This is a genomic window from Deltaproteobacteria bacterium, from assembly GCA_020845895.1.
In the GTDB taxonomy this organism is placed as follows: Bacteria; Lernaellota; Lernaellaia; order JACKCT01; family JACKCT01; genus JADLEX01.
Map to the genome: position 1 here is coordinate 1 of JADLEX010000125.1, position 113,728 is coordinate 113,728.

The 113,728-nt window shown below is 65.0% G+C and carries 85 protein-coding genes and 1 pseudogene; 40 read left to right on the forward strand and 46 right to left on the reverse strand.

Annotated elements, in window-relative coordinates:
- The first annotated feature begins 170 nt into the window (after nt 1–170).
- The 3 genes from rfbD to IT350_17020 all read left to right on the forward strand — a co-directional run bounded on the left by rfbD (nt 171) and on the right by IT350_17020 (nt 4,855).
- The gene (rfbD, locus tag IT350_17010) at nt 171–1,031 is read left to right on the forward strand and encodes a dTDP-4-dehydrorhamnose reductase (protein MCC6159755.1); all 861 of its coding nucleotides are present in this window, start codon (nt 171–173) and stop codon (nt 1,029–1,031) included.
- A gap of 19 nt (nt 1,032–1,050) precedes the next feature.
- Complete coding sequence (locus IT350_17015) at nt 1,051–2,526, forward strand: glycosyltransferase family 39 protein (GenBank protein ID MCC6159756.1); 1,476 nt, start codon at nt 1,051–1,053, stop codon at nt 2,524–2,526.
- Between the two features lie 106 nt (nt 2,527–2,632).
- Entirely contained in the window at nt 2,633–4,855 is a 2,223-nt protein-coding gene (locus tag IT350_17020) for a hypothetical protein (protein ID MCC6159757.1), read from the forward strand.
- Here the strand turns inward: IT350_17020 and IT350_17025 are convergent.
- The 4 genes from IT350_17025 to IT350_17040 form a co-directional block, all read right to left on the reverse strand.
- Nucleotides 4,824–6,278 (reverse strand): hypothetical protein, encoded by a 1,455-nt coding sequence (locus tag IT350_17025; GenBank protein ID MCC6159758.1) that lies wholly within the window; start codon nt 6,276–6,278, stop codon nt 4,824–4,826. The two genes, IT350_17020 and IT350_17025, sit on opposite strands and share 32 nt — an antisense overlap.
- Nucleotides 6,279–6,325: 47 nt before the next feature.
- Entirely contained in the window at nt 6,326–6,802 is a 477-nt protein-coding gene (gene greA, locus IT350_17030; protein ID MCC6159759.1) for a transcription elongation factor GreA, read from the reverse strand.
- 141 nt (nt 6,803–6,943) lie between these two features.
- Nucleotides 6,944–9,262, reverse strand: coding sequence for an IPT/TIG domain-containing protein (locus tag IT350_17035; protein MCC6159760.1), 2,319 nt, complete (start codon nt 9,260–9,262; stop codon nt 6,944–6,946).
- Between the two features lie 185 nt (nt 9,263–9,447).
- The gene (locus IT350_17040; protein MCC6159761.1) at nt 9,448–11,790 is read right to left on the reverse strand and encodes an IPT/TIG domain-containing protein; all 2,343 of its coding nucleotides are present in this window, start codon (nt 11,788–11,790) and stop codon (nt 9,448–9,450) included.
- 163 nt (nt 11,791–11,953) lie between these two features.
- Between IT350_17040 and IT350_17045 the strand changes: the two genes are divergently transcribed.
- Entirely contained in the window at nt 11,954–13,066 is a 1,113-nt protein-coding gene (locus IT350_17045) for an MltA domain-containing protein (protein MCC6159762.1), read from the forward strand.
- 87 nt (nt 13,067–13,153) lie between these two features.
- On the opposite strand, the gene IT350_17050 is transcribed toward IT350_17045, so the two are convergent.
- On the reverse strand, nt 13,154–14,533 hold the full coding sequence (locus IT350_17050; GenBank protein ID MCC6159763.1) for a DUF4147 domain-containing protein: 1,380 nt from the start codon (nt 14,531–14,533) through the stop codon (nt 13,154–13,156).
- A 79-nt stretch (nt 14,534–14,612) separates the two neighbouring features.
- On the opposite strand from IT350_17050, the gene IT350_17055 reads away from it, so the two are divergent.
- Nucleotides 14,613–16,949 (forward strand): ATP-binding domain-containing protein, encoded by a 2,337-nt coding sequence (locus IT350_17055; GenBank protein ID MCC6159764.1) that lies wholly within the window; start codon nt 14,613–14,615, stop codon nt 16,947–16,949.
- A gap of 17 nt (nt 16,950–16,966) precedes the next feature.
- Here the strand turns inward: IT350_17055 and IT350_17060 are convergent, their stop codons facing one another.
- From IT350_17060 to IT350_17075, 4 genes are all read right to left on the reverse strand, one after another.
- Nucleotides 16,967–17,689, reverse strand: a complete 723-nt coding sequence (locus IT350_17060) for a hypothetical protein (protein MCC6159765.1) — start codon at nt 17,687–17,689, stop codon at nt 16,967–16,969.
- A 50-nt stretch (nt 17,690–17,739) separates the two neighbouring features.
- A complete protein-coding gene (locus tag IT350_17065) occupies nt 17,740–19,095 on the reverse strand; it encodes a patatin-like phospholipase family protein (protein ID MCC6159766.1) in 1,356 nt (451 codons plus the stop codon).
- A 233-nt stretch (nt 19,096–19,328) separates the two neighbouring features.
- A complete protein-coding gene (locus IT350_17070) occupies nt 19,329–20,690 on the reverse strand; it encodes a hypothetical protein (protein ID MCC6159767.1) in 1,362 nt (453 codons plus the stop codon).
- Nucleotides 20,691–20,808: 118 nt separating this feature from the next.
- Complete coding sequence (locus tag IT350_17075) at nt 20,809–22,536, reverse strand: hypothetical protein (GenBank protein MCC6159768.1); 1,728 nt, start codon at nt 22,534–22,536, stop codon at nt 20,809–20,811.
- A gap of 422 nt (nt 22,537–22,958) precedes the next feature.
- Between IT350_17075 and IT350_17080 the strand changes: the two genes are divergently transcribed.
- Entirely contained in the window at nt 22,959–24,905 is a 1,947-nt protein-coding gene (locus tag IT350_17080) for a hypothetical protein (GenBank protein ID MCC6159769.1), read from the forward strand.
- A 9-nt stretch (nt 24,906–24,914) separates the two neighbouring features.
- On the opposite strand, the gene IT350_17085 is transcribed toward IT350_17080, so the two are convergent.
- From IT350_17085 to IT350_17105, 5 genes are all read right to left on the reverse strand, one after another.
- Nucleotides 24,915–26,624 carry a hypothetical protein gene (locus tag IT350_17085; GenBank protein ID MCC6159770.1) on the reverse strand — a complete coding sequence of 570 codons (1,710 nt, stop codon included), beginning with the start codon at nt 26,622–26,624 and terminating at the stop codon, nt 24,915–24,917.
- Nucleotides 26,621–27,391, reverse strand: coding sequence for an MBL fold metallo-hydrolase (locus tag IT350_17090; GenBank protein MCC6159771.1), 771 nt, complete (start codon nt 27,389–27,391; stop codon nt 26,621–26,623). The genes IT350_17085 and IT350_17090 overlap by 4 nt, the downstream gene beginning before the upstream one ends.
- Before the next feature lie 9 nt (nt 27,392–27,400).
- Nucleotides 27,401–29,404: a transketolase gene (gene tkt, locus IT350_17095; GenBank protein MCC6159772.1), complete on the reverse strand. Its 2,004-nt coding sequence runs from the start codon at nt 29,402–29,404 to the stop codon at nt 27,401–27,403.
- Between the two features lie 79 nt (nt 29,405–29,483).
- Nucleotides 29,484–30,530 carry an endonuclease/exonuclease/phosphatase family protein gene (locus IT350_17100; GenBank protein ID MCC6159773.1) on the reverse strand — a complete coding sequence of 349 codons (1,047 nt, stop codon included), beginning with the start codon at nt 30,528–30,530 and terminating at the stop codon, nt 29,484–29,486.
- Between the two features lie 83 nt (nt 30,531–30,613).
- Nucleotides 30,614–31,306 carry an SUMF1/EgtB/PvdO family nonheme iron enzyme gene (locus IT350_17105; GenBank protein ID MCC6159774.1) on the reverse strand — a complete coding sequence of 231 codons (693 nt, stop codon included), beginning with the start codon at nt 31,304–31,306 and terminating at the stop codon, nt 30,614–30,616.
- A gap of 352 nt (nt 31,307–31,658) precedes the next feature.
- Between IT350_17105 and IT350_17110 the strand changes: the two genes are divergently transcribed.
- The 3 genes from IT350_17110 (at nt 31,659) to IT350_17120 (ending at nt 35,790) form a co-directional block, all read left to right on the forward strand.
- On the forward strand, nt 31,659–32,789 hold the full coding sequence (locus tag IT350_17110; GenBank protein ID MCC6159775.1) for a glycosyltransferase: 1,131 nt from the start codon (nt 31,659–31,661) through the stop codon (nt 32,787–32,789).
- A 177-nt stretch (nt 32,790–32,966) separates the two neighbouring features.
- Nucleotides 32,967–33,674 (forward strand): hypothetical protein, encoded by a 708-nt coding sequence (locus tag IT350_17115; GenBank protein MCC6159776.1) that lies wholly within the window; start codon nt 32,967–32,969, stop codon nt 33,672–33,674.
- 85 nt (nt 33,675–33,759) lie between these two features.
- A complete protein-coding gene (locus tag IT350_17120; protein ID MCC6159777.1) occupies nt 33,760–35,790 on the forward strand; it encodes an NADPH-dependent 2,4-dienoyl-CoA reductase in 2,031 nt (676 codons plus the stop codon).
- A gap of 12 nt (nt 35,791–35,802) precedes the next feature.
- On the opposite strand, the gene IT350_17125 is transcribed toward IT350_17120, so the two are convergent.
- The 13 genes from IT350_17125 to IT350_17185 form a co-directional block, all read right to left on the reverse strand.
- Entirely contained in the window at nt 35,803–36,330 is a 528-nt protein-coding gene (locus IT350_17125; protein ID MCC6159778.1) for a hypothetical protein, read from the reverse strand.
- 92 nt (nt 36,331–36,422) lie between these two features.
- Entirely contained in the window at nt 36,423–37,406 is a 984-nt protein-coding gene (locus IT350_17130; GenBank protein ID MCC6159779.1) for a hypothetical protein, read from the reverse strand.
- Nucleotides 37,406–38,491, reverse strand: a complete 1,086-nt coding sequence (locus IT350_17135) for a hypothetical protein (protein ID MCC6159780.1) — start codon at nt 38,489–38,491, stop codon at nt 37,406–37,408. Before IT350_17135 ends, IT350_17130 begins: the two co-directional genes overlap by 1 nt.
- Nucleotides 38,478–40,100, reverse strand: a complete 1,623-nt coding sequence (locus IT350_17140; protein ID MCC6159781.1) for a 1-acyl-sn-glycerol-3-phosphate acyltransferase — start codon at nt 40,098–40,100, stop codon at nt 38,478–38,480. The genes IT350_17135 and IT350_17140 overlap by 14 nt, the downstream gene beginning before the upstream one ends.
- Nucleotides 40,101–40,152: 52 nt before the next feature.
- Nucleotides 40,153–41,199 (reverse strand): SGNH/GDSL hydrolase family protein, encoded by a 1,047-nt coding sequence (locus IT350_17145; protein ID MCC6159782.1) that lies wholly within the window; start codon nt 41,197–41,199, stop codon nt 40,153–40,155.
- A gap of 139 nt (nt 41,200–41,338) precedes the next feature.
- Nucleotides 41,339–42,514: an iron-containing alcohol dehydrogenase gene (locus IT350_17150; protein MCC6159783.1), complete on the reverse strand. Its 1,176-nt coding sequence runs from the start codon at nt 42,512–42,514 to the stop codon at nt 41,339–41,341.
- A 46-nt stretch (nt 42,515–42,560) separates the two neighbouring features.
- Nucleotides 42,561–43,145, reverse strand: a complete 585-nt coding sequence (locus IT350_17155) for a hypothetical protein (GenBank protein MCC6159784.1) — start codon at nt 43,143–43,145, stop codon at nt 42,561–42,563.
- 236 nt (nt 43,146–43,381) lie between these two features.
- On the reverse strand, nt 43,382–45,973 hold the full coding sequence (locus IT350_17160) for a DEAD/DEAH box helicase family protein (protein ID MCC6159785.1): 2,592 nt from the start codon (nt 45,971–45,973) through the stop codon (nt 43,382–43,384).
- A gap of 4 nt (nt 45,974–45,977) precedes the next feature.
- A complete protein-coding gene (locus IT350_17165; GenBank protein MCC6159786.1) occupies nt 45,978–47,831 on the reverse strand; it encodes a site-specific DNA-methyltransferase in 1,854 nt (617 codons plus the stop codon).
- Between the two features lie 234 nt (nt 47,832–48,065).
- On the reverse strand, nt 48,066–48,452 hold the full coding sequence (locus IT350_17170) for a hypothetical protein (protein ID MCC6159787.1): 387 nt from the start codon (nt 48,450–48,452) through the stop codon (nt 48,066–48,068).
- A 151-nt stretch (nt 48,453–48,603) separates the two neighbouring features.
- On the reverse strand, nt 48,604–51,039 hold the full coding sequence (locus tag IT350_17175) for a penicillin acylase family protein (GenBank protein MCC6159788.1): 2,436 nt from the start codon (nt 51,037–51,039) through the stop codon (nt 48,604–48,606).
- Nucleotides 51,040–51,109: 70 nt separating this feature from the next.
- A complete protein-coding gene (locus tag IT350_17180) occupies nt 51,110–51,376 on the reverse strand; it encodes a hypothetical protein (protein ID MCC6159789.1) in 267 nt (88 codons plus the stop codon).
- 63 nt (nt 51,377–51,439) lie between these two features.
- Nucleotides 51,440–51,976 carry a hypothetical protein gene (locus IT350_17185; GenBank protein MCC6159790.1) on the reverse strand — a complete coding sequence of 179 codons (537 nt, stop codon included), beginning with the start codon at nt 51,974–51,976 and terminating at the stop codon, nt 51,440–51,442.
- Nucleotides 51,977–52,113: 137 nt separating this feature from the next.
- Between IT350_17185 and IT350_17190 the strand changes: the two genes are divergently transcribed.
- Entirely contained in the window at nt 52,114–53,328 is a 1,215-nt protein-coding gene (locus IT350_17190; protein MCC6159791.1) for a DegT/DnrJ/EryC1/StrS family aminotransferase, read from the forward strand.
- Nucleotides 53,329–53,344: 16 nt separating this feature from the next.
- On the opposite strand, the gene IT350_17195 is transcribed toward IT350_17190, so the two are convergent.
- From IT350_17195 to IT350_17225, 7 genes are all read right to left on the reverse strand, one after another.
- On the reverse strand, nt 53,345–55,495 hold the full coding sequence (locus tag IT350_17195) for a hypothetical protein (GenBank protein ID MCC6159792.1): 2,151 nt from the start codon (nt 55,493–55,495) through the stop codon (nt 53,345–53,347).
- A gap of 92 nt (nt 55,496–55,587) precedes the next feature.
- Nucleotides 55,588–56,913 carry a methylenetetrahydrofolate--tRNA-(uracil(54)-C(5))-methyltransferase (FADH(2)-oxidizing) TrmFO gene (trmFO, locus tag IT350_17200; protein ID MCC6159793.1) on the reverse strand — a complete coding sequence of 442 codons (1,326 nt, stop codon included), beginning with the start codon at nt 56,911–56,913 and terminating at the stop codon, nt 55,588–55,590.
- The gene (gene topA, locus IT350_17205) at nt 56,910–59,396 is read right to left on the reverse strand and encodes a type I DNA topoisomerase (protein MCC6159794.1); all 2,487 of its coding nucleotides are present in this window, start codon (nt 59,394–59,396) and stop codon (nt 56,910–56,912) included. Before topA ends, trmFO begins: the two co-directional genes overlap by 4 nt.
- Before the next feature lie 55 nt (nt 59,397–59,451).
- A complete protein-coding gene (dprA, locus tag IT350_17210) occupies nt 59,452–60,588 on the reverse strand; it encodes a DNA-protecting protein DprA (protein ID MCC6159795.1) in 1,137 nt (378 codons plus the stop codon).
- Nucleotides 60,589–60,610: 22 nt separating this feature from the next.
- Complete coding sequence (locus IT350_17215) at nt 60,611–60,862, reverse strand: type II toxin-antitoxin system Phd/YefM family antitoxin (protein ID MCC6159796.1); 252 nt, start codon at nt 60,860–60,862, stop codon at nt 60,611–60,613.
- Between the two features lie 23 nt (nt 60,863–60,885).
- A complete protein-coding gene (locus IT350_17220) occupies nt 60,886–62,598 on the reverse strand; it encodes a TldD/PmbA family protein (protein ID MCC6159797.1) in 1,713 nt (570 codons plus the stop codon).
- 98 nt (nt 62,599–62,696) lie between these two features.
- The gene (locus IT350_17225; GenBank protein MCC6159798.1) at nt 62,697–63,473 is read right to left on the reverse strand and encodes a hypothetical protein; all 777 of its coding nucleotides are present in this window, start codon (nt 63,471–63,473) and stop codon (nt 62,697–62,699) included.
- Nucleotides 63,474–63,716: 243 nt separating this feature from the next.
- On the opposite strand from IT350_17225, the gene IT350_17230 reads away from it, so the two are divergent.
- Together IT350_17230 and IT350_17235 are read left to right on the forward strand one after the other, a co-directional pair.
- The gene (locus tag IT350_17230) at nt 63,717–65,561 is read left to right on the forward strand and encodes a KamA family radical SAM protein (GenBank protein ID MCC6159799.1); all 1,845 of its coding nucleotides are present in this window, start codon (nt 63,717–63,719) and stop codon (nt 65,559–65,561) included.
- 22 nt (nt 65,562–65,583) lie between these two features.
- On the forward strand, nt 65,584–66,876 hold the full coding sequence (locus tag IT350_17235) for an aminotransferase class I/II-fold pyridoxal phosphate-dependent enzyme (protein MCC6159800.1): 1,293 nt from the start codon (nt 65,584–65,586) through the stop codon (nt 66,874–66,876).
- 112 nt (nt 66,877–66,988) lie between these two features.
- Here the strand turns inward: IT350_17235 and IT350_17240 are convergent, their stop codons facing one another.
- A complete protein-coding gene (locus tag IT350_17240) occupies nt 66,989–67,381 on the reverse strand; it encodes a hypothetical protein (protein MCC6159801.1) in 393 nt (130 codons plus the stop codon).
- A gap of 277 nt (nt 67,382–67,658) precedes the next feature.
- Here IT350_17240 and IT350_17245 point away from each other — a divergent pair, with 277 nt between their 5' ends.
- The 6 genes from IT350_17245 (at nt 67,659) to IT350_17270 (ending at nt 74,422) form a co-directional block, all read left to right on the forward strand.
- On the forward strand, nt 67,659–68,183 hold the full coding sequence (locus tag IT350_17245) for an outer membrane beta-barrel protein (protein ID MCC6159802.1): 525 nt from the start codon (nt 67,659–67,661) through the stop codon (nt 68,181–68,183).
- A gap of 51 nt (nt 68,184–68,234) precedes the next feature.
- A complete protein-coding gene (locus tag IT350_17250) occupies nt 68,235–68,849 on the forward strand; it encodes an outer membrane beta-barrel protein (GenBank protein ID MCC6159803.1) in 615 nt (204 codons plus the stop codon).
- 5 nt (nt 68,850–68,854) lie between these two features.
- Nucleotides 68,855–69,466, forward strand: coding sequence for a hypothetical protein (locus IT350_17255; protein ID MCC6159804.1), 612 nt, complete (start codon nt 68,855–68,857; stop codon nt 69,464–69,466).
- 2 nt (nt 69,467–69,468) lie between these two features.
- The gene (locus tag IT350_17260; GenBank protein MCC6159805.1) at nt 69,469–71,124 is read left to right on the forward strand and encodes a tetratricopeptide repeat protein; all 1,656 of its coding nucleotides are present in this window, start codon (nt 69,469–69,471) and stop codon (nt 71,122–71,124) included.
- Nucleotides 71,105–71,809 (forward strand): hypothetical protein, encoded by a 705-nt coding sequence (locus IT350_17265; protein ID MCC6159806.1) that lies wholly within the window; start codon nt 71,105–71,107, stop codon nt 71,807–71,809. The genes IT350_17260 and IT350_17265 overlap by 20 nt, the downstream gene beginning before the upstream one ends.
- A 180-nt stretch (nt 71,810–71,989) precedes the next feature.
- Nucleotides 71,990–74,422 carry a Smr/MutS family protein gene (locus tag IT350_17270; GenBank protein MCC6159807.1) on the forward strand — a complete coding sequence of 811 codons (2,433 nt, stop codon included), beginning with the start codon at nt 71,990–71,992 and terminating at the stop codon, nt 74,420–74,422.
- Here IT350_17270 and IT350_17275 read toward each other — a convergent pair.
- The 4 genes and pseudogenes from IT350_17275 to IT350_17290 all read right to left on the reverse strand — a co-directional run bounded on the left by IT350_17275 (nt 74,404) and on the right by IT350_17290 (nt 77,890).
- Nucleotides 74,404–75,561: a cysteine desulfurase gene (locus IT350_17275; GenBank protein ID MCC6159808.1), complete on the reverse strand. Its 1,158-nt coding sequence runs from the start codon at nt 75,559–75,561 to the stop codon at nt 74,404–74,406. The genes IT350_17270 and IT350_17275 overlap by 19 nt on opposite strands.
- 11 nt (nt 75,562–75,572) lie before the next feature.
- Nucleotides 75,573–75,926, reverse strand: a pseudogene (locus IT350_17280) (DsrE family protein).
- A gap of 111 nt (nt 75,927–76,037) precedes the next feature.
- Entirely contained in the window at nt 76,038–77,195 is a 1,158-nt protein-coding gene (locus tag IT350_17285; GenBank protein ID MCC6159809.1) for an NAD(P)/FAD-dependent oxidoreductase, read from the reverse strand.
- Nucleotides 77,192–77,890 (reverse strand): metalloregulator ArsR/SmtB family transcription factor, encoded by a 699-nt coding sequence (locus IT350_17290; GenBank protein MCC6159810.1) that lies wholly within the window; start codon nt 77,888–77,890, stop codon nt 77,192–77,194. The genes IT350_17285 and IT350_17290 overlap by 4 nt, the downstream gene beginning before the upstream one ends.
- A 197-nt stretch (nt 77,891–78,087) precedes the next feature.
- On the opposite strand from IT350_17290, the gene IT350_17295 reads away from it, so the two are divergent.
- The 7 genes from IT350_17295 (at nt 78,088) to IT350_17325 (ending at nt 85,338) form a co-directional block, all read left to right on the forward strand.
- Nucleotides 78,088–78,582 (forward strand): hypothetical protein, encoded by a 495-nt coding sequence (locus tag IT350_17295; protein MCC6159811.1) that lies wholly within the window; start codon nt 78,088–78,090, stop codon nt 78,580–78,582.
- A gap of 190 nt (nt 78,583–78,772) precedes the next feature.
- Nucleotides 78,773–80,155 (forward strand): tyrosine phenol-lyase, encoded by a 1,383-nt coding sequence (locus tag IT350_17300; GenBank protein ID MCC6159812.1) that lies wholly within the window; start codon nt 78,773–78,775, stop codon nt 80,153–80,155.
- 125 nt (nt 80,156–80,280) lie between these two features.
- On the forward strand, nt 80,281–81,099 hold the full coding sequence (locus IT350_17305; protein MCC6159813.1) for a hypothetical protein: 819 nt from the start codon (nt 80,281–80,283) through the stop codon (nt 81,097–81,099).
- Nucleotides 81,096–81,497 carry a hypothetical protein gene (locus tag IT350_17310; protein ID MCC6159814.1) on the forward strand — a complete coding sequence of 134 codons (402 nt, stop codon included), beginning with the start codon at nt 81,096–81,098 and terminating at the stop codon, nt 81,495–81,497. The genes IT350_17305 and IT350_17310 overlap by 4 nt, the downstream gene beginning before the upstream one ends.
- An 811-nt stretch (nt 81,498–82,308) precedes the next feature.
- Nucleotides 82,309–83,484 (forward strand): hypothetical protein, encoded by a 1,176-nt coding sequence (locus IT350_17315; GenBank protein ID MCC6159815.1) that lies wholly within the window; start codon nt 82,309–82,311, stop codon nt 83,482–83,484.
- 19 nt (nt 83,485–83,503) lie between these two features.
- A complete protein-coding gene (locus IT350_17320) occupies nt 83,504–84,574 on the forward strand; it encodes a saccharopine dehydrogenase NADP-binding domain-containing protein (GenBank protein ID MCC6159816.1) in 1,071 nt (356 codons plus the stop codon).
- A 77-nt stretch (nt 84,575–84,651) separates the two neighbouring features.
- Nucleotides 84,652–85,338: a DUF502 domain-containing protein gene (locus IT350_17325; protein ID MCC6159817.1), complete on the forward strand. Its 687-nt coding sequence runs from the start codon at nt 84,652–84,654 to the stop codon at nt 85,336–85,338.
- A 12-nt stretch (nt 85,339–85,350) separates the two neighbouring features.
- On the opposite strand, the gene IT350_17330 is transcribed toward IT350_17325, so the two are convergent.
- Nucleotides 85,351–87,219: a hypothetical protein gene (locus IT350_17330; GenBank protein MCC6159818.1), complete on the reverse strand. Its 1,869-nt coding sequence runs from the start codon at nt 87,217–87,219 to the stop codon at nt 85,351–85,353.
- 239 nt (nt 87,220–87,458) lie between these two features.
- Between IT350_17330 and IT350_17335 the strand changes: the two genes are divergently transcribed.
- From IT350_17335 to IT350_17395, 13 genes are all read left to right on the forward strand, one after another.
- Nucleotides 87,459–88,055: an NfeD family protein gene (locus IT350_17335; protein ID MCC6159819.1), complete on the forward strand. Its 597-nt coding sequence runs from the start codon at nt 87,459–87,461 to the stop codon at nt 88,053–88,055.
- A 125-nt stretch (nt 88,056–88,180) separates the two neighbouring features.
- Nucleotides 88,181–89,554: a flotillin family protein gene (locus IT350_17340; protein ID MCC6159820.1), complete on the forward strand. Its 1,374-nt coding sequence runs from the start codon at nt 88,181–88,183 to the stop codon at nt 89,552–89,554.
- A 282-nt stretch (nt 89,555–89,836) separates the two neighbouring features.
- Nucleotides 89,837–90,946: a three-Cys-motif partner protein TcmP gene (gene tcmP, locus IT350_17345; protein MCC6159821.1), complete on the forward strand. Its 1,110-nt coding sequence runs from the start codon at nt 89,837–89,839 to the stop codon at nt 90,944–90,946.
- Nucleotides 90,946–91,665, forward strand: coding sequence for a phage Gp37/Gp68 family protein (locus IT350_17350; GenBank protein ID MCC6159822.1), 720 nt, complete (start codon nt 90,946–90,948; stop codon nt 91,663–91,665). Before tcmP ends, IT350_17350 begins: the two co-directional genes overlap by 1 nt.
- A 51-nt stretch (nt 91,666–91,716) precedes the next feature.
- A complete protein-coding gene (locus tag IT350_17355) occupies nt 91,717–92,307 on the forward strand; it encodes a hypothetical protein (protein MCC6159823.1) in 591 nt (196 codons plus the stop codon).
- Nucleotides 92,308–92,651: 344 nt separating this feature from the next.
- Nucleotides 92,652–92,960 carry an RNA-binding protein gene (locus IT350_17360; protein ID MCC6159824.1) on the forward strand — a complete coding sequence of 103 codons (309 nt, stop codon included), beginning with the start codon at nt 92,652–92,654 and terminating at the stop codon, nt 92,958–92,960.
- Nucleotides 92,961–93,442: 482 nt separating this feature from the next.
- Nucleotides 93,443–94,720, forward strand: coding sequence for a serine--tRNA ligase (gene serS / locus IT350_17365; protein ID MCC6159825.1), 1,278 nt, complete (start codon nt 93,443–93,445; stop codon nt 94,718–94,720).
- An 11-nt stretch (nt 94,721–94,731) separates the two neighbouring features.
- Entirely contained in the window at nt 94,732–95,406 is a 675-nt protein-coding gene (locus tag IT350_17370; GenBank protein ID MCC6159826.1) for a hypothetical protein, read from the forward strand.
- A 2-nt stretch (nt 95,407–95,408) separates the two neighbouring features.
- On the forward strand, nt 95,409–96,548 hold the full coding sequence (locus IT350_17375; GenBank protein MCC6159827.1) for a hypothetical protein: 1,140 nt from the start codon (nt 95,409–95,411) through the stop codon (nt 96,546–96,548).
- Between the two features lie 73 nt (nt 96,549–96,621).
- Nucleotides 96,622–98,301, forward strand: coding sequence for a carbon starvation protein A (locus tag IT350_17380; GenBank protein MCC6159828.1), 1,680 nt, complete (start codon nt 96,622–96,624; stop codon nt 98,299–98,301).
- Nucleotides 98,302–98,387: 86 nt separating this feature from the next.
- Nucleotides 98,388–100,676 carry a hypothetical protein gene (locus IT350_17385; protein MCC6159829.1) on the forward strand — a complete coding sequence of 763 codons (2,289 nt, stop codon included), beginning with the start codon at nt 98,388–98,390 and terminating at the stop codon, nt 100,674–100,676.
- Nucleotides 100,677–100,794: 118 nt separating this feature from the next.
- A complete protein-coding gene (locus tag IT350_17390) occupies nt 100,795–101,475 on the forward strand; it encodes a type IV toxin-antitoxin system AbiEi family antitoxin domain-containing protein (protein ID MCC6159830.1) in 681 nt (226 codons plus the stop codon).
- On the forward strand, nt 101,472–102,374 hold the full coding sequence (locus IT350_17395; protein ID MCC6159831.1) for a nucleotidyl transferase AbiEii/AbiGii toxin family protein: 903 nt from the start codon (nt 101,472–101,474) through the stop codon (nt 102,372–102,374). Before IT350_17390 ends, IT350_17395 begins: the two co-directional genes overlap by 4 nt.
- A 13-nt stretch (nt 102,375–102,387) precedes the next feature.
- Here the strand turns inward: IT350_17395 and lon are convergent, their stop codons facing one another.
- From lon to IT350_17425, 6 genes are all read right to left on the reverse strand, one after another.
- A complete protein-coding gene (gene lon, locus IT350_17400) occupies nt 102,388–104,847 on the reverse strand; it encodes an endopeptidase La (protein MCC6159832.1) in 2,460 nt (819 codons plus the stop codon).
- A gap of 47 nt (nt 104,848–104,894) precedes the next feature.
- Nucleotides 104,895–105,317 (reverse strand): Hsp20/alpha crystallin family protein, encoded by a 423-nt coding sequence (locus IT350_17405; GenBank protein MCC6159833.1) that lies wholly within the window; start codon nt 105,315–105,317, stop codon nt 104,895–104,897.
- A 145-nt stretch (nt 105,318–105,462) separates the two neighbouring features.
- On the reverse strand, nt 105,463–107,433 hold the full coding sequence (locus tag IT350_17410; protein ID MCC6159834.1) for a transporter substrate-binding domain-containing protein: 1,971 nt from the start codon (nt 107,431–107,433) through the stop codon (nt 105,463–105,465).
- A 127-nt stretch (nt 107,434–107,560) separates the two neighbouring features.
- On the reverse strand, nt 107,561–107,797 hold the full coding sequence (locus tag IT350_17415; protein MCC6159835.1) for a hypothetical protein: 237 nt from the start codon (nt 107,795–107,797) through the stop codon (nt 107,561–107,563).
- Nucleotides 107,797–108,120, reverse strand: coding sequence for a hypothetical protein (locus tag IT350_17420; protein ID MCC6159836.1), 324 nt, complete (start codon nt 108,118–108,120; stop codon nt 107,797–107,799). The genes IT350_17415 and IT350_17420 overlap by 1 nt, the downstream gene beginning before the upstream one ends.
- A 70-nt stretch (nt 108,121–108,190) precedes the next feature.
- Entirely contained in the window at nt 108,191–110,359 is a 2,169-nt protein-coding gene (locus tag IT350_17425) for a zinc-ribbon domain-containing protein (protein MCC6159837.1), read from the reverse strand.
- 128 nt (nt 110,360–110,487) lie between these two features.
- Here IT350_17425 and IT350_17430 point away from each other — a divergent pair, with 128 nt between their 5' ends.
- Both IT350_17430 and IT350_17435 read left to right on the forward strand, forming a co-directional pair.
- Nucleotides 110,488–112,128 carry a PD40 domain-containing protein gene (locus IT350_17430; protein MCC6159838.1) on the forward strand — a complete coding sequence of 547 codons (1,641 nt, stop codon included), beginning with the start codon at nt 110,488–110,490 and terminating at the stop codon, nt 112,126–112,128.
- 25 nt (nt 112,129–112,153) lie between these two features.
- Nucleotides 112,154–113,662, forward strand: coding sequence for a rhomboid family intramembrane serine protease (locus IT350_17435; protein MCC6159839.1), 1,509 nt, complete (start codon nt 112,154–112,156; stop codon nt 113,660–113,662).
- The last annotated feature ends 66 nt before the right edge of the window (nt 113,663–113,728 follow it).

The following is a 113,728-nucleotide window of genomic DNA, read 5'->3' on the forward strand; positions in this document are numbered from 1 at the left end:
CCCCCGCCCTTCCGGGCCGCCGGTCGAGGTCAACGGAGGGTGAAGACGCCGTTCCCGGCCTGTCGACCCACCGTGCAAAATCCTCACGATGAACTATAATCGCGGCGATCTTCGAACATCGAGAGCGCGAAAGGGAGCGGGGACGCCGTGAAAAGGGACCTGGGAACGCGATGAGTCGAATTGTGGTGGCGGGCGCGAGGGGGATGCTCGGACGCGCGGTAGCGGGCGCGTTGCGCGCTTATCGTCACAATGTCGTCGAATGGGACGTCGCCGAAGGCGATCTTTCCGACGAAAAGACGGTCGCGTGGATGATGGACGACATGCGTCCCGGCGTGGTCATCAACTGCGCGGGGTACACCGACGTCGAGGGCGCGGAAGATCCGGCGAATCTGGACGCGGCGCGGCGGGCCAATGTCGACATCCCGGCACATCTCGCCCGCGCGTGCGCAAAAAAGAACCGCCGCTTCGTGCACATCTCCACCGACTATGTATTCGATGGAACGGCGCGCGCGCCGATCACGGAAGACGCCGAGCCGAATCCCATTTCGGTTTACGCGCGGACGAAACTCGACGGCGAGCGCGCGGTGCTGGAATCCGGCGCGCAAAACGCGGTCATCATCCGGACCGCATGGCTCTATGGTCGGCTCGGACGCAACTTCGTGGACACCATTCGCCGAAAGGCGCGCGAACATCATCGTCTCGAAGTGGTGAACGACCAGACCGGCTGTCCGACATATGCGACCGATCTCGCCGAGACCATCGTGCGCGTCACGCATGGCGTCGAGACGGGGATCTTCAACGCAGTCAACGCGGGGCAGGCGACGTGGTACGACCTCGCGTGCGCGGTGGTGGAGCTGGCCGGAATCGAGGGTGTCGAGGTCGTTCCCTGCACGAGCGACCGCTACCCCACCAAAGCCAAACGCCCTGCTTATTCGGTGCTCGACTGTTCCCGGCTCACGCGCGCGATCGGCTTTACGATGCGCCCGTGGCGTGAAGCCCTGCGCGACTATCTGACCGGATCTCCCGCATGAACCGGCCCGGGGTCGCGTGATGCTCCCCGACGAAAACTGGCGGGGCTGGCGCGTCGCGCCGGTGGTCGTATTCGCCGCGTACGTCGCCGTGCGTCTCGCGGTCTTCGCGGCGTCCGACAACGGCATCGACTTCCACCACAACGCGTACGACCGCGGCTTGTTCGTCGAGCGCTGGCTCGCGAACTTCGAGGTCGTGCCCGACGCCGCGTACGGCCCCGTCGGTTATTACCTCACCGCCGCGACGATGGCCCTTGTGCCCGACCCGATTCTCGCGCCGCGCCTGCTGTCACTCATTTCCTCTCTCGCACTGTTCTGGATCGTCGCGGTTCTCGCGCGGCGAATCTTCGGCGTGCGCGAGGCCGTGCTCGCCCTCGTGCTGCTCTCGGTGCACCCGCACGGCATTCGACTTTCGGTCGTGGGCCTCGACATGATGCCCTACGCGGCGCTCGTCATGGCGGCGTTTCTCGCATGGGACCGGTGGTGGACGAACCCCGAGCGCGTCGGACTCGCCGCTCTCGCGGGTTTCGCGTTCACGATCGCGGCGGCCACGCGGTTCGAGATCTGGGCCGTGCTGCCGATGGTCGCGGGGCTCGCGCTCTTGCGCGCGCGGCGCGCGGGGCTCGCGTTTGTCGCCGCGAGCGCGGTGTTTCCGGTGGCGTGGTGCGTGTGGCAGTGGCGGCAAACGGGCGATCCGCTGAATTTCCTCGGCATCTCGCAGGGTGTGTCGGCGATCCACATGGCGGGGCTCTCACTCTTCGAGCGCGCGATCGCCTGGCCGGCGGTGCTCGCCCACGACGCACCGCTTCCCACCGCGTTGCTCGCTCTCGCCGCGTTCATCACGCTGCGTCGCACGCGCCGGGCGTGGGCGCTGATGGCGAGCGCCGCGTGGACCTTCGCGGTCTTCGAGACGCAGACCCTGCGTGGCGCGATGGGCACGAACGAAACCAAATACGTCATGCCGCTCGTGGTGATGCTGATCCCGCAGGCCGCGGCGGAACTCGTTCGCCGGCTGAACGGACGTCGGTTCGAGAAGTTCATCGCGTCGGGGATGTCGGTGATCCTCATCGGTCTCTCGACGATCGTCACGCTCGCCGACAACACGCGCTTCGCCGTCCCCGGCGGGGCGGTGGAACAGGCTGCGTTTCTGCGCGAGACCCCCCGCCGGCCCGAGCGCGTGGTGATCGGAACGAGCCTGCAGGGCTGGCTGCTTGTGCACGCCGATCTGGCGGACGGCCGGGCGGTGCTGGCCGCGCCGGGGCCTGGCGGGGCGTTCGACGAGGATGACTTGCGGAAGTTGCTCGACGAACCGTGCGTCCGGTATCTCGCATACGAGCCGGACAACCCGGTCGATTTCGCGCCGGTGCTCGAGCTCCCCGACGAGACGAAGGCCGAGCGCCTCGGTTTCACGTTCACGCGGGTCTTCCGCTCGGGCGACGGGCGATTCGCGGTCTATCGGGTGGAGAGACCCGACTCCGCGGATTGCCTTGGTCCATAAAGCGAGCCCAAGCGACCACTTCGCGTGAAGTGGGCGACTCCGGTGACGGAAGCTGCGATCACGTTTTTCGCGTACAATATGTCGATATTCGACGTTAGAGGTTGCCGTGCAGCGCGAATCCGAACGGTTGTGGCAGACACTCGTCGCATTCTCGATGCTCGTCGCGTTTGCCGGTTGCGACTGCGGTGACAATGACGGCGATTCGCTTTCGTCGGATTCCGGCGCTACAGGCGACGACGACGCGACGGATGACGACACAGGCAACGACGATGCCGACGACGATACGTGGCCGCCGCTTCCGGACGACGACTCGGAAGATGACGACGCGGACGACGATGGGTTCGATCTCGAAGTCCACGATGCGCTGACCGCGGGGCCATCGGTCCTGCCGGGGGAGGTCGAGTCCTGCGCGATCATCGACCAGACCGAATGCCGCGGCGGCACCGAGCATGTCTGCGCGATCTACGACGCGGGCGCGGGCGATTTCACCGACGATCCGCCCGAATTCATCAAACGCATCTATCACCACGAGCGATACCACGATCTCCAGCACAAATCCGACAGCACGATGCTGACGGTTCACACAACCGCCGGCATGCCGCCGGGCACCGACCGCGACGTGTGGAGCAATCCCGCCGCGTTCGAAGAATACGCCGACTGGGGCGACGGAGCGTATTACGCGAGCATGGCGCTGTCCGCCGCGTCGCTGCGTTTCGCGGCCACCGGGACCGACGCCGATTACGCACGCATGGTCGATTACGCGAACACGCTTTTGCTCAACTGGCGCGTGACCGACGTGGCCGGCTACATGATCCGCTCGGTCGCGGCCATGCTCGACGACGGCGTGCCGATCCCGCCCGGCCACCCGGAATACAATCTGCGCGAATACAAGGAACGCACGAACCACGTGCTCTACACCCTCGCGCCCGAACTGCACGACCTCGTGCCCGCGTATTATTACGAGGGCGCGGACCTCGACCACGACACCACGCCCGATCTCGCCACGACGCCGTTGCTCGAAGGCAGCCCGAGCCAGGACGCCTATTCCGCAGCGCTGGTCGGCATGCAGCTCGCGTACGATCTGCTGCGCGGCGAGCACCAGGCCCTGAAAGACGAGATCGCCGACAACGCGGTGTGCAACGTGACGCGCCTTCGCAAAATGCGCATCACGCACCTGTCCGACAGCGCGCTGGGCCGCCTCGCCGTGCAGTACCTCACGTCGTCGGGCGGATTCCATCCGGATCCCGACGATATCGACCTGGACGGGATCGACACGATGATCGGCTACGTGCAGGAGGCGCTGCCGCCGGGCGATCCCGGCGATTTCGAATACGGCTGCCCCGCGGACCCGCCGACCGAGGTCGATCCGAAATACGATTGGGACGCGACCGATCCGCTGTTTCTGATTCGCATCGCGGACTTCGCGGCGAAGATGGCGGGCGAGGGCGATCACCCGATCGACTTCGTCTATTTCGTCTCGCACCGGGGCGGCGATGTGATCTACATGATCAACTACGCACTCTTCGCGTATCACGTCTCGGGCAACCCGAAATTTCTCGACTTCATCAAGAACCAGCTCATCGACGAGATCGACGGCCTCGCCGTACTCAACACCGCGGGGTCTTTTTTCTTAAATCCCTATTGCGGTTCGTGGATCGGCGGTGATCTTTCTCACCCGGTCATGTACGCGACGCTGCTGCACATCGACGACGATCTGGTGGCCGCCGAGCACCAGCGGGCGATGCTCGAAGAGTTCAAAGACAAGATGTTCGAAAACGACAACAACGCGTATTTCGGCATGACCTACGCCGCCACGGTCGGCGACGATGTCGATCCGCTGGTGGACGACTACGGCGAATGGGCGGCCGGGGAGCTCGACGCTTACATGCTGAATGCGGATCACCCGCTCGATCCGAAACGCAACTACAGCACCGACTACGTGGCCAATCCGCTGGCGCCGCCCTACGATCCCTCGCCGCCCACCGACGACGAAATCGCCGAGTGCGAAGCGGGACTCGAACTCTTCGGCATCCCCATTGTGCCGGGACCCGGCGTCGATCCCGACTTCACGGTGCTCTCCCGCGAGCCGCTGCCGGTGGGGCTGCGCGTGCCGCACGATCTCATCTGGCACTTCTCGCCGTTCAACCTGAAACGCAATTGGGGCGCCAACGACGGGCGCTACCAGATGACCTTCCTCGATCTCACGCTGCCGTTCTGGATCGGCCGGTACCACGAACGCATCGATTCGGGCGAAGGCATGGCACTCGCGTGGAAGGATACCGGCGGGCCGTGCGACGTCAGGGACACGCCGGCAGCGCGTCGTCCGTAGGGCATTCGCCGCCGCCCATCGTCGCCCAGTCGATCGCGAAGCCGACCGCCGCCGCCGGCAAGCCCATGTGATCGATGCCCGCCCACGCGCAGCTCTGCACGTCGATGCCCGCGGCGACCATGTCGTCATACAGGCACGCCTGCTCGACGGGCGTGCGCTGTACATCGTCGAGCCCTGAGATCATCAGCACCGGTGCGCCGTCCGAATCCATGGGCACGTCGTTTTCGGCGGTCCACTGCGTGTACGCCGCCGCCCGCGCGGTGCAGTCGGCCGTGTCGTTCAGGCAGTCCACGACCTCTTCGCGAAACGCGGGCTCGACCATCTCGCCCACCGTATCCGGCGGCGTGTAATCCGCCGTCGGCGTCGCGAGCGTCGCCGTGATGCCGAACACGCACTGCGTTTCGATCGATTCGATCAACGCGTCGGCGATGTCCGGCTGATAAGCCTCGGCGACGTGATCCAGACCGAACAGATTGGCGAAGGCCGCATACAGCGCGAGGGCGACGACCACGCGGGTGACGCCCGCGCCGGTGTCGATGGGCCAGTTCGGCAGGCGGTACGCATTGGCGGAATTGCCGTCGGGATAGTCGCCCGCGAAAGCGATCGCGGCGACGAGTTCGAGGTCGGGCTCGCCGTCGATGGCCATGCGCGCCTGCGTGCCGAGGGCCGCTCCGCCGCCCTGGCTGTGGCCCGTCACGATCACGCGGCCGTCGAGCGCGCCCGGCGTCGTCGCGCGAATCGCGGCGCGGGCCGCGTCGATCACGGAACGCACCGTGTCGGGCATGGAGCCGTAGCCCTGCGTGCCCTCGTTGCCCATGCCCGCGTAATCGGGCGCGATGACCGGCAGACCCGCCGCGACCCATGGAACGATCAGGTCATCGCTCGGGCGGAGCGTGGTGGACGGCGCGCAAAAGTCGGCGAGTCCCACGGTGCCGTGCGCGACGGCGACGATCGGGAGCGGTCCCGGCGCTGGCGAATCGGGCAGCAACAGGCGCGCGGTGCCGACGCCCGCGATGCCGTCGCGCCGCTCGGTGCGATATGCGATGCGATACGAACGATAGCCGCTCGTCACCGTGATCCCGTCGATGTCGGCGAGTCGCTCGGCCACTGTTGCGGCGTCCACCGTTTCGTCGGGCGCGCAACGCACGATCGCCCCGCGCTCGCCATCGTCAAAGGGCGGGAGGCTGCCGGGCGTGACATACACGTCGTCTTCAGAATCCACGCACGCGATGGCGAGATCCGGCGGCGGCGCATCGTCGTCCACGTCATCATCCGTCAAGTCGTCGTCGGAATCGTCGTCCGTGTCGTCGTCCGCGTCGTCGTCCACCGCCGCGCCGCGATCGTCCGATCCGCCATCCGACGCACAACCCATGACGGCGAGGTACGCAAACAGCAGGAGCAGGTGGGCGGTCTTCGTATTCATCGGAAACAGCAGGATAGCATGACCGCACGGAATTCGGTTGCGGCGTCCTAACGGTAAACGACGTCGAGAATTTCCAGGCTGCGCACGCCGCCCGGGACCTCGATGTCGACGAAGTCGTGCTTCGACTTGCCGATCAGGTGGCGGGCGATCGGCGATTTGATCGAGAGGCGGCCGTTTTCGGTGTCGGCTTCGAACTCGCCGACGATCTGGTACTCGAACTCCTCGTCCGTATTCAGATCCAGCAGACGTACGATCGCTCCGAAGACGATTCGGTCGCCGCGGATCGTGGACGTGTCGATCACCTGCGCGGTGGTGAGCAGGGCTTGAAGCTGTCCGATGCGCGCCTCGAGCATGCCCTGCGCGTCCTTGGCCGCGTGATACTCGGCGTTTTCGGACAGGTCGCCGTGCTCGCGCGCCACGCCGATAGCCTTCGACGCCTTGGGCCGCTCGAATTTGGTGAGCTGCTCGAGCGTCTGTTTGAGGCGTTCAAACCCGTGTTTGGTGATCGGAGACCGATCGGACATCCCCACTCCCTCTTTTCTGTCCGGGCCGGTGCGAACGCGTTTTATGGGTGATTTCACTCCGGATTGTCAAGAATCCGGCGAATGGAAAAGAGAACGCGGGCCGCAAGACCCGCGTTCGTTGTGTTTCCGGAAGGGGAGACGTCAGCAGCCGCAGCAGCCGCCGTCGTCATCGTCGTCGTCACCACCGCCATCGGCCGCGTCATCGTCGCCCGACGCGTCGTCGTCGCCCGCCGCGTCGTCGTCACCCGAATCATCGTCGGTGTCGTCGTCGCCCGCGTCGCCGATCAGATCGAGGGCGTCGGCCATCGAATCGAAGAGCGTGTCGGGGTTCACGACGCGCACGGCGTAGAGCCCTTCTCCCAAACCGCCGGGGACATTGGCGACCAGCGTTTCCGAGTCCGTGAACGTCACTTCTGAAATCTCGGTGTCGCCCACGAAGACCTTTGCGCCGACCGCGAAATTCTCGCCGGTGATTGTCACCGATCCGCCGGCAGGTTCCACCAATTCGCCCGGCTCGACCGCGACGATCTCGGGCTTCGCCGCGGGATTCTCGTCCATGAACAGCTGGAAGCGGTATCCCATTTCGATGTTGTCATACTCGTTCCAGGCGATCGACACGCGGTCGTGACGCATCGAGCCGCGAATGTCGAACGGCCATTGCACGTAATCGCCGTTGTCGACGTCCACATCCCGCGCCAGCGTGGGACCTTCGATGATGTCGCCATCGTAACCCAGAATCGCGTACCAGATGTCCTGATCGTAGGACGTTCCGTTCTTGTCGTTGAACACCATCAGCACGCCGCCGCCGTCGGGATTCGCGAACAGGTGCGGGTGCTGATAGTTCGTGCCGGGATCGACATTGGTCGCCGCCATCGCGACGCCGCTCGGGGCAACGGTGCTGAAGGTGAACACGTCGCCCACCGCGAAGTCCGTCCCGCCCGCCTCGATCTTGAACGCGACGGCTCCGGAATCGGAGCTGTACGCCGTTCCCGTTGTGGCGTCTTCATAGGTATCGTCCTCGGTTTCCACCGACCAGATCTCCGCACCGGGGGTCGAATCGTCCGTGCAGGTGAGCGTCCAGTTCCCCGCGGGGGCCGACAGCGAAACGCGCACATCGGTCATCGTGCCATCGCCGGTATTGCCGCCGTCCGCGTCGGGCTCGACCGGCTCGGTGAGCGCCGATCCGTCGAACCCGTTCACCGCCGGATCGAGGAGCATGACGAACAACTCCGTCTGCGATCCATCGGCCAGATAGGTCTGGAACGCGATCAGCACCCGTCCATCCGGCATCGTTTCAATGGTCTGTCGTTTGACTTCCCCGTTGATGAACACGTCCGTCGGGGCGACCGTGTAGGAGCCGTCGGACGGATCGAACGCGAAATACGTGAGGACGTTGGCGTATTCGCCGATCCAGGGTTCGGAAACGACAAGCGTGTTCACGCCGTACGACGCGGCGGACACCTCGATATCGCCGCCGCCGTAGTTGGCCATGGTGCCGCTGTCCGAATCCCACACTTCTTCGATATCGGACCACGCCTTGGACACGGGCGACCCCGTGCGGTAACCGATCGTCATGTCCGTTTCGTCCTGATAGGCTTGCCCGTTTCGCCAGACGAGCAAGAGATCGTTGTTCGGCAGGACGGTGAACTTCGGATGGACCGAGATGACCGCGTCATCTTCGGAAACCGCTTCGTCGGCCGCCTCGGAGAGGATCGGACTCGCCGTCGTCGAGAACGTGAACTCGTCGCCGTCCGCGAACGGATCGCCACTCGTATCGATTCGGAACGACACTCGGTCGACACGCGGATTATCCACATTGTAACTATAGCTGTCGGCGGGATACAGCACATCGTCCGTCGCGACGAGTTGGGTCCCGCTCACCGAGCCTTCCACGTCCCAATCCGTCGCGCCGCGGCTCACGGTCCAGTCTTCCGTACGCGTGACCATCGCGCCGCCCCAGACCTGGTCGATCGTGCCGTCGCCGGCGTTTCCGCCATCGGCGACGGGCGTCGTGGCGGTGGCGTTGGCGTCGCTGCCGTCCTGCGGATGCTGCGACGGATCGATGACGCCGATCAGCACCTCGCCCTCGCCCTGGTGCCAGACCACCGCGATGCGAGGATCGTCGCCGACGCCGTCCACGAATGCGACTTCCATGCGGGCGACCCACTGCCCGACCGTCAGGACCGTCTGATCGATCAGGATATTTCCTTCGGAATCCACCATGAAATACACCATCTGATCCCAGCCGGACCAACCCAGCTCAGCGGTGTCGTCCGCTTCCATCTTGTAAAACGCGTGGATGTTGCCGGACGGATCTTCCAGCAACGCGGGATGCGTATCCCCATCGGAGACCATGGAAGGGTCGGAATTCAGGGTCAGGACGTCCGCGCCGGCCGAAAGCGGCCCGCCGAACGCGAGCAAGGCCAACGTCACACACACAGCGATTCGCCACGCGGCCATGAAAACTCCCAAGGGTGAAGGTTTTTCGGTCTCAAGAACGATATTCTAGATTGGCGGATGAAAAACATGATCCGCGCCATATTCTCCCCTTCGCACCGTCGAAATTGGTCAAGGCGAACGAAGGGCTCAAACGCCGAACGCGGGCCGCAAAGCCCGCGTTCGAAGTATTTCGGAATTGTGGGACGTCAGCAGCCGCAGCAGCCGCCGTCGTCATCGTCGTCGTCATCACCGCCATCGGACGCGTCGTCGTCGCCGGACGCGTCGTCGTCGCCGCCCGCGTCGTCGTCCGAATCGTCGTCCGAATCGTCGTCCGAATCGTCGTCGCCTGACGTCACGATCGTGAGCGCGTCGTCGAGCGTGCCGAAGAGCGTGTCGGGGTTCACCACACGCACCGCGTAGGTGCCCTCGCCGATCCCGGCGGGGACGGTGGCCGTGAGATTCTCGGCGTCGGTGAACGTGACGGCCGTGGCTTCGTTGTCTCCGACGAACACCGCCGCTCCATCGACGAAGTTTTCGCCGACGACGGCGATGTCGCCGCCGGTCGCGTCGTCGAGTTCGGCCGGCGTCACCGAGGTGACGATCGGCGCATCGGCAGGGATGTCGCTGAGGAATAGTTGGTGCTTCAGGCCGCTCGTGACGCCGTCGTTCTCGTTCCACATCAGGATGACCTGATCGTGGGCCATCGAACCACCCATGTCGTACGGCCATTCCATGACATCGAGGTCGCCGTCGTTGTCGATATTGGCGGCCTGCGTCGGCTCTTCGATCTGCGCGCCGTCGTAGCCGTAGATCGCGTAATACGGCTGGTTTTTGCCGGCGTTGTCGTCATCCTTGTGCAGAACGGCGAGCAGGATGCCGCGCCCGCCGGGGTTCATGTAGAGGCGCGGGTGGTGCATGACTTGACCGTCGTCCACGGCCGTCGGGCCCGACACCACGGCGGTCGAGGCGGTCGTCGAGAAGGTGAACGTGTCACCCACGGCGAAGTCCGTGCCGCCCGCCTCGATCACGAAACTGATCGCGCCCGAATCGGTGAAGTAGTAAATGCCGGTCTCCGCGTCCTCATACGTATCGTCCTCGGTCTCGACGGACCAAATTTCCGAGCCGGCTGTCGTGTCGTCGGTGCAGGTCACGGTCCAATTCGCCGTGGGCGCGATGAGCGAGGTTAACACGTCGGACATCGTGCCGTCGCCGGTGTTGCCGCCGTCCGCGTCGGGCACGACATCGGGCGTCAGCGTGTCGCCGTTCAGGCCACCCGCCGCCGGATCGAACACCATTGTGTAGGTGTCGGTCAGGCTGTCGCCGATCATGTAAGATTGAAACGCCACGAGCACATTGCCGTTCGGCAGATTCACGAATGATCGACGTTTCGCCTTGTCGTTCATGAACACATACGTGCGGGCGACGACTGGGTCGAAGGTTCCGGATTCCACTCGTTCGTAGGAATGGAGTTCGATCGCATTGCCGTCGTTATCTCCCAGATAATCGGGGACGACAGTGTACATGAAATCCAGGTAATCCCCCGTGACCGAAACCTGGAAATCACCGCCGCCGTAATCGGCGTAACCGCCCGCCGACGGCGTTTCACTGATGGTCTGGGTTGCGCCGAACGACTTGGAGAAGTCGCCGAAGCGACCGACGATCGCCTGATCGGCGCCTTCGTCATACGTGTCGCCGTAACGCCACAACACGCCCAGTTCGCCCGACGGCATGTGGACGAACTGGCCGTGAACGTCGCGGAATGCGTCGCCGTCATCCGAGAACGGATCCTTCGTCGCCTGCACGAGAATGGGGCTGGCCGTGACGGAGAACGTGAACTTGTCGCCGTTCACGAACGCATCACCCGAAGGCGTGATATAAAAGGCCACCGGATCGGCATCGAGAAACGAGCCGGAGGTGCTTTCCGCGTCGTAGGGGTACCAGTAGTCGGTGTCCGCACGGCTGTCGAGCTCTCCGGAGACGGAACCCGTGACGCCCCAATCCGTCCCGTCGAATTCCACGTCCCAGTCCTCGGTCGGCGCGGCGAGCATGCCCGGCCAAACCTCGTCGATCGATCCGTCGCCGGTGTTGCCGCCGTCCGCCGCGGGCGTCGTCGCCGTCGCGTTTGCGTCGCTGCCGTCCATGGGATGCAGATAAGGATCGATGATCGCAAGCTGAATCTCGCCGACGCGCTGGTGGTACAGGATGGCGATTTCGGTGCTCGCCCATGTCGGATCGATCGGCGCCATTTCCGCACGACCGGCGCGACGGCCGACCGTCAAGAACGTCTTGTCGATGAGGATGTTTCCTTCCGAATCGGTCATATAGTAGACGAGCATGTCGTCCGTGCCCCATCCATCTTCCACGCTGCTGTCGAGCTTCGTCAGGATGTGGATGTTGCCGTTGGCATCTTCCAACACGCGCGTGTGCATGTAGCCGTAGCTGTTGCTCTCGTCATCGGGGTTGAGCGTGATGACCGCCGCCATCGAGCTGCTGGCCAGCAGGGCCACCAGGACGCACACAAATCCCAGCGCAAAACTCCTCATCCGCATCGCGTGATGCCTCCTCAAAGCAGGTTTTCGAGACCCTCCCAAAATAGCGGGTCTGCTCACTTTTGTTTCATGATTCGCGTCATATTACGTCGTTTGTGGCGGAAAATCGGCCGATCCAACGCCCCGTTGTCAATCGCCAAGCCGCCTAATAGCATTGCACGGCATGCGTTTTCGGTCGGTTGTAATTGCGCTCACGTTGCTGGCCGCCACGGCGTTCGCCGCTCCCGCGCCCGCGTGGGAAGAGGTCGTGGGACTGCGTTTCGAGGAACGTGGCGACACGCGCGGGCTGCTGCTGGCCCTGGACCGTCAAGCCGCCCACCTCGCCAAGTCGCCGGGCACGGCGGTGCGGATCGGCAACAGCCGCGTCACGCACCGCCAGCTCCTCCACGGCGTGCGCACGCTCCAGCGGCTCGTGATGGAATACCCGGACCCGACCGCGCTCTCCGATCAGGTGAACGCGCACTTTAGGGTATATCGCACCAGCCACCCGGAGCGCGCGGGCAAGGCGCACTTCACTGCCTATTACGACTCGGTGCTCGAGGCGTCGCCCGTTCGCACCGGGGCGTTCCAGTATCCGCTCTACGCGCGGCCCGGCGATCTGGCCGAAAAAAACGGGCGGTCGTGGCGCAAGGTCGGCGAGGCGCTGGTGCCGTATCACACGCGCCGCGAGATCGAGGAGGGCGGCGCGCTCGCAGGACGCGGGCTCGAGATTGCGTGGGTCGCCGACTACGTCGAACTGCACTATCTGCACATCCAGGGTTCGGGCCGGCTGCATTTCCCGGACGGCTCGGTGAAAACGGCGCATTTTTCCGGCACGAACGGCTATCCGTTCCAGAGCGCGGCGAAACTGATGATCGACGCGGGGCTGACTTCGGGCGGCTATCTCGCGGTCAAGCAGTGGATGCGCGAACACCTCGACGTGGCCACACCGTATTTTTGGCGCAATTCGCGCTTCATCTTTTTCCGCCTGTCCGACGAAGAGCCCTCCGGGGCCGCGGGCATCCCCCTCACGCCGGGGCGCACCATCGCCACGGACAAATCGATATATCCCTCGGGCGCCATCGCCTTCGTGCGTTACAGCGCTCCGGTCATCGACGACGCGGGCAAGGTGACCTCGACGGTCATGACCTCGCGGTTCGTCACCGACAACGACACCGGCGTGGCGATCGTCGGCCCGGGCCGCGCCGACCTGTACGTCGGCACCGGGGCCAAGGCCGAGATGCTCGCCGGCGCGACCAACACCTTCGGCGAGATGTATTATCTGATTCCGAGGTGAGCGGCGTTCGGGGACACGCCCGCCCGCGAACGGTCGCGGCTCTGTCGCGGCAATGCGGCAACGTCGCAAACGCACGTTTCGATCCGACTACGGCGTCAGATGCTCCGAACGCGTGGCGAAGATCATCAGGTCCATCACGTTGGTGTTGGTGGCCGTGGCGGTGGTGAGCTGATCGCCGAGCGCGGCGAAAAACGTCCCGGTGTCGTGCGCGTCCATCGCGGCATCGGCATCGAGCCCGGCCTCGGTTGCACGCGCGAGCGTCGTCGGCGTGACGATCGCCCCGGCCGCGCCGGTGTTGCCGTCCGCGCCGTCGGTGGCGAGCGAATAAAACACCTGATGCCCGCCGTCGGGCGCGATGCGCTTCGCGACGAGCAACGCGAGTTCGTGGTTGCGTCCGCCCTTGCCCGCGTCCTCCCCCACGCGGACCTGCGTCTCGCCGCCGGCGACCAGCGCGGCATAGGGCCCGGCGTCGCGCCGATGCGCGCGCCACAGCGCCACCAGACGATTCGCGGCGGATTCCACGTCGCCCGCGAGGTCCTCGGGCGCGACGAAGACCGCGTAGCCGCGTTCTCTGAGGCTGTGCGCCGCCGCTGTTCGGGCGAGGGCGTTGTCGGCGATGAGGTGGAAGCGATCGCGCCAGTCGGCGTCTTCACTCGGCTTGAGCGTCTCGCCGCCGGTCTCGCGCAGCGCCGCGATGGCCGGCTCGGCGAGGTCGGCGTCCACGTGGCGGCGCAGCGCCACCTCGGCCTCCGCCGTCGACGTGGGGTCGGGCACGGTGGGCCCCGAGCCGATGTCCCATGGGTACGAACGCGGCACGTCGCTGATTGCGAAGGTCACGACGCGCGCCGGACCGAGCCGTCGGCGCAGCCCACCGCCCTTCACCCGTGACAGATGGCGGCGCACCGTGTTGATCTCGCCGATCGGCGCGCCGCTACGCACGAGCGCATCCACGATGCGGGCTTTTTCGCGGGGCGGCAGGCCGGCGATGGAATGCGTGAGCAGGGCCGAAGCGCCGCCGGAGATCAGGACGATTGCCAGCGTCTTCGGTTTCGCCGCGCCCGCCGCCGCCATGACCAGATGCAGCGACGATCCGCCGCTGTGCTGGCCTGGCACCGGATGCTCGCCGGGCAGGACGGTGATGTGCGGGATGTTCACCTTGGCCGCCTCTTCGGGCGAGAGCGGCGCGATCACGCACCCCTCGGCGACGCGATCGCCGAACAGATCCGACGCTTGCCGCGCCATGGCGACGGCGGCTTTGCCCGCGCCGAGCACGACGAGGCGGTCCCAGGTCGCGGGTTGGATATCGAGCGTCGCCGTGGTGATGCGCCGGCCCTCGACGCCGATCGCCGCGCGCAGCGCCGTGCCCCCGTGCGCCGCCGCGAGCGCGAGATCGCCCGCCTTGAGCACGTGCGCGTAGAGCGCCGCGTCGGTCGGATCGAGCGGCTTGTGCCGGGGGGCGAGTGCCATGCCCACAACTTTGCGCCGGGCGGCCTTCGGAGTAAACTGGCTCCTTTTCTTGGGCGCGAATTGGGGGATTTTGCGCGAGATGGGCGAGACGGACGCCATCAGGCTGACCGAGGACGATCGGGCGATCGTGCGCGAGGAGGAAGACCTGCTCGCGTCGGTGCACGCGGCGCTGCGCCGCGCACGGATGTCCGGGGCGGTCGACACCGCACCGATCCACGGGCGGCTGCGTCATCTTCGCGACGAGGCCGCGCTCGCCTCGGTGAGCGACCTTCCCGCGATCTTCGACCAGCTCCATTCGCATCAGGCGCTCGCGTCGCATCGGTTCGGCCAGACGCTGCCCGACGAACGCTCGCCCTACTTCGCCCGCATGCGCCTGCGCGAGGGAAACACCGCGCGCGACGTTCTGCTGGGACACGCGTCATTCATCGACCCGCGCGGCGGCGTGACGGTCATCGATTGGCGGCATGCGCCCGTGTCGCGCATCTTCTACAACTACCGCGAGGGCGACGAATACGAGGAAAAGCTCCCGGGACGCACCGCGTCGGGCGTGGTCGAGGTGCGCCGCGTGATCACCGTCGAGGACGGCCGGCTCATGCGCATCACCATGCCGGGCGGCTCGCTCGTGCGCGAGGGCGTCCATGCGTGGCGGCGCGAGGGCCCGCGCGAGCTGCCGCGTCTCGCGGGAGGCCAAGGCAGCGCCGAGCGCGGCCGCACGGTCGGCGGATTCGGCGCGGGGCGACTCGGCACGGGGCAGTCGGGGCGTGCGCTCGCGCAGGTCGCGGCGCTGCTCGACCGCGAACAGTTCGCGCTGCTCGAGGCCGAGGCCGACGCGTCGCTGCTGGTGCTGGGCGGTGCGGGATGCGGCAAAACCACCGTCGCGCTGCACCGGCTCGCGGCGCTCGCCTACCGCGACCGCAAGCGATTCGCCGCAAAAAAGATGCTTGTCATTGTGCCCGAGCGCGGACTCGTGCGTCTGTCGCAAAAGCTCCTCGCGGGCCTCGGCATGTCCGAGGTGCGCGTCACGACCTTCGACGACTGGATTCGCGGGCAGGCCCGGATGCTGTGCCGCGACCTTCCCCGGCGCATCTGCGAATCGACTCCCGCGCGCGTGATGCGCTTCAAACGCCACGGCGCGGTGCTGTCGGTTCTGGGCGACTTCGTGCTCCGGCGCGAGACCGAGATCGCCGAGCGCCTGCGCCGCAAGCTGATCGACACGCCGCAGGTGGCGGACGAATTTTCCCGCGCGCGCGGCCCGAACCCGGCCGCGAAACTGATTCATGTCGAACGGCGATATCGCGAGTCGGGCGAAAACGAGCCCTACGACCCGAAGCGCGAGATCCTCGCCGCCGAGGTCCGCCGCGTGCTCGCCGCCGAACGCGACCGGCTCGAGGCGCTCGACGCGGACCGCATCGACCTGTTCTCCGACCGCGCGATACTGGAACGCATCGTCGCCGCGTCGAACGGCGATCTAACGCCCGGGATGATCGACGAGGTGCTCGCGCACACGCGGTTGCAGGCGATGGATACCGAAAACGTGCGCTACGCGGATATCGACGGCGAGCGCCTGAAGACGGTGGACGGGCGCTCGCTCGACGACGGCACGCCCGAGGCCAAGGCGGGCACGATCGACGTGGAGGACTACGCGATCCTGCTCGAACTCCTGCGACGCAAGACGGGGCGCGTGCAGACCTCGGCGGGGCGGCTGCATAGTTACGCGCACATGGTGGTGGACGAGGCGCAGGATCTCGCGCCCGTGGAGCTGCGCGCGCTGGGCGAGGCGTTGCGCGAAGGGGCGTCGGTGACCATTGCGGGCGACGCGGCGCAGCAGATCGACGTGTCGTCGTGCTTCGAGTCGTGGGAGCGCGTGCTGCGGCTGCTCGGCGTCGAGTCCGACGCGACCGCGCATCACTTGACCACGTCCTACCGCTCGGCGCGACCGATCGCGCTTTACGCGCACGGCATCCTCGGTCGCCTCGCGCCGCCCGAGCCGCCGCGGACCGTGCGCGACGGCGCGCCGGTGCAGCGCAGCGATTTCCCCAACGAGGGGCACACGACGGTGTTTCTGGCCGAGGCGCTGGCCGACCTGATGGACCGGGAGGGCTCGGCGAGCGTGGCGGTGATCGCGCGGCGGCCGTCCACCGCGGCGCGCATCGCCGACGCGCTGCGTTCCGTGCCGAAACTGCGGCACGTTGTCGCGGGCGAATTCCCCTTCACGCCCGGCATCGACGTGACCGACGTGCATCAGGTGAAGGGGCTGGAGTGGGATTACGTCGTCATCCCCGATGCGAACGCCAACGACTACCCCGACACGCCCGAGGCGCGCCGCCTGTTGCACGTCGCGACCACCCGCGCCATTCACCAGCTCTGGCTGATCTCGGTCGGCAAGCCGTCGCCGGTGCTGCCGTCGGAAGTGTAGATCGCGCCCGCAGCGACCTACCACGTCCCCGCGATCGCGACGCCGTTCGGCGTGACCAGCACGTTCCACGTCGGTGTGGGCGATACCGACGTGGCATTTGTCCCGCGCGAATATGCGTCCCAGGCGCGGATGGCGGCCCGGGGCTGCGTGAAGATCATGATCTCCGAGATCGTGAACGATCCGACGCCCTGAGCGATGGCATCGGTCGTTTGCCCGCGCGCGAGCAGGATTCCGCCCGACGCGACCGACAGCAGCGCGCACCCCACGTGATTCTTCCAGTCGATGCCCTTGCGTTCGCCGACGGCGGCGCGGCGCAGAAGGTCCTCGGCGCGCGCGAGTTTTTGCCGCCGCTCGTCGGGAGTCGATTCGGGCCAGGCGCGCATGCGATCGGCGGCGACGTGGCTGACGAACGGCCCCGTGATGCCCAGATGCACCACGCCGATCCCCGCCATGGCTCCGCTCACGCCGCGGGCCCAGCGCTCGTCCTCGATGGGCGCGCCGATCGCCGCGACGCCGTTGCCGACGAGCATGAGCGAGTTGAAGAGCAGCCAGCTCCGCCACCAGAGCTGGGCGCGGGGCTCGGCGTTGTCGAACCGCGACTGGATCCATTCGAGGTTTTGGGTGACGTCAGCATCGGTGGGTGATTCGGTAGCGGTCGCGCTACGAGCGAATAGCGGCGCGATCGCAAGCACGATCAGCAGCGTGCAGAGGATTCGGGAACATCGCACGGGTCGCGGCACGGCGCCGGGTGTGCCACGAACAGGCCGCGAACGCAAACCGGGCGGCCCGCCTACATCGCCAGGCGGATATCGCGCTTCGCGCGCTCCTTGCCGAGGACGCTGATGACGGTTTCGTCGTAGGGCGTCGCCTGGATCTTCTTCGCGTCCTCGTCGATGAACGCCATTGTGGTCTCGATGCCGTACGCGCCGAGAATCTGCTTGACGCGGCCGAAGTGCTCTTCGATCGATTCCTTGACCGAGATAAAGCCGTGCTCGGCCGCCTTGCCGCGCTCCCAGAACGCGACCGGATTGATGTCGAAGAACGTGATGTCGTGGATGTCGGGCTCGATGAGGATGATGTCGCCGCGAAACGCCGGGTTTTGCGCGTAACGCAGTAGCGCGTGTTCGAGCCGGTAGTGCAGCAGCGCGCGGAACGCCTGATTGAGCACCGCGAAAAACCCGCCGTCGGACAGGTATTTCTTGTCGGCGAGGTAAGTGCCCATCTCCTTGTAGTAGCGGATGAGCAGGCGGTTGTGCAGCGGGCGGAACGGATTGTAGACGATGACGAGTTCCGCGCCGTGGTCGATCGCCACGTCGATGTTCGCCGTGGTCGTGACGCCGCCGTCGAGGTACTCGTGGCCCTTGATGCGCGCGGGTTTGAAGAAGCCGGGCAGCGCCGTGCTCGCCTGCACCGCCTCGCTGATCGTCAGGCTGTTGTCCTCGTCGTGCCCGAAGACCACGCGGTCCGCGGAGTCGAGGTTCATCGCCGTGATGTAGAGCGCCTTGCGCCGGCGGTAGTACAGCTCGGCGAAGTCGTTCTTGCGGTTGTTGCGTTCGAAATTCTTGCGGATGTATCGCTCGAGGGAGCGGTTGTCGAAGACGCCCGACGGCAGGTACTTGAGCGGGCTCGACACGTGCGAGCTGGCCATGGTCACGCGCGTGAGCACCTTCATCAGGTCGTCGGTGCGGCGCCAGTTGGGCTTGCGAAGGAAGCGCGCGAGGGTCGACCAGTAGCGGTGCTCCGGATTGAACAGCCCCGTGACGAGGTTGATGGCGAAGCGCGGCGCGGCGGTTGTGCCGTCGTAGACGAGTTCGAGCGGCTTGCTGATGTATTCCGAGATGTTCGGGTTGTAGAAGTCGAGGGGCTTGAGCTGGCTGATGATGTTGCTGCGTCCGTCGAGGCTCTTGAGCAGCTCCTCGACCGAGATGCCGTGGGCCACCGGCGCGGCGATGAACGCCCCCGCGGACAGACCGACGAAGATGTCGAAGTCGGTCACGTCTTTGTTGATCATCAGGTTGTTGAGGGCCTTGAGCCCGGCCAGCGTATAGGATCCGCCCGAGATGGCGCCGCCGGCGAGGACGAGGGCGACCTTGGCGTGGGGACGCTTGATGGCCAAGTCGCTCTTCTGGACGAAGGTGATTCCCATGAACCTTCACTCCGTGTTTCGCCCGCGACGATTCGCCGCAGGGGCGAGTTCGCGACGGATCTTACGGGCCGCGTCGCCGTCCGTCAATCGAAAATCGTCGGCACAGCAGTTCGGTAACCACTGGATTTTTCAAAGAAATTTTGATTTCGCGAGAATATCTTGACGCACCGCGTTTCCACATCCTCTCTTATCGACAGATCGGCGCATCAGCTTGATTCGAGGTGAATGAATCGTTACGGCGAGACGGATCTGGTCAGCCAGTCATCCCAGATGGCTGCGGAGACTTTCGGATTATGTTCGTAATCCAGTATCCCCATGGACCCCCACGCCAACCAAGCGGAAAGCCAGCCCGGCCCCATCGCGTCCATGACGTCGTAGATCGCGCACCACTCCAAACCGTAGTCGCACGGGCATTCGGCCAGAACCCCGTCCGGCAGGAAATCGACGAGCGACCACCACACGACGAGATCGGCGTGGGCGGTTTCGGCCTCCGCGAGCAGGAAGTCGAGGAAGCCCGACTCGTCGGCATCGTCAAAAACGAAGAGCGGCGTGCACACGTCGTCGATCGGCTGCGTGATCGCACGATTCGACTGCCCGGTTTCGGCGATCATGATCCGCTCTCCGGTCGCCATCGCGACATCGGCGAAAAGTCCCTCGGGCGGATGCTCCGGGTCGTCGACGAAAAACATGGGATAAGCGCTCAGGGCCATCCGGTCGCGCTTCACGTCCCCGATCGTCGCGAGCTGCGCGTCGAGGCAACTGTGGTCCAGCAACTCGCAGGGACCGAAAGCACCCGTGTCCCAGAGCTGCTCGAGCACGAAGGTGGGGAAGATCGGGATTTCCGGGGCGAGTTCGCGCGCTTCGTCGTACAAGTCGTTGGCGAAGTCGATCAGCGCGCCGTATCCCTCTTCGCAAAAGTGATCGAACAGGTTCAATTCGATGACGTGCGTGAAAAAATCGGGCTCAAACAGGTCGATCATGTACGCCATGTAGTTGGCGTACGCGGTGCGGTAGCGCGCGGCGTCGGGCGCGGCGGCGAAATCGTAACACGGGTCGTTCCAGTCCGCGACCGTAATGAGACGGCCCTCACCGTCCACGTCGGGGTACGGCGCGAGCCCCGTGCGGTTGCCGTCGAGCGGCGTCAAGGACAGGTAGATCGGCACGCCGAGCGCCTCCACGACGCTCTTCGCCGCGTTCATGGTGTCGATCCACACCTGCGGTGGGTCCTCGCCGTCGGCAAACTCTTCCCACGGCACACCGAAGAACGAATCCATGTGCAGCGAGACCGCATCCACGCGTCCGTCGAATCCCGCGAAGTCGAATACGGTTTCCACGTGGTACGGTTCGATTTGGTACTGCATCGGCGCGGCGGCCATGCGGAAGGGCCGCGTGGGCCCGGCGTCGTCACCCGAGTCGTCATCCGAATCGTCATCCGCAACATCGTCGTCGATGAGGTCGTCGTCCGCGTCATCGTCTTCGGAATCGTCGGTCGGCGAGGTGTCGTCGTCTCCCGAATCTCCGCCCGAACACGCGACGCACGCCGACAGCAGAAAGATGACGGCGAGACTCAAAGCACGAAGGACGAGGCGATTCATGAGGCCATCTTACCGCTCGACTCGTTCGAACTCCACCGCGCACGCAGGTCGAGTCGTTACAAAAAGAGAACCCCCGCCCGGTGAGGGGCGGGGGTTCGTGGATTCGCGGAGGGGCGGACTAGAACAGACCGGTGAGGTCGAGGTTCGTCCACAGGTTCACGGCCGAGATGTCAAAGGACATGACGTCGAGCGGGTTGTAGTCGTCACCGTCGAAGCCGTCGGGCATGGACGCGCCGACCACGACCACGATGTCCGCGGCGGACGGAGCGGCGCACGCGCCCTCGGGCACCACGAACGAGGTGTCGGTGCCGGGCACCTGGGCCAGGAGCTGCTCGCACGAGGTGTCATCCGGCACGTAGATGATCTGATACACGTCGGGCGTGTCGCCGGACTCGAGCGCCCACTCGATGGTCGAGGTCGCCTCGTCCCACGAGCAGTTGCCGCTGTCGAACGCGGGCAGGAAGTCGGCGCCGCCGTCGAACGAAACGCCGCCGGTGAACTCGTCGATGCTCTCGGCGTACTTGATCGCGAACGAGAAGTTCGCGCTTGTGAAGCCGGACTGGAGCAGGTCGGTGGCGCCCAGGACCGCCATGTAGTCGGCGTTCGGCACGTCGGCGTAATCGACCGCCGTGGAGCCGCTGTCGACGATGCCGATGCCCAGGGGCAGCAGCGCGCGGTTCGGGATTTCCGCCGCGAGGATGGCGAGGTAATCGTAGTCGCCATCGGCGTTGGCGAGGTTGACGTCGAGCTCGGCCTTGGCCTGCGTGTCCTGCACTTCGATGTCGGGAGCACCCGTGCCGTCCCAATCGGGAACCGCGCCCGCATAGGAGAACGACATGCCGTCGTTGATCAACGGCGTCACGAGCGGCGCGATGCAGGTGAGGATGTCGGGCTCGGTCCCGATGCAGGCGATCAGGTCGGTGATTGCGCCAAGGTCGCTGAGGATCGAGCTGATGAGCACCTGGATCACGAAGCCTTCGATCGGACTCGTGGTGGCGTCGCCGTTGACCGGCACGACGTACTGCTCGTTCTCGCCGCTGGCTTCGAAAACGCCGGGAATGGCGAGGTTGAGGTTCGGCAGATACACGTTGGCCGGAATCTCGGTGACCTCGGGGCCGTCGCCGGTGTCGAGGGTCAGGTCGAAGTTCGAGCCCGCGAGCAGGCCGTAGAAGTCCGTGTAAAGGATCGACTCGCGGGAGACGCCCGGGAGCGCGACGCCCAGCGTGACCGGGGTCGAGAAGAGCTGGAGCAGGTTCGGGTTCGTCAGACCGAGCGGCGTGCCGCCTTCGGTGAAGTCGCCGGGGTCGGAGTCGGTGTAGCTGGCCGTCGAGTTGCACTTCAGGCGGAACACCATGGTGGCGGCGTCGGCCTTGTACGACCAGGACCAGCAGTCGGTCGCGGTCGCCGTCACAGTCTGGGCCGCGTCGACGATCGCCAGTTCGGCCATGCCGTCGGAATCGGTGGTGTCGGTCGCGTCGCCGTCATTGAGAATCACGGTCGCGTTCTCGATTGGGTCGCACGACAGGTCGTCGTACACGTACACGGTGATCGTCGAGCCGATCGCGCCGCCGCTCACGCCCGCGGGCTGCGTGGTGTCGCACACGAGCGAGTCGTACTCGACATCGGCGTCGTCGTCGGTCGTGTCGTCGTCGGTGGTATCGTCGTCGGTGGTGTCGTCATCGGTGGTGTCGTCGTCGGTCGAATCATCGTCGGTCGAATCGTCGTCGGTGGCGTCGTCGTCCGCCGGCGCGCTGTCGTCGTCGTCATCGTCGTCACCGCAACCGCAACCGGTCGCGAAGGCGAACATGGCGATCGCCAGCATCAGGATGAACCATTTTTCCTTCATCTCGTACTCCCTTCCGTAAAACGGTGTTCGGGGTTTCGTGCGGCGCATCGCGCCGCGAACCGGGAAAGTGGGTTTGGAATTACATGGGAACTCTGGAGCCGATTCCGGGACATCGGGCACACGTGGCCGCACCTCCTTGGCGTACGGTTCAACGGGTTGTCGTTAGCCCCAGGAAAATGGCGGATGGCGCATCATTCAAGTGACTCGACTATCCGCCCCCCATGGAGAAAAGTCAAGAAAGATCTGAAGGTGAGGACCGGCGGAAATCTCGAATTCCCGGCCCGCGCTGCGGATTTCGTCCGGGGCTTTCGGGATCTCACGCGAACGACGACGAAACTTCACGCGTCCGACGCCGGGGCCGATATCGACGCGGTGCGATGCGCCGCATGTTCTCGCGCCTCCCGCGCGGTATAATGCCACCCATGAAAGTGCGTCTGGTCATCGCGATGTGCCTGGTCTTCTGGACGCTCCCGGCTCGTGCGCAGGACGGTTTCGCTCTCGACGCGACGCGCATCGACGCGTCGGGATTCGACCTCGACCTGCGCGTGACGGACTGGTCGATCGAGCGCGACGGCGCGTTCACGCGCGTCGTCATCCCGGGCGCGGGATCGACGGGCACGATCGGCGGCCCCGAGCTGCCCGCGATTCGCCGCTGGATGCAGGTGCCCGACGGGGCGACGATCCGCGTCCGCGTCATCGCGGTCGAAACCATCTGGGTCCCCGTCGGCCTGATCGCGCCGCGCCGCGATTTCACGACGGACCTCGAATCCCCTGCGACTCTTGCGTTCGATCCGCACGCATACTTCGCGCCGGACCGCTCCGAGCCGATCGTCCGCGCGGGACGGGGTGCGGTGATGGGCGGCGTGCGCGCCCGGACCCTCGCGATCGATCCGGTGATCTACGACGCCGCGCGTGGGGAGGCCGAGATCGTCACACGGCTGCGCGCCGAGATCCGGTTCTCGAAACCGCTGACGATCATTCGCGGCAGGTCGAAAGCGCAACGCCTCGCGGCGACCCTCCTGAACTTCGACCCCCTTCGCTTCGCGTCCGCTCCGGCGCGCGATGACGCGCCCGTCACACTGGTGCTCCACGACGACGCCTTCGAGGGCGATGCGTCGCTCGATGACCTTGTCGCGGCGCACGAAACCGAGGGACCGGTCGAAGCCGTCGCGGTTGCCGACGGCGCGGACCCCGAGGCGATTTACGCGACCATCGCGTCCGCCTACGCGGCGAGCGATCCCCCGGTGCTCACGACCGTTCTGCTGGTGGGCGACGCGAGCGCGACGGGGATTCCGTTTCGCATGGGCACGACGGGCCGCATCGCCGACGCGCCGTATTCCTTTCTCGACGGCGACGATTTGCTCGCCGATGTCGATCTCGGCCGCCTGCCCGCAAAGGACTCCGACGAGCTCGCGAATATGACGTCGAAGACGCTCGCGTGGCTGGACGGCGATCTGCTGGATGGCGACTGGCTGTCGCGCGCTTTGCTCGTCGCGCACGCGCAGGGCTATCCGTTCAAGTACACCGCCGCGTGCGAAGAGATTCGCACGGCCGCGTACGCGCTGCCGCCGCCCGATTTCGTCCCGGTGTATGGCGGCGAGGGCGCGACGAACGCCACGCTGCTCGCGGCGATCGACGACGGGGCGTTCCTCATCACCTATCGCGGCCATGGCCTGGTCGAGGAATGGGCCGAGTGGTCGTCGGAGGAAGAGGATTTCGATGTGGACGACGTGGCGCTGATCGACACGGGCGGTCGGCCCGGCGTGGTGCTCGACGTCGCCTGCGACAACGCGGACTTGAATCAGGAAGACCCGAGTTTCGCCGAGGCGTGGATCGCGCACCCCGACGCGGCGGTCGCGTTTCTCGGATCGGTCTACGCCAGCTACACGGTGCCCAACGACCAGTTCTCGCGGTTCCTGTTTACGGCCATGTACGACGACGGCCTTGCGCGCCTCGGCGACATCCTCGCCGTCGCCAACGCGAATCTGGCCGCATATTACGCCGACGACGACATGTACCGGCCCTACGCGAACAAGAACATCGAGATGTATCTGTGGCTCGGCGATCCCGCCATCGAGTTGCCCATCGACCGGCTCGTCGCGCCCGACGACCTCGCCGCGCGCGCGACCACGTCGCGCTCCGTATTGGTGACGTGGCGCGATCGCGCCTTGAACGAAGTCGGCTACCGCGTATGGCGGCAGGCCGCGCACGAAAAAACGCCGCGTCTCGTGGGCGAGGTCGGCGCGGACCGCGTGCGGTTCGAGGACCGGCTCGTCCGGCGCGGCGTACGCTATTCGTATTCGGTCGAGGCGTGGCGCGACGCCGAGTCGAAGATGTCGCGGCGTGCCGCCGTGGTGCGCGTGCCCTAGCCCCGGCTTTCACCGCACCGCGAGGAAGGGCCCCAGAATCATCGCGTCGATGCCCGAGGCGACGAAGGCGCGGACCGCGTCGCCCGCGCCGCAGACGATGGGCTCCTCGTGCATGTTGAAGCTGGTATTGATGAGGCTGGGGATGCCGGTGCGCCGGTGGTAGGCGGCGAGAATGGCGTACGCGCCGGGGTTGTCGCGCCCGCGCAGGAGCTGCGGCCTGGCGGTGCCGTCCACGTGCGCGCCGCCGGGCGAAACGACACGGAATTCATCGCGGGCGTCGTAGGCGATCGTCATGAAGCGCCCCGCGCGAACGCCCTTGGCAAAATCGCGAAAACACGCGGGCGCGTGCTCTTCCAACGTGATCGGCGCGAAGGGCATGTAGTGCGCGCGGCGCAGTTTTTTATTGAGCCAGTCGCCGATCGTCGGGTCGGTCGTCCGGGTGAAGATGCTGCGGTTGCCCAGCGCGCGCGGGCCGTATTCCATCGCGCCGTCCACGCGCGCCACGACCTGCCCGGCGGCGAGCCGGTCGGCGGCGGCGGCGGCGATGTCGCCGGGGCGCGTGAAGGGGATGCCCGTCTCACGCAGCGCGGCCTCGCACTCGGCCTCGGTCGGCGCGGGGCCGAGGAAGACGCTTTCGAGTTCGAAAGGCCGGACGTGTCGTCGCGCCGCGATCGCGTGCAGCGCCGCGCCCAGCGCGATCCCCTGGTCGCTCATGGCGGGGTGAATCCACACTGCATCGACGCCCTCCATGCGCATGATCTCCTGATTCACGCGCACGTTGGCGAAACAGCCGCCGGCGAGGGCGACGTTGCGCCGGCCCGTCGCCGCGATCGCCGCGCGCACATATTCGATCAGCGCGTCCTCCAGCCGCCGCTGCGTCGCGGCGGCGATGTCGTAACGCGCGTGCGCGCCGAGCTCCGGGAAGGGTGGCGTCCCGCGCGAGCGCCACACGCCGAAGGTGCGCGTAAAATCGCGCCCGCCGCGCTCGACATCGAAAAATGGTCGTATCGTCGCGGTCGCGCGGCGCGGGTCTCCGTGCGCGGCCATGCCGGTGAGCTTGCCCGCGAGCAGGGGATGTATGCCGCAAAGCTGCGCGACCTCTCCGTAAAACTGCCCCGGCGAGTTGAGCGCCGACGAACCGTGGACGAAGCGCATCGCGCCGCCCTCGCCGTCGAACACCTTGGCCGAGTAGCCGTCGCCGAAATTGTCCGCCGTGATCGCCACCGCGTCGGAAAAGCCCGACGTGTAGTAGGCCGACGCGGCGTGCGCGAGGTGGTGATCGACGAGCGTCACGCGCCGCCGCCCTCGCGCGGCCAGCAACAGGCGGCTCACGCCTTCCATCATCGACGTGAACGCGGGCGAAACGAAGCACGCGTGGTGGTAGAGCAACATCAGCTTGTGCGCCGCGCCGAATAGGTCGTGCTCGGACGACGGAAAGCGCGCGCCGAGCAGGCGCGGCAGGAAGTGCGTCCGGTTCCCGAACACCCACGTCGATGCATCCGCGGCACGCACGCCCGATTCGTGCTCGATCCACTCCAGCGCGCGCTTCGGGAATCCGCCCTGGAATCGCCGCCGCGTGAGCCGCTCCTCGGCGACGGCGTAGATCGTGCCGTCGGGGTGGATCATCGCGGCATTCGCGTTCGAATCCTCATGGAACGCGAAGACAGGTTCGTCCGGTCGCCATTCGGGCGGCACGCGAAGGCGCGCGATGCCGTTCATGCGAGTTCCACGGGCAGGCCGCCGGTGCCGAAGGCGCGCACCTCGCCGGGGCGGATCACCACCGTGCGAAACGGCGCGCCGGAGCGCGTTGCGAAGTCGGCGACCTGCGCGGCGCGGCCGGGGTGGTGGGAGAGTGGCGGCACGCTCATCCACTCGCCGCCCTCGTGGATCGGCACCAGCGAGCGGCAGCGCAGGTCGATCGCCGCCTGCACGCAGTCGAGCGGGTTCATCACGATACGCCGTCCCACGATCTCGGTTCCTCCACAGGGCAACAGGGCGATGTCGACGCGATGCGCCGCGCCGATGCGCGCGAAGACATCCGTGTAGCGCGCATCGCCGCCGAAGAAAACCGACTGGCCGCGACGCGCGATCAGATAGCCGAGTTCGAAGCCCGAATGAAAGACGCGAAACGCGCGGATCGTGAATTCACCGTCCTCGAAGACGTTCCCGTCGCCCAGTACGGCGATGCGGTTTGCACGCACGCCGTCGAGCACGCCCGGCGGTGGTGGAGGAACGACGAGTCGAGCGACCTCGTGGCGCAATTCGCGCATCGCGCGGCGGTCGAAATGGTCGGGGTGGTAGTGGCTCGCGAGCACGAGATCGAGCGGCGGCAATTCGCCCGGCCGCACGCACGGGCGCACGAAGACGGGCAGCCCCCTCATGCGCGGCGCGAACCACGGATCGGTGAGGATGTGCGCGCCGTCCCACTCGATCCACACGCACGATGCGCGGACGTAGCGGATGCGGATCGGCGCGCTCGTGTCCATGCGAAGCGGCTAGACCCGCGCGAGCCACTCGCGCAGACGCGCCGCGACGGACTCGGCGACGAACCCGAACTGACGCGCGAGCTCCTCGGCGGGGGCCGAGGCGCCGAAGCGGTCGAGCCCGATGCGCAGGCCGTCGCGCCCGGTGATCGCGACCCATCCGTTCGTCACGCCCGCCTCGATCGAGCACACCGGCTGGCCCGGCGGGACGACGCGGTCGCGCTCGATCTCGGGACGTTCCAGAAACCGCTCGCGGCACATCATCGACACGACGCGCAGCTTCGTGCCCTCGGCCGCGAGGATCTTCGCCGCCTCGATCGCGAGCCCCACCTCGGAGCCCGTGGCGACCATCGTCGCCGCTTCGTCGAGACCCGAGCCGAGCGCCTGCGCGCCCATTACGAGATCGGGAGGTCCGAACGCGGTTTCGCGGTAGATCGTCGGCACCTTTTGGCGGGTGAGGATGATGGCCGTCGGACCTGTGTGGTGCAGCGCCGCGAACCACGCCGCCGCCGTTTCGACGGCGTCCGCGGGACGCAGCACGCGAAGCCCCGGGATCATGCGCAACGCTTCGACGTGCTCGATCGGCTGGTGCGTCGGACCGTCTTCGCCGACCTGGAACGAGTCGTGTGTGAAGACGTAGACGACCGGCAGGTGCATGAGCGCCGCGAGGCGGATCGCCGGGCGCATGTAGTCGGCGAAGACGAGGAAGGTCGCCGCGTAGGGACGCCATCCGCCGAACGCGGCGAGGCCGTTGCACACCGCACCCATCGCGTGCTCGCGCACGCCGAAGTGCAGGTTGCGCCCGCCGAATTTGCCGGCCGCGATCGACTCGGACCCCTTGACGAACGACTTGTTCGAGGGCTCGAGATCCGCCGATCCGCCCACCAGGAACGGCACGCGCTCCGCGGCGGCCTGCAACACCGCACAGCCGTGACTGCGCGTCGCGTCGGCCTTTTGCGGCGCCGCGGCGAACAGGTCGGACAGCAGATTCGCGGGCAGACGGCGCTTCTCGAAATCGGTGTAGAGCGCCGCGCGTTTCTCGTCGCTGTCGAACCACGCCGTGAACTGCGCGCGCCACGTCCCCGCCACCGCCCGCTTGAGATCGGCGATGCGGCGGCAATCGGCGGCCACGTCGTCCGCGATGAAGAAGTTCTTCGCGGGATCGAATCCCAGCGCGGTCTTCGCCGCCGCGATCTCTTCCGCACCCAGCGGCGCGCCGTGGGCGTCGGCGGTGTCCTGCTTCTTCGGTGCGCCGAAGGCGATGTGCGTCTTGCAGATGACGAGCGCGGGTTTGCCCGCAAGCTTGGCGGCGGCGATCGCCGCATCGACGGCGGCCAGGTCGTGGCCGTCGCACGAGCGCACGTCCCAGCCGAATGCGCGATAGCGCTCGGCGACGTCCTCGGTGAAGGCGAGGTCGGTCGATCCCTCGATGGTGATGCGGTTGCTGTCATAAAGCACGACGAGATTGTCGAGACGCAGATGCCCCGCGAGGCTCGCCGCTTCGTACGCGACACCTTCCATCATGCAGCCGTCGCCGGAGAGCGCGTAAACCTTGAGATCGAAGGGGTCGAACCCGGGATCCGCGAAACGCGCGGAAGCCATCTTCGCGCCGAGCGCCATGCCCACGGCGTTGGCAATGCCTTGGCCGAGCGGGCCGGTCGTCACCTCGACGCCGGGGGCCTCGCCGCGCTCCGGATGGCCGGGGGTCTTCGATCCCCACTGGCGGAAGCGCACGAGCTCGTCCATCGACAGGTCGAAGCCGAACAGGTGCAGCAGCGCATACTGAAGCATCGAGCCATGGCCCGCGGAGAGCACGAAGCGGTCGCGGCCCATCCACGCGGGGTGGTCGGGGTCGAAGCGCAGGTGCCGCGCCCAGAGCACGGTGGCGAGGTCGGCGCAGCCCATCGGCATTCCGGGGTGGCCGGAGTTCGCCTTTTGCACCGCGTCGGCGGCGAGGAAACGGATCGTGTCGGCGACGCGTTTCAACGCGCCCAAATCGCCCAGACCATCGGCCATCGCAATCACTCCCATGCGGATATGATGAAGTCACGACGAGACGTCGCGCGAACAAATTAGCACGACTGACGGCGCGGGTCTAAGGGTTTGTCCCGAGTCCGATGTCCGCGACGACGCCGAAGTGGTCGGACGCCGGGCGGTCGTTTTCGAGTCGCGTGCCGAAGAGCCCCGCATTGCGGACCTCGGCCCAGTCGGGCGCGTCGCGCAAAAAGATGTAGTCGAGCCGCCGGATCTCCTGCTCCAGAATCGGCTGAAGCACGTCGTTCACCGCCGCCTCGAACTCGTAGACCGGCTTGAAGGTCTTGAGGGTGTGCGTGTTGGGGTTGTTGGCGTAATCCCACGTCATCAGCAGCGTTTGCGGATCGTCGTCCTTCGTGACCGACGTGAAGCGGTGTTCGCGCCGCAGCCACGCGAGCTCCTCCGACTCCGGCGAGGCGTTGAAGTCTCCCGCGAAAATCACCGGCTCGCGCGCGAAGCCCAGCTCGCGCATCCACGTCGTCGCGGCGGCCAGCTCGTCGCGTCGTCGTTCGTCCGATTCCGCCATGGTCGCGAAGATCTCGGCCGGGCGCGTCGCCGGGATCTTTCCCTTTCGGGGGAGTCCTTCGATCGCGTCGCGGATCTCGCTCGTGATTTCCGGCCCGTGGTGCAGGTGCGTGACGACCAGCAGGATCTCGCGACCGTTCACGCGAATCGTGGCCGCCCCCGCGGTGCGCACCTCGGACGTCTGAAAGCAGACGGCGCGCGACGCATACCACAGCGATCCGGAGAGCTGGCGCACGCCCAGATCCGCAAGACCCAGATCGCGCTTCGCCAGAATCGCGAGCCCCGAGAACAGATTCGTCGGCACGCCGAACCCCGCGATCTTGATGCCCGTGTTGTCGAAGACCCACGCGGCGTCCATGTCCAGTTCGCGCGCGATGCGCTCCGTGAGCGCCGGGGCGGGGTTCACCTCCTGCAGGAAAAGGATGTCGGCGTCCGCCTCGCGGGCCTGCGTGAGAAAGAGTTGCAGGCGTCGTTCGCGCTCGGCCGGCGTTTCGAACTCGCCGAACTTCAGCATGCTGGTGGGGTTCAGGCCGTGCCAGACGTTGTAGGTGATCACGCGCAGGGATTCGCGTTTCGCGGACATGTCGTTTCCTCGCCGGGGGGATGAGCAGGAGATCGTGAGCAGCGCGAGCGCGGCGCAGGCGACTCGCGCGAAACGGCGATGCGTCATTCGTACACCGGGTCCGCGGCGCAGCGGAATCCGAACATGGGTCCGCCGACGGTTTCGTCGGGCACGGCGATGCGGCGCGTCGCGCGGTATTGAATAGCGGGGTTCGATTCGTCGCCCACGCCGTCCATCAATTGGAAGCCGCCGCCGCGCAGCCACGCGCGCGTGGCGCCCTCGGCGTCAGGCCCGACCGTCCACTCCCACACGTTGCCCGAAAGCTGAAAGACGCCGTAGGGGCTTGCGCCGGTCGTGAATTCCGTAACGGGGGCCGCTGCGGCGAATCCGTCCACGCTGCCGTCGCAGGCGGCGTTGTCGCACCAGTTGCAGCAGGTGTCGCACCACGCGTCGCCCCACGGGTAACGCAGCCCCTCCACCCCGCGCGCGGCGCGTTCCCACTCGGCGTCGGCGGGGAGTCGTCCGCCGGCGAACGCGCAGTAATCCTCGGCGTCCTCGACCGAGACGAAGGTGATGGGATCCTTCGCGCTCGCCGACACGGGGCCGGGCAATTCGGACATCGCGCGGCACGCGCCGGCCTGCGCGCACGCGTCGTACTTCTCCACGCTCGTTTCGCGCTCGTCGATCCAGAACATGTCGAGGCTGACCACGCCGATCGGCGCATCGGACCCCTTGCAGCCCTCGTCGTATTCCGGATCGCAGCCGTAGCCGCCCAGTCCTTCGGGAATCAGCTTCATGCCGTCCGGGTGCACCAGGAAACGCACCCCGGCGATGTCGAGGTCTCCGCTCGGGCTCGGGGCGAAGTCATCGTCGCCCGCCGCGTCGTCGTCCGCCGCGCCGAAGCGCGTCTCGTCGCCGCCGTCGTCGTCACCGCAGCCTCCGTGCCCAACGAGCCCGACCGCCGCACACAGCAGCGCGACGAGGTACGAATAGCGGGCGAAACGGGCGGCGTGCACGATTGCTTTCCCCCGGCACGGGCGGTAGAAATTGCGCCCGACGGTGTGCGGGGCGGATGATAACATCCGCGGCGCATTCGCGAAATCGCTCGCCCGTCGGGGTCCCATCTGGGTCGTCGTGTCGAGGCCGCCCTTGTCCATCGCCGAAAAACGCATCCTGCTCACGACCAGCCACGGTCGCATCGGCTCCGGCGGCTCGATGCAGCTCTACCTGCTCGCGCGGGCCGCACGTCAAGCCGGGGCGCACGTAGAATGCGTGTTCGCGCACTCGCCGGGGTCGTTCGCCGACCGCCACCTCGACCGACTCGCCGATCTCGGCGTTCCCGTCCACCAAATGCGTCCTTCGCGTTGGTACAACCCCGCCGAAATCGCGCGGATGCGTCGTCTGTTGCGCGACGGCCGCTTCGATCTCGTTCACACGCACAAGGGCGGCGACCTGTCGCTGGTGCTGCTCGCGTCGGCGGGATTGCCGCGTTTCGCCCTCGTCAACACACGGGGCGTGAACTTTCCGCTGGGCGCGAACCGATTCAAGTACAATCTGAACCGACTCGACCGGGCGATCGTCGTGAGCGAGGACTCGAAGCGCGTCATGGCGCGAAGCGGGGTGCGCCCGGACAAGATCGAGGTCATCTACGGCGGCGTCGATATCGCGCGGTTCGTTCCACGACCGGAGCTGCGCGCGCCCGTCCGCGCCGAATTGGGGATCGCGCCGGACGCGTTCGTGTTCCTGATGGTCGCCAACCTCGTGCGTCAAAAGGGTCACGGCGACTACCTCGAAGCGGCGGCCCGGCTCGCCCGGTCGCACCCTGGAGCGTTTCACCTGTTCGCGGGCAAGGGAGATTCCTCGGCGTGGCAGGCGAGAGCCGCGGAACTCGGGCTTGCCGACGTGGTGCGGTTTTTGGGATTCCGGTCGGACGTCGAGCGGCTATTCGCGGCGGCGGACGCCTCGGTGGTGTCGTCATTCGCGGGCGAGGGTGTCTCGGGTGTCCTGCGCGAGTCGATGGCCTGCGCCGTGCCGGTCATCACCACAAACGTGGGCGGAAACGCGGAGCTGGTCGCGGACGGAGAAACCGGGCTGGTCGTCCCGATGCGCGATCCGCCGGCGCTGGCCGCCGCGATGGCTCGAATGATCGATGGCGACGCATTGCGGACCACCTTGTCTCAAAAGGGGCTTGTCCTCGTGCGGGAACGCTTTTCCGACGACGCTCGGGCGGCGCGGATCTTCGCGCTGTACGTTGAGCTTCTCAGTGGTACGGGCTCGTGAACCGGACGGTTACGTCGCACGCCCGAGGCGTAAAGGGTGGTCGACCACACCGCGCAACCGGGTCGTCCGGAACGCCGTCGTTTGTCGGCCATTTCCTTGACAATCACGGGGCGCGCGGATACAAGTTGACAACTTGCGCTCCCCGGGGTCCGTCCCAAAACCATTGAGGGTATCGGTATGAAGGTCCTGATTCGTGTGTGGGTCATCGCACTGGCCGTGCTGCTCGTCACGGGGAGCGCGTTCGCCGACGGCGATCCGAAGAATTCGGGGATGGTGCTGTGGCTCGTGCCGGAGATCCACGTCTTCGACATCCAGTCGGATTTCGAGTGGGAAGACGACCGCGGCAACGCCACCGATACGATCGACGACACGTTCCGCATCAACCAGACCGCCGGTCTCGGCCTCGCGCTCACCTACATCACGTCGAGCCCCTTCACCGTGACGCTCGAAGGCGCTCACCACGTCTATCTGTACAAGTCCGACCGTGACCTGTTCGACGGCACGGGCCTGGACGGCGACGTCCCGCGCGACGAGACCGAGCTCGACTTCCGCCTGATCGATTCGCGCGTGGGCGGCCTTCTCGGCGTGTACCTGCTCGACGCCCCGGCCCGCGTGTACATCCAGGCCGGCGGCGCGGCCCACTTCGAGAAATTCACCGGCTTTGGCCGCGATCTCGACGCCATGGCGTTCTCCGCGGCGGGCGCGCTGGGCGTGGACTACTTCGTCTCCTCGCATTTCGTGGTCGGCACCGGCCTGCGCGTCGACTACATGCTCGCCGAGGAATTCTCGGGCGAGTTCACGAAGTTCAGCCAGGATCACGACACGACCGTCACGCTGACGCGCATGCCGATGAACTGGCAGATGAAGTTCGGCTACATGTTCTAGACCTCGACGTTTCAAAGTCCCACGGGGCGCGGGAAACCGCGCCCTTTTTCGTGACCGCGCCGCGCCCCGTTTGACGAGGGATCCCATGACCAAAGTCCGCCACCCGCTCTATCCGCACCTGCTCGAACCCCTCGACCTGGGATTCACGAAGCTGCCGAGCCGTGTGCTGATGGGCTCGATGCACACCGGCCTCGAGGAAGCGCCGAACGGGTTCGATCGCATGGCGGCATACTTCGCCGAGCGCGCGGCGGGTGGGGTCGGCCTCATCGTCACGGGCGGATTCGCACCCAATGACGAAGGCTGCGGTTACCCCGGTGCGGCGAAACTGACGACCGGCGAAGAGGCCGACCGCCATCTCGCGATCACCCGCGCGGTGCACGAGGCCGGCGGCAAGATCGCCCTGCAGATCCTGCACACCGGACGCTATGCGTTTCATCCGGGCAGCGTCGCGCCCTCGCCCGTCAAGGCGCCCATCAATTTCTTCACGCCGCACGAGCTGACCCACGAGCAGATCCTGAAGACGATCGACGACTATGCGGCCTGCGCGGCGCTTGCGCGACGCGCGGGTTACGACGGCGTCGAGATCATGGCGTCGGAAGGGTATCTGCTCAACGAGTTCATCGCGTCTCGCACCAACCGACGCAACGACGAATGGGGCGGCGATTTCGCCGGGCGCATCCGCATGCCGGTCGAAGTCGTGCGCCGCTGCCGCGAGCGCGTGGGCGACGACTTCATCATCGTGTTCCGTCTTTCGATGCTCGACCTCGTCGAGGGCGGCAGCGAGTGGGGCGAGGTCGTGCGTCTCGCGAAGGAGGTCGAAGCCGCCGGGGCGACGATCATCAACACCGGCATCGGGTGGCACGAGGCCCGCGTGCCGACCATTGCGATGAAGGTGCCGCGCCTCGCCTACACCTGGGTGACGAAGAAGATGCGCGGCGAGGTGAAAATTCCGCTCGTCGCCACCAATCGCATCAACAACCCCGCCGACGCCGAGCGCGTGATCGCCGAGGGCCACGCCGATATGGTGTCGATGGCGCGCCCCCTGCTCGCCGACGCGCACTTCGTCGCCAAGGCCGCCGCCGGCCGCGCCGACGAGATCAACACGTGCATCGCGTGCAATCAGGCGTGCCTGGACCACATCTTCGAACTCAAGATCGCGAGTTGCCTGGTGAACCCCCGCGCTTGCCATGAGACCGAACTCGTGATCGCGCCCGCCGCGTCGCGCAAAAAGATCGCCGTCGTGGGCGCGGGCCCCGCGGGGCTCGCGTTCGCGGTGACCGCCGCCGAACGCGGTCACGCGGTCACGCTCTACGAGGCCGACGATCGCATCGGCGGTCAGCTCCACCTCGCCGTGCGCGTTCCCGGCAAGGACGAATTCCACGAGACGATGCGCTACTTCGAACGCATGCTGGCAAAGCACGAGGTCGCGGTGCGCCTGGGTCATCGGGCGCGGCCCAACGAACTCGAGAAGGGCGGTTACGACGAGATCGTGCTCGCGACCGGCGTGACGCCGCGCAACGTGGAACTGCCCGGCCTCGATCACCGCATGGTGCTGGGCTATCTCGACGTACTGGGCGAACGCAAGCCCGTGGGCCGTCGCGTGGCGATCATGGGCGCGGGCGGCATCGGCCACGACGTGGCGGAGTTTCTGGCGCACTCCGGCGACGAAGGCGAATTTCTCGCGCGATGGGGCGTCGATCGCGACATCGCATCGCCCGGCGGCCTCTTGCCTGACGAGGCGACCGCGCCGCTGCCGAGCGCCCGCGAGATCTGGCTGTGTCAGCGCAAGACGACGAAAGTGGGCGAGGGCCTCGGCAAGACGACGGGATGGATTCACCGCACGGAACTCAAGCGCCGGGGCGTTCACATGCTGGCGGGCGTGACCTACGTGCGCGTGGATGACGACGGCCTGCACATCGAGGTGGACGGCAAGCCGCGCCTGCTGGCCGTGGACAACGTCATCGTCTGCGCGGGGCAGGAGCCGCGCCGCGAATTGCTCGACGCGCTCAACCCGACCGGCGCGCGCGTGCACCTGATCGGCGGCGCGGACGTGGCGGCCGAACTCGACGCCAAGCGCGCGATTCGCCAGGGCGTGGAACTCGCGGCGGCGATGTGACCGCGGGCGCGATCAGCAGCCCAGCGATTCCATCGCGAGGACAACGGGGTCGTCGCCGGTGAGGTCGACGGTCTGCTCCATCTCGCAGCGCAGATCGGCCTCCGTTTCTCCCTGTTCGAGCTCGCGATAGACGAGCGAGTAAACGCCAGCCTGCGCGCCGGGAATCCGGTAGACGTAGTCGTAATAGCACATGCAGCCGGCCTGTGCGCCCTGCCAGACGAATCCCTCAACGATGCGAATCGAGCCGCCGACGATCTCGCCGGTGATGATCGGATCCCACGCACAGCCCCGGTACTCCGCCGTGTGCGCGACAACGAGCTCGCCGCCGAGGATCTCGAGCGACAACGTTTCGACCGGGCCGAATTTCCCCGAGCCGCAGCCGTACATCTCGACGCCCAATGCGCCATCCTCGCTTTGCTCATACGTGGCGCTCGCGGTCGCGCCCTTCTCCGAAGAGTCGGCGCACCCAAAAACGCCCGGAATCGCCAGCACCGAAACCAAGAGAAGAACGCCCGCCGACCTTTTCGAAAAGACGAACATCACGGTCCTCCAAGGGAACTTTCGCAAGGATCTTAACACATCGACTCGGCAGCAGCGCGGAAATTTCGATGAATGGGGGTGCGGACGGCGCGTCACATCGGCGGATGAACGCGCCGCGATTTCGCGCGGCGGCGTGGGCGGCCATAGCTCGCGGGGGGAGGATCGGCGAGGCTCGCGGCGGCGAGGGCGGCGTGCAAGGCTCGCGCGGCCGTTGCGCCGACATCCCCGCGCGCGACGAGGTCCGCGATGTGCGCCGCCGCCGCCTGAGGATCGAGCCCGGCGCGCAACGAGAGATCCCGCGCCGTTTCGACGACGGCCTTCGCGCGCACGCGGCCCGTCGCGGCAAGGTGCAGCGCGAGTTGGAGCGCGTCGCAGCACGGCACGAGCGTTGGACCAAAGCTATCGAACGACGCGGGTTCGCCCCCGGCGGCCAGCAGGATATAAATCGTTTCGACGCGCCCGGCATGCGCGGGCACGGCCGTCAGCGCCTCGCGCACGAAGTTCCGCTCGTCGCGATCGCACCCATGGCGCGAGAGGATGCGCGTGAGTTCGTCCGGCGCGACGCGCCCGGCGATCAGGTCCGCGTAGAGCGCATACGCGTCGGCATCGCTTTCGACGTCATCACCGATCAGGATCTCCCGCGCGGCGGCGGGCAGCAGTTTTCTCCGGTTCAGCAGTCCGCACAATTTGTATGCGATCTGGCGGCGCAACCACGCCGGGCGGCGGTGCGTCGCGAGGATGCGACCCCAGTCCTTGCACGTCATGCCGTCGGCTTCGACGCCGTCGATCAGCATTTTTCGAAACAGCACGCGCGACAGTTGCGGCGGGCTCGCGGTCAGAAAATAGAGGGGCGTTTGCGCGCTGCGCGGCCCGGCGCCGAAACGCAGTTCGCGCAGAACCGTCGCCATGCCCGCGACCGTGCGCTTGTCGGTCGCCCATTCGAGGGGGATGCGCAGAAGGCCGCCGACACCGTGAAAATCGGTGTCGAGCCAGGTCTTGTCGACGTCGCAGGTGACGACCAGCCCTGAAAAGTCGGGCGGCAACTCACGTTCGTCGATGCGAACGAGAGGGAACATCAGGTTTTTCCGCGACCGCCCTGCGGCGTGCGGGCGCGGGTGCGGATTTCGACACGGCCGGGATCGACCGCGTCCGCGCCCTTCGCGTCGCGCGCGCCGACGAGTGCCGCCGCGTCGCCGGGTTTCGCGCGGCCCTCGGCGGCAGCGCGGGCAACGATGGCGAGCACCGGCATGTCGATCGCTTCGATGCGCGCCGCGGACGCGACGAGGGCGGCGGTGCACACGGCCTCGCGCACACGCACGTCGTTCCCAACCGTTTCGGATTTTTCGCGAGCGGCCTTTCGCGCGGTCGAGCGCGGCGCGGCAGCGAGCGCCTTGCCGAACTCGAACGGCGCGGAGTCTTCGCCCGCAACGAGCGTGAACAGGTCTCCGAGACCCGAAAGCCCCGAGAACGTCTGCGCGCGGGCGTCGCGCGCCTGGCCGAACGCGGCCATCTCGGCCAGCGAACGCGCGAGCAACGCCGCCCGGGCCGCCACGCCGAAGCCGCCGCCGGCCGCGATGCCGGCAGCGATCGCGTACACGGGCGCGAGGGCCGAGGCGATCTCGACGCCCGCGAGGTCGTCTGAGCGGAACACTGAGGCCGACGTGCCGTCGAAGACGTCGCGAACCGCGGCGAGCACCTCGGCGAAACCCGAAGCGGCCACCAGCGCCGCCGGCTCGCCCGCCATCGCCTCCTCGGCGAGAAACGGCCCCGCGATCGCGCCGATCTTGCGCACCGCGCTTTCGCGCGCGATCACCTGGGACACGCGCATCGGCTCGCCGTCCGCATCGAGCAGCCCCCGCGCTGCGTGGATCACATACTGCTCGGGACGCAACCGTTCGCCGATCGCCGCGAAGAGTTCGGCGACGCGGGCGCTTCCGGTCGCCACGATCACGAGCGGAGCGGCGAGCGCGTCGCGGTCGACGGATTCGTGGACGCGTACATCTCGCGGCACGCGCAGGCCGCGAAACGCGTTCTCGCCGCCGCCTTCGGTCGTTCCCGGGCACAGGCACGTGTCGGCGCCGCCGCGCGCGGCGAGGGCGGCCAGCGTCGCCGCCATGCGGCCGCGGCCGATCACGCACACCCGTTCTTTACGCGGTGCCATCGCTCGCTCCGAAACGCACCTCGCGTTCGAGTCCGTACCCGAACAGGCGATTGCGGTAGTAGTAGAGCAGGTTCATGTCGGTCGGAAACAGCCGGTCGCCGTGGCGCGTGAGCACGGGCTTGGTGTGGTAGCACGCGAACAGGCCCAGTGCGCGCTGCGCGACACGCTCCGGCTCGGAATTGGCGATCGTGTCGGAGATGCGCACCGCACCGCGCGCGGCCATGCGACGCAGTCCGGCCAGCGTTTTTGCGAGATCGTCGAGCATGTCGCCCATGGGCAACGTGATGTCGTAGGCCGCCGCGCGCAGGAATCGGTAGAAGTCGGGATCGGGGCACAGGGCGCGCAGCCGCTCGAAGACGGTCCACGCCAGCGCGTGCGTGGAAAAGATCATCGAGTCGGCCATGAACGATTCGACGACGCGCTCGCCGACGAGGCGCGTGAACTGGGCGTTGCGGTCGGGATCGTCGACCAGTTCGCCCCGGCGCTTCAGATAGCCTTCGATGTCGATCTCGCGGCCGTGGGCGTCGCGCGAGACGCCCTCGTCGTCCACGACATTGCCGAAGGGGTCGATCGCCCGGCCGATCGTGATGTAGATCCGCTCGTCGAGCGTGACGAGATTGCGCAGGAAGCTGTAGATGCGCGTGGGCATCGAGAACTCGTCGTCCATGATGATGTACCGCGACTTGCCCGCTTCCTTCAGGTAGTCCTCGACGAGGGATGCGGCCTCGAGCACGAGCTGGTAGTTGATCGTGCAGGGGATGATGAAGACGCGCGGCTTCGCGCTCTTGCGCTTGAGGTTGTTGTAGTAGGCCTGGATGCCCGATCCCATCAAGCCGAGCTTGAGCTTCTGCTCCACCGCGCCAGACCGGCTGCGCGTGCCGCCGGGAAAAAACAGGTTGTGGTAGCCCAGCTCGATCGTGACCGTCGCATATTCCTTGAGCACGTCCTTGTAGAGCGAATGGCGCTTGAGTCGATCGACTTTGTAACAGCCGAGCCGCTGCATGAAAAAGCCAAGGAACCGGTGCTCGAACAGGTTCAGCCCCGCGCCGTAGGTGAAAGGCGGCAGCCCGAGCCGGTAGATCGCGTAACCGATCAGAGGCGAGTCCATGTTGGATTGGTGCGTGGGCGCGAGAATCAACGTGCCGAGCTTTTCGAGCTTGCGCATGCGGTCGATCTCGCCCCGAAGCACCACGCGGTCGGCGACGTCGGGAAGGTTCGGGAAATCTCGGATGAGCTTGAGCGGCGACCACGGTTGCAGGATCATTCCCAGCCCGCGCGGCAGCACGCTGGTGGACAGCTCGTAAACCGGTTCGCTGAAATGGCCCATGATCTCGTGGGCGTGGCGCTCGACGATGTCCACGAGCAGGCGCTTCTTTTCGAACTCACTCGCATGCGAGAAGCGGCGGCGGATCGCGCCGAGCCACGCGCGGTCCTCGTCGCGCTTCACCGTGTGACGATCGGTGCGGACGCGCTCGTCCTCGAAATAGATCGTCTCGTGGATGAGATGGTCGAGGTACGCCTCATCGCTTGCGGCGGCGCGCGCAAGATGACGTTCCTTCACCCGGCTGATCACTTCGATCAGCACCTTCGACTTGTCGGCGGAGCGCATGATCCGATGATAAACGCGCCCGCGCCCGGCGCAAGGCGTGTGCGGTGTGCGCCTATTTGCTCGCCTGGCACTTCTCCGACTTCGTCTTCCAGCGCTCCCAGAACGCATCGCGCCACTCGTCGGTTCCCAGACCGTCGGCGACGCGGGCGGCGAGTTCGTCGTATCCGTCCTGGTTGAGGTGGAAGAAGTCCTTGTCGAAAAATCGGCGCTCCGCGTAGTACGTCATCGGCTGTTCGACATCGACGATCGGCACGGAGGCCGCGTCGGCGGCTCGGCGGATGATGTCGTTGAGGTGCCCGAATCGGTCGAAGTGATAGGTGAGCAGGATCGGCTGCGCGCCGATGCCCTTCAGGATCTCGATGAGCGTCCCGAGGTCGCGCTCGATCCATCGCGAGAGCAGTTCGTCCTCGAACGAGTTGAAGAACATATCCCAACCGTGCTCGTCGAGCGCGCGCCGGAATGCGCCGCCCTGCGTCCGCGTCACCTCGCGAACGGCCTCGGAACGATTTTGCGCGGCGATCTTGAAGACCTTGTCGAGCTGCAATTTGCTGTTGAGGTACTCGCCGTAATTCGCGTCGCGCGCCCGTTCGTCCCACTCCCAGAACGTCGCTTCGTGCAGGTTCCAGCGGTTGTTCACGCCGTACATGATGAGTGCGTAGTCGATGCCGGGATCGGGATGCACGTCGAGAAATGCCCGGAGCATGTTGATGCCCTCGGAGGTGTTCGTGCCCGGCACGCCGAGGTTCACGGTCTTCGCGTCGAGCAGACGGTAGTGCTCCTCGAAGTGTTCGGGAAAGCGCGCGGGGTAGGACTGCGTGGCGTGATCCGCGCCGAGTCCCCACGTCATCGAATCGCCCATCGTGAGAAAGATGAGCGACTTGCACGGATCGGGAATCGTGAGCTGCGCGGTCTGCTGTCGCGCGCGCATCCGATTGAAACGCAGTCCCGCCTCGGCGAACAGCGAGAGCGCGAGCAGCGCCACTGCGATGGCAACGATCGCATGGATCGCGCGACGGCGACCGGATGCGAACGCTGAGGCCGACGAAACGGCGGGAACGGGCGCGGCAGAAGATTCGTGATTTACGTGATCCGCGGACATCGCCTGCCCCTCGGCCCCGATTCATCAATCATGCAAATTCAATCAAGCGCACGCAGACCCGAGTACAATGTACGAAAATTCACACCCGCGGCGCAAGACGCATGTGATCTCGCGACCGACGGACTCGGCGGGCGTCGCTTCAGTACGCCCGCTTCAGAATCGCGAGCGCCTCGTCCACCGTCAGGTCCTCGGGGTTATACGTCACCGAGCCGTCGTTGATCGCGGCGCGGGCGATCTCGGGCAGCTTCGATTCGGCCACGTTCGCGTCGCGCAGGCGGTAGGGCAGGCCGCACACGCCGTGCAGCCGCCGCGAGAGCCGCCGAATCGCCTCGATCGACGCGTACGCGCGGTCGATGTCGCGCGCGGGGATCGGCGTCACGCCCAGCGGTCCGGCGATCTCGCCGATCAGCGGCGCGACGCGTTCGAGATTCTGCTCCAGCCCGAAGGGCAGAAAGATGTTGTTCGCCACGCCGTGCGGCACGTGACACACGGCCCCCGTGGCGTGCGCGAGCGCGTGCACCACGCCGACCATCGCGTTCGAAAACGCGATACCCGCGAGCATCGCCGCGTTGGCCACCGCGAGCCGCGCGTTTTCGTCGTCGCCGTGCTCCACCGCTTTCGGCAGATGTTCGACGATCAGGCGGATCGCCGACACCGCGAATGCGTCGGAAACCGGGTTCTTTTGCAGGCAGTAGAATGCCTCGACCGCGTGCGTGAGCGCGTCCATGCCCGTCGCGGCGGTGATCTTCGGCGGCATCGTCAGCGTCATGCGCGGATCGAGGATCGCGACGTTCGGATAGAGCCGGTCGGAGGTGAACGGCATCTTCACGCCGAGCTTCGAATTCTTCACCACCGACACGAGCGTGACCTCGGAACCCGTGCCCGACGTGGTGGGGATCGCGACGAGCGGCTTGAACGCCTTCGTGAACCGGTCCGCGCCCTGATACGCCATCAGGTCGTCGGCGTTTTCGCTCACGACGATGTTGATCGCCTTCGCCGTGTCCATGGCGCTTCCGCCGCCCAGCGCCACAATGCCTTCGCACCGCTCTGCGCGAAACAGCCGCGCCCCCGCGTTCACCGCGTCGCTCGACGAATCGGGCGGCGTTTCGTCGTACACCGCGGCGATCACCGGCTTTGCGCCGCGCATCGCCGCCTGCACCACCTTGAGCAGCCCCGCGCCCACCACGCCCGCGTCGGTGACGACGAGCGCGCGCGTGACGCCGAGCAATTCCAACTCGTGCGGCAGATGGGCCAGCGCCTTGTGGCCCGACAGAATCTTCACCGGACAGAAAAACTCGTAATACGACGGAAACATGACCGCTCCCCCGATAGCGCCTGCAAAGCGCGAACGATTTCCCCAACTATTCCGAACGCACCGCGTGCGTCACCAGCAGCGGACCGAGCCCGGCCATGACGCGCGCCTTGATCCACATCTTCGCCGGCGTCATCACCGGCGGGCGTTTGTAGACTTTACGCAGCAGTGCGATCGGCAGCACGTAGGTCTGCACGATGTTGAGTGCGCGAGAGATGCGCATGCCGTCGGCGACGTTGCCGTGGACGACGAAGCGCCGCTGGATGACGGCGGTGTGCGTGCCGAGCTGCGCCGTGAACGAAAGCACGGCGTCGTCGAGGCTCTTGAACAAAATCTTGATACCCGCGTCGGGCACGTCGCGCAGGCCGAGGTAACGCACCCGCCCGCCCTCGTTCTTCACGGCCATGTACGGGCCCGCGGGCAGCACGCCCATGACGAAGATGAGGCCGTCGTCCCAGTCGGCCAGCTCGGCCTGCAACTCGGGACACCAGCGCGAGACGAGCTCGAACGCCGCGCCCACGGCGGCCAGCGAACTGGTGACGACGACGGACTTGAGCGCGTGGCCGTCGGCGACCGACGACATGGTTTGCGCAAGACGCGCCCCGGGCGCTCCCACCACGGATTCGACAGACATGAAAAGACTCCAACCCCGCACGTGCAGGCAATCATGTTACACGCCCGGCGGGCGGAGTCCAGAGAAAAACGAAGCGCGATCTGCCGTGCGCCCCGTCGGTGGTCCCGTCGAGCAGAATCGGTTTGCCGTCGAGAGGTCTGCGGCGAAGCCGGGACGGCTCGTGATCTCGAGGCACCAAAGTTTTGGCGAAGGTGGCTCATCGATCTTCGCGGCGCAAATTCGCCGACTCCGGGCGCTCATAGATGGTCGGGCAGGTCCATTTTCCAATCGCTCATGAGGATCAAAATGCCTTCAACGATCTCGCCGTTGTTGACCAGCTCCAATTCGCCGACCGGCGTAACGTCGTCCCACTGAAAATGGTTCGAAAGGAACGACAACGTCTCGCGTTTGTAGGCCGTGTCAAGATTGTCGAGCTGATCACCTTTGGTCTCCAGCACCGTGATCCGCCTGGTCCCGCCTTCCCGCTGCACCGCAAAGATAAAGTCCGGATAGATTTTGGCTTTTTTCCACCCCTGAATGCCGTACTGGGTCCGTGCGACATTGCGGTGCCACCAAGCCAGCGTTTGTTCGCCATCGAGGTACACGGCCACATCCCGCTCGTCGGGATTCATCTCGTTTTCGTAGATCGGTGAGAAGAGGCTCTTTTCGAGTGGACCGCCCGCCCGGTTCAAGAGTTGGCGTGCGTTCTCCGGTTCTGTTGTCTCGATGCTGAAAGGCATCCTCCAGTTGCGACCGTCGAGCCGGAGGCGGAACTGAATCCGCCCGGCGGCGACTTCGGCCTTGAACAGCTCTTCGGCGCGCGCGTTGCGCGCGGCATCGAGCCCTTTGCGCAACTCTTCGACAATCAGGCTGGCGAGCCGGCCGATCTTGACATCATCGAAACCTCGCGCCCCGAGTGTCGCGACCATCGCCCCGACAATCTCGCGCCCGACGAAAGGATTCAGAACAATGTCGGATATCATCCGGACAGCATGGGACGGATCGAAGGCGAGGGTCTCCGCGTTCGCTGCCACCGTTTCGCCGATGAACAGCTCGTCGCCGTCATCCGCGAGCCTGATCCTCTGTAGCTGACTCTCCGCCGCCTGTGCGTTCTCCGGAACACGCTCCGCGATTTCCCGGGGATCAAAACCCCGCCAATCGACAGCACTGAGCACATCCGTCTCGTAGTCCAACTCGCGCGCCTCGCCGTTCTCCACCACCATGACCTTGGGCAGGTAGATTTTAGTGGCGGCAAGAGCGGGGCGTCGCTTGATCGAACGGGCCGTCTTGCCTATCCCGCTCATATCGCCCTGCGTCACGCGTAGAACCAGATCGCCGAGACCGTCCTGTTCAAGACCTTCTTTGACCGCACCGACAACAGACGCAGTATCGGCATGGTGCGTGATGACGTGGCATTCATCAAGCGTGTCCACGCCCGTCTTGAGCGCGCCGGGTTGCCGAAGAATGCGGCCGACGAGTTGCGTCATGGCTTTCAGGTTGGCGCTGGCCGCAAGGCTGCACAGCACATAGGCGAAAGGACAGTCCCAACCTTCCTGAAGAGCCTGCTTCGTGATGATCGCACGGACGCGATTCGTCGACGACAAAAGGTCTTGGTTCTCGGGATCGTTCAGGTCGTTTTGCTCTGCGGTTTTAATCGCGATTTCCGCCTGATCGAAACCGGCCGTCAGGAGCCAGTCCTTGACGTGTTCGGCATGGATGTGGTCGCTCCCGCGTTGACTCTCGCCCGTTCGCTCGACTTGGATCAACATGATTGGCCGGATGTAGCGGTTCGTGTCGGCGCGCAATTTCCGGGCATCGGCATCGAGAGCGTTAAGCTTGCTCAGCGCCTCATTCAGCGTTGCCTTCCAGTCAGTGCCCTGCCGGGGATTGAGGTTGAGCGGCATTTTGATCATGCCTTCCCGGTCCAGTTCGCGCCCCGTCACCTCAACGAGCACGTTGGCGTAGCGGCCTTCACGCGGACTGCGTCCACCGCGCGGCTGCACGTCTTGCGGCGTGGCCGTTAGTTCCAGCACAAAGCAGGGATTGAAGCCGTAAAGCGTACCGAATGCGAGATCGGAAATTGCCCGGTGCCCTTCATCCAGAACCACAACGGGTCGGATGCTCCGCAGGGCATTCCCAAGCGAATCCTTCACCATCGGAAATATGTCTCTGTAGGCGTCGAGATTCGGTGTGCGTTCTATCGCGGCCCTGTGCGCTTGTTGCTCGCCTTCAGGCGGAAAGAAGCCGTGAACGTCGCCGCGGTCCTGAAACATCTTGAGGGTTTCCTGCGTCACGCGATTCGCGGATTGCAGCATCAGCAGCATGATGCAGAGGTGTGTCTCCACGTCCCGCGCATCGAGCCGGTCCGCCTTTTCCATGATCTTCACGCGACCCGCCGCTGCACGGTCGAGCGCCTGTCGGTAGGGGTGCTGGCGATCCTTCAGGTGCTTGAGCGTCTGCGTATAGATGGCCTCGTTCGGCACGATCCACAGGACGAAGCCGGTGTTCCGGTTGAGATAGCGGCCCAACATCCGAGAGACGGCCGAAACGGCAAGCCATGTCTTGCCGCCGCCGGTCGGCACCTTGAGCAACGCATTGGGCACGGGCCTGTTGCATCCGTCCATGCGCGGCGAAAAAGGAATTTCCGCACGAGAGTTGGGGAGTCGCCCCGCCGCCTTCAGCCCGTCCCAAGCTTCCTTGGCGAAATCCGGGATGGCAAGGCCGAGGTCCGGGTCTTCCGCCGCAAGCGCGGCAACCTTGTCCGCGCGTGCCTTTTTTTCTTTCAGAAGATCAAGGTAGGCTTCGAGCGTCGAGATCACGCGGTCTTGATAGTCGAGCCGGCGAAACACCGCGTCAGCTCCGTTCAATCCGGTAGAGCGCGAAGGGCAGCGGGACGAATTCAACAGGGATATTCTGTTCCGCCAGCATCTTCTGGCTCACGAACCGCGCCGGGGCGAAAACCAAGTGGCGTTTCTCACCGTCGAACGCGGCGAAAGCTTTGGCGCGCGTAAGCGTCAGCGCCGCCTCCGGCGATTTCAGCCATTCGAGATCGGGCTTGTAGATCAGCCAGACATGCTGGCCTTCTGTCGAGCCGAGGTAGAAGTCGTCTTCCCGAATCGCAGCGGGATCGAGCGCATGGTTGGTGGCCATGTGGAATAATGCCGCGCCGAGACCGGCATAGGGCGGCAGGGCTTCCCCGCTCAACACCTTGTCCAGTTCGACGGGATCGCCGAGCGTGCAGTAGGTGAAGGAGCCGCCTAGTCCTTCCGCGTGTTCCGCAACTGTCTTTTCGCCAGTGACAATCAGCTCGCCGTCTTTCACCTCTTTCTTGATATGGTCGTATTCGTGGCTGTGGAGGTTCTCGATGCCTTCGACCGTGTGGACCAGCGTACCGGCGTTGCGAAGCGTGCTCCAATTCAGGCGCTTTCGCAGCAGCTCTGTCCGCTGTATGCCATTGAACTCGTAGCCATCGATGACGCGGCGAACACGTTCTGCCGTTAAGTTGTCGGCGTAATCTTCCATCTCGACTAAGATAAAACGGCGGTTACCGCCGTCATGTTTATTGGCTTCGAGGACGGCGTGGGCGGTTGTTCCAGAACCGGCGAATGAATCCAATATCAGTGCGTCATCCGAGGTTGCGATGCTCAAAACATCCTCAAGAAGACCCAAAGGTTTGGGAAAAGGAAACAAACCAGCCAGCCCCAGCCTTCCAAGCTCAACAGTCCCTTGTTCTGTTATATGTTTGTTTTCGGCCCAAATGGTTTTGGCTTTAATCGACTCTTTTCTGTATTTTTCAAAAATTCTCCATTCTCCGGATCGTGTTTTAGATGCAAATAGGAATTCAGTTGAATTACTTTGTGTTTTATTTCTGCTCCTTTCTTTTCCCCACCGCCAGCAACTTTCACCGCCTGAGCTGTTCATAGGCAGAACCTCTTCCGCCCCATCTAGGCGATCGATGGAGACTATATGGTGTCCATTGTCGTCGGAAAAGCCATCCTTCACGTAGAATGGATAAAAAAGATTTGACCTGTTGTGACGACCATACTTAGGATTTCGATTTCTCAATTCGCGAGCAGAGAAGATCCCAAAACTGTCTTTCATAGGAAGGTTATTGCCATCGGTGTCAATCTCATGTAGTGCCGAAAATTGCGTCTTTCCATAAACAATTATGTACTCATGTGTTTTTGCAATTTCTTTGTAGGTCTGTCCGCGCTTGTTTGATTGGGTGACAATTTTGCAAATAAAAAGATTCTCTCCAAATACCTCGTCAAGTATTTCGCGAGCGCGATGTATCTCGTTGTCATCCAATGTGATCCAAATAGTACCTTCGTCGCTCAGCAGTTCATGAAGAAGTCGCAGCCTAGGCCACATCATCGTACACCACTTATCATGGCGAAGGCCATCTTCGATGCCGACGGGGTTGGCTGCCAACCATTCGCGGATCATCGGGGCATTGACGTTGTCGTTATAGCACCAGCCCTCATTGCCGGTGTTGTAGGGAGGGTCGATAAAGATGCAGTCCACTTTTCCCGCATAGAGCGGCAAGAGCGCCTTCAGGGCGTGGAGATTGTCGCCGTGAATGACCAAGTTGCCGTCGAGGGCGACGGGGCCGATGCCTTTGTCTTCTTGGGGAACGAGCGGACGGAAAGGAACCGCCAGATGGTGATTATAGACAAACTCCTTGCCCTTGAAATTCAGCTCCGTCATGCCGGACCCTTCCTCAAGCCGTCTCACGCAACGGGCGGTCTTTTCGCGTTTGCCGTTTATAGAACGAGATCAACCGAAATTCAAACCGACCGGGAGTGCTGCGAGATGCTAGAAGGGGCAAGTCCCGAATTTGCCGGGGACACGATGCCGAGCAGGCCGATCGACCGCGATCGGGAAGCAAAGCGGCCGGCTCAAACCGACCGCTTCGTATCGTTCCGAAAAAGGATGTGTGCGTTAGACGCAGAAGTTCGTGAAGCACTCGGTGCCGCAGGGGCTGAACTCTTCGCACGAGCCGCCCGCGTTGTAGGCGTCGCCGCACGCACACAGGCAGTCGGTGTAGCCTTCGGCGCACGACTCCCAGTAGCTTTCCGAGAAGCCCATGCACTCGTCCACGCTCGCGAACCCGTCGCACTCGACGGTGATTTCGCACATCGATTCGGGCGTGCACGCGGCATCGTCGTCATCGGCCGCGTCGTCATCCGCGTCGTCATCCGTGTCGTCGTCGGCGTCGTCATCGGCCGCATCGTCATCATCGTCGTCATCGTCGTCGCCGCAGGCGACCACGCTACCCGCCGCCAACATCAGCGACGCGGTGAGCAGGAGCATCCAGAACGCTTTCATGTCGCACCTCCAAATTTGGCTCGCGCCATCGTGAAAGGGCGCGTTTACCCGAACGCGGCGCGTTTGAAAAGGGCGAGACCCTCACCCCGGCTCCCTTCGCTCACCACCCCTCTCCCGCCCGGCGGGAGAGGGGCCGGGGGTGAGGGCCGACTTATTTCGCCGGGCGCTTCAAAATCACCGTCGCCGCTTTGGCCGCGCGGGACAGATCTTCGTCGCGATGGAGCAGCGGGTAGTCGCCGCCTTCGTACCAGCCGAGCAGCAGGTTCGCGTAGGACGGATGCCGGCCGATCTCGGACTGCCCGCCGGGGATCGCGAAGCGCGCCTCGCCGGGAGCGGCCATGTCGATCGCGAAACGCAGCGACGAGTAGTTCGTCGCGTCGAACGAATGCCCGAGCCGGTAGGTGCCGCTCGACACCGTCGCCGCGTCGCCGCCGAAGGGCAGCGGCGGCAGCCGATAGAACTTGCCGATCGCCTTCGCCTCGGCGAGCGGATGCTCGAAATACAGCTTGTGCAGGTCGCCCCACGTCGCCGTGTCGAGCCGCGCGCCGAACATCTTGCGCAGGCGCGCCGCCGCGTCGGCGAGGGCGTCCTCGACCAATACGTCGCGTTCGAGCGCGCTGCCCCACCACACGGTTTTTTCGCGCGGGAGCGCGTCGGCCAGAATCGGGCCGAAGGGATCGCGCCAAAGGTACGCCCCGCGCGCGCCCGCGGGGATCTGCGCGGCGAGCCGCCGCTGGAAGCTGTCGAGAAAGACCTCCCAGTAGAGCGCCCCCGGCGAATCGGCACGCACGGCCTTTTTCCACGAGCGCAACGTGGCCAGGGCATCCTGCGCGTCGGGCGAACGCGGCGCGACGCCCAGCACGATCGGCAGCAGCTTGTCGGCCTGATTGCTGTGCAGATCGGACTGCGTCTCGCGCATGTCGGCGAGGGTGAGTTTGTCCTTGGCTTTGAGCTTTTCGACGATGCGGTCGTGGCGGTACGGCGCGGGATACGACGATGTGATCTTGTCCGCCGCCGCGTGGTCGGGCCGGTTGTTCGCCGTGACGATGATCCCCGATTTGGGATCGTACGCGCCGGGGCGCGCGTCGTGCGCCATCAGGCCCGTCCACTCCTGCGCCGAGGTGCGTCCGTCCTTGGGCAGCACGCCGGTGTAACCGGTGCGCTCGGGGATATCGCCCGTGACCGACCAGCCGATGTGCCCATCGACATCCGCGTACACAAGGTTGAGGGCAAGCGAGCCGAAGTCGCCCGCGAGCGCGGAAACGTCCTTTGCCGATTTCGCGTCGAAGAGGCCGAATCCCGCGTCGAGCACGCGCGTGCCTTCCCATCCGACCCAACGCATCGACACCGCCCATGTCGAGTCGGGCGCGAGCTCGCTGATGACCGGGCCGAACGCGGTCGCCCACGCGTCGCGCGTCACGATCTCGTCCTTCACCCGCGCGCGCAGCGCCCGCCGCGTCATGCCGTACGTCTTGCCGTCCTGCACGAAGGTCTTGCGCGCGCCGTCCACCTGCTCGAGGGCGAGGTCGATCGTGTCGGCGTGCACGGCGGTGACGCCCCACGCCACGCGACCGTTGTGGCCGGCGAGCGCTACCGGCACGCCCGGCGCGAACGCCCCCGCCACGGACCACTCCGGCGACTGCACGTGCGCGGCGAACCAGAAGGGCGGCATCGAGGTCGAGACGTGCGGATCATTCGCGAGCATCGGCTTGCCGCTCGCGGATTTCGACGGGCCGACGACCCAGTTGTTGCTCGCCGACAGCTCCGCGGTCAGGTGCCGCGAGCCCGCGATGAAACGCTGAAAGTGCTCCAGCCCTTTCAGGAAACGCACGCCGCCGAGCCGCCCGCGAAACGCGCGAACGTATTCGTACGCGTCCGGCGCGATCGCGACGTCGGGCGAAATGTAGTCGAGGATCTGCTCGATCGACATGCCGTCACGCAGTGCCGCCACCGCAAACGCCTCTTCCTGCAGATTCTGCGAAAGGCCGAACGAGAGCATCGCCGCGATCGCCGCGCTGTCCTCGGCGTTCCACATCCGGAAATGTTTGCCGCCGAGAAACGCGGGCACGGAGTACGGCGCGGACAACTCGCCCTCGCGTTCGCGGGCGAAGGCATTGATGCCGTCGGCGAAGGCGGAGAGCCGCGCCTTCGTTTCGGGGCTCGACGCCTCCAGGTGTCGGCGGCCCGTGTCGGCGAAGTCGAGCAGGCGCAGCCACAGATCGATCTCCACCGCGTCGAGCGTCGTTTCGCCCGACTCGTCACGCAGCGTGATCTCGGGACCGGTCAGCCCCGCGAGATCGCCGCGCGCGATACGCCGGTAAAGATCGAGCTGAAACAGCCGCGCCGAGGCCATCGCATAGCCGAGGCCGATCATCGCGTCGCGTTCGGACAGCGCGCGCACGTGCGGCACGTACCACTCGTCGTAGTCGATACGCACCTCGCCCGAGACGCCGGCGACCTCGACGATCTCCTCGCCCTCGCGCGGGAACCCGGCGCCGACCCACATGCGCGCGCAACCGCACGCCAGCGCGGCGACGAGAGCGACGAGGCATGCCGTCCGCGCCCGACTCCGCCAGAACATCTTCATGATTCGCCCCGATCGCAAAACGACATCCCGAAAAAACACAATCCGAATCGCCCGCGCGGACGGCGCACCGCTACGGCTTCGGCTTCGTCTTTGACGCCGGCGCGCGCATCGGCAGCGCGCGTCGAGTTGGCGGCGCGGCGGCCGGCTGCGGACGCATCGCGAACGCGTTGGCGTCGGCCTCTTCGCGCGAACCGATGGGCCTGCCGCACTTCCGGCAACGATAGTCGTAGAGATTCTTGCCCGGCAGCACGAGGAGCAACACCTCGCGCACCTCGGTCGCCGTCCGGCAGTGCGGACAGAAAAGCTGCGAAGCCTGAAAGTCGCGATACTGCGCCATGCGCCTATTGTAGGAAGTGACCGCGTTCTGTCGAGGCGGCTCGGGTCCGCGTCCGCGCGTTCGTCAGTCGCCGACGCTGCCGGGCTCGATGGTGCGTTCGAAGGTGCAGTCGCGCGACGACGAGTCGCAGCCCGCGCCCTGATAGAAGATGTCGTCCGAAAGCGCGCCCGAGATGGTGAGCGTTTCGGAATCGATCTTCACGCGGTAGTTCTGCACGTTGAACTTGGTGCAGTTGGTTCCCGCCGCGAAACTCTCGATCGCGGCCTTCACGACCACCGTGCCGTACACGTCCGCCTTGAACAGCTCCACCGCCTCGAGACCGCTGCCGGGGGTCGTGTAACGCACCCACGCGGTGCCCAGGTCATCGCTCTGCTCGATCTCGACGATCCAGTCCTCGCTCTCGCCCTCGTTCTCGGGCGTGCAGTCGTCCTTCACGATGGACATCACGGCGGGATAGACGCCCTCGATCTCCTCGCCGTAGGTCGGCTCCTTCTCATCGTCATCGTCGCCGCCGCTGCCGCCGGCGCATGCGGACACGACGAGGGAGGTCAGAATGAGCCCCAAGATTGCCCAAAAACCGAACGGGATCCCCCTTCGCATCGCATTCCTCCACGACCGGAGCGCACACCACATCTGGACGATCCCGCGATGCACGCACCTAGATATGGTGACGAATATGACGCGACCGGGAGAGCGTGTCAACGCGTGTATCAGCGCGCAATTCGGCTTGGTTGTTCATGAACGCGCCCGCGCGCGGCGCATTGCCGCGCCGTCGCGGTTTTGGTAGCGTCCGCGCCGTCCGCCTGGGAGGAATCGCCGTGGCCGAACCCGTGACCGCCGTCAAGTTTCTCGATCTCGCCGCGCAGTTCGCGCAGGTCGAAGCGCCGATCCGCGCGGCGATCGACGACATCCTCTCCACGCAGGGCTTTATCGGCGGACCGTACGTCGAGCACGCCGAGGCCGACGTGCTCGGCTATTGCGGCATGCCGGAGGGCGCGGCAATCGCGGTGTCGTCGGGCACCGACGCGCTGCTGGCCGTTCTGATGGCGATGGGCGTAGGCGCGGGCGACGAGGTCGTCACGACGCCGTACACGTTTTTCGCCACGGCGGGGGTTATCCACCGCGTCGGCGCGCGGCCCGTCTTCGTGGACATCGACCCCGTCACGTATAACATCGACGTTTCGCGCGTCGCCGCGGCGATCACCGAGCGCACCCGCGCCGTGATGCCCGTGCACCTGTTCGGGATGTGCGTGGACATGGACGCGCTCGAAGCCGCGTGCCGGAGCGTGCCGATCGTCGAGGACGCGGCGCAGTCGCTGGGCGCGCGCGACCGGGGCCGGCGCGCGGGTTCGATGGGGGTTGCGGGATGCTTCAGCTTCTACCCGGGTAAAAATCTCGGCGTGCTCGGCGACGGCGGCATGGTGGTGACGCGCGACCGCGAACTCGGCGAGGCGATCCGCCGCCTGCGCAACCACGGTCAGGCCGAGCTCTATCGCCACACGGCGGTGGGCGGCAATTTCCGGCTCGACGCCATCCATTGTGCGACGGTGAGCGCGAAGTTGCCGCATCTCGACCGCTGGAGCGCCGAGCGCGCGGCCAACGCGGCGCGCTACGACGCGCTTTTCCACGAGGCCGGGCTCGTCGGGCGCGGCGTGACGGCGCTGCCCGACGCCGCCGCGCCGGGCCACGTGTTCAATCAATATGTCATCCGCGCCGAGCGCCGCGACGAGCTGATGGCGCACCTGCGTGCGTCGGGCATCGGGGGCATGGTGTACTACCCGATTCCGCTGCACCGGCAGCCGTGTTTCGAGTATCTCGGTTATCGCGAGGGGGATTTTCCCGAGAGCGAACGCGCCGCGCGCGAGACGCTGGCCCTGCCGGTCTATCCGGAGATCCCGGCGACGCACCAGCAGCACGTCGTGGAGACGATCCAGTCGTTTTACGGGGCGTGACCCGGCGGTTCGCGCGTCAGGGTTCGTATTCGTCCGCACCGATGTCCATGGCCGCACCCTTGGGCCGCCGCGTGCCGTCGAAGTCGACCGGGAACCGATTCCACTCCTCGTTCCAGATCGGCGCGACCAGCGGGAAAAACGACATCGGGATGGGGGTGTAGACCCCCTCGTCGATCAGCGGACTGTCCGGACGCAGGCGCAAGTCGCCGTTTTCGGCATCGACGAAGAGGGGGTCGACTGAAATATCGGTTCCCGATCGGAAGTTTTGACTCGGTTGACCTTCCGGGATCTCGCGCTCTTCATCCATCCAATTCTTTAACTCGCCAGAATACATATTGTTATTTTCCTGTACAATGTTTTCGTAGTCAGAAAATGTCCACAAGGCGCTGCCCAACGAAGAAACAACGATGTTGTTGTTTATGATTTCGGCGTTGAGGTGACCATCGTATTTCGGCTGAAAAATCGAATCCGAAAATAGTTCAATCCCCGTAGCAGAGGTGCTTGCGCCTCTTACATAAATTGTGTTATCAATAATCGAGGCGTAGACGATGCCAATTGCATAATCAGAAACCTCAATTCCAGAAACAAGAGATAACATGGTGGAGTCTGATTCGACCGATATGGTGTTTTGTCGATGGAGTCCAAGCTCAAACGAATATATCCCACCACATTGTCCAAGTGCGAATCCCGATGCCAATTCCATGCAGCGAACACGGATCTCATTCCCAAAAGTTGCGCCAGCCTGGATGCCGATTCCTCCAGAGTTGCCTGTGTCGATATATATTTTGTTGTGAATGACTAACGGCCCAATATCATAAATAAAAAAATTTGGCGATCTTATGCCGCCAAAGCTATATGTTGCGTCTCCCGTCATGGAGATGTTGTTGTTTGCCACGATAGAGCGGCCTACGGGTGTCAGATATGAGTAAAAATAGGAATCAACAGCATGGGCGCTTGAAGAGTAAACATTCATATATATATCATTATCGACGATCATCGAGAGGGCCGACACTCGTATTCCGCGCGAAGAGGATGTTGTGTTCAGTGTGCCCGACACGGAATTTTGCGCAATCATCAAGCCGGGATTTGGAGCATCGAAACTTCCGACATCAATCCCAATGAAGTTTTCCGTTCCGCCCATTGTAATATGATTCCCCGTGACATGGACGAGTGAATTCGATGATGAAAGTCCTAAAAATCGCTCGACAATCGCTGGTTCGATGATGTTAGCGGCCACCCACACCACTTCGGATGCATTCACACTGATTCCATTGACCTCGTTGAAAGTCGCAGGTGCTTCTATCGTAAACCCATTCACCGCCATCGGACCGACCGCGCCATCCACGAGGATCGTCGTATCCGCCGCGACGGGCTCCACGCGCGTGGCGGGTGCGGTGTCGGACAGGTCGCGCGTCCATGTTCCGGCCTCGTATCCGCCGAAAATCGACACGGTCGTCACCACGTCTTCGTGATAGGTCCCCGTCGCCACGACCACACCGTCCGCGCTGCCGAGCGTCGCCGCCGCGATGCCCGCGTTGATCGTCTTCATCGGCAGAAGCGCCGTGCCGGGGTTCGCGTCGTCGCCGCCCGCGCCGTCCACATAAATCACGTTCAGCGAATTCGTCGCCACGTCGCCGTTCGCGCAGTCGTTGTCGATGCCGTCGTCGGGAAAATCGAACATGCCGGGATTCACCGCCGGGTCCGCGTCGTCGCAGTCGGTCGGCGTCATCGACCAGCCGTTCGGCAGCGGCATGCCCGCGCACATGAAGGTCTGCGTGCCGGGATACGTATCGTAGTCCGCGTCGCGGTAAACCGTGACGATCTCCCACTTATCGGGATCGTAGTCCCAACAGTCGTCGCCCGCCGGGCAGTTCTCGCCGTATCCGTCGCCGTCATAATCGACGCACCCGCCCGTGTCGTCATCCGCCGAATCGTCGTCGCCCGTATCGTCATCGGCGTCGTCATCGGTCGCGTCATCGTCGGATGCGTCGTCGTCCGCGAGATCGTCGTCGGAGGTATCGTCATCCGCCGTGGCCGCGTCATCATCGGCCGTCGCGCTCGACGACGAGTCGTCGTCATCGCCGCACCCCACGGGATTCATGCCCGCGAGCGCGCACAGCAGCAACAGCACGATCTCAACACGATGAACCAAGTCGCGATGCGTCATGACATACCCCGATCCGCGTTGGGGGAAAGTCAAATATGGATGATGTTAACACAGGTCGAACGCGGAATGAAAGAAATATTTCTACGGCGTCGTCAGCGCAGTACCGACAGACCCTTCGCCCACTCCTCGAAGTCCCGCGCGGCGCGTTCGACCTTCGCCGCGCGGCGCTCGGCCTTGCCCATCTTTCGCAACGTCTCTTCGATGCCGGGCAATATGCCGAGGTTTGCGTTCATCGGTAGATAGGGACGCGCGGGGGACGCAGTGACGTGGCCGTGCAGAGCGCCCATCAGCGTGGTGGGCGGCGGCGGCGGGATCTCGATCCCCCGCGCCTCGGCCACCGCGAACAGCGCCGCGAGCATGCCGCACGCCGCGCTCTCGGTATAACCCTCGACACCGGTGATCTGACCCGCGAGCCGTACATTCGGCCGCGCTTCGAGAGCGAGCGTCGGCGTCAGTACGCGCGGGCCGTCCACATATGTATTGCGATGCATGACCCCGAGGCGCAGGAACTCGGCGTTCGCGAGGCCGGGGATCATACGCAGCACGCGCTGCTGATCGCCCCACTTCATGCGCGTCTGAAATCCGACGAGGTTGTACGCCTCGCCATGCGCATCCTCGCGACGCAGTTGCACCACGGCGAAGGGCCGCCGCCCGGTGCGCGGATCGACGAGGCCGACGGGGCGCATGGGGCCGAAGGCGAGCGTCATCGGCCCGCGCGACGCGATCGACTCGATCGGCATGCACGCCTCGAAGACGCGGTCATCCTCGAAGTCGTGCGGCGCCACCTTTTCGGCGGCGACGAGGGCGGCGAAAAACGCTTCGTACTCCTCGCGCGTCATCGGGCAATTGAGATAGTCGGGATCGCCCTTGTCCCAGCGCCCCGCGGCGAAAACGACCTCGCGGTCGATGGTGTCCGCGGCGACGATGGGCGAGGTGGCGTCGAAGAAAAAGAGCCCGTCGCTCCCCGTCGCCTCGCGGATCGCGGCGGCGAGGCCGTCCGTCGTAAGCGGACCCGTCGCGACGATCGCGGGTTCGTCCGGCAACTCGCGGATCTCGGCGCACTCGACGCGCACGCCCTCATCGGCGAGAAGGCGCTCGGTCTCGCGGCTCATCGTCTCACGGTGAACGGCGAGGCTGCCGCCGGCGGGCACACGCGCGGCGTCGGCCGCGGGCAGGATCACCGAGCCCAAGCGGCGCATCTCGGCTTTGAGCTGGCCCGGCGCGGTCTCGGGGCGATTGGAGCCGAGCGAATTGGAGCAGACGAGTTCGGCGGGGCCATGGAGCTTGTGCGCGGGGGTCTTCGCCTCGGGTTTGATATCCACGAGACGCACCCGCAACCCGGTGCGCGCCGCGAGATGCGCGGCCTCGCAGCCCGCTAGACCCGCGCCGACCACGAGCAGGTCGTGGCCGGGCGTCATGAGGCGATCTGCGCGGCCCCGGGATCGGCGGAAACGAGCACGTGCCCGCACTTCGGGCAGCGCGTCTCGTGCGGCGAGCCCTCGGGCGCGCCCGTGGGGATGCGCTCGGCCACCCAGGCGTGCGCGCATTTCGGACACGGCGTGGGCACCGGGCGGTCGCCGGTCAGGAAGTCGCACGTGTTGCACGCCCAGAACGGCGTCTTTTTCGCGCCGCGCTTGCGGGGCAGGCGTTCGACGAGCGTGCCCTTGCAGTCCGGCGTCATGCACGAGAACCCGGTGTCGTAGGGCGCGGTGCCCTTGCACTTGGGGTATTTCGAGCACGACCAGAAATGCGAACCGTATCGCGAGACGCGCAGCACCATCTTCGACTGGCACTCACCGCACGCGGGGGCGTGCGCGTCGTGGACCTCGTAGCGCGGCTTGGCCTTGGGCGCCTTGAGGCTGACGATGTTCTTGCAGTCGGGGTAGCCCGAGCACGCGAGATACGGGCCCCAGCGCCCTTCGCGCTTGATCATCGGGCTGCCGCATTTTTCGCAGGCGACCTCGGTGGTCTCGTCTTCCACAACGACGATCTTGCCGTTTTCGTCTTTCTTGAAGTTCTTGGAGCTCTTGCAAGTCGGATAGTTGGAGCACGCGAGATACGCGCCGCCGCGCCCGAACTTGATGCCCATCGGGTGGCCGCACTTCTCGCACGCGATGTCCGTCGCCTGGCCCTTGAGCTTGAAGTCCTTGAGGTGCTCCTGCGCGTTGTGCAGGGTCTTTTCGAAGGGATTGTAGAACTCGTGGAGCAGGGCGGTGTACGCCATGCGCCCTTCCTCGACCTCGTCAAGGTGCTCTTCCATCGACGCGGTGAAGCCCACGTCGAGCACGACGGGGAACGCGTCGATGAGCAGCCGCGTCACCACCTCGCCGAGCGGCGTCGGGTGCAGCGCGCCGCTGATTTTTTCGACGTACCCCTTGTCCTGGATCGTCGTCATGATCGACGCGTAGGTGGACGGGCGACCGATGCCCAGCTCCTCGAGCTCGCGGATCAGCGCGGCCTCGGAGAAACGCGGCGGGGGCTGCGTGAAGCGCTGCTCGGTGCGCACTTCGCGGCCGGCGAGTTCGTCACCAATCGCGAGCGTCGGCAGCACGACGCGGGGGGCCGCTCCGTCGGTCGCGCGGCGGTGGAACTGGTCGTCTTCCTCTTCAGTGCGCCGGTCGGCTTCGATGTCGCCGCCGTCACGCCAGGCGCGCATGTAACCCGCGAAGGTCTCCTCGGTCGTGGTGACGGCCAGGACGTAGGTTCCGTTTTCGACCTCGACGGTCTTTTGCGACAGTTCCGCGGGCACCATCTGGCTCGCGATGAACCGCCGCCAGATCAGGCGGTAGAGCCGGAACTGCTCAGGCTTGAGATGCCCTTCGAGCTTCTCGGGCGGCAGGTCGATGCGCGTGGGGCGAATCGCCTCGTGCGCTTCCTGCGCACCTTTTCCACTTTTATAGAAGTTGGGTTTTTCCGGCAGATACCGCTCGCCCCACGTCTCGCGGATGTACTCCGCGGCGGCGGCCTGCGCCTCGGGGGCGATGCGCACGGCGTCGGTACGCATGTAGGTGATGAGTCCCTCGGGCCCTTCGCCGGTGACGTCCACGCCCTCGTAGAGCTGCTGCGCCACGGCCATCGTCTGCTTGGGCGACATGCGAAGCTGCCCGCTCGCCGCCTGCTGCAATGTGCTCGTGATGAAGGGCGGGCTGGGCTTGCGCTGCGTGGTCTTGGTCTGGATGTCCAGAACGCGGAATTTGCCCGCCACGAGCGCGGCGCGCACGGCCTCGGCGTCCTTCGCGTTGTCGATCTCGGCCTTCTTGTCGCCGATACGCACCAGCTTGACCGCGAACGGCGCGGTTTCGCCTTTTTGCACGTCGGCGTCGATGACCCAGTATTCGCGGGGCGTGAAGGCTCGGATCTTCTCTTCGCGTTCGAGCACCACGCGCACGGCGACGCTCTGCACGCGCCCGGCCGACAGGCCGTATTTCACCTTTTTCCAGAGGAAGGGCGACAGGTTGTATCCGACGAGGCGGTCGAGAATGCGCCGGGCCTGCTGGCTGTTGAACCTGTTTTCGTCGAGCTTCATCGGGTGCTTGAGGGCTTCCAGTACCGCGCGCTTGGTAATCTCGTTGAACATGACGCGCTGGACCGTCTTGCCCTTCGCTCCGATGGCCTGCGCGACGTGCCAGGCGATGGCCTCTCCCTCGCGGTCGGGGTCGGGGGCGAGCAGGATGACGTCCGCCTTTTTCGCGGCGTCCTTGAGTTCTTTGAGCACCTTTTCCTTGCCGGGGATGGTGACGTACTTGACCGCGAAGTCTTTCGCGACGTCGACGCCGAGGTCCGACGTGGGCAGGTCGCGGACGTGGCCCACGCTCGCCTTCACGTCGTAACCCGTGCCCAGATACTTCTTCAGCGTCTTCGCCTTGGCCGGCGACTCGACGATGAGCAGGGTCTGGCTCATGCGCTCTCCGTTTTTGCGGAACCCTCGGGCTCCCGACGATGGGTCGTCCACGAACCTAGAGGTTCAGGACGTAATGGCCTCCGGGCCGCGCCCGGATCGCACCGCGCAGTTCCAATTCCAGCAGGATGGTCAGCAGACGCTGCGCGGGAAGGCCCGTCGCTCCGGCGAGATCGTCGATGTGCCGGGGCTCCAAAGAGAGGGCTTCTAACACACAAGCGGGTTCCCCTGTCAAGCCGAATGAGCGCTTATGATGTTCCGCATCGATCCGGGGAGGGGTCGGAACGCGCTCGCGGCGCGCGAATTCGGGCAGGATCTGCGCGATCACGTCCATCGCTTCGGTGACGGGCGGCGCACCGTCGCGGATGAGCGCGTTGGTGCCCCGCGACGCGGGCGAGTCGATGGGGCCGGGCAGGGCGAAAACGGGTTTTCCCTGTCGGTTCGCGTAATCGACCGTGTGTAAGGTGCCCGATTTCTCACCGGCTTCGATCACCACCACGCCCATGGAGAGGCCCGAGATCAACCGGTTGCGTCGGGGAAAGTTCTGCGGAAAGGACTGCATGCCCGGAAAAAACTCCGTCATCACCGCGCCGCGCCCGTCGGCGATCATCCGCGCGAGCCCGGCGTTGGAGCGCGGCGTGATGTTGTCGATGCCCGATCCCAGCACGGCCAGCGTGCGTCCATCCGGCGCGGCGAGCGCGCCTTCGTGGCAGGCGGTGTCGATGCCGAGCGCGAGACCCGACACCACGGCGAGCGACGCCCCCGCGAACTCGCGGGCGAGGGATCGGGCCGTGCGCAAGCCGTAGTCCGTGGGGTTTCGCGTGCCGACCATGGCGACGGCCAGATGATCCTCGCCCTGCCATTCGCCGAGCACATAAAGCAGGAGCGGGGCGTCATCGAGCGCGCGCAGGGGAGTGGGGTAGTCGTCGTCGTCGATCGAAATCACCCGCGCGCCGATGGCCGCGAGCGTGGACTTCGCCGCCGCGACGCGGTCCCACTCGTCGAAACCCACGATCGCCCGGGCCGCGCCGGCGGGTGCACCCGCCTCGACGAGCAGATCGACGGGCTGGCCAAAGACGTGCTCGGCGGAACCGAACGCCGCGATCAGCCGCCGCGCCGTGACCGGCCCCACGCCCTTTGCGTCGAGCGCCGAGAGCGCGAGTCGGTGGTCATTGGCGGCGTTCGGTGCGGGCATGGCTGGATTCTACTTCATTCGATCAAACGTCCGGTTTCCAGCTTTGGGACCAGTCGATATGCGCCAATTCCTCTGGGTCCCCCTTGACTACGCCGTCGCGGCGCGTCCATTCGATCACCTTTTTTGATGGGCTTTCGGGACCGCCTGACTGATCCGCGACCATGATCTTCAGTCGCCTGCCTTTACGACGAATTTCGATCGGCTCGCCGGTCGCAGCGACTTGGTCGAGGAGTTCATCGAGATGGCTGAGCAAGAACTTCACGCTGCATTTCATCGAAAACACCCCGTTTCATGTCATCACTTCCCGTACGGCGCGGGGAGGATCGGGGGGCGCTTCGGCGGCGACGACGTGCGCTGGAGTTCGATCTCGCCGACGAGCGCCGCGGGCGCGGCCGCCGCAACGGGAATGAAGCCCGACTCCGCGCCGCAGAATCCGTTAAAGACGCCGGGTTGGTCGTCGGTCATCAGGATCTTCGAGATTGACACCAGCGGCGTTCCCACCAGCGACGCCCCGCGCACCAGCGTCTCGGCGCCCGTGTCGGGGTCGACCTTGTAGATCAGCGTCGGCACGTTCATGAACGCCTGGAAGTTCACGCGGCCCGTCATCGTCTCGCCGCCGCGCGAATTCTTGAGGATCAGGCCGTAGGGTTTGCCTTGGCGTTTCGTCTCTCGCATCAGAGCCTTCTTGAGCGCCTCGGGCGAAACCGTTTTGCGCGACGTGACGATCAGGTTCGCCATGCGCCCCATCGGGTCGAGCTTGCCGTCTCCGCGTCCGTGGCCGTTGCTGGTCCCGAAACCCGGAATCGGCGCGCGGGAGAGCAGAAAGTTTCGCAGCACGCCGCTTTCGATCAGCGTCACGCGCCGCGCGGGTACGCCCTCGGTGTCGAAGCGGTAGAATCCATTCAGGTCATCGCCCGCGAATCGGTCCATCGTCGGATCGTCGTGCACGTCGATGAATGACGGAAGGATCGCCGCGCCGACCTTGCCCTTAAAGGTCTGGCCCTCCTGCGTGTCGCGCATGCGCTCGCCTTCGAGGCGGTGGCCGACGGCCTCGTGAAAAAACACGCCGGTCGTCTGCGCGTCGAGGATCGCCGGCGCGGAAATCGGATCGATGACCTCGGCTTTACACAGCGCGACGAGGTCCTCGACCATCCGGTCCGCGGCCTTGCGCAGCTCGTCCTTCGCGGGAAGGCCCGCCTTCGACGAGGCATAACGCTGGAAGTGATTCTGCAATTGCATGCCATCATCGGCGTAACCGGTCGCGCGGGCGTAAAAAGAAAGCAGCCCGTCGGTTTCGACGATCCGCGCGCCCTCGGTGTTGACGTAATATCGGGTCTCCACCTCGAGCGCGACGCGCACCTGCCCCTCGACGACCTCGGGCACCGCGTTCATGCGCTTCGTGAGTTCACGGGCAAAATCGGCCCACTCGGCGCGGTCGAAGGGGATCTCGAGGCTTTCGCTTTCGAAGACCTGCGGCTCCTCGCGAGAAAAATCGTCGAAGCCTTCCTTCTCTTTTTCGGTTTTCGAATAGACCGTCTTGCCCTTCTTGCCGAGGTACTGCGTGAGCGCGTTCTTGTAGGCCTGATCCGCCGCGAGCCAGAGCTGCGAACGCAGCGCGTCGGCGTCGGGCTCGATCGGCCCTCCGAAGGTTCGGTTTTCGGTATTCGCGGCGACGTCCATCTGGAACCCGCCGTTGCCCGACGAATCGAAGTGATAGTCGCCCACGCGCGACTCGACATAGATCGACCGATTGCGCAGCTCGTAATCGTCAAAGAGCGCGCCGGAACGCGCGTTGAGCACCCATCCCGTCGAGGTGGTGTAGAGGAACGAGGTGAAGTACGCCGGATCGAACCCTTCCATCTTCAGCGTGCGCGTGCGTTCGAGTTCGGCGACGAGCGCGTCCATGACGGGTTTGCGCAGCGAAGGATCGTCACCAATCGCCCACGCGCCGGTGACGCGGATGAGCAGCAATGCGGCGAACAAAAACGCGACCAGACGCACTCGAATCATGAAACACTCCCGGCGCAAGCGCGCCGCATAGATGGCGGAAGGGTGAACCTTATCCGATTTCCCGATACGTCGAAAGATCCGCGAGGCGGGCGCGGCCCTCAGTTCTTCGGCGCTTTCGCCGCATCGACGCGCGCGATGGCCTGCTTCGCAATCTCGACCTCGCGCACACGCTGGGGCATTTCCTCGACGAGGCGTTGATAGATCTCCTTCGCCTCGGGGTAGCGGGCGAGCTCCTCGAGATACGCGCCGTAACGCAAAAACGTCTGGGCGCTCTCGGCGTTGTAGGGCTTGGCGTCAACTGCCGCGCGATACCACGTCATGGCCTTTTGCGCGTCGTTTTTTTGGAAGCGATAGGTCGCCGCGAGCGTGAGCATGGCTTTGCGCCCAGCGGACGTTTCGGGTTCGTCGGTCGCGAGTTTTTCGAGCGTTTCGATTCCCGCATCCAGATCGCCTGACGCGAGCGACTTGCGACCATCCTCGAGCGCGCGACGCATGTCGCGCTCGACGTCCTGCGTCTCGGGGTCACTGCTCGGCAGCGCGACCGAGGTGTTCGAGTCCGCCGGCAGCTCGCCGGGATCGAACGGAGGAAACAGCCGCGTCCAGATCGCGTGTACGAGCCACACGGCGAGGAGGATCACAACGAGACGCTTGATCTGACGCAGCAGCCACAGCGTGGGATTGTGCTGCGGGGGTGCGGGAAGCTCCGGGATGGGAATCGCGCCACCGGGGTTCGGCTCGCCGGACTCCTCGGCGCGAAGCTCGGCCTCCACCTGACGCAGCACCGTGGGGTCGTAGATGTCGGTTCGCGGACGTGGCGGCAGCGCACCGCCCGCCTGTCCGTTTGATCCGCCTTTTGTCTTCGCGTCGTCCGCCATGGGAAACAGTTTCCGTAACCCGGGTGCGGGGTGTCAAGGAGCGCCGTTTCATGCGGGAGGAGCCGATCATGACGGAATCCGCGAAGCGGATGCCGATGACGAAAGGGTGTCCTGCTCCGCACGGCCTGTTATAGTGAACTCCACGACTATCCTGGGGGGATGGACAAACCGGCGTCGAACGGTTGAAGCGAAGCGCGCTCATGGGAGCTTTCGACCAAACCGCGACGCGGAAGGGAGGACGCCATGGCTGTCAACGGCGAGGTCCAATTTCGCGGCGGCCCGCGCGCGCACGCGTCCATCAACGATGATGTGTGGGCGTCGCGTTACAACGAAGCGGTCTTTCGACGCGAAGTCGACCGGATGCTGTCGCGCATCCACCGCTGCCCGACGCTGGAACTGGCACGGGAGCAGTTGCTTCGGTACGTGACGATCGCCGAACTCTACGCGTCCCACGACCCCCGGTTGATTCAATCCGATCAGGGCGTCCGCATTCGCGACTGCGCGCGGTGTTGGCGCGGTATTTTGAGTTACCGCTCGGATCAGAAGACGGGCTTCAGCGTGACGCAGGCCCTGCTCGACCTCGCCAATGGTGTGGACCGGCCCGACCTCACGACAGGGTTCTACGCCGAGATGATTCACCTGGTGCAGGGCCTCGAAGGCCGCGCGCCGGTGGGGGAAGCGGACGAGTTCGATCTTGACGAAACGCTGCAGGGACGCGAGGCGGCGACGGTCCGGTCCCATCAGCTCGACGTCATCTGGACCCGGACCCAGGAGTGCATGGATCGCTATCCGCACGGGCTGGACGACGAAGTCCGACAGCGACGCCGAAGGCGGCGGAAAGAGATTCTGAATGCACTGGGCGGAACGGCGAAGGACTGGCGGGACTGGCGCTGGCACGCGCGAAACATCGTTCGCGACGCGCCCCGGCTGAAGTCGCTGATCGATGTGCCCGAAGCGGCCCTTCGAGACATCGACTCCGCGCGACGCGGTCGACTGCCCTTCGGCGTCACGCCCTTCTATCTCTCGCTCATGGACGATGCGGGGTACGACGCGGCGCTGCGGGCGCAGGTGTTTCCCTCGCGCCGGTACGTGGACGAGATGCTGGCGCATCGGGGCGAGCGGTCGCGGGCGATGGATTTCATGATGGAACATGAAACATCCCCCGTCGATTTCGTCACGCGGCGATACCCCTCGGTGGCCATCCTCAAACCCGTGAACACGTGCCCGCAGATCTGCGTGTATTGCCAACGAAACTGGGAGATCGAGGACGCCATGGCGCCCGGCGCGACGGCTCCCGCCGCGAAAATGGAAGCGGCGATTCGCTGGATCGGCAAGCACCCGGCGATTCGCGAGGTGCTGGTCACGGGCGGCGATCCGCTGGCGCTCGGAGATGAGCGGCTCTTCGGGTTGCTGGAGCGTCTCGCGGCCATACCGTCGATCGAACGCATTCGCATCGGAACGCGGATGATCGTGACCGTGCCGATGCGCGTCACCGAGGCATTCGCGCGGCGGATCGGCGCGCTGCGCAAGCCGGGCGTTCGCGAGATCGCCCTCGTCACGCACGTCGAACACCCCTACGAGGTGAACGACGACATGGTCGCCGCCGTCGATCGCCTGCGCCGGCGGGGCATCGCGGTGTACAACCAATTGGTGTTCACGTTCTTCAACTCGAGGCGGTTCGAATCGGCAGCCCTTCGGCGTGTGCTGCGCAGGATCGGCATCGACCCGTATTACGTCTTCAACATGAAGGGCAAGGAGGAGACCGACGACTTTCGGGTCCCCATCGCGCGCCTCATGCAGGAACTCAAGGAAGAAGCGAGGCTGCTGCCAGGCCTCGAACGCACGGACGAAGCGGTCTACAACCTGCCGAGGCTGGGAAAGAACTATCTCCGGGCCGTCCAGCACCGCGATGTGCTGACGATCCGGCCCGACGGATCGCGGGTGTACGAATTCCACCCGTGGGAGAAAAACATTGTGCGTCGCGAAGCGTGGGTTGGCCCGGACGTGCCGATCCTGGCCTATCTCCGGCGGCTCGAGGCGATCGGCGAATCGCCGGAGGACTACTCGAGTATCTGGTATTATTTCTAACGGCGATCGAAACGGGCTTCTCATGAGAAGGAACGGCGGGCTGGTTTCCCTGAATCTGAGCGTCCGCGACCTCGCCCCCTCGGCGACGGTCGCCATCAACGACATTTCCAACGAGTTGATCCGCGGCGGTCGCGTCGTCTACAAGCTGGGGCTGGGACAGTCACCGTTTCCCGTCCCGGCGTCGGTGGTTGAGGCGCTGCGCGCGAACGCCCACCACAAGGACTATCTGCCGAGCCAGGGGCTCCCGGCGCTGCGCGAGGCCGTCGCGCGTTTTCATCAGAAGAACGACAACGTCGCCGTGCATCCCGATGACGTCCTGATCGGTCCCGGCTCCAAGCTTCTGCTGTTCCTGCTTCAACTCGCGTACTACGGAGACCTCGTGGTTCCGACGCCGTGCTGGGTGTCGTACGCGCCGCAGGCGCAGATTCTGGGTCGCCCGGTGCATTTTCTGCCGACGAATTTCGAGGGGAAGTGGCGGCTGCGTCCGGAGGTGCTGGAGGAGCTATGCCAGCTCGATCCTGGCCGACCGCGCATCGTGATCCTCAACTATCCCGGCAATCCCGACGGGACGACGTACAGGCCGACGACCCTCAAGCGCATCGCCGAGGTCGCACGGCGGCACCGCGTGATCGTGCTCTCCGACGAGATCTACGGCAAGCTGCACCACGAGGGGCGCCACGTCTCCATCGCGCAGTTCTATCCCGAGGGAACGATCATCAGCTCGGGTCTGTCCAAGTGGTGCGGCGCGGGGGGATGGCGGCTCGGTACGTTCAGCTTCCCGCCGACGTTGAAGCGCTTGATGGAGACGATGGTGTCGCTCGCCTCCGAAACCTACACGGCGGTCAGCGCGCCGACGCAGCACGCGGCGATCCGCGCATTCGACGGCGGAACCGACATCGAGATGTATCTCGTGCACGCGCGGCGGATTCTGTCGGCGCTCGGAAACTGGATCGCGGGGCGTCTTCGCGATTCCGGCGTCCGCGTCGTATCGCCGGAGGGGGGATTCTACCTCTTTCCGGATTTCAGCTCGCACGCCGAGCGATTGAGCGCACGCGGCATCACCACGTCGGCGATGATGTGCGCGCGGATTCTGGCCGAGACGGGCGTGGCGTTTCTGCCCGGCGTGGAATTCGGACGCCCGGCGAACGAATTGACGGCTCGAATCTCCTATGTCGATTTCGACGGCGCGCGCGCCCTCGCCGCCGGTGAAACGACCGGGCTCGACAAGCCCCTCGACGAGGAATTCATCGCCACCTACTGCCACCGGACCTATACGGCCACCAAGCGTCTGTGCGAGTGGCTCGGCGCGCTGTGAATAGCCGGTCGGCACGGGTTGTCACAAAGACGCGACAGCGGACAACGGGTGTTCGCCCTTGGGGAGTAGCGAAATCGGGGACCGATTCCCCGATTTCGCGGTCGAGTGCCGTCTACTGGACCTGGAATTCCGTAACTTCGATCGTGGATTCGGCACGATAGAGTTTTCCTTTGATCTCCACCTTCTTCCCGTGGGTTTCTTCGCCTTTGAAAAGCGAAGCGCTGCCTTCGTTTTCAAGATAGTGCAGCGACAAACCGGCCAGATCGGCGATGGGTTTTCCGTCGCTGCCTTTTGCGCTCTCCACTTTCAGCACATGTCGGTGTCCGTAGATGCTGCATTGCGCGCCGGCGCCGGCGGTGGACTTCAGCGTGCATCCGAGACAGATGTTCTGCCCGACGACGGTGACCTCCTGCGGGCCGGTCCCGGCGGTAGCGGCGGTCGCCGCGACGACCGTTGTGAGAAGGAAGAGGACGACGAAACGGGCGAACCTCGATGAATGTTTCACGAACAGTTTCCTCCGTCATGGGGTTTGCGAATCGCCGGGCCGATCAAAACGACCCGTCGGTTTTCGCTGTTGCATTTCGATACGCCGCACCCGTCGGAATCGTTCCCGACGTGAAGTCCAATGGAACGCGGTTTCGCCGTTTCGTCCTTGACCCTGCGGACGGGCGACGTGTAAAGTCAGTGCGTTCGCGCAGCGATTTCGCGGGAGTTTGCCCATTTTTCACACGTTCCGATGGTTCCGGCGGTGGCGTCCGGTCGCGGCTGTGTGCCTTGCCTTGATGATCGCCGCGCTTGCCGCGGCGCCGGGTGCGGCGCGCGCCGACGGCGGCAAAGTCGTCGCCGGGGCCGATGCGGGGCTGGTGAAGATGCTCGCCTCGCAGAAGGACACCGACGAGATCGACGTTGACGCGGGGCTCGGCTACGGGGTGCGCATTGGCTACGGGCTCTCCGATTTCCTGACCTTCGAGTTCGGATTCATGCGCGCGCAGACCGAGGCGCAGATCGGCACGGAAAAACGCGTCGCGGTGACGAGCGATGAGGCGATTTTCGGGGTGAACTGGTCCGTGACGAACGCGACCTGGCGACCGCAGATTCTGACCGGCCTGACGTATCACATGGCGCGCTTCGACGCGCCGGTCGAGGACGAGAACAGCTTCGGCCTGACCGCCGGGCTGGGTCTGATGGGCGTGATCGCGCCGTACCTGCACGCGGGGCTGCGCGGGCGCTACCACTACCAGTTCCCGGAGGATCTGGAGACCGTGAATCTGATGACGCTGATGATGGCCGTGGACGTGTGGTTTTGAGATGGCCGTGGACGTGTGGTTTTGAGATGACCCTGGATGTGTGGTTTTAAGATGATTGTTCGCCGCGCGCTGATCGCCGTGCTGATCGCCCTGCTGCCCGCCGTCGCGGCGGCCAAGGACTTCAAGTCGATGCCCGCGTTCGACATCGGCGGGCGTTGGATCTTCGGCTATCAGACCGGGGCGAAGGAGGTCGTCATCCAGCCCGGCCTCGCCTACGGCGGCACGTTTACGCAGATCATCGACTTCTCATGGGCGCGCAACATGGCCTTCGAGGCGAACTATCTGCACAGCTTCAGCCACGGTGAAACCGAGTCCGAGGACGGCGGCGACGTCGCGGTCTTCGACATCACCATGGACAGCGGCTCGGCCAACATCGGCTACTTCTTCTCGGGACGAAAGCTCCTGCCCTACATCTCGACGGGGCTCGGCGTGGCGGTGCTCAAATACGAGCCCGAGGCCGCGGTGGACAAGGTCTGGGAGCAGGACGTGACGTTCAACATCGGCGGCGGCGCGGACTGGACGCTGTGGGAAGCGGCGAAGAGCGGCGCGCTCGACCGCATTCTGCTCGGCGCGCGGGTGCGTTACGAGTATATCGCCGTACAGCAGATCTTCGACGTCGGCATGAGCGCGCTCGCCATTACCGGCCGCTTCGAACTGCGGTTCTAGCCGACATGACTCCCCGTGCATGCATCGTCGTTCTCATGGTCATGTTCGCGTTCGCCTGCGCGGGCACGGCGCACGCCGTCGAGACCGGCGAGTCGGCCATGACGTTTCAGGCGGGCGGCGCGGTGCTGGGCGGCAAACTCGGCGAGCTGTTCTCGCCCGACTTCGCCTACGGCGTGAACATGGCCTTCGGGATCACCGATTACCTCGGGATCTTCGCCGACGCGCTCTACGCCGTGCATCAGCAGGCCGACCAGGACAAATATGGCACGCTGAACTTCGCCCACGGCACGATCGCGATCGGTCCGCGCGGCGGTTACACGTGGGACCATTTCGTGCTGTACGGGGGCGCGGCGCCCGTCGCGTCGCTCATGACCTATAAGGCGCGCTATTCGGCGGGAACCGGCACGGACGAGGACGAGACGGACGCGCACGGCTTCGGCGGCATGGCCGAGATTGGCGCGGACGCCTTCGTGTCGTCGTCGCTCACCGTCGGGCTCTCCGGCCGCGTCACCATCGTCTCGACCGATCTCGAGTTCGCCCACGGCGCGGACGTGGACAACCTCGTGGAGACTTACACGTGGTACGCGGGCCTGCTTCGCGTCACGCTGATTTTCTGAATATGCGGCCCGACGGTCTGCGCATGAACATGCCGCACCGCTGCCCCCGCCTAGGTGGCTTCCTGCCCAAAGCACTTCTCGTTGCGTTCCTTTTCTGTCTGCTCGCGGCTTGCTCTCCCCCGCCGCCGCTCGGCAATGTTGACGATCTCGAAGATCGACTTGCCGCCGATCCGGACAACGTCGCGCTCATCACGATGCTCGCGACGCAGCTGAGCGTGAACGCCGCCGATGTGGATCGGGCGATGTCCTTGATCGAGACCGCGCTCGCGCGCGACCCGAAGAACGTGGAACTGCTGCGCACGCTGGCGCAAATCCACCATTTTTCGCCCAAGGCGGACTTGGCGAAGGCGGCGGTCGCCTACGAACGGCTGATCGCGGCGGGCGGCGGAACCGCGGACGTCTACACGCATCAGGAAATGTGTCTCCTTGCACTCGGTCGTCCGACCGACGCCGAAGCGGCGTACCTGAACGCGATCCGCGACGCAAAGGAGCACGGCGCGGAATACAATCGGCGTCGCGCGCAGGAGTTCCTGGGCCGACTCTACGCTCAGCAGGGACGCACGGCGGAGGCCGAGGCGGTGCTAAAGGAATCGGCCGCGAATCTCGACGAATTCAACGCGCGGGAGGATCGCTACTGGGGTTGCCCTTATCAGGCGCTGGGCGAGCTGTACCAAATCACCGGGCAGGTCTCGAAGGTCGCGGCCGAGTACATGAAGGCCGCGGACGCCGAGAGCGACAAGTGGGAGTCGCAGCTCTGGGCGGCGGTCAAGTGCTGGCTCGTCGCCGACTACGCCAACGCGCAGGTCTATATGGACCGTGCGTTCAAGCTCGCGGACAAGCCGGCGCTCAAGGTTTTTCAGGGCGCGCTCTGGCTGTTCCAGAAGCGCTACGACGAAGCCGAGCGGCTGTTCGGCGAAGCGAGCGCCGAATTGCCCGAGGCCGCCCGCGTCGGGCGTGCGCACCTCGCCCTCATTCGAAAGGACTACCCGGTCGCCGAGCGCGAATTCCGCACGGCCATCGCCGCGTTCGATGCGCGGCGGGCAAGCGGGCCGATGGTCACGCAGATTCCCGAGTTCGACCCGTGGATCGAGAACTTCGCGCTGCTGGGCCTCGGCTGGACGCTCGCCAATCAGAACCGCCACGCCGAGGCGCTCGACCAGTACTTCACGATCGTCTCGCGCAACAAATACGATTTGCTCGCGGGTCTCGCGCGCGGGAACTCGCTCACGGGCCTTCAGCGGCTCGACGAGGCGCAGGCGGTTTTCGACGAATTGCTCTCGCACTATCCCGACAACCCGTACCTGCTCGCCGAGACCGCGTTGGTGCAATACAACAGGGGCGAGGACGCGGCGGCCGAGGCCAACTTCAAAAAGGCGCTCGCGCGCGAGGACAAGAATTACACCTGCCCCTACGAGGGTCTCGGTCTCGTGTACCTGCGTCAGGGGAAGGTCGAGGACGCGAAGAAGAACTTCGAAAAGGCGATCGAGATCAACCCCGGCATTGAATACAAGAAGTTCAACGGCCTCGCGAAGATCTATATCAAGGAAGGCCGTGTGAAAGAGGCGCGCGAACTGCTCGAGCGCTCGGTCCACAACTATCCGCACGACGGCGAGGCCGCCCGCATGCTGAAAGAACTCGATGCCGCGAAAACGCCCTGACCGGCTCGTCGTCGTGATGGTCGCGGTGGTCGTCGCCGCGTCGTTCGTCCTCACGGCGGGCGCGTGCTCGAAACCGCGCAAGGAAAAACGCGTCTCGCACGAGATCGTCATCCCGAACGTGCCGCGTCCGCACAACGCCGAGGCCGACCGGCTTGTCGCGCGAGCGAAGGCCGAAGCCGATCCGAAGGTGCGCGCGGCGCTCTACGAAAAGGCGCTGGCGGTCGAGCCCGGGCACCTCGCCGCGTCGGCGGGCCTCACCAAGATCCTCGCCGACGATCCGGCGTCCGACGCATCCCGCGTCGTGGAAATGCTCGCCCGCGTGGCCGGAGCGAACCTGTCGGACCGAGAGGCACACCTGTCTCTCGCCCGTGCGCGGCTGCGACTCGCGACGCCCGATGTCCACGGCGCGCGCAAGGCGTACGAACACGCGATCACGCTCAACCCCGGCGAGCCCGAGGCGTACCGCGAACTCGCGCGCACCTATATGAGCGGCGATGCGGCCAAGCCCACCGAGGCCGCCCGTCTTCTGCGCATCGCGATCCGCGTCGCCCCGCGCCGTGCCGACATCGCCGAGGAACTCGGCCGCGCGCTCGATGCGGCGGGCGACCGCGCCGGCGCCGAGTCCGCGTATCGCTACGCGAAAGAGAAGACGGGCGACGAGGCGCCTGCTGCACCGACGCCCTGATGCGCGCGGAATCGCAACGACCCTCACTCCGGCTCGCTTCGCTCGCCACCCCTCTCCCGTCATGACGGGAGAAGGGATGGGGGTGAGGGCTCCCGTCCCCGCGTTGATTTTTTTCGGCCGCCGCGCCATGAATACGCGCCCGCCGGGGGCGCTGACCCCTCGTGTGCGGAGGGCGATGATATGAGTGCCGATGCATCGTTGATTCACACGGCCGAACTGCTCGAGTGGCCGAAGATCCTCTCGCGTCTCGCGGAGCACGCCATGAGCGCGCCGGGCCGCGAGGCGTGCGAACACCTGCCGTTTTGCGACGACGCCGATTCAGCCGCGCGTGCGCTGGCCGCCGTCACCGAGGCCGCCGCGCTGCTGCGCGAAGCGCTCGCCCCCGCGCTCGCCGACGTCACCGACATCGCGCCCGATCTGGAGCGCGCCTCGCTCGGCGCGATGCTGGCGGGCGAGGATCTGATCCGCGTCGCCGACGCACTGCGCGCCGCGCGCCGCACCCGCGACGTCCTCGTCGAAGAGTGGGAACGCACCCCGCGCCTCGCCGAGATCGCGATGCAGCTTGCCGCCGATGAGCCGCTGGAGATGGACATCTTCGCGGCGATCGACCGCGACGGCGAGGTGAACGACGCGGCGTCGCCGGAACTGGTCGAGCTGCGCCGCCGCCACCGCCGATTGCACCAGCAGATTCTCGACACGATGAACGAGCTGGTGAAGCACGGCGAGTGGGCCGAGTTCCTGCAGGACGACTACTACACGGTTCGCAACGGCCGTTACGTGCTGCTCGTGCGCGTCGAGCGCCAGCACAAGATCGAAGGCATCGTCCACGACATCTCGGGCAGCGGCCAGTCGCTCTACATCGAGCCCAAGGAGATCACGAATCTCAACAACGTGCTGCGCGGCACCGAGGTCGCCATTGCGCAGGAGGTCGCGCGTATCCTGCGCGCACTCACCGCCCGCGTTGCCGCCACGGCGGACGCGATCCACGCGAGCGCCGAAGCCCTCGTCGAAATCGACATCGTTTTCGCCAAGGCGCGCTATGCTGCTGCGATCGGCGCGTCCGAGCCCACGCTCGCCCCCGAAGGCCGCATGCGCCTGCGTGCGCTGCGCCATCCGCTGCTGGTCGGGCGCGACGACGTTCGCGCGGCGGCAAACGTCGAGCGCGTCGTCACGAACGACGTGGAGTTCGCGGCCGGCGCGGGGTGCGTGATCGTCACGGGGCCGAACACCGGCGGCAAAACGGTGTTGCTCAAGGCCGTCGGGCTCGCGGCGCTGTTCGTGCGCGCGGGGATGCATCCGCCGGTCGCGTTCGATTCCGAGACCGTGTTCTTCGACCGCGTCTTCGCGGTGATCGGCGATCGCCAGTCGATCGAGGCGGGGCTCTCGACTTTCGCGGCGCATCTCGCCGCGCTGCGGGAGATCGCGCGCGACGCCGGGCCGCGCAGCCTCGTGCTGCTCGACGAGATCGGCGAAGGCACCGACCCGCGCCAGGGCGTCGCGCTCTCGATGGCGGTGCTCGAACACCTCGTCGCGAGCGGCGCGCGCACGCTCGCCACCACGCATTTTTCCGAGCTCGCCGCCCTCGCCACGCAGCGCGCGGGTTTCGTCAACGCGTCGATGGAGTTCGACCCGGCGACGATGCGCCCGACCTACCGGCTGCGTCTGGGCATTCCGGGGCGATCCGGCGCGTTCGACGTGGCCGAGCGCATGGGCCTTCCCGCGCCGATTCTCGCCCGCGCGCGCGAGCTGTACGAAGGCGCGGGCACCGAACTGCAAGCGATCATGGAAGATCTTGATCGTGCGCATCAGGAATGGCGGAGCAAGACCACCGCCGCCGAACGTGACCGCGCGACCGCGCGTGATCTGGTCGAAAAGCAGCGCGAACTGTTGCGCGATCTGGAAAGCAAGAAGCGCGAACGCGCGCAAAAAGAACTCGCCGCCGTCGAATCGATGTACCGCGACGCGCGCGAGCGCATCCGCGCGCTGTTAGCCGAACTGAAGGAGCGCCCCACGCGCGCCGAGGCGCAAAGCGTGAAGGAACAGATCGCCCAGGTCGTCGAGGAGGTCCGCGCGCAGACGCCGCCGCCCGAGGACGCGATCCCCGAACGGATCGGCTACGTGCCGATTCGCGACTGGTCCGCGATGCACGAGGGCGACGCCGTGTATATCGGCGCGCTGCGCGCGAAGGGAAAGCTCGAAACGCTGCCCGACGCGAGATCGCAACTGCGCGTGCTGGTGGCTGGCGCGCGCGTCACCATCGACGCAGCCGACGTATTTCACCCCGTCGTGGACGAAGCGCCCGCCGAGGTGCGGGTGCGCGTGCTGCCGCCGGCGCGCGTCGAGGCCGCGTCGTCGAAGGACCGGTCGCTCGACCTGCGCGGGCAGTACGTCGCCGATGCGCTCGACCACACCGCCGAATACCTCGACCTCGCGTGGCGGTCGCGCTGGCATCAGGTGACGATCATTCACGGCCACGGCACGGGCAGCCTCAAGCGTGAGATCCGCGAGTATCTGCGCGGCGCGCCGTACGCGCTCGCGTTTCGGCCCGGCGAACGGGGCGAGGGCGGCGACGGCGCGACGGTCGTGGACTTCGATTATTCCGACGAGGCGTGACCGGCGGCGGCATGCTCGAATGCGCGCACGAGCGCGGCGGCGGCCTCGGCGATTTCGGCGCTCGTCGTTCCCCGTCCCAAGGTCAGTCGAACCGCGCCGAGCGCCGTGGCCGTGTCGAGTCCCTGCGCCAGCAGGACGTCCGACGGCGACTCGCCGCCCTCGTGACATGCGGAGCCGGTGGACGCGGCGATCTCGGGAGCGCCGGCGAGAATCGCGCTGCCCCGCGCCCCGGGAAACGACACATTGAGGGTATTGGGCAGCCGCTCGGTTTCGTGCCCGTTCAGTCGAATGCCGGGAATCGCCGTCCACAACCGCGACCACAAGTCGTCGCGCAGGGCCCGAACGCGGGCGGATTCGCGCTCCATATCCCGCGCGGCGATTTCGCAGGCGTAACCCAGCGCGACGATGTACGGCACGTTTTCGGTTCCGGGTCGTAGCCCGCGCTCGTGGCCCGCGCCGAGCAAAAACGGACGCAGCGGCGTCCCGCGACGCACGTACAGCGCGCCGACGCCTTTGGGGGCGTAACACTTGTGCCCCGCCACGGTCAGCAGATCCACGCCCAGCGCGCGCACGTCGATGGGGATCTTGCCGACGGCCTGCGCCGCGTCGGAGTGCGTGAGCGCGCCGCGTTCGCGGGCCGCGGCGGCGATTTGGGCGATGGGCATGATCGTGCCGGTCTCGTTGTTGGCCAGCATGATGGTGAAGAGCAGCGTGTCGTCCCTCAGATCGCCGGGCAGCGCGTCGAGGCGCACCCGACCGTTTGCGTCCACGGCCAGCCGGGTCACGGAGTATCCGGTCGCTTCGAGCGCGTTGCACGGCCGCGCGGTCGCCGGGTGCTCGACGACGGAGGTGAGGATGTGACGGCGGTCTGGGATCGCCGCCGCAACTCCGCGGATCGCCAGATTGTTCGACTCGGTGCCCCCCGACGTGAAAACGACCTCGTCCGGATCGCAGCCCAGCAGCGCGGCGACCTGTTCGCGGGCGCGGTCCACGGCACTCTTGGCTCGTTGTCCAAAGATGTGCCCGCTGGACGGATTGCCGTGGTGATCCCTCAGAAACGGGAGCATCGCGTCGACCACTTCGGGATGAATCGACGTCGTGGCATTGTGGTCCAGATAGATCGGGTCGCGCTCGGTCATTTGCTTCTCCATCAGAAGACCAGCACCTTGTCGGATTCCAGAGTCCATTCCGCCTGCTCTGCGAGCGTACCCCGCTCGACGCCTTCGATCAGCATTTCGACCCGCAGACCGCGGGCATCCATGCAGCTCCCTCAAAGCCGGACGGGGACGCCCTTTGCGATCAGGGCTTTGATCATCCGCTCGATGTTGTAATAGCCGTTCGGCGTCTTCTGATCCGCGATCGCCGAGGTGACTGCATCGGCCTGCGCGAAGATGCGCAGCTCAACGCCGTCGCGCTTGGACAGCTCCATCGCCAGACGCAACGCGTTGTAGGTTCGCTCGTTCCCGTAAGGGGCGTCGTTCAGGGTCAATAACAGGGTCGACACTGATCTGCTCCTCTTAACAAAGGTGATGTTTTCACCCGCGGCGCGCCACGACGCATCGACCGAAGGAAATCGGGGCGTCGTCCGGCAGGCTGAGCGGGGAGTCGGCGCGGTTCAGAACCATTTGTGCAGCCAGTCTTTTTCGAACAGGACCTTCCCGGCGTGCCAGTGGCGACCGGGAGAATACATCTTTATCTGCGGTACCGGATCCGCGTAAAAATTTCCGCGACCGAATCCCGCCTTGCCGCCACCGGCTTCGATGAAACATTCGCCGTGACCGTCGAAACGCGAATCGGCGTTTCGTCCGGCGATTCGGGCGCTGACGTTTTTTGCCACGACTTCCGCCTGCCCGTGGGCGAAAACACCCGCTTTGGGAAGCAGTTTTCCCATTTTCAGGGGAATTCCGACGAGATCGCCAATGACGTACACATCCGGAAACCGTGTTTCCATCGTCGCCCGATCGACCGTCGCCCATCCGCTGTCGCCCAGCAGACCCGCGCGTTTGACAACATCGGGCGCCTGGAAGGGCGGCACATACACCAGCAAGTCGAAGTCCGTCGTTGCCCCGTCCCCGAACACGAGGCTCCGCCCCGACGGATCGGCGGAAGTCACCTGTCGACCGGGGAAATAGCCGATGCCTTTCGATTCGACCATGCTTCGGACCTGCGCCGAAGCCTCCGGTCCGGCCACGCCCATCGGCCCGGGTTCCGCGGCGTGGATTTCGACGGTCGTCCGCTCGATGATCCGTCTCTTGCGCGCGTCCGCCTCGAGCAACATCGCCGCCTCATAGGGAGCGGCCGGGCACTTGTACGCGGGAGCGGCGGTGAGGACCACGACTTTGCCGCCTCGAAACTCCCGCCAGCGATCACGCAAGGCCTCGGCGCCGTCCAGCGTGCAGAACGTCGATCCCGATTCCGCAAGCCCCGCGATGCGCTCCGGCGCGGGGTCCGCGCCGAGGGCGATGATGATGTAATCGGCCGTGATGGTTTCCCCTCCGATGACAACCCGTTTGCCGTCCGGATCAATTTCCTCGACATTGCCCCGGATCACCTCAATCCCCCGGCGACGAAGCGCGGTCAGCGGACGGGTGATCGACTCCGCCTCGCGCGTTCCCATCATCAGCCAGAGAAGCGACGGCCAAAACACGTGCCGCTCGTCCCGATCGACCAGGATGACGCGATGAACGTCACTCACGCGTTTTCGCAATTCCACCGCCGCCACAACGCCACCGACGCCGCCGCCAAGGACCAGAATGGTTTGACCCGTTTTCATGAATTCCCCCTGATCGCGTGTTCGTTTGACTCGCCGCCGACGGCGATTTGCAACCCGCGCGCCCGCCAGTCCGGAATGCCGTCCTCCAGGCGAACGGCGCGGAAGCCCTTCGCGCGAAGGATCCGGACCGCCTCCACCGCGAGCACGCAGTAAGGCCCGCGGCAGTACGCGACGATCTTGCGACGTTTGGGCAGTGTGGCCAGGTGCCGAACCAACTCATCGAGCGGAACGCACTTCGCGCCCGGAATGTGCCCCGCTTCGAATTCTTCCGTGGGGCGGACGTCGAGCACGGTGACCGAACCGTCGCGCACGCGGCGAATCAGGTCGTCTTGATCCACCGGCTCCATCGAATCCCGCTCTTCCAGAAACTCCTTCGTGATCGCGTCGATCTCCGTGAGTCGCGATTCGGCGAGAATCCGCATGGAGCGGTAGAATTCGCAGACCTCCGGTCCCGCCAGGCGGTACTCGACAAACAGACCGTGTTTTTCGGCCTCGATCAACCGCGCCGCGCGCAGAACCTGGAGGTGTTGGGACGTGTTGGCCACGCTCTGCCCGCTCTCGCGAGCGAGAATCTCAACGGTTCGAGGTCCCTGGCACAGCAGGTCGAGCAGTTCGAGCCTCTTGGGGCTGCAGACGGCCCGTCCGACCCGGGCGAACTGCTCATAGATCGCGTCTTTGAACTGTCGGCCCTGCATGTCGCCGCACTCCCATCATTCAAGTATTCGATTGAATACTATAAGTCGAGCGCGCCGTCAAGGGCGCCTCCTCGGGTTGTGCCCGCGACGGTGAAATCCTGACCGAGAATAACTTCGAGTTCGCGCACCTTTGAAAACCGAGCGCCGCTGTGAAAGAATCTGAACGTGCGCCCCGTTCGGCGCGCGAGGTGACGCGGATGCCGCTGCGCGTGAAAATCATCGCCCCTTTGTTGGCCGTTTGCCTGCTGTTGACGGTCGCGACGGCGCTGGCCGCGCCCGAGAAGTGCCGCAAGGAGATCTGGCCCGAGGCGTGGCAGTTCTACGGCGACAAGGACGCCAAGACCCTGAACTGCGACGACTACGAGTACCGCCTCGTCGATCTCAACGACGACGGTGAGAACGAACTGCTCGTCTACAAGCGCACCGTCGCGTGCCCCTTCGGCGGCGCGTGCACGCACGAACTCTGGGGCCGAACGGGCGGCGTCGCCAAGCGCCTGGCCACGCTGCCGGGTCGCGTGGAAGTCCAGAAGACGCGCACCGAGGGCTGGCTCGACCTGGTCGTGTGGACGCAGCAGGCCGAGCGCCTCGTCTTCAAATGGGCGGGCGACGTCTACAAACAGAAGCCCGTGACAAAAAAGCCCGTCGAGATCCGGGAAGAGAACCCCGACGATCCGTGGAGTTCACTGCCGTAACGGCCCGATGGATCGCCTCGCCACCATCGAGGTCGTTCGCCGTCGATTTGCCTTGCTTTTCGGATATGGACGGCTAACATCGCTCCGCTTTGTTCCGGCGCGCCGCGCCGGAATTTCCCGCGTTTCGCGGAATCGCCGAACGCGCCCCCGCATGCCGGGCCTGCGCGATTCGAATCTGGGGGATCACACCATGGCCGAAATCCGCCGCCGTTCCTGGGCCGAGCCGTTCAAGATCAAGGTCGTCGAGCCGCTCAAGATCACTACGCGCGCCGAGCGCGAAGCCGCGATCCGCGAGGCGGGCTACAACACGTTTTTGCTCAAAAGCGAGGATGTCTACATCGACCTGCTCACCGACTCGGGCACATCGGCGATGTCCGACGCGCAGTGGGCCGCGATGATGATGGGCGACGAGGCCTACGCGGGCTCGAAGAATTTTTACTTCATGTGCGAGACCATCGAGAAATACTACGGCTACCGCCACGTCATCCCCACGCATCAGGGGCGCGGCGCGGAGCACATCCTCTCGCAGGTCATGATCCGGCCCGGCGACGTCGTCCCCGGCAACATGTACTTCACCACCACCAAGGTCCACCAGGAACTCGCCGGCGGCAAATTCGTCGATGTCATCATCGACGAGGCGCACGACCCCGAGAGCACGCACCCCTTCAAGGGCAACATCGATCTCGCCAAGCTCGACGCGGTGGTGAAGCAGGTCGGCGCAGAGCGCGTGCCCTACGTCAGCTTCGAGGGCAACGTGAACATGGCGGGCGGCCAGCCCGTGAGCCTCGCGAATTTCAAGGAGGTGTACGAGTACTGCGCGGCCAAGGGCATCAAGGTCATGCTCGACGCCACGCGCCTGATCGAAAACGCCTACTTCATAAAGATCCGCGAAGCGGGGCAGGGCGAACGCACCATCGAGGCGATTCTGCGCGAGATCTGCTCCTACGCCGACGGCATGACGATGTCGTCGAAAAAAGACCACCTCGTGAACATCGGCGGCTTCCTCGCCGTGAACGACGAGGCCATCGCGCAAAAAGCGCGCGAGATGGTCGTCATCTACGAGGGCCTGCACACCTACGGCGGCATGGCCGGGCGCGACATGCAGGCGCTCGCGCAGGGCATCATCGAGGCCGTGCAGTTCGACCACATGCGCGCGCGCGTCGGCCAGGTCGAGTACCTCGGCCAAAAACTGCTCGACCACGGCATCCCGATCGTCGTTCCCATCGGCGGCCACGCGGTGTACCTGAACGCCAAGAAATTCCTGCCGCACATCGATCAGGATCAGTTCCCCGCGCAGGCGCTCGCGGCCGAGCTCTATCTCGACTCCGGCGTGCGCGCCATGGAGCGCGGCAACGTCTCCGCCGGGCGCGGCGCCGACGGCAAGAATATGCGCCCACGCCTCGAACTCGTGCGCCTCACCATCCCGCGACGCGTGTACACGCAGGCCCACATGGACGTGACGTGGGAGTCGATCTGCGACCTCTACGAAAAGCGAGACGCGATTCGCGGACTGCGTTTCACGTACGAGCCCGACACGCTGCGCTTCTTCCAGGCGCGATTCGAGCCCGTTTGACGGCATCTCGCCGTCGTCAGCGCCGCGTGGCGTGAGACCCCTCACGCCCGCGCGCCCCGCTTTTCGCGCGGGACATGATCCGGGTCGTGAAATGACCATCCGCCCTGTGGTAGGATGACCGCGAAATGAGCGAATCCGGCGCAAAACCGCTGCGGCAGGTCGCCCTGCTGTTTTCCGGGGGCATCGACTCGGCGATGTCGGCGGTGAAGCTCGCCGAGGTCTACGACCGCGTTCACCTCGTCAGCTACGAAAACGGCTTCGGCCACTACAAACTCGGCCGCACCAAAAAGCGCTACCGCGAGATCGCCCGCCGCTTCCCCGAAGGCCGCTTCACGCACTCCCTCATGAGCACGCGCGAGCTGTTCGAGCCGCTCATGAAAGAAGCGACGACGGTCAACTACCAGAAAACCAAGTCGGGCTTCGTGTGGTGCATGAGCTGCAAGCTCGCCATGCACACGCGCACCATCGCGTACTGCGTCGAGCACGGCGTCGACCGCGTGGCCGACGGCTCGTCGTCCTCCACGACCGAGATGGTCGAGCAGGCGCCGTTTTCCATCAACAGCGTGCGCCGCTTCTACGAAGAGTACGGCATCGGCTTCGAGACGCCGGTCTACAACCGCACCCGCGAGGAATCGATCAACGAGCTGCGTTCGATGGGCTTCAAGATGGGCATCCGCATCGGCGACCGCTTCCTCGGCATCCAGCCCAAGTGCAAGGCGGGCGAGCTGTACTACCTGCCCTACCTGCTCATGGGCACTTACCCGGATCATAAGGAAGAAGAGGTCGTCGAGTTCATCGACGACAAGCTGCACTTCGCCCGGGCGTGGATCCGCGACTACTGCGCGGCGAAGGGGCTGGCGATTCCCGGTCCGCGCGAGCATGACATCGCAACGCCGGCGGCACCCGAAACGCGACTCCATCCGCTGCGGGAGGCGACGGCATGAGCGTCTGGAGCGCGTTGACCGAGCGGTTCAATCCGCCGACCGAAAAGAAGCGGTGCTGCCACACGGCGGTGTCGGGCCTCGTGATGGATCACCCCGCCACGCGCACCCTGCTGCCGCCGGCACTGCGCCGCTCCCTCGGCCTGTTCATCCTGGTCTCGGCGCACGTGTTCACCACGTGCTGGCTCGCGCTCGTCAGCGTCTTCCGCCCGCGCTACCGCCACGTGCTGCGTTTCCAGCGGCAGTACTTCCGCGACGTGCTTGCGCGCGAACTGTACCCGCCCGAACCCGCCTGCGCCGCCGGCCCCGTCATCCGCACCAGCGCCGGAGACAACGAGGAATCCTCCATCCCCAGGTCCCGGTCCCGAGGACAGAACCCTTCTTCACACGCGGAGCAATGATCGTAAGCCTGCGGCAACGTCATCGCCCCCAGCGCCGTTACGAAGGTCTTCTCCCGACGACCCGCATATCGGTCCTCCTTCCCGCAGCGGCCAGGAAGCCTCGACCCCGCCAGGTCCGACGCATCCGCGTTCGGGCGCGCCTCCACCGCGCGGGCCGCCAGAAGCAACGCCTGCCGGCGCGCCGCCGTCTCGATGGCCGCGAAGTCCAGGTCCGCGGCCGATCCCGGTCCGATCAGCGTTTCGATTTCGGCGACGATCTCCGCCGCGAAGGCGATTTTGAAGCCCCCTTTTTGCCCGCCTCGGAAGAGGCCGCCCGGGATTCGTCCAACTCGGCATCGGCCCAGTGCTCGCAGGCCCCCCAATAGGCATCGACCAACCGGCGGAATTCCTGACCGGCCTCGACCTGCCGTCGCAGCAACGACGCCTGCTCCGCCGAAACCCAGCGCGAGACCGTCTTGCCCCCGATAACGCGCACCAAACTGACGTAAGGACCGTGACGCGCCCCGGGATCCCCGGCGCACGGGCAACCCGGCTTGTTGCACTTGACGTATCGCTCCGAAACCGACCCCCGACGCATCGGGCGAGATTCGATCAATCGTGCGAGTAGATCGCGAACCAGCTCCGGAATGGCGGGCAGTATCGGCATGACATCCTCCTTGCGACCATTATATTCGCAAGATCGACACGGCACAAATACCCCCCACTCATTCCTTTAACACTCCTGACGTGCGCCCGATCCGCGCACCTCGATTGACATCCAGGTCGTGAAAGATCAACAATTTCCATTCGTTCTTCAACCTGTGGAGCCGCCATGACCGCATTTCGGTTCGCCATCGTCGCACTTCTGGTCAGCGTACTTTTCACGGGAGGGTGTGACGAGGGCGACTCGGCCTCCTCCGACCGTTCCGGAGGGGGAGACGATGATGTGGTCGCATCCGATGACGACGCCCAATCCGACGCACCGACCGACGACGACGACGCGGGCGGGTCGACAATCACGTCGAGCGGTTCGCTCCTCGAGCGGTTCCTGCCCGTGATCGTCCAGCAGCTTCCGCCGGACGATTTCGAACTGCCCTATCCGCCCGAATACGATTTGATGGGTGAGGTTCACCTCGGGCCGGGCGACGAGGAGTTTTTGCACATCGTTTCGGTCGATACGAACGCACCTACGGTTTATGCGACGGTGCGCCACACGCAAATCGGCGAGCATGTTTTCTCGCAGCTCATTTACGCGACGTTCTATCCGGCGCGCGCGCCGCACGTGACGTTCGCCCAAAACCCGATCAAGTACATCCCCGAGTACCTCGATTCGGGCGCGATCGACGGCAAGGTCATTCGCATCACCCTCGACGCCACGGAGCAGGTGCCGCTGTTCATCGAAGTCGCACGGACGTGCGGTTGCGACTGGAAGCTCTTCGTCAACCGCGCCGTGGACGACGCCGCGCGCGCCGAGGCCGAAGCGGCCGACCTCGCGTACACGGGCCTGATCGATCCCAAGGCGCCGCACGACGTGCCCTACGTGTGGATCATGCCCGCGGACTTCATGGTTCCGGACGCGCGGCCCGTGGTCGTCGCCGACTGGGGCTGGGACGACTATCCCCATCAGGTGCAGGGGTCGTTCACGAGCGTCGAGCAGTGGATCGGATCGGATCTCGATGTCGAATCGGGCGTGGTCTACGCTCCGGAAGGCGCCGCGATCGGCGACGAAGCGGCGCTGCCGGTCGAGACGTACGCGGCGATGGACTACGACACGCTCTACACGATGCCGTCGGGCGACGAGCCCGGCATCGGCATCTTCGACGGGCGAGGCTACATCTGGAATTCGTACGCGCGTTGGGCGTGCTGGGAATGCTGGGGACCGAACGCGTTGTTCGCGGGAACGCCGCGCGATCTCGCCGAGCTCGAGGTCGTTCACGAAACCCTGCACTACTGGGACGCCGAAACGCTCATCGGGCGTTTCATCACGCTGCCGGCGTCGATCTTCTAACGCGCGAACGGAGAGCGACGTGTTCGCCGACTGGCTGATCTACGGCGCGAACGGCTACACGACCGAGCTGGTGCTGGAACTCCTCGCGGCGCGGGGTTTGCATCCCATCCTCGCGGGGCGGCGCGAGGAGTCGATCCGTCCCATCGCCGAAAAGTTCGGGCTCGCGTATCGCCTGTTCGCGCTGGACGATCCGGCGGCGGTGAAAAAAGGCATCGAGGGCGTTCGCGTCGTCGTGAATTTGGCCGGACCGTATTCGCGCACCGCGAAGCCGATGGTGGAGGCATGCATCGCGACGGGCGCGCATTATCTCGACATCACCGGCGAGATCGACGTCTTCGAGTGGGTGATGTCGAAGCGCGCCGAAGCCGAGCGCGCGGGGTGCGTGCTCATCTCCGGCGTCGGGTTCGACGTGGTGCCCACCGATTGCCTGGCGAAGATGCTCGCCGAAGCCATGCCCGACGCGCGCGAACTGGAACTCGCGTTTTCGCCGTTCGGGTCGGGCGGAGCCGGCGTCAGCCGGGGCACGCTCAAGACGATGCTCGAAAACATCGGTCGCGGCGCGCGCGTGCGCATCGACGGCGAGATCCGCGCGGTGCCCTTCGACTGGCGAACGCCGCGCATTCGCTTCGCGCAGGGCGAACGCTCGTGCGTGACGCTGCCCTGGGGCGACGTCTCCACCGCGTTTCACTCCACCGGCATCCCGAACGTCTGCGTGTACATGGCCGCACCGGGTTCTTTCGCGCGGACCATGCGGATCCTGCGTCCGGTGATCGCGCCCGCGCCCGTGCACCGCGCGCTGCAATGGATCGTGACGCGCGCGATGACGGGCCCGGATCGCGCGCATCGCGAGAAATCGGCCTCGGGCATCTGGGGCCGCGTGACCAACGCGGCGGGTGACACCGTCGAGGCGACGCTCACGTGCCCCGAGGGTTACACGCTCACCGCCGAGAGCACGCTGGCGGCGCTGGATCGCGTGCTCGCGGGCGGGGCGCGCCCCGGCGCGTGGACGCCGTCGGTCGCGTTCGGCGCGGATTTCGTGCGCGGTCTTTCGAACGTGTGGGTGTCCGAGCTCCGCGCGGGACGGCGATAGACCGCGCCGCGTCGCGCGATCTGGACAGGCCCGCCCCGATCCCGTAATCGTGAACATTCCCGTTGACAGGGGATATCATGACCATTCGGGATTCCGCGAAAAAACAGGTGGCCGAGTTCGGTCAGGCCGTACGCAAGGACTTTCGCAGCCTCTTCCTCACCGGGCTGCTCGTCATCATCCCCCTCTGGGTCACGTACCTGACGATCCGGTTCCTCATCGGGATCGCGGACGACGCCGTGTTGATCCTGCCTCCCGGGCTGCGTCCCGAAAATCTGCTCGGATTTCACATCCCCGGCTCGGGCCTCGTCGTCGCGATCCTCATCATCCTCGTCGCCGGGTTCGTCGCCCGTAACGTGCTGGGAAAAAAGCTGGTGAAGTGGGGCGAGGATGTGATCGCGAGAATCCCGCTGGTGCGCAGCGTGTATTCCGCCATCAAGAAATTCACGTACACGATTCTCGGGAACAACCAGAATTTTCAGCGAGCCGTCATCATCGAGTATCCCCGCACGGGCGCGTGGACGATCGGCTTTGTCACAAACCGCGCCGAAAAGAGTCAGCTCTCCGCGGATTTTCCTGAGGACATGCTTGCGGTCTTCGTGACGACGACGCCGAACCCGACATCGGGGTGGGTGGTTTTTGTTCCCGAGCGCGACTGCATTCCGCTCGAAATGACCGTCGAAGAGGCGTTCAAGATCGTCGTGTCCGGCGGCGTCGTGATGCCGGAGAAGGTTGAACCGCGCGGGGAAACCCCGTCAGAAACGTAAGAGTTCTGCGGCTCACCAGCCGATGTAGCCGAACAGTTCGTAAAGCGTTTCCTCGAGGAGCGGTTCCTCGCTCCAGATGCTGTAGCGCGCGTTGTCGTAACCGAAAAGCCGAGTCGGGTCGAAACCGCCCCCGACGTCTTCGGGCAAGTCCACCGCGACCGCGACGATCGGTTGGATCCAGGATGAATAAAATCCGAGGCCGGTGAACGGGATCGTCACGTCGAGCGCATCCGCGGGGAAGATTCCGAAGTACCGATCGAACCGTTCCGTCCAATCGCGTCGCATGGAAATCATGACGTAATCCATGTCGGCCGCGTCGCCCGCGAACGCCCAGTGAAACGTCGACGTCAGATCGTCGTATCGCGTCACGGCGGCATCGAACTCCGGGGGAAAATCGGCATCGTCGATCACGAGGCCGCCCTGCCAATCTTCGACATTCTCGGCGTACCGTACGACGGCGGCGAGGGTGTGCGTGTCGAAGTGACCACGCAGAATGTCCGTGCGCGCGGCTGCTGCGAGGTAATCCGCGTCGGCGAGGTGTGCGGCGGCGAGCCGGGCCTGTCCGTCGGTCGCGACGCCGAACGACAGGGGCACGAGCGAACGGTTCGGCACCTCGGCGGCGAGCGCGAGCAGATAATCTCGATCCGACGCGCGATTCGCGATCGTCACATCGACCGCGGCGTCATCCGCGTCCACGCCCGTCAGATCGAGATCCGGCGAGTCGACCGGCTGCCAGGCCGGCGCCGTCGCGACGAACGGGAATTGAAGCCCCTCATTGAACAGGGGCTCCACGATGGCGGCGAATGCCTCCCCGACGTCTCCGCCCTCGACGAACAGATACACGACCTGCAGGAACGTCGAGAAGTCCAGAATCTTCGAAACTTCGACCGAAAACAGAAACGCCGAAAGGGGAACGGTCGTCGCCCCGTCCGCAATCGGCACGCGATACGTCTCGTTCCCGCCCCAAAACCCCCACGTCACGATGTCGGGAATGTCGATGATGAGGTTGACGTACGGCAGGTAGAAATTCGCCGTCGCGTCGATGACCTCTTCGGGTTGGTGTTCGTTGTAGTACAGCCATTCGATGGGAAAGGTCGCGTCCGTCGCGAGGCCGCGATACACGGTTGACAACGCGGTCGACCGCGAGATCCCCGGCAGGACGAAGCCGGCAAACGCCGGCGCGGCGAAGAACCCGCCGAGGTCCTGCGGATTGTCGAGCGCGAGGTCATCTCCGTCCACGCGGAAGACACCCTCGTCCGAATCGGTCACCGGGAATTCGCGGTCGAAAGGACGCAGACGGAACATCATCACGCGCGCGTCGGCGAAATAACTCCACGAGCTGTAGTCGGTTCCCGCGGCGGAGACGAGCATCGCGCCGGGGTCGACGGTAAGTTCCGCGCGACCGTTCGAGTCCGTGTAGGCCGTGTCCGCGCCCGTGCCGGCGACGACAAACGCGCTCGCGACCGGAGTGCAGTCGGCATCGTCATACACGTATACGACGATCGTGCCCTCGTTCGCGCCGCCGCCCATCATCACGCCCTCGCCCAGTCCCTCGGGGTCGGGTACGACGCACAGCAGTGCGTCGTACTTCTGATCCGGAACAGGAGGCGTGTCGTCGTCCGCGGGCTCCGGCGTCGGCTCGGGCGTGGGCTCGGGCGTCGGTCCGGGGAAAGGACTCGCGGGTTCGGCGACATTTTCGGAATCGCCGGCAGGCGATCCGCGATCGTTGCCTCCGTCGTCGCGATAGTTGTCCGAGGCATCCTTCACGTCGGCGTACGTGGACGCCGTGGACGAAGGATCTTCGTACGAACACGCGGCGATGACGAGGATGAAGAGCGAAGCAGCGATCAGAAAGGCGAACGGCGGTCTGCAAAGGGACATGGCGCGACCCTCCCACTCGGGATGCTCAACCGATTCGTAAGCGCCATCATACTCCTTATTTTCGTTGTCAACGATTTTTTTGTTGTAATAACTCTTTTTTACATAGCCCTCCGGCGGACGCGGAGCGCATCGCGACGAAGCCCCCGCGCCGGGCGGCATAAAAACGGCGACGCTTTCTTCATCCCCCCGGCTTCGTGCTATGCTAGGCTCGCTTCCCGAAGACAACCGAGAGGTGCGCCATGAGCGGGCCGGATTCCTGGTGGGCCACGCTGCCCATTTTCGAGAAAATCCTATGGATCATCGCGGTTCCGTCGTCGGTGCTCACGATCGCGCATGCGATTTTGGAGATTCTCGGCGCGGGCGACGCGGGTCACGACGTGGCGGGGCACGACCTCGCCGACATGGACACCGACCTCGGCGGCCACGACGCGGGCGGCATGCATCTGTTCAGCTTCAAGGGCGTGGTGATTTTTTTCACCGCGTTTTCGTGGGTGGGCATCGTCGCGGTCAATTCCGGCATCGGCGTCGCGATCGCGTCGGTGCTCGGGCTCGCGGCGGGCGCCGTGTTCATGGTGCTCTTCGCGTGGATCTTTTACCTGCTCACGCGCATGACCGAGGCGGGCAACACAAACGTCGACAACGCGATCCTGCAGAGCGGCGAGACCTACCTGCGCATTCCCGGCAACCGGTCGGGTTACGGCAAGGTGATGGTTAAGATTCAGGGATCGCTGCGTGAACTGCGCGCGGTGACCGATGGCGACGAAATTCCCACGGGCAGCCCGATCCGCGTGGTCGACGTGATCGACGCGGAGACGCTGCTGGTGACAAAGGAATGAATCAGGCCCTCACCCCGTTCCCCTCTCCCGCCGGGCGGGAGAGGGGTGCCCCGAGCTTGTCGAGGGGCGGGGTGAGGGGCCCCACGACCCCGAAACCCATTGACCCCTAACCGAAGGAGTCTTTCATGTACCTTCTCGTCTTTCTGGGCATTCTCGCGATCGCGTTTCTCGGAATTTTTCTCGCCGCGATCACCCGGTATAAGCGCTGTCCGTCCGACAAGATTCTGGTGATCTACGGCAAGACCGGCCGCGACACGTCGGGACAGACGCGCACGTCGCGGTGCATCCACGGCGGCGCGTCGTTCGTGTGGCCGCTGTTTCAGGACTACGCCTACCTCGACCTGATGCCGATCGCGATCGACATCGACCTCAAGAGCGCGCTGTCCAAACAGAACATCCGCATCAACGTCCCCTCGGTGTTTACGGTCGGCATCTCGACCGAAGAGGGCATGATGCAAAACGCCGCCGAGCGTCTGCTCGGGCTCAACCATCAGGTCATCCGGCAGATCACCGAAGACATCATCTTCGGCCAGCTCCGCCTCACCATCGCGACGATGGACATCGAGGAGATCAACTCCGACCGCGACAAGTTCCTCGCCAACGTCAGCGAAAACGTCGAGACCGAGCTCAAGAAAGTCGGCTTGCGCCTGATCGCGGTGAACATCAAGGATATCACCGACGAGTCGGGCTACATCGAGGCGCTGGGACAGGAAGCCGCGGCCCACGCGATTCAGGAAGCGCGCAAAAAGGTCGCCGAAAAAGAGCGCGACGGCGCCATCGGCCAGGCCGAGGCCGAACGCGAGAAACGCATTCGCGTGGCCGAGGCGAACGCGACCGCGGTCGAGGGCGAAAACCGCTCCGCCGTGGCGATCGCGAAATCGAAAGCCGAGCGCGACGTGAAAGAGGCCGAGGCGGACCGGCTCGCGACCGCGGCGAAAAAGGTCGCCCAGGCCAAGGCGCTCGAAGAAGCCTACGCGTCGGAAGGCGCGGCGGAAAAGGCGCGCGCCGAGCGCGACCGCGCGACGATGTACGCGAACACGGTCGTCGCCGCGGATATCGAAAAGGAAAAGATCCGCATCGCCGCCGAGGCCGAGGCGCAAAAACTGCGTCTGGAGGCGAAGGGCACCGGCGACGCGCTGTACGAGGAAATGGCGGGACGCGCGCGCGGTCAGTACGAAAACCTCGCCAAGCAGGCCGAGGGTCTGAAGGCCATGATCGAGGCGACGGGGCAGGACGCGAACAAGGCCGTCATGCTCATGATCGCGCAGCAGATTCAGGAGATCGCGAAAATCCAGGTCGAGGCGATCAAGAATCTGCACATCGACAACGTGGTCGTGTGGGACAACCTGTCCGGCGGCGAAGGCACGCCCAGCACGGCGAAGTTCGTCTCCGGTCTGCTCGGCTCGCTGCCGCAGTTCCACGACCTGTTCAAGATGGTCGGCCTGAATCTGCCCGAGGCATTCGGCTCCAAGGCCGAGAAGGAAATCGACGTGCGGTGACGGAGCGCCATTCGCACAAATGTCGGCGTAGGGGCGCGATTCATCGCGCCCTCTTCGGCGAAGGACGGGTCGCACGCGAATGATTCCCGCGCTGCTCAGGGGCAAGCTGACGCGAAGCGAGGAGACGTTGGAGGACCTTCTGACCTCCAAACGCCAACCGCCGGCCTCGGTTGAAGGGGGAACGCGCAGTCGTTCGTTTTTTGTTCGCTTTTGTCTTGACAACGCGTTTTGGTCGCGCTATCCTAGCGATCGTGCAATAGGCACCGAAAAGGAGTGCGAAACATGATAGATGACTTTTTTAAGCAACAGACCGATCAATCGCGGGTTAAAACGGCTATCGTTTCAAAGTATTTTAATGCATGGGCGACGATTATGGCGACAAGATCTGCCGCAGACAAAATATGCTATATAGATTTTTTTTCCGGCCCAGGCTTATATGCCGATGGCTCCCTTTCGACTCCTTTAATCGTTACATCTATGGTATTAGAAAACCCAAAACTGAAATCAATTGTTCAATTAATATTCAACGACAGCGATAACCATAACATTGAAAAACTTCAAGTCGCTTTACATAACGCATCTAATATTAATAGCCTCAAATATCCTCCAGCCTTCTGGAATGTAGACGCCGGACAAAGTCTCGCAGATGAATTTAAGAAAATAAAGATGGCACCCTCTCTTGTGTTTATCGATCCTTGGGGGTATCGTGGATTAAGCATAGATCTGATTTCTTCTATGACAAAAGACTGGGGGTCTGACGGAATAGTATTTTTCAATTACAACCGAGTCAATATGGGCTTAAGCAATCCCACTGTTTCTCATCATATGTTAAAATTGTTCGGCCCCGAACGACTACCCGCTGTACTTGAAAAAATTCGAGATGCAGGCCCTGATGAACGCGAATTGACGATCGTTGACGAATTTGGAGGTGCGATCGCAGATGCAGTTGGCACGCGTTACGTTTTACCATTCCGTTTTATCGAAGAAAGTAGGGATAGAACCAGCCATTACTTATATTTTATCAGCAAACACCCATTGGGGTACGTTATCATGAAAAATATAATGGCAAAGGAGAGTGAACGAGATCAAGATTCAGTGCCTTCATTTGAATACAGCCCCGCCACTCCGAGACAGCAACTGTTATTCCTGTTTGTGCGAAAATTAAATAACCTGAAAGACGATCTAATCGCAGCATTTGCTGGAAGGACAGCTAAAATGATAGATATCTTTGAAGAGCACCATGTCGGGACTCCGTTTATCGAAAAGAATTACAAGACAGCCCTGATGGAACTTGAAAAAGAAAATCGAATTTTTGCGGAGCCGAACGCGAAAAATCGAAAGAAGAATACATTTGCAGACCGAGTTGTTGTTTCATTTCCGGAGATTCGCTGATGGCTCGATCCGCCATCGAATGGACCGAATCGACTTGGAACCCGGTCACGGGTTGCACGAAGATCAGCGCGGGGTGCAAGCACTGCTATGCCGAACGCATGGCGCTGCGTCTACAGGCGATGGGACAGGCCAACTATCGCAACGGTTTTGATGTCACGCTGCACGAGCATGCGCTCGCGATTCCTTCGCGGCTGAAAAAACCGCAGACGATCTTCGTCAACTCGATGAGCGACCTTTTCCACGTCGACATCCCCGACGCCTACATCGCGCGCGTTTTCGACGCGATGAACGCCGCTCCCTGGCACACCTATCAGGTGCTGACGAAGCGCGCCGATCGTTTGGAGAAATTGGCGCCGCGCCTCCCGTGGCGTCCGCACATCTGGATGGGCGTGAGCGTCGAGAACAACGACCATCTGTTTCGCGTAGAGCACCTGCGCGCGACCCGCGCGCACGTGAAGTTCCTGTCGCTCGAACCGCTGCTCGGCCCGCTGCCCGATCTGGATCTGCGCGGCATCGACTGGGCCATCGTCGGCGGCGAATCCGGCCCCGGTGCGCGGCCGATGGACCCCGCGTGGGTGGTCGGCATCCGCGATCGTTGCGCGCGCGCCAAGGTGCCGTTCTTCTTCAAGCAGTGGGGCGGCGTGAACAAGAAGCGCGCCGGACGCCTGCTCGACGGACGCACCTGGGATGAGATGCCGGAGCGAACCGTCCACGCGTGAGACTTCGAGTCTCCCCTTGATTCTCGGCTTAACCCGGGCGAGCTTGGCCGCATGTCCTTTTGGAACGACGTTGCCCAATACGGGCTGCCTCAGCGGGCGAAGCTCGCGATCGTGGTCGCGGCGATCGCGATCGGCGCGATGGCGATGCGCGCCGAATCCGAACGGCCCATCAGCGGCATGGTGATGGATTTCGAGGACGACGCGCAGCTCGAGCGGCTCGTGTGGCAGTGCCCGATCGCGATGGAGACGACGGATGCGATTTCGGGACGCGGCCGGCGCGCGTTGCTCGTCCATCTCAAGCCGGGCTTGTACCCGGGCGTCGAGATCCACGATCCACCCGGCGACTGGCGCGACGGCGACGCGCTGGAGTTCACGGTCGCCGCGCCCGATGCGGCGGGCGCGATGCTGCACGTGCGGATCGACGACGCGGATTCGCGCGAGGACTACGATCGGCGATACGAGGGGCGGATCAGGCTGCAAGGCCCGGCGCAACGCGTGCGCATCCCGCTCGACGAAATCGCCGCCGCGCCGACGAAGGACCCCCTCGACCTGTCACGAATCACGAAAATCGTGATCTACCTCTACCGACTCGACCGCGACGTGGACATGACGATCGACGACATCCGGTTGGTGAAGTCGTAGCGCCCCTGCCGTCCTCGGCCCCACCCGTCTCGTCCCGTCGGCTTTCTCCCGAAAACGCCCGCGGATTTACCGCCGAAAAAAAACGCCATTTACTTATCTGAAAAACGATGCTAATGAGCGCGCACCGACTTCCGACAATGTGTTTGGGTTCGGCAGAGATCCGCAAGGGTTTCGTTTATTCGTTCGGTTCGTTGTCTTCGCGGGAGTTCCCGCGGCGGTCGGCGAAGTCGGGCGGTAAATGTGCGAGTGACGGTCACAGGGATCGTCCATGCGACGACGGGCGCAGGTTCCCGTCTTGTGACGAGGCGACGTCGATGTTCGGCGCGCCGAAAAGGCAGATCGACATGTCCGAGAAAGTGTTTGTGGGTAGCTTGAGCTGGAACACCAACGACGAGAAGCTTCAGGCCGCGTTCGCCCCCTACGGCGAAATCACCGAAGCCAAGGTCATCACCGACCGTGACACCGGCCGCTCGCGCGGATTCGGATTCGTTACGTTCGCGAACGCTGAGTCCGCCCAGAAGGCGATCTCCGCGCTCGACGGCAAGGACCTCGACGGCCGGACCATCAAGGTCAACAAGGCCGAGGACAAGCCGCGCGATCGTGACGGCGGCGGCGGCGGACGCTTCGGCGGTGGACGCAACAACCGCTGGTAGTCCGTCACTCGCTTCGAAGAATTCCAGAAACCAAGACGGCGTCGGTTGAAAAACCGGCGCCGTTTGCCATTGGTGGTCACGCCGGTCGCGCGCGCACCGGCGAGCGAGCCTTGCCAGCGCGCCATCGCGTGCGTAATAAGGAATTGGATTTCGTGAACGGTCCGTGAACTTTTTCGCGCGAGGAGGTCCCATGTCGAACAAGGAACAGGGCAAGCGGCAGGAGAAATCCAACAAGCCCAAGCTGTCCATCAAGGACAAGAAGAAGAAGAAAGCCGACAAGGCCGCGAAGAAAGGCAACTGACAGCGGCGCGGGCGCTCTCGCCCGCCGATATTCGAAACGGCGCCACGACGCGCGACACTCGGCCGGGCCGGAGCGCGCGCATGGCGCCAGTTTTTTTCCGCTTTTTTTGGCCTCGATTTTTGTCTTTGCGCGCATCCCGTGATAAGAATGCGCGCGAAGAGCCGTGCCCGGGGGGGAACCGATGCTCGATCGAAAATTCGTGCGCGACAATCTGGAACTCGTGGAAAAGATGCTGGCCGCGCGCCGGTCCAGCGCCGATCTCGCCGCGTTCGCCGAGCTCGAATCCGAACGGCGCAAGACGCAGAGCGAGTACGACGGCCTGCGCAATCGGCAGAAGTCCGCGTCGGAAGAAATCGCGCGCACCAAGCGCGAAAAGGGCGATGCGTCGGCGATTCTGGCCGAGATGAGCGAAATCTCCGCGCGCGTGAAGGAGATGGAACCGCGCCTGCGCGAGATCGACGAAAAAACCGACGAAATCCTTCTGACGATTCCCAACATTCCCGACGAACGCACCCCCATCGGCGCGGGCGAGCAGGACAACCCGGTGGTGCGCACGTGGGGCGCGCCGCGGGAGTTCGAGTTCGAGCCCAAGGATCACGTGGACATCGGCGCGGCGCTGGGCATTCTCGACATGGAGCGCGCGGCGAAGCTGTCGGGCGCGCGATTCTCGATGCAGATCGGCGCGGGGGCACGGCTCGAACGCGCGCTCATCAACTTCATGCTCGATCTTCACACGGCCGAGCACGGCTACACCGAGGTGTGGACGCCGTCGATGGTGAACTCCGCGACGATGACCGGCACGGGGCAGTTGCCGAAGTTCGCGTCGGATCTGTTCCACATCGAAGGCCGCGACCTGTGGCTCATCCCCACCGCCGAGGTGCCCGTCACGAACATCTACCGCGACGAGACGCTCGACGAATCGATGTTGCCGATGAAATTCTGCGCTTACACGCCGTGCTTTCGCAGCGAGGCCGGCGCGTACGGCAAAGACACGCGGGGTATGATCCGCGTTCACCAATTCGACAAGGTGGAACTGGTGAAGCTCACGCACCCCGACGCGAGCGGCGCGGAGCACGAAGCTCTGACGAACAACGCCGAGCGCGTGCTGCAACTGCTCGGCCTGCCCTACCGCGTGGTGGAGCTGTGCACGGCGGATCTGGGTTTCTCGGCGAAACGCTGCTTCGACATCGAGGTCTGGCTGCCCGGCCAAAGCGCCTATCGCGAAATCAGTTCGTGCTCCAACTTCGGCGATTTTCAGGCGCGCCGCGCGGGCCTGCGTTTCCGGTCCAAGGGCGAAAAGGGCTCGCGCTTCGTGCACACCATCAACGGCTCGGGCCTCGCGGTCGGCCGCACCTTCGTCGCGGTTCTGGAAAACTACCAAAACACCGACGGCTCGGTGACCGTGCCCGAGGCGCTGCGCCCTTACATGGGCGGGATCACGCAGATCAGCCCCCGCTGAAGGAGGGCCCCGTGGATCAGCGTCATCAGGAGTACGTCGAGTATTACCGCGCGCGGCTGCGTCGCTACGACGGCGATCCGCACTATCCGCGCACCGCGGCGGCCCAGCGGGCCATGCTGGACGCCATCGAAACCGCGCCCGATCTGGAGACCTTCGGCAAGCGCGTGATCGGCGAGGCGCTGCACGTGCGTTGCGCCGTCGCGCTGGCGTGGGATCAGGAAGAAGCCCGCGCCAAACTCTACGAGGAACTGGACGAACCCGTGCGCGCCGCGCCCCACCGCGCGATTGCCGACGCACTCGCCGCGCGCGAATACAACGACGTGGCGGCGCTGAACACGATGGTGTCCGAAACGCTGGAGCGTTCGAACGCGCCCATCACGGCCGACGAAGTGCCGCGAGACGAGTTCTGGAACACGCTGAAGGTGCTCGAAGACCTGACCATGTGGGAGACGGCGGACGTGCCCGCCGAGTGGAAGGCCGAGCGAGTCGAGTTCATCGCCGAAACGCGGGCGCGCACCGCCGAAATGGCTGCGATGTCGCGCGACGGCGTGCGCAAATTCGTCCCCGATTATTCGCCCGATTGGGACGCGCTTTGGCAGCCGCGCCATCGCCGGCGTCTGCCGGTGCCCGACGACACGCTGCGCCGACGCATCGCCGAATATCGCCGCGCGATCGGGGGGAAGTGAACATGCCCGTCCCCGCCATGTTCGTCGATCCCATGCTCGGCACCTTTCGCGATCTCATGCGCGATGTCGAAACGAAAAATCTCACCGGCGACGATGTGACCATCATGCGCGAAGCGCTCGCGCGCATGGAGCACCTCGCCACGACCACCGATGACTTCGCGACGTACTCCGGCCTGCTCATGCAGGAAGGGCTGTTCATGAAGTTCAGCGATGCCTACGGGCGGGCGCTGTCCGCCGCCGCGTCGGCGTCGGCGTCTTCGGGCGGCGGGCCGAGCGACGAGTCGCTGCTCGCGCAGTCACTGAAATCGTACGAGGACGCGCTGGCGACCTATGAACGCGGCGACGCGGGGGACGACGCGCGCGCGCTGATTCCATGTGTGAAACGCATTCTCGAGATCGGCCGATCGGGCGCTAGCTATCCCGTCTTTCTGCGCACGATGGAAGAAGAGGGGCTGACGCGCGTGCTCGAAGGTGCTGCGCCCGTCGCGCGCGCGGGGCTCGTGAAGACGCTCGATTTCGCCAACGCGAACTGGCTGCCGCGCTCGGTGGAAGAGTCCGCCGAGATTCTTTCGGTTTTCGACGACATGGCCGCCGCCGCGCCCTTCGGTCAGCCCGATCCCTTCGTCTTCGGTCTCGCGCGCACGCGCATCGAGTGGCGATTCGCGCCCGCGCATCGCCTGTGGAGCGCGATCGTCGATCACCGCGACCGTCTGATCTTTCTGCTCGTCGATTGGCTCGACGCGCACGCCGAATTCGCGTTCTACGACGCGCGCTGGCGCGGGCCGGCCATGAGCGATGAGCAGGTCCGCCGAAACATCCGCCGCACCAAGGAGTGCACGCCGGGAGATTTTCGCGCGCTCGAAGCGATCGTCGCGGAGTCCTTCGATCTGTCGTGGAACGCGTTGTGGGCGCACGAAACCTTCGCGACCGACTACTCGGCGGGGCGGATTGCGTGGACCGACGAGCGTCTGCGTCTGGTGCGCGCGACGTACGCGGTCTGCGTCCCCGGGGCGAAAGCGCCGGATGAGCTGGTGAAGGCCGCCGAGGATCTGCACACGCGCAAGGCCGACATTCGCGCCGACGCGGGGCGCGCGATTCCATGGCAGTGGCCGCCGCCCGCGCCGCCGCCGTTCGACGCCTGACGCCGAGCCTCTTGCGCGAAGGGGCTCTCCCCGTACAAAATCCGGTCCCAATCGACAACCTGGAGTTTCGCGCGTGATCGCATTCATCGTCATCACGGTCGCCGTCGTATTGGGCATCGCATACATCGTGTACGGACGTTTTCTGTCGGCTGAACTCGACATCGACGACAAGCGCGTGACGCCGTCGGTGGAAATCAACGACGGCGATGATTTCGTCCCCGCCAAGGCGTCGATGCTGCTGCCGCAGCATTTTTCCGCCATCGCCGCGGCGGGACCCATCGTCGGGCCGATCCTCGCGGGCATGTGGTTCGGCTGGGGCCCGGCGCTGCTGTGGATCGTCCTGGGCGCGATCTTCGTCGGCGGCGTGCACGACTTCCTCTCGCTCATCGCGTCCGTGCGCAACAAGGCGATGACGATCGGCGAGATCGTCAAACAAAACCTCTCGCCAATCTCCTACATCCTGTTCCTGTCGTTCATCTGGATCGCGCTGATGTACATCGTCATTGCGTTTACCGACGTGACGGCGCAGTCGTTCGTGGCGGTGAGCGGCGGCATGGCGATCGGGCCGGGCGTGGCCTTCGCGTCGATGCTCTACCTCTTCCTCGGTGTCGGCATGGGGCTCGTGCTGCGCTATTGGAAAGCGCCGCTCGGCCTCACCACGGTCGTCTTCATGGCGCTGCTGTTCGCGGTGATCTGGCTCTCCGACCACCTGCCGCCCGGTCTGGAATCCGCCCTCGCGGCGATGCCCGTGAAGGGCTGGGAGGTGGTGCTGATCGTGTATTGCGCGGTCGCGGCGCTGCTGCCGATGTGGCTGCTGCTTCAGCCGCGCGGCTATCTGGGCGGGTGGTTTCTTTACATCACGCTCGCGATCGGCGTGTTTGGCGCGCTCTTCGGCAATTACGATATCCAGTATCCCGCGTTCAACCTGGACGGCTGGCGCGGGCTCGAAACCGGCAAGCTGATTTTCCCCGCGCTCTTCATCACTATCGCGTGCGGGGCGTGCTCGGGTTTCCACGGCATCGTCAGCTCGGGGACGACCTCGAAGCAGATTCGCGTCGAAAGCGACACGATCCGCGTCGGCCTCGGTTCGATGCTGCTCGAAGGTCTGGTCGCCGTGCTCGCCCTCGTCACGGTCATGATCCTCGCCAAGGGCGACCCGATGCTCAAGAGCGATCCCAACGTGATCTACGCGAACGGCCTCGCGAAATACATGGGCATCCTCGGCATCGACTTCAAGCTCGCGCTCACCTTCGCGCTCATGGCCTTCGCCACCTTCGTGTACGACACGCTCGACGTGTGCACGCGCCTGTCGCGCTACGTGGTGCAGGAACTCTTCGGTTGGAAGTCGCGCACGGGCGCGCTCGTCAGCACCGTCGTCACGCTGCTGCCGCCCCTCGCGTTCCTGATGCTCACGAAGGAGAAAGCATACATCAAGGCGTGGCCGCTCTTCGGTACGAGCAACCAGCTCATGGCGTCGCTGACGCTGCTCGCGGTCACGATCTGGCTCGTGAAATCCGGGCGCAAGGCGATCTACGCGGCGATCCCCATGGTCTTCATGATGGCGGTGACGCTCACGTCGCTCGTCCTGCAAATCAAACCGATCCTCGCGAAATTCCCGGAACTCGTCGGCGGCAAGGTCGGCGCGGACGAGGTCATCGTCGGCACCGCCGCCATCGTGCTGTTCGTCCTCACGATCTGGCTGCTCTACGAGGCGTTCATGTCCGTCGTATTGCGCCGGAGGCGGGAGGCGTAGCGGTTTCGATTCGACGAATTCCGTTCACACGGACATTCGCATCCATGTTATATTCGAACGAGTTGCATTCATCGGAGCACGCGGACATGGGCTCCTTCCGCCGAGTCGTATTGGTTTGGGCTCTCATCAGCGCGTTGATCTGTTTGTCCGCCTGCGCGGGCGGCGATGTTGACGATTCCGGCAACGACGACGATTCGCGGGATGATGACCTGTCGGACGACGACGCGGACGATGACGACCTCGCCGATGACGACGCATCCGACGACGATATCGCCGACGACGACACGGCCGATGACGACACGTCCGACGATGACACGGCGGATGACGACACCGGCGACGACGACAGCCTCGAAAATCTGTTCGTCGAGCGCGTCGCGGGTGGATGCCCGGGATGCACGGACCCCGATATCGCCGTGCGTCCCGATGGCTCGGTCGTCGTGCTCGCGTCGCGCGGGCGCGAACTGGTGGCGTACGAATCCTTCGGCGGGGCGTTCCAGACAAACGTCATCCTGCGCGATGCCGGATACGAACCGAAGGTCGTCACGGATCCGGACGGCGCGCTGCACATTCTCTGGTTTCATGCGCACGAGCGTCGCATGTACTACTCCACCAATGCGGACGGAACCTGGCTGAGCGAACCCATCGACGAATCGCCGGACGAGGCTGTGGATTACAACTTCGATCTCACGCGCGCGGCCGACGGCAGCCTGCACGCGGCGTATCTTCGGCACGACGACGACTCGATCACGTCTACGCTCTATTACGCGAAACGCGAAGACGGGACATGGAGCGTTGAACGCGTTCGCGATTACGCGGTGGAGTACGTGCATTCGGTCGCCATCGCGGCCAACGCACAGGGCGAGGCGGCGATCGCCGCGGTGGACGGGCTCGAATGGCAGCAGCAGAATCTTTCCGTCTATCGGAAGCCCGGGCTGTTCTGGTCGCGCGATATCGCGATCACGAGCTGGGATGTGTTGCGCGGAGTGGTGGGCATCGCGTTCGACTCCACGGGGTTGATCCATCTGGCGAGCGCCATTCAGGGCTCGCCGATCTACGGTGTCGTCCACGTGTATGAAGAGGGCGGGTCCTGGACGGTCGAGGGCGTCGGCGCGGGCAACATGTCCATTCCCGTGGCCATGTGGCTCGACGCCAACGATCGCCCACGCATCGTGTTCACGACCGCGGATTTGCTCGGCTTCGCGGCGTGGGACGGCGCGACGTGGCAGGTCGAGACGCGGGGACGTCCCTACTGGACCTCGGGCGCCGCTCCCGCGCCGGACGGCTCGGTGCACATCGTCCTCTCGAACAACCTCGAGCGCCTCGCGCACGCGCGTTGGGACGGCGTGACGTGGACCGAAACGGTGCTCGACGAGGCGGGCAAGGTCATGCCCGACACCTCCATCGCCCTCGACACGCACAGCGCGGCCTTCATCTTCTTCCGCGAGCGCGACCCGATGCGGCCGAGCGTGGCGAATAACCGCGCGGGGTGGTGGATCGTCGAGCCCTTCGATGCGGGGGATTTCCCTTACGACGTGCAACTCGGCGAATCCATCGCCGCCGACGGCGACGACATCCACGTGCTCTACCTCGATCCGGTGCCGTATCCGCAGGTGCTGCGTTACGCGAAACTCGACGACGTGGGCTGGAGCTTCGAGACGGTGACGCCTTACGAGCCGTGGCTTGCGTGGCTCGACCTGGCCGTCGATTCGAATGGCGACCCGCACGCGTGCGTGAACGACCGCGACGCCATCGCCATGTTCCACATGTGGAGGACGGGCGGCGCGTGGAACGCGGAATCGGTGGATACGCTCGGGCGCGATCGCTGGGAATGCCACATCGCGCTGGACGCGGCGGACGCGGTGCACATGACGTACGGCTTCGACGCGGCGCCGCCCACGTGGTTCGTGTCGCTGCCGTTGCTGTTTTACGCCAACAACCTGGCGACCGACTGGGATTTCATGTGGATCGGCGCGGGGTGGTACGGCATGCCGCACGACTTCGCGCTCGACTCGCAGGGCTATGCCCACGTGGTGATGCGCAACCGGCTTGGCGTCGGCTACGCGACGAACGCGTCAGGGGCGTGGCGATACGAGCCGCTGCTGGAGGGCGACGTCGTCGCGATCGCCGCAACCGTCGATCCCATGGGTGCGACGCACGCGGCCGTCTCGTACTACGTGTACGAACCGGAGTACCGGCGCCGCATCGACTACATGAACAACTCGACCGGCGAGTGGCGTCGCTGGGAGGTGGACGGCGACGACCCGTCACCCAGCCCCGGCGAGGGGCTCGACATCGCCCTCGATGATTCGGGACGCATCCACCTGTCCTACACGGGCCACTTCGCGCTGTATCACGCGGTGTTTCCCGTGCCGTGAGGCGAGCGCGATCTACTGCACCGTCGGCCGTCCCGGGGCGCGTTTGGCGGGGGGCGGCATTTTGTCGGAGTGGTGCGATCTTGCACAAAACTAAACTCTGAGTTAATGTTTGTGCGCGATGCCGAATCGATCTGCACAGACACCCCGACCCGCTTGGAGCGCGCTATACGAAACGGCGGCGGCGCAGTCGGGCCTCTTCACCGCGGCGCAGGCCGGAACCGCGGGGTACTCGCCTCAACTGATCGCGAAGCACGTCGCCGCCGGGCGATTCGTCCGCGTGCGCCGGGCGATCTACCGGTTCGTCCACTTTCCGCCCGGCGAAAACGAAGACCTCGTGGCGATCTGGCTTTGGTCCGAGTGCACGGGCGCGTTCTCGCACGAAACCGCGCTCTTTCTGCACAACCTGTCGGACGCGATGCCGTCGCGCGCCCACCTCACGCTCCCGACGGCGTGGTCACATCGACGCCTCCGGGTGCCGACGGGACTCTTGGTGCACCACGCCGATTTGACGAAGTCGGATCTTGCCTGGGTCGGCCCCGTTCCCGTGACGAGCGCCCGGCGCACCGTCAACGACTGCGCGGTCGCACGTGTCGCGCCGGACATCGTCCGTGACGCGTTCGAGCAGGGCGCGAATCGCGGACTATTTCGGCGCGATACGCTTCCCGACGTGATCGACTACCTGAAGCGGTTCTATTCGGTCTCGCGCAGTCGCTCGGGACCGCGCTTCGGGTCGTCCGCTTCGAGTCGAAAAGGGGCGAGGTCGGCGTCAACGCGCATGATCCTCCGGCGTCCGAGATGAACGTGAGAACTTACAGGACGCCGGAAGCCTTCAAGATGGCGTTGGAGCAGAAGCTTCGGTCGCGATCGTCGAGTGGCGGCGATTTCGCGCGCCGTCGCCAACTCCTCGTCTTTGATCGATTCCTCGCGCGCGTAGTCGCAACGATGGGTGACCGCGTCATTCTCAAGGGCGGACTCGTGATCGAACTCCGGATCGAACGGGCCCGTACCACGAAGGACATCGACCTGAGCGTGATGGGCGATCCGGGCGAGATTCTCGAACAACTCCGGGAAGCCGGACGGCTGGACCTCGGCGACTTCATGACATTCGAAATCTCGCCGGACGCCGGGCATCCCGTCATCCAGAACGAAGGGATGCGCTATGACGGGCTGCGTTACCGAAGCGAAACGCGCCTTGCCGGAAAGATCTACGGCCAACCCTTTGGAGTCGACGTCGCGTTCGGCGACCCGATCTTCGGCGAACCCGACGTCGTCCTGACGGAAGATGTGCTGAATTTTGCGGGCGTCGCCCCGCCCGCCGTGCGTCTTTATCCCGTCGAAACGCAGATCGCCGAAAAACTGCACGCGCTGACCATGCCGAGAGATCTCGAAAATTCGCGCGTGAAGGATCTTCCCGACATCGCTTTGCTCGCTTTGGTGCGGGAGATTGACGAAACCGTTCTGCGCAAAGCGCTGGAATTGACCTTCGGGTATCGCGCCACGCACACGATCCCGACCTCCGTTCCCGAGCCGCCCGATTCGTGGGGCACCATCTACGCGCGCATGGCGATAGAGGACCAACTCCCTTGGGCTTCCTTCTTCGATCTCGTCTCCGCGGTCGGGCGCTTCATGGATCCGATTCTCTCCGTGAAACTGCGGCGGCGATGGGATCCCATCCGCTGGGAGTGGTCCGCGAACTGACGAACGCGCGCCCTCACTGCACCGTCGGCCTTCCCGGGGCGCGTTTCGCGGGGCGGATCGGCTTCGGTTTCCCTGCGGATTTCTTCGCACCGGAACGGCCCGAGCCCGCTCCCGTCGCGCGCTTTTTCGGCGGGCGTTCGAGCGCGAGGGCGAGCGCCTCGTCCACGGACGTCACGAGGTGGATTTTCACGGTCTTTTTCACCTCGGGCGGCAGTTCCACCAGATCCTTCTGATTGTCCTTGGGCACGATCACGTCGCGGATTCCGGCCCGATGCGCCGCGAGGATTTTTTCGCGCAGGCCACCGATCGGCATGACGCGCCCGCGCAGCGTGATCTCGCCGGTCATCGCGACGCCCGCGCGCGACGGCACGCCCGACAGCGTGGAGACGAGCGCGGTGACCATGGCGACGCCGGCGGACGGTCCGTCCTTGGGCGTCGCTCCCGCGGGCACGTGCAGGTGGATGTCATTCTTCGCGAAGAAGTCGTCGCGGATCGCGAAGTCGGCCGCGCGGCGCCGCGCGTAGGTCATCGCGGCCTGCGCCGATTCGCGCATCACCTCTCCCAGGTGGCCGGTGAGCGTGAGCGCGCCTTTGCCGGGCACGGCTTGCGCCTCGATGTGCAGGATCTCGCCGCCGACGCTCGTCCACGCGAGCCCCGTGGCGAGGCCGACGCGAAGGCCGGGCGCTTCGTCTTCCTCGTATTGATATTCGGCGGGTCCGAGTAATTTTTCGACCTGCGCGGGCGTGATCTTCACCGACTTCGCCTTGCCCTCGCCGATCTGCCGCGCGACCTTGCGAAACACCGATCCGATGGCGCGCTCGAGATTCCGCACGCCCGCCTCGCGGGTGTAGTTTTCGATGAGCGCGGTCAGCGCCGGCGTGCCGATCTCGATGTGTTTGGGCCTCAGACCGCACGCATCGACCTGGCGCGGCACGAGGTAGCGTTCGGCGATGGCGGTTTTTTCGAGCGACGTGTACCCCGGGATGCGGATGATTTCCATGCGGTCGTGCAGCGGTCGCGGGATCGGGTCCTCGGTATTCGCCGTGCAGATGAACAGCACGCGCGACAGGTCGAAGGGCACGCCGAGATAGTGATCGGTGAAGGAGTTGTTCTGCTCCGGGTCCAGCACTTCGAGCAGCGCCGACGACGGGTCGCCGCGAAAATCCGAGCCCAGCTTGTCGATCTCGTCGAGCATGAAGACCGGGTTGTTCGCGCCCGCCTGCTTGAGCCCCTGGATGATCTTGCCCGGCAGCGCTCCCACATATGTGCGCCGATGGCCGCGGATCTCGGCCTCGTCGCGCACCCCGCCCAGCGAATGCCGCACGAAGGGCCGACCCATCGCCCTCGCGATCGAGCGACCCAGCGAGGTCTTGCCCACGCCCGGAGGGCCGACGAAGCACAGGATCGAGCCGCGCACCGTGCCCTTGAGCCGCGCCACGGCGAGGAATTCCAGAATGCGGTCCTTCACCTTTTCGAGGCCGTAGTGGTCTTCGTCCAGGATCTTCGCCGCCGCGCGCAGTTCCAGCGAATCCTTGACGCGCTTGCTCCACGGCAGATCGACGATCCAGTCGAGGTAGGTGCGGATCACGCCGGCTTCGGCTGAGTCGCCGTGCATGTGGCCGAGGCGTTTAAGCTGCTTTTCGGCCTCTTCCTTCACCGGCTTGGGCAGCTTCATCTTCGTGAGCTTTTCGCGAAGCTGGTCGAGTTCGACCTCGCGGTCGTCCAGATCGCCCAGCTCCTTGCGGATCGCCTTGAGCTGTTCGCGCAGGTAATACTCGCGCTGGCTCTTGTGGATGCCCTCGCGCGCCATGTTTTCGATGCGCGCCTGCGCGTCGAGCAGCGCCAGTTCGCGTTCCAGATGTCGACGCACGAGCTTGAGCCGCTCGTCGGGGTCATCGGTTTCGAGAATCTCCTGCGCCTGCGGAATCTTGAGATTCAGGTTGCTCGCGGCCACGTCGGCCAGGCGCCCCGGATCGCTGATCGACTCGACGAGGTCCACCACCTCCATCGGGATCGACTTGCCCATCGACGCGACTTTTTGCAGGCCCTCGGTCACCGTGCGCATCGTCGCTTCGCGCTCGATGCTTTCGTCTTCGGGCTGCGTCTCGGGGATGGGCACGATGTGGGCCTTCAGGAACGGCCGCGTCTGCGTGAAATCGTCGAGCCGGATTTTGGAAACGCCCTGTACGAGGATCTTGATGCGCTCTTCGGAGAGCTTGACCATGCGCATGATCGTGGCCGCCGTGCCGACTCGATACAGGTCGTCAGGCATCGGGTCCTCGGTCTCGATCTCGCGCTGCGTGACGACGGCGATCATGCGGTCGCCCGCGAGCGCGGCGTCGATCGCCGCCGACGAAATGTCGCGCCCGACGACCAGCGGGATGATCATGTATGGAAACACCACCACGTCGCGCAGGGCGAGCACGGGAAGTTCGGAAGGCACCTGGATCGTTTCGGGCATCGCGTCTTGCATGGCGTCCTACTTGGTCGAAAATTCACGACTCTCGGTTGAAAAACACTTCATTCATTCACCGTGAAATTCAGCGGCCTACGCTCGCCGCGGCGCTCCGGCACACGGGGGGCGCGCACGGTCATGATGCCGTCGGCGAAGTGCGCGTCCACCTGCGACATGTCCACCGGCGCGGGAAGCTCCACGGATTTCCGGAAATGCCCCGCGGGCCGCTCGGCGATGAGGAATCGTCCGCCGCCCTCGGGCGCGAACGACGCGCGCGTGCCGGACAGCTCCAGAAAACAGCGATGCCCCGACAGCCGCAGGCTGTCAGGCGCCGCGCCGGGGACCTCGAAACGCACCAACACCTCGGTCTCGCCCATCCAGATGTCCGTGGGCACGTCGGTGGGGCGCGGCTCGATGCGTTCGAGCAGGCGCAAAAGGCGCGTCAGCTCCTCGCGGATCATGGCGAGGCTGGGATCGGATCGGGTCATTCGGCGAGTCGCCCCCGCAGTCGTATCGGCGCGCGCGCTCCGAAGGTTGAACACGCCGCGCAGCGAACCGACCACGGTATAGCCTTTTTCGCGACCGGACGGCAACGCGGCGCGTCGGCGATTCATCGAGGAGAGGTGATGACAATCACCCGAAAAAGCTGACCGCTCCGTTCGCCAGGAGAGCGCGGCATGCATCGACCACGGCCCGGTCGAACAGATGGGAATTTCGCTCGCCGACTTCCTCGAGCGCCGCCCGCAGGCCGAGCGCTTCGCGATACGGTCGACGCAGTGTCATGGTTTCCACAACATCCGCCACCGCGATGATGCGCGCTCCCAGCAGAATGTCCTCGCCGGCAAGTCCTCGCGGGTAGCCCGATCCATCCATTCGCTCGTGGTGCTGATGGACCATTTCGGCAATCGGCCAGGGGAATCGGATCGGCTTCAGGATTTCGTACCCCGTCAGCGGGTGCTGCCGGATCAGCAACCGCTCCTCGGAGGACAATTCGCCGGGTTTGACGAGAATCTCGGCCGGAATGGAAATTTTGCCGATGTCGTGTATGACGCCGGCCAGGTAGATGGCCTCCACCTCCTCCTTGGGAAGGCCCAGACGCTCGGCGATCGCCCGGGCGAGCTTGGCGACGCGGATCTGGTGGCCGGAGGTATAGGGATCGCGCTTTTCGACGGTCAAGGACATGGCCGAAATGGCGCCGACCAACGCGGCGTTGAGTTCGGCGGCCCGCTCCGCCAGTGCGGTCTCCGCGTTTCGGTGTTCGGTGATGTCGGTGAATGTCGTGTAGACGCGATACGGCGCGGACTCGCCGGGCCGAAAGTCGGGAATCGCATCGACCAGAACCCAGCGATGCCGGTTTTCGGAGGGATGGAATACACCCATGAGGGTTCCGAGCACCGGTTGTTTCGAGCGTAGCGCCGCGATCGCCGGATGCTCGTCTCCGGGAAATTCCGTTCCATCCTCGCGCAGGTATTGCCAACGGGGATCCCCGGGAATGTGAGTCCGCATTTCGTCCAGCGAAAGGCCGAGGATCCTTTCGGCGGCGGGGTTCGCGGCGATGACGTCCCCGTCCACCGACCGATAGATCACACCCTGAGCCATCGACTCGAACAAATGACGATATTGTTCTTCGCTCTGCCGGAGTTGCTCGTTGGCCCACCACAAATGGCGTGTGCGTTTTTCGACCTGCCGGCGCAACAGCCCGATCATCGCGCCCGCCACGGTGAGCAGACCGAGGATGATTCCGATGATCCATGCAATGTAAGGCGGCAGGAATCGTTCGGGCGGTCGTTCCATCCAGCGGGCCAGCTCCGTGTAGTACGGCGAATTGGGCTCGTTCCGCCATGTTTCCAGATGGCGATCGACGACACCGAGCAGTTCGGCGTTGCGCCCCTGTGCCGACGCGAAATACAGCTCGGTCATCTGAAAGACGATCGGCGTCTTGATGAGACCGTATTCGCGACAGAAGTAATCGCCGAAGAAATGGTTGGCGATCGCCAGATCGACCTTGCCGTCGCGCGCGAGCGCAAACGCCTCCTCGAGCGACGCGGTGGGAACGATGATGGTGTCGATGTCGAAACCGCGCATCATCTGCTCGAACTCGGCCTGCTGGATGGAGCCGCCCATGACGGCGACGCGCAGTCCACCGATCTCGGAAAGAGCGACGATCGGATGATGCGCATTGGCGTACAGCCGGGACCAACTTTCGACGACCGGCACGCGGTGAAAGTCAAATTTTTCGTCGCGTTCGGGCGAATACGCGACGTCCGGCATCAGGTCGATCCGTCCTTCGCCGAGGGCCAGCAGGCACTCCGACCACGCGCACGGAACGTACTCCGGCTTCCATCCTTCTTGCCGCGCGATTTCGGCGAACAGCTCCACGAACAGACCGGAGGGATGGCCTTCCTCGTTCGTGAACACCTTGGGTTGGTTTTCGTAGACGCCGAAACGGACGATTCGATCCCGAGACGGGGCATCAGCGACGGCGAGCTCTGTCGAGCCCGCGCCCAACGCGATCACCACGAGGAGGAACAGGGTGAATCGGGAAAGCCGTCCGCCGGTGCGAATCGTCGTGATCGATTTGCTTTTTTGCGCGCGCCGGGCCATTTGGACCCGCCCCATATGTCGGAATTGTCACTGGAGTTCATTGGATAACACATTTCGGCAGGCGAGTGAAAACTTATTTTGCCGCTCGTCGAGCGCCCGCACGGCATCGCGGGGGATCAGACCTCGGTCACAGCGGGGGCTCCACGATCGTCACGCACAGGTTTTCGAGTTTGTCCGAGAGGTTGCCGTCCGCGTCGGTCGCTTCCCGGTCCGTGCAGTATTCGCCGATTTCCCATGTCGAAAGGTCGACGAGAAGTGAGACGGAAACGGGTTCTCCGCGGTCCGGGGCGCTCGGCGCGCCGCCTTCCACGTCGTCCCAATAAAGCGGGTCGTCGACGAACGGTTTGGTGGTGCCGTCCCACATCAGAATGATCCCACCGCCGGGAGGTTGTCCATGACGTCGCACACCTTCCAAGTGAGGGCCCCGGAATCTCCCGGCTCGACGGCCTCGGGGACCCACTCGCCCGAGTGAATCGTCGGCGCGGCATTGTCGTCGTCGATTTCGCCAATGTCATCGTCGTCGTCCGAATCGTCGTCATCGTCGTCGACCGTGCCGGTATCGTCGAAGTCGAATGGCGTCGCGCCGTCGTCATCGTCGTCGTTGGTGTCGTCGTTTCCGCAGGAGATCGCAAGGACGGCGTTCGTCATCAGGAAGATCGCCACGCATACCGCATAAGAGCGTTTCATGGTTGTCTCCGTCGCCGTCCTCAATACGGCTATCAGGCTCGGTGCTGATTCGCAGAACGACGAATCGCCATCAATCGGTTTTTCGGGGCTTGGGTTTTCGACCCCGACGCGGCCTCGTCGGCGGATCGCTTTTCAGAATTCGATGCCGCGGGCGGCGGGGCGAACACTCGAAACATCCGGAGCCTGCGGATCTGTTGTGAATCCTGGCTCTCCACGAGTGCCCTTCCTTGCAGATCCACCAGACTTTTTTCATCGAGTGCGGCGTGACGTCGAACGGCGTCAGTTCCCCATTCTTTGCGGGATGCCATTGACGGGCCAGCCTGCGGTCGAGCAGGGCCAGGTTATACTCGGCGCTCGCCACCCGATGCGTGCAATACGGGCACCCGGTTCCTTTCGTCCGGCTCTGGACGCTGGCCTCCCATTCGTGGCCGTTGTCGCACACCCAAACAACCTTGTACGCGTCGACCGCGGTCATCACCTGATCGGGAGTGAGATCGCCGTTTTTCGTCGGATGCCACTGGCTCGCGATATCCGGGAACATCACGGCCAGATTGTTGAAGGGAGTCACCCGTTTTCCCGCACAGTAGGGACAGCCATGACCAAGCGTACGGTATTTGATCGCGGTCTCCCACTCGTGTTCCCCGCACGTCCACCAGACCTTTTTATCGCTGCGCGGGGCGAAGTCTTCGGGCGTCCAGGATCCGTTTCGCGTAGGGTGCCACTGCCGGGCGATTTCGGGGTAGTGGGAGGCCAGGCTGTTCGACGCATCGATCCGTTTCCCGACGCAAAACGGGCAACCCGCTCCGTTGGTGCGACGGATGACGGGAGCCTGCCACTCATGGCCCTTGTCGCAGACCCACCAAACCCGGACATTCGACTTGGGCCGTAACATCATGGGCGTCAAATCCCCGTTTTTCGTGGGATGCCATTGCCGGACCAGTTCGGGTTGGTCCGTCGCCAGATTGTGCTCGGCGTCGGCTTTCTTGCCCACGCAATACGGGCATCCGGGGCTGGATGTCCGGTGATTGATCATCGCCAGCCATTCGTGTCCTTTTTCGCATTTCCACCAGACCCGCTTGTTGCTGGCCGTCGTGACGCGATCCGGTGTCAGATCGCCGTTGCGTGTCGGATGCCACTGCGTCGCCAGATTCGGGTGCGACTGCGAAAGCCGTCCGAGCCGTCGATGAACGCTTCGGGCGCAAACGGGGCAGCCGCGCCCGCCCGCCCGGCCGCCGATGTCGGCCTCCCACTCATGCCCGCACGCGCCGCATCTCCACCACGCTTTCCGGTTGCTTCTCGGCGTCACGTCCGACGGGCGCAGTTCGCCGTTGCGTGTCGGGTGCCACTGGGCGGCGAGCCGGGGATATGCCGAGGCCAGATTGTGCGCGGCGGTGGCCCGACGCCCGGAGCAGAAAGGACACCCCCTCCCGAGCGATCGGCTCGCAACTCTGGTTTTCCATTCATGTCCGCGTTCGCAGCGCCACCAAACATACTCCGAGCTGAACTCGGAAACGGCATCGGGCGTCAGATCGGCGTTTTTCGTCGGGTGCCATTGGCGCGCGATTTCGGGATGACGGGAGAGCAGGGAGCGCTCCTCCCGGTCTAGCTGCTGGCAGTACGGGCAAGCGGCGTTGTCCAGTGTGCGGCGAATGACGGTCCTCTCCCAGTCGTGCCCGCACTCGCATTGCCACCACACAGTCTTCCCGCTGGTCGGAGTCACGCGGTCGGGCGTGAGATCGGCGTTTTTCGTCGGATGCCACTGCGCGGCGATCTCGGGGAATTTTCGGGCGAGATTGACCTCGAGCGTCGCCATCCTTCCCGAGCAGTAGGGACACCCCGCGCCCATGGCCCGATTGCCGATCGTCGACGGCCACTCGTGCCCGCTTTCACATCGCCACCAGACCTTCCGCGAACTGCGAGGAAGAAAATTCTCGGGGGTCAGGTCTGCGTTCTTGGTCGGATGCCATTCGCGTGCCAGGTCCGGATTCTTCACCGCGAGATTGTTCTGTGCCGTCGGCAATCGGCCGGCACAATACGGACAACGGGAGCCCCGGACTCGGTTGCCGACCGTTGCGATCCATTCGTGCCCATCCTCGCAGAGCCACCAAACCTTCTGCCGGCTGCACGGGGTGACATGGTAAGGTGTGAGATCCAGATTCTTCTCCGGATGCCACTGGGCCACCAGAAGCGGATAGAGTCGGAAGAACGACGATTTCGCGGTCCGGATCGGCTTTTCCATCTCAAAATCAATGTGCCACGACCGCACCGGTCGGGCAACGCCTTCGCGCCTTTCGCGCAGATGAAGAAACCGACAGTTCCTTCCCGTGCGGTTTTTCGCTACCGTTTTCGTCTCACCGGGAGGCGGCCATGGTAACGAACGGGCAGCTTTGCCAGTCGTGCGGCGCTTCGATCGGCTCGTCGGACGAGATCTGCCCGGCGTGCGGCGCGAAGACCGCCGTCGCGGTGCGTCGCGAGGAGGCCGAACGCGAGCTCGCCGCGCGGCTCGAGTCGGTCCCCGAACATCTTTCCCTGAAAATCCGCGAACTGCGCGCGCGCCACGAGGACAATCCCCAATCGGTGGCGACGTGCATTCAGCTTTCCGGCTCCTTCAACGACGCGGAGATGAAGGACGAGGCGATCCGCTGGATGGAGCGCGCGATCGCACTCGACCCGACGAACAAGTTTCTCGACCAGAAACTCCGCACGCTCATCGGCGGCGTCGATCTCGTGGGTGAAACGCGGGAGGTGGCGCGCGAGGTGGAGCGCGCCTCGGCCTCGACGAAAAGAGCCGTTCGGATCGTGGGCATCGCCGTTGCCGCCGTCGTTGTCGTCGTGATCGGCGTCATCGCTTACCGGGCGGCGTTTCCCTCGATCTACAAAGTCGCGGGCTTCGACAAGGAGGACGCGCTCTCGCCGAAATTTGCGCCCGACGGACGCGCGATCGCCTACGTGCGCGCGCCCAAATTCACCGTCTTCGGCATCGTGGACGCCATGGCCGGGCAGGACACCGGCGAAACGGTGCTGGAGGTCGTCGCCCCCGGAGAGTCGCCGCGCCGGATCGCGTCGTCGAACGACGGCGTGTTCCTCGATTACGAATGGGTGCCGGACACGGACGAGCTGTCGTACGTCGCCTATGACCGCGAGACGACGCGGCCGATTTTGCGTCGCGTCAAGCCGGACGGCGAGGGCGCGGCGATTGCGAACACCACCGACTTCGCGTGGTCGCCCGACGGGCGGCGCGTCGCGTATGTCGCGCACTACGACTGGGACGGCCCCGGCGCAATCCACCCCGGCCAGCAGGCGGGCGCGCTTTACGTGGCCGATTCCGATGGCACGTCGCCCAGGCAAATCGTCGATCTGCGTTGCTCGCATCCGTCGTGGTCGCGCGACAGGCGCATGATCGCGTTCCATGCCGAGCCGCGCTGGGACGCCGCCGCGGCGCACGCGATGGTGGGCGGCGATCGGGATGGCGTATGGGATCTCTACGTCGGCGACATCTACGTGCACCATCTCGATTCGGGCGAGACGCGGCGGCTGACGACCGGCGGCAAGGCGCAGCGCGCGATCTTCACGCCCGATGCCAACCGCGTGGCATATCTGGCATACGCGGGCGACACCGAGAGCTTCGACAACGAACTGCGCGTCGCCGGCATCGACGGCACGGACGACCGCGTGCTCCTGTCGAAGGGCGCGGAGTACGAGGGCTTCCGCTCCTTCGCGTTTCATCCCGGCGGCGAGTGGCTGGTGTTCGAGGGCGTCTTCGTGAATCCGAACAAACCCCGCGCCGCGTCCGCCCAGTCGCCGCTCGGCCTGATCGGCGGTCAGACGAACTACGTCTCCGATCTGTTCGCGGTGCGTCTCGATGGCGCCGGTCTGCACCGGCTGCCCAAACGCAAGTTCGAGTACCGTCGCGGGCCGAGCTTTTCTTCCGACGGCAAGCAGCTCGCGTTCGAGGTGGAGTTTCTGGAGATGCGCCGCGAGGCGTGGGCGATGAAATGGGAGGATTGACGCGCGACGCGCGGCGGGAGGCGGCGTGTTTCTGATCGTTCCCGTGGGGCACGACGAGGCGAGGGTGCGTCGCCTGCCCGTGGCGACGATCGCGATTGTGGTCGTCAACGTGCTCGTCTTCGCGCTGACGATCGGCGCGATCAACGCGCAGGAAGAGAAGATCGCCGCGACGCGCGAGGCCCTCGACGCGCTCAAGATGCGCGCGTTTCTGGAACTCGAAGGCGGCGGCGCGCGCGGCATGGGCGCGATGGCAAACGTCATCGTCGATGCCAAGGCGCGCAATCTGCACGACCTGGGCGAGAAGGTGCGCGCGCGCGTGGACGATTTTTGGACCGCGTTCACCGCGGGCGAAAAGGTGAGCGAGCATCACCCGCTCTTCGTCGAATACCGCGAGCTGTCCGAGACGCTCGCGCGCACGATGCGCGATTCCGTCGTCACGCGCTGGGGACTCGTGCCCGCGGATTTCTCCGTCGTGAACGCCCTCACCAGCACGTTCCTGCACGGCGGCTACCTGCACCTCATCGGCAACATGCTGCTGCTCGTGCTCGCCGGTGCGGTGCTCGAAGACGTGCTCGGCGTCGCGCTCTACCTCGGGCTCTATCTCGCGGCGGGTTTTGCCGGGGCGGGCGCGCACGCGCTGGCGGCCGCCGGGTCCATCGAGCCGTGCATCGGCGCGTCGGGCGCGGTGGCGGGGCTGATGGGCGCGTTCCTCGTTCGCTTCTTCCGCGCGAAGATCCGCTTCTGGTACTTCGTCCTCATCATTTTCCGACCGATTTGGGGCACCGTCTCGCTGCCGGCGTTCGTGGTCCTGCCGATCTGGTTCGCGACGCAGCTCGCGCAGGGCGCGGGGTTCGCGCTGGAGGCCGACAACATCGCCTACATGGCGCACGTCGGCGGGTTCGTGCTGGGCGTCGCCGTGGCGGGCGCGATGCGGCTGGTCGGCGTCGGCCGCGAGAGCGCGGGCGAAGAGGCCGATGCCGAGATCCGCGACATCCGCGAGAGCTCGATGAACACGAGCACGGAACATCTCGCGGCGCACCGCGCGCTCACCGAGGGGCGGTTCGAGGACGCCGTCGCGCTGCTCACGCTGCTGCTCGAGCAGCGGCCCGAAAGTGTGACGACGCGCCTGTCGCTCGTTCGCGCGCTGCTGGCCGCGGGGCGCGAACGCGAGGCGGGCGAGCACGCCCTCGCCCTGGCGACGCGACTCGGCGAAACCGGCAACCTGCCGCTGCTGCGCGAACTCGCCGATTCGCTCGCCCACGCGACGCACCTGGGCGAAACGGCGGCCCGCGTGGTGTATCAGGCGGCAAGGACGTTCGACGAACAAAAGGATTTCGTGGAGGCGCTGCGCCGCTACGACGACTTCGCCGCGCGCTTCGCCGATTCGCCGCTCGCGCCCAAGGCGCTCTATCGCACGATCACGCTGTCGCGGGAAAAGTTACAGGACCCGACCGGCGCGCGCGAACGCATCGTGCGGCTTCGCGAACGCTACGGCGATCATCCGCTGGCGAGGGAGTTCGCGGCGAGTCCGTGACGGCTCGACTCCCTCACTCCTCGATGGTGGTCGCCATCCTCACGTCCGTCTCGCCATTCGCACGCA

Excerpts from the sequence above, each read along its gene's own strand:
- rfbD (MCC6159755.1), top strand. The coding sequence starts at position 171 with ATGAGTCGAATTGTGGTGGCGGGCGCGAGGGGGATGCTCGGACGCGCG.
- IT350_17015 (MCC6159756.1), top strand. The coding sequence starts at position 1,051 with ATGCTCCCCGACGAAAACTGGCGGGGCTGGCGCGTCGCGCCGGTGGTC.
- IT350_17025 (MCC6159758.1), bottom strand. The coding sequence starts at position 6,278 with ATGAATACGAAGACCGCCCACCTGCTCCTGCTGTTTGCGTACCTCGCC.
- greA (MCC6159759.1), bottom strand. The coding sequence starts at position 6,802 with ATGTCCGATCGGTCTCCGATCACCAAACACGGGTTTGAACGCCTCAAA.
- IT350_17035 (MCC6159760.1), bottom strand. The coding sequence starts at position 9,262 with ATGGCCGCGTGGCGAATCGCTGTGTGTGTGACGTTGGCCTTGCTCGCG.
- IT350_17040 (MCC6159761.1), bottom strand. The coding sequence starts at position 11,790 with ATGCGGATGAGGAGTTTTGCGCTGGGATTTGTGTGCGTCCTGGTGGCC.
- IT350_17045 (MCC6159762.1), top strand. The coding sequence starts at position 11,954 with ATGCGTTTTCGGTCGGTTGTAATTGCGCTCACGTTGCTGGCCGCCACG.
- IT350_17050 (MCC6159763.1), bottom strand. The coding sequence starts at position 14,533 with ATGGCACTCGCCCCCCGGCACAAGCCGCTCGATCCGACCGACGCGGCG.
- IT350_17055 (MCC6159764.1), top strand. The coding sequence starts at position 14,613 with ATGGGCGAGACGGACGCCATCAGGCTGACCGAGGACGATCGGGCGATC.
- IT350_17065 (MCC6159766.1), bottom strand. The coding sequence starts at position 19,095 with ATGGGAATCACCTTCGTCCAGAAGAGCGACTTGGCCATCAAGCGTCCC.
- IT350_17070 (MCC6159767.1), bottom strand. The coding sequence starts at position 20,690 with ATGAATCGCCTCGTCCTTCGTGCTTTGAGTCTCGCCGTCATCTTTCTG.
- IT350_17075 (MCC6159768.1), bottom strand. The coding sequence starts at position 22,536 with ATGAAGGAAAAATGGTTCATCCTGATGCTGGCGATCGCCATGTTCGCC.
- IT350_17080 (MCC6159769.1), top strand. The coding sequence starts at position 22,959 with ATGAAAGTGCGTCTGGTCATCGCGATGTGCCTGGTCTTCTGGACGCTC.
- IT350_17085 (MCC6159770.1), bottom strand. The coding sequence starts at position 26,624 with ATGAACGGCATCGCGCGCCTTCGCGTGCCGCCCGAATGGCGACCGGAC.
- IT350_17090 (MCC6159771.1), bottom strand. The coding sequence starts at position 27,391 with ATGGACACGAGCGCGCCGATCCGCATCCGCTACGTCCGCGCATCGTGC.
- tkt (MCC6159772.1), bottom strand. The coding sequence starts at position 29,404 with ATGGCCGATGGTCTGGGCGATTTGGGCGCGTTGAAACGCGTCGCCGAC.
- IT350_17100 (MCC6159773.1), bottom strand. The coding sequence starts at position 30,530 with ATGTCCGCGAAACGCGAATCCCTGCGCGTGATCACCTACAACGTCTGG.
- IT350_17105 (MCC6159774.1), bottom strand. The coding sequence starts at position 31,306 with ATGAAGCTGATTCCCGAAGGACTGGGCGGCTACGGCTGCGATCCGGAA.
- IT350_17115 (MCC6159776.1), top strand. The coding sequence starts at position 32,967 with ATGAAGGTCCTGATTCGTGTGTGGGTCATCGCACTGGCCGTGCTGCTC.
- IT350_17120 (MCC6159777.1), top strand. The coding sequence starts at position 33,760 with ATGACCAAAGTCCGCCACCCGCTCTATCCGCACCTGCTCGAACCCCTC.
- IT350_17125 (MCC6159778.1), bottom strand. The coding sequence starts at position 36,330 with ATGTTCGTCTTTTCGAAAAGGTCGGCGGGCGTTCTTCTCTTGGTTTCG.
- IT350_17130 (MCC6159779.1), bottom strand. The coding sequence starts at position 37,406 with ATGTTCCCTCTCGTTCGCATCGACGAACGTGAGTTGCCGCCCGACTTT.
- IT350_17135 (MCC6159780.1), bottom strand. The coding sequence starts at position 38,491 with ATGGCACCGCGTAAAGAACGGGTGTGCGTGATCGGCCGCGGCCGCATG.
- IT350_17140 (MCC6159781.1), bottom strand. The coding sequence starts at position 40,100 with ATGCGCTCCGCCGACAAGTCGAAGGTGCTGATCGAAGTGATCAGCCGG.
- IT350_17145 (MCC6159782.1), bottom strand. The coding sequence starts at position 41,199 with ATGTCCGCGGATCACGTAAATCACGAATCTTCTGCCGCGCCCGTTCCC.
- IT350_17150 (MCC6159783.1), bottom strand. The coding sequence starts at position 42,514 with ATGTTTCCGTCGTATTACGAGTTTTTCTGTCCGGTGAAGATTCTGTCG.
- IT350_17155 (MCC6159784.1), bottom strand. The coding sequence starts at position 43,145 with ATGTCTGTCGAATCCGTGGTGGGAGCGCCCGGGGCGCGTCTTGCGCAA.
- IT350_17165 (MCC6159786.1), bottom strand. The coding sequence starts at position 47,831 with ATGACGGAGCTGAATTTCAAGGGCAAGGAGTTTGTCTATAATCACCAT.
- IT350_17170 (MCC6159787.1), bottom strand. The coding sequence starts at position 48,452 with ATGAAAGCGTTCTGGATGCTCCTGCTCACCGCGTCGCTGATGTTGGCG.
- IT350_17175 (MCC6159788.1), bottom strand. The coding sequence starts at position 51,039 with ATGAAGATGTTCTGGCGGAGTCGGGCGCGGACGGCATGCCTCGTCGCT.
- IT350_17180 (MCC6159789.1), bottom strand. The coding sequence starts at position 51,376 with ATGGCGCAGTATCGCGACTTTCAGGCTTCGCAGCTTTTCTGTCCGCAC.
- IT350_17185 (MCC6159790.1), bottom strand. The coding sequence starts at position 51,976 with ATGCGAAGGGGGATCCCGTTCGGTTTTTGGGCAATCTTGGGGCTCATT.
- IT350_17190 (MCC6159791.1), top strand. The coding sequence starts at position 52,114 with ATGAACGCGCCCGCGCGCGGCGCATTGCCGCGCCGTCGCGGTTTTGGT.
- IT350_17195 (MCC6159792.1), bottom strand. The coding sequence starts at position 55,495 with ATGACGCATCGCGACTTGGTTCATCGTGTTGAGATCGTGCTGTTGCTG.
- trmFO (MCC6159793.1), bottom strand. The coding sequence starts at position 56,913 with ATGACGCCCGGCCACGACCTGCTCGTGGTCGGCGCGGGTCTAGCGGGC.
- topA (MCC6159794.1), bottom strand. The coding sequence starts at position 59,396 with ATGAGCCAGACCCTGCTCATCGTCGAGTCGCCGGCCAAGGCGAAGACG.
- dprA (MCC6159795.1), bottom strand. The coding sequence starts at position 60,588 with ATGCCCGCACCGAACGCCGCCAATGACCACCGACTCGCGCTCTCGGCG.
- IT350_17215 (MCC6159796.1), bottom strand. The coding sequence starts at position 60,862 with ATGAAATGCAGCGTGAAGTTCTTGCTCAGCCATCTCGATGAACTCCTC.
- IT350_17220 (MCC6159797.1), bottom strand. The coding sequence starts at position 62,598 with ATGATTCGAGTGCGTCTGGTCGCGTTTTTGTTCGCCGCATTGCTGCTC.
- IT350_17225 (MCC6159798.1), bottom strand. The coding sequence starts at position 63,473 with ATGGCGGACGACGCGAAGACAAAAGGCGGATCAAACGGACAGGCGGGC.
- IT350_17230 (MCC6159799.1), top strand. The coding sequence starts at position 63,717 with ATGGCTGTCAACGGCGAGGTCCAATTTCGCGGCGGCCCGCGCGCGCAC.
- IT350_17235 (MCC6159800.1), top strand. The coding sequence starts at position 65,584 with ATGAGAAGGAACGGCGGGCTGGTTTCCCTGAATCTGAGCGTCCGCGAC.
- IT350_17245 (MCC6159802.1), top strand. The coding sequence starts at position 67,659 with ATGATCGCCGCGCTTGCCGCGGCGCCGGGTGCGGCGCGCGCCGACGGC.
- IT350_17250 (MCC6159803.1), top strand. The coding sequence starts at position 68,235 with ATGATTGTTCGCCGCGCGCTGATCGCCGTGCTGATCGCCCTGCTGCCC.
- IT350_17255 (MCC6159804.1), top strand. The coding sequence starts at position 68,855 with ATGACTCCCCGTGCATGCATCGTCGTTCTCATGGTCATGTTCGCGTTC.
- IT350_17260 (MCC6159805.1), top strand. The coding sequence starts at position 69,469 with ATGCGGCCCGACGGTCTGCGCATGAACATGCCGCACCGCTGCCCCCGC.
- IT350_17265 (MCC6159806.1), top strand. The coding sequence starts at position 71,105 with ATGCCGCGAAAACGCCCTGACCGGCTCGTCGTCGTGATGGTCGCGGTG.
- IT350_17270 (MCC6159807.1), top strand. The coding sequence starts at position 71,990 with ATGAGTGCCGATGCATCGTTGATTCACACGGCCGAACTGCTCGAGTGG.
- IT350_17275 (MCC6159808.1), bottom strand. The coding sequence starts at position 75,561 with ATGACCGAGCGCGACCCGATCTATCTGGACCACAATGCCACGACGTCG.
- IT350_17285 (MCC6159809.1), bottom strand. The coding sequence starts at position 77,195 with ATGAAAACGGGTCAAACCATTCTGGTCCTTGGCGGCGGCGTCGGTGGC.
- IT350_17290 (MCC6159810.1), bottom strand. The coding sequence starts at position 77,890 with ATGCAGGGCCGACAGTTCAAAGACGCGATCTATGAGCAGTTCGCCCGG.
- IT350_17295 (MCC6159811.1), top strand. The coding sequence starts at position 78,088 with ATGCCGCTGCGCGTGAAAATCATCGCCCCTTTGTTGGCCGTTTGCCTG.
- IT350_17300 (MCC6159812.1), top strand. The coding sequence starts at position 78,773 with ATGGCCGAAATCCGCCGCCGTTCCTGGGCCGAGCCGTTCAAGATCAAG.
- IT350_17305 (MCC6159813.1), top strand. The coding sequence starts at position 80,281 with ATGAGCGAATCCGGCGCAAAACCGCTGCGGCAGGTCGCCCTGCTGTTT.
- IT350_17310 (MCC6159814.1), top strand. The coding sequence starts at position 81,096 with ATGAGCGTCTGGAGCGCGTTGACCGAGCGGTTCAATCCGCCGACCGAA.
- IT350_17315 (MCC6159815.1), top strand. The coding sequence starts at position 82,309 with ATGACCGCATTTCGGTTCGCCATCGTCGCACTTCTGGTCAGCGTACTT.
- IT350_17325 (MCC6159817.1), top strand. The coding sequence starts at position 84,652 with ATGACCATTCGGGATTCCGCGAAAAAACAGGTGGCCGAGTTCGGTCAG.
- IT350_17330 (MCC6159818.1), bottom strand. The coding sequence starts at position 87,219 with ATGTCCCTTTGCAGACCGCCGTTCGCCTTTCTGATCGCTGCTTCGCTC.
- IT350_17335 (MCC6159819.1), top strand. The coding sequence starts at position 87,459 with ATGAGCGGGCCGGATTCCTGGTGGGCCACGCTGCCCATTTTCGAGAAA.
- IT350_17340 (MCC6159820.1), top strand. The coding sequence starts at position 88,181 with ATGTACCTTCTCGTCTTTCTGGGCATTCTCGCGATCGCGTTTCTCGGA.
- tcmP (MCC6159821.1), top strand. The coding sequence starts at position 89,837 with ATGATAGATGACTTTTTTAAGCAACAGACCGATCAATCGCGGGTTAAA.
- IT350_17350 (MCC6159822.1), top strand. The coding sequence starts at position 90,946 with ATGGCTCGATCCGCCATCGAATGGACCGAATCGACTTGGAACCCGGTC.
- IT350_17355 (MCC6159823.1), top strand. The coding sequence starts at position 91,717 with ATGTCCTTTTGGAACGACGTTGCCCAATACGGGCTGCCTCAGCGGGCG.
- IT350_17360 (MCC6159824.1), top strand. The coding sequence starts at position 92,652 with ATGTCCGAGAAAGTGTTTGTGGGTAGCTTGAGCTGGAACACCAACGAC.
- serS (MCC6159825.1), top strand. The coding sequence starts at position 93,443 with ATGCTCGATCGAAAATTCGTGCGCGACAATCTGGAACTCGTGGAAAAG.
- IT350_17375 (MCC6159827.1), top strand. The coding sequence starts at position 95,409 with ATGCCCGTCCCCGCCATGTTCGTCGATCCCATGCTCGGCACCTTTCGC.
- IT350_17385 (MCC6159829.1), top strand. The coding sequence starts at position 98,388 with ATGGGCTCCTTCCGCCGAGTCGTATTGGTTTGGGCTCTCATCAGCGCG.
- IT350_17390 (MCC6159830.1), top strand. The coding sequence starts at position 100,795 with ATGCCGAATCGATCTGCACAGACACCCCGACCCGCTTGGAGCGCGCTA.
- IT350_17395 (MCC6159831.1), top strand. The coding sequence starts at position 101,472 with ATGAACGTGAGAACTTACAGGACGCCGGAAGCCTTCAAGATGGCGTTG.
- lon (MCC6159832.1), bottom strand. The coding sequence starts at position 104,847 with ATGCAAGACGCGATGCCCGAAACGATCCAGGTGCCTTCCGAACTTCCC.
- IT350_17405 (MCC6159833.1), bottom strand. The coding sequence starts at position 105,317 with ATGACCCGATCCGATCCCAGCCTCGCCATGATCCGCGAGGAGCTGACG.
- IT350_17410 (MCC6159834.1), bottom strand. The coding sequence starts at position 107,433 with ATGGCCCGGCGCGCGCAAAAAAGCAAATCGATCACGACGATTCGCACC.
- IT350_17415 (MCC6159835.1), bottom strand. The coding sequence starts at position 107,797 with ATGTGGGACGGCACCACCAAACCGTTCGTCGACGACCCGCTTTATTGG.
- IT350_17420 (MCC6159836.1), bottom strand. The coding sequence starts at position 108,120 with ATGAAACGCTCTTATGCGGTATGCGTGGCGATCTTCCTGATGACGAAC.
- IT350_17425 (MCC6159837.1), bottom strand. The coding sequence starts at position 110,359 with ATGGAAAAGCCGATCCGGACCGCGAAATCGTCGTTCTTCCGACTCTAT.
- IT350_17430 (MCC6159838.1), top strand. The coding sequence starts at position 110,488 with ATGGTAACGAACGGGCAGCTTTGCCAGTCGTGCGGCGCTTCGATCGGC.